Raw genomic sequence first — 114,315 nt, 5'->3', positions numbered from 1 at the left:
GGGCCATCGGGCCTTGACAACGGACCGGCGTGACGGACTGTATGAGTGCATCGGCGGTCTCATCGACGCCGCCGGAGGTTCGATCACGAAGCGTTATCTGAATCAACTGTCTGTAGGAATTTCTCTTAACCAACCCCTTGCGTAGGGGCCTGTCGGCTGGTCAGAATATCCGGGCGGGAAGGGAGATCACTCGTCGACTTTCGGGTCTGACCTGAACCAGCCGCTGTGGCGGCTCGTGACTCCCTTTCCCGCACCAAATCTCCTTGTTTCCAAGGCTCTTGTAGAGTTCTGGACATGGCCCAATTTGTCGTGCAGTTGCGCTTCGACGTCGACCAGACCGACCGTCGGCTGGAGGTCCGTCCGGCGCACCGCGAGTACCTCGCCGCGCTGAAGGCCGACGGCAAGCTCGTCGCCGCCGGACCGTTCACCGACCAGACCGGCGCGCTGCTCGTGTACGACGTCGCCGACGAGGCGGAGCTCCGCGACATCCTCGCCAAGGACCCGTACACGCCGGCCGACGTCTACGAGATCGCCACCCTCGCCGAATGGCAGCCCCTCTTCCCGTTCAGCTGACGGTCAGGCGTCGGCGCCTTCCATGTTCAGGTGGTCGACGTACGCCCAGAGCCAGACCAGGGGAGCGAGGACCAGCTCGGGCTCCTCGTCCTCGTCGGCGATGAACAGCATCGACGCCTCGCCGTTGGTGAGGTCCTCGATGACCGCCTCGCACATCTCGAGCGCGACCTCGAACGGCAACAGCCGCGGACCGTTCTCCCAGCGCGGCTCGGGCAGCGGGAGGACCGGCGCCTCGTCCGTCCCGTCCAGCTCGACCGAGACCTTCTGTAGCTCCTCGTACAGGTCGAACGAGATCAGTCCCGCGATCGGCCGCCCGTCGAGGCCGACCAGGTATGGGTCGTCGGCGCCCTCGCGGAACGCGTCCCGGATGTCCGGCAACGCCGCCTTGAGATCGGACGCCTCGAGGTACGGCGCCTCGTCCGGCTCCTCCTCGGCCTCCGCCTCGACCAGTCCGCTGCGCATCTGGTCGAACTGGTGCAGCAGCCCGTTCAGTTCGTCGTACGCCCCGCCGCCCGGCGCCTTCTGGGCACGGGCCTCCAGGTCACGCAGGTGCTCGACCAGGTCGTCCTCGAAGTGCAGCTCGTACCGCGGGAGGCCCGGCTCGCGGCCGGCGTTGATCTGCGCGACCAGCTGCGTCGACACCGGACCGATCCGCTCGGCGAGCACCTCGAGCGGCGTGGTCGGCTTCTCCTCGTCGTCGTGCGCGCAGGAGTCGTCCTCGCCCTTGCCGTCGCCTTCCATCGCGAGCAGCACCTGGAACGCCTGGAAGGACAGCAGCGCGGCGGTCGCCATCGTCCCGTCGCCGATCAGCATCAGCGGGTTCCCGCCGGCCTCGGTACGGCGTACGTGGTCGGGCATCAGCGTCGCGGCCTGCTCGACGTTCACCTGGCTGGCCAGCGAGGACAGCCCGTGGTCCGTGTCCACCCCGAGCAGCTCGACCAGGCGCTCGGAGCTCATGTCGAAGTTCGAGCGCAGGTAGTACCGCAGCCAGCCGGCGTCGACCGGGTTGCCGAGCAGGTCCGCGATCCGCGCCCGGAAGTCGGCCAGGTCGGCGATCGCCAGCACCACGAGCACCGGCTGGTCGCCGTCGCCGATCACCAGCGGCCGGGTGTCCCCGTTGTGGAAGCCCTCGATGACCTGGTGCAGACTGTCCGCGGCCGCCTCGAGCGGCCAGGACTCCGCCTCGAACTCGTTGACCACCGCGGCGGAGCTGTCCTCGGGCATCTGCTGATCCTCTCCGGGTGGCGGCGGGAGTTGGGGGTAACTGTAGGCGGCCGGCGTTTCACCAGGTCATGTGGGTCCTTCGGGACCCTGGCAGTGACATTCGCTACGCTGGCACCGGCGGGTCGGTGCAGCGGTATCTCACATGTGAGATAAGGTCCGGCGCATGACCGATGACTACCTGAGCCGGATCGGAAACCTCATCCGGGACGCCCGCAAGCATCGCGGCTGGACGCAGACGCAGCTCGCGGAAGTACTGAACACCAGCCAGAGTGCGGTGAACAGGATCGAGAAGGGTCATCAGAACCTCACCCTCGAGATGCTCGCCCGGATCGGCGAGGCGCTCGACTCCGAAATTGTCTCTCTCGGTGGCGGTCCGGTCCACCTCCGTGTGGCCGGCGGCCGGCGGTTGTCCGGCGCCATCGACGTCAAGTCGAGCAAGAACGCCGGCGTCGCGCTGCTCTGCGCCTCGCTGCTGAACAAGGGCCGGACGACGCTGCGCAAGGTCGCCCGCATCGAGGAGGTCAACCGGCTGCTCGAGGTGCTGAACTCGATCGGCGTCAAGACCACTTGGCTGAACGACGCCGGCGACCTGGAGATCATCCCGCCGACGCACCTCGACCTGAGCGCGATGGACGCCGAGGCGGCCCGTCGGACCCGCTCCATCATCATGTTCCTCGGCCCGCTGCTGCACCGCGAGGACGCCTTCGAGCTGCCGTACGCCGGTGGCTGCGACCTCGGCACCCGCACCGTCGAGCCGCACCTGACCGCGCTGCGCCCGTTCGGGCTCGAGGTGAAGGCGACCGGCGGGCAGTACCACGCCCTGGTGAACCGCGCGATCGCCCCGGGCAAGCCGATCGTGCTGACCGAGCGCGGCGACACCGTGACCGAGAACGCGATCATGGCCGCGGCCCGGTACGACGGCGTGACGGTGATCCGCAATGCCAGTCCGAACTACATGGTCCAGGATCTGTGCTTCTACCTCGATCTGCTCGGCGTGAAGATCGACGGCATCGGTACCACCACGCTGACCGTGCACGGCCGCGCCGACATCGACGTGGACGTCGACTACGCGCCGTCCGAGGACCCGATCGAGGCGATGAGCCTGCTCACCGCGGCGATCGTCACGAAGTCCGAGATCACCATCCGGCGCGCGCCGGTGGAGTTCCTGGAGATCGAGCTCGCACTCCTGGAGGAGATGGGGCTCGACTACGACCGCAGTACGGAGTACCTCGCCGAGAACGGCCGGACCCGGCTCGTCGACCTCACCACCCGGCCGTCGAAGCTGCACGCGCCGATCGACAAGATCCACCCGATGCCGTTCCCGGGCCTGAACATCGACAACCTGCCGTTCTTCGCGGTGATCGCGGCGACCGCCGCCGGGCAGACGCTGATCCACGACTGGGTCTACGAGAACCGCGCGATCTACCTGACCGACCTGAACAAGCTCGGCGGCCGGGTCAAGCTGCTCGACCCGCACCGGGTGATGGTCGAAGGGCCGACGCACTTCTCCGGCGCCGAGATCATGTGCCCGCCGGCGCTCCGCCCGGCCGTCGTCACGCTGATCGCGATGATGGCCGCGAAGGGTACGTCGGTACTGCGCAGCGTCTACGTGATCAACCGCGGCTACGAGGACCTGGCGACCCGCCTGAACTCGCTAGGCGCTCAGATCGAGACCTTCCGGGACATCTGAGTCCTGCAGGAAGGCGACCGCCTCGGCGATCACCGCGGGGTCCGAGAGGATCTTGCGGTGGCCGAGGCCGGTCGTCGGCAGGAAGTGTGCCCGCTCGCCGTAGTTCCGCAGCAGGACCTGGGCCTGCGCCGGATCCACGATCTCGTCCTCGTCGTTGTGGATCACCAGGAGCTCGAGCTTTCCGGTGGTCACCGAGAAGCGCGTCCAGATCTGGTCGTCGCCGTCGAAGTACCCGCGCTCGATCCGGCGCCGTAGCTCCTGGTTGATCTTCGGTCCCAGTCCGAGCTGGGCGCAGAACGTGTCGGTCAGGTAGCCGAAGTCCGCGACACCGCTGATCATCACCAGGCGCTTCGCCGCCACGCCCTCGCGGACGGCGTACAGCGCGAACGGTACGCCGAGCGAATGTGCGATCACGCCCTCGAACGGGCCGTGGCGTTCCTCCAGCGCGCGGATGATCCGCTGGTGGCCGAGGATCGACACGACCTCGCCGTCGGAGTCGCCGTGGGCCGGGGCGTCGTACGACACCGGGCTGTAGCCGAGCTCGAGCAGTCGGGTGACGAATGCGGCGTACCGCGACGCGCGCGAGCGCCAGCCGTGCACCAGCAACACCGGGCGATTGCCGTCACCCCAGCTGTAGGTCTTCACATTGTTGACAATCTCCACCCGGGCGGCGTCGTGGACGGCCTGCTCATTCGGGCGGACGCGGCCGCGGGCGAGTGGACGTCGCCACAGGTTGAAGGCGAGCCGTCCGCCGAGGCGCGGTGACAACGTTCCGATTGTCTGCAATCCGGCACTGACCAGCTTCTGCATGACATTCCCTCCGGCAAACTATACGAACGGTCGTATTATTAGTTTCGATCAGCGTAGCAGTCAACGGAGAACCCCTAGGATCGGGATCGTGGAGAAGGTCGACGGACGGTTGGCGCGGGGTGACCAGACCCGCCGCGCCGTCCTGCGCCGTGCGGTCGACATCGCGTCGGTCGACGGACTCGAGGGGCTGTCGATCGGGCGGCTCGCGACCGAGCTCGGGATCAGCAAGAGCGGGCTGTTCGCGCACTTCGGTTCCAAGGAGGAGCTGCAGCTGGCGACGGTCCGGGCCGCGCGCCGGATCTACGCCGACAACGTGGTGATTCCGGCGTACGAGGTTGAGCCCGGTCTCGGGCGGGTGTGGGCGCTGAGCCGGCACTGGCTGGACTACTCGGCGAGCCGGGTGTTCCCGGGCGGCTGCTTCTTCCAGAAGGTCTCGCACGAGTTCTCGGCACGCGACGGCGCCGTGCACGAGTACCTCGCGTCCGTGCATCACGAGTGGATGGACCTGATCGAGACCGCGGTCAACGAGGCTGTCGAGCGCGGCGAGCTGACGGCCGATCCGGTGCAGCTCGCGTTCGACCTGAACGCGTACTACGAGGCCGCGAACCTCGCGTCGATCCTGCACAACGACGACACGGGCTACGAGCGCGCGCGTCAGGCGGTACGGATCCGGTTGGAGTCGGCGGTCGTTCCGGGTACGCCGGTGCCTTGGTGAGTCGGCAGGTCGCGGTGGCTACGGATCGGTGACGCGAGTAGGACGAGACCGGCCAGCGGTACGCCGGCTGTCGTGATCCAGAGGGCCGGGGTGAGGCCGAGGGTTTGGCCGAGTGTTCCGCCGAGGAGCGCGCCGAGCGGGATGGTGCCGTAGTTGACGAAGGCGTTCGTCGCGGTCAGCCGGCCGAACAGGTCAGGTGGGCAGTAGGACTGCAGGAACGTCGCCTTCACGACATTTCCGCCGACGACGCCGAGGCTGACGCCGAATGCTCCGACCAGATAGAACCACGGGCTCGCGCCGCCCAGCGGGATCAGCAACGCCAGTGTCGGCAGACCCAGTTCGCACAGCAGCAGCGCACGCGCCGTACCGAAACGCATGAACCTGCGGCCGACGAGTGCGCCGAGAACACCGCCGCTGGATGCCGCCGCGATCAGGGTGCCGACCGTGCCCGCTGTGAGCCCGGCTTCGCGGACCAGGAACACGACGACGATCGCCTGGTAGCCCATCAGGGCGAGGTTCGAGACCGCGCCGAAGATCGTCAACGTACGCAGCCAGACGTCGTGCGCGACGAGGTTGATGCCTTCCCGGATCGCCCCGGCCCGCCGAGGTGTGTCCGTACGGCGTTCCCGGAAGCGGATCGCGGCGAGACAACTGAGGGCGACCAGGAAGCTGGCCGCGTCGACGAACAGTGCGTTCGCTGCGCCGGCGAATTGGACGAGGAGACCGCCGCATCCGAGCCCTGCGATCTGTGCGGCCGAGGCGCTGCCGTGGAGTTTCGCGTTGCCCTCGGCGTGATCGGACGGATCCAGAAGCGTTGGGAGATAGGCGGTGTACGCCGTTTGGAAGACGACCGAAGCGGCTCCGACCAGGCCGGCGATGAGCAGGAGGAACTCGATCGTCAGCAGGTCGCCGGCCAGTGGGACCACGGCGAGCAGGAGACCGGAGACGGCCGAGGACGCGAGCATGGGCGGACGTCGGCGGATGCGATCGATCCAGGCGCCGGTGGGCAGGCCGATCAGGAGCCACGGCGCCCAGGCGGCGGCGGTCAGCAGGCCGACCTCGAAGGTCGTTGCGTCGAGCATCGAAATCGCGACCAGCGGGAGTGCCACCGACGAGGTCGCGCTGCCGAACCGGTTGATCGTCTCGCCGATCCAGAACAGGCGGAAGTCGCGATGCGTGCGCAGCAGACTCATGAGCGCCGCGGGAACGACTGCAGCTGGACGATCACGCGCTCGGATCCCTCGACCGGTTCGCTGCCGGTGTAGCGGTCGACGACGGCCCCGATCTCCTCGTTGAGCTTGTGCAACTGGTCCGGGGTCAGTCGCAGGTTGCGCCAGTCCGAGAGACCGGCCGCGTGCTGCCAATCGGCCGGCCAGTCCTCGTCGACGTACGCCCGGACGCGGTCGTAGTATCGCTCCACGAGATCGCGCAGGTAGACGTCGAGCGCCCGCCGCGTCTCCGGGTCGTCGAGGAACTCGGCCGGGTCGAGGACGGTCTGCCCATGGGGGAGCCGCCACCAGCGCTCGCGCTTCGTGCCGCGGCCGGGGTCCTCCTCGAGGTACCCGTGCTCGGCGAGCAGCCGCAGGTGCCAGCTGATCGTGCCGGTGTTCTCGCCGAGTCGCGTCGCCAGCGTGCTCGACGTCGCGGGCCCGTCGAGCTCGATCGCCTCCAGGATGCGCATCCGGAGCGGGTGGGCGAGTCCGCGCAGACTCCGGGCATCGATCCGTCGCATGAATGCAGAGTAATCTCTGCAGAGAAGTCTCTGCAACAAGATTCTGTCGGTGGCTTTTCCTAGGTTGGGGACATGCGGCCTCATGTGGTGGCTCAGCTGGCGGTCTCGCTGGACGGGGTGGCGTCGGGATTCGACGTCGACCTCGCGCGGTTCTATGCGCTGGCGTCGCTGTGGCAGGAGGACGTGACGCTGATCGACGCGGGCACGATCCTCGCCCAGGAGAACGCCGTACTCGCGGCTCCCCGGCGCGGTCCGCGGGCCGAGGGTCCGCTGCTCGCGGTGGTGGACGAGCGAGCCCAGGTCCGCAGCTGGGACTCATTGCGGGAGCTGGGGTACTGGTCAGGCGTCCTCGCGCTGTACGCCGATCAGACGCCGGAGCGCCCGCCCGACGCGACGACCCGTGAGCTGATCTCCGGGTACGACCAGATCGATCTCGTCGAGGTCCTCGACGTCCTGGGGCATCACGGTGTGCAGACCGTGCGCGTCGACACGTCCGGCGTACTGCTCCGGTCCTGCTTGGCGCTCGGCCTGATCGACGAGCTCGCGCTTCTCGTGCACCCGGTGCTGATCGGCGGCGACCGCTGGTACGACACCGGACGCCTCGACCTGCGGCACGCCGGCACCGAGGTGTTCAAGGACGGCGTGATCTGGATGCGTTACTGCGTCACGTCCGCCCGCTGAGGTCGTCGTTGCGGCTCGCCTCGAGCCGGGACCACTGGGAGATCGGCCGTCCGTCCACTGTCAGCCCGCCGCACTCCCAGTCCTGCGGCCAGCCGGCCGGGGAATCCTCGTGCTCCTCCTGACGCCCGTAGACGGTCAGGTCCATCAGCGAATAGCTGTTGTCCATCACCTCGACGCCACGCCGGGTCGTCCACCAGGTCTCGAACACGCGATCGCCGTCGCGGACGTAGGACACCAGGTGCATCATGCCGGTCGTCCGTCCGACGAGGAGCTCGTCGAGCGACGGCAGAGCGGAGTACCACGGCATGGTCCAGCCCATGAAGTCGCGGTAGCGAGCGCTCTCCTCGAACGGCCCTTGGCAGAACACCGCGAACGTGATGTCGCGGGAATGCAGGTACGACAGTTCGCCGACATGGCCGGCGCACCAGGTGCAGCCCTGGCACTGGTCGGCCGCGGGGTGCCCGGGATGCCACATGAAGTAGTACGCGAGGAGCTGCTGACGTCCTTCGAAAGCGTCGAGCAGGGTCAGCGGCCCGTCGGGTCCGGTCAGCTCCAGGTTCCCGTCGACCTCGACCATCGGGAGGCGCCGGCGGTCCGCGGCGAGTGCGTCACCCGCGCGGGTGTGCGCCTTCTCGCGGGCGCGGAGCTCGTCCAGACGAGCCTCGAAGGTGGTGCGGTCGGTGACCTCGGGCAGGGTTCCGTGCGGCATGGTCGAACACGTCCTCTCCGTCGATTCCGTAGTACCCAGGTACGTCGGAGCCGACGCGAGCTCCTTGACACGTGTTCACGGAAATGTCGGTGCTCGCCGCTACTGTGAGCAGTGATGAGGAAGCAGCATGAGTGGTACGACGAGCACGACGCCGAGCGGTGGGTCGCCGAGCCGGTCAAGCGGCCGGGGCGGACCGCGTTCGCTCGTGATCGCGCGCGCGTGCTGCACAGTGCGGCGTTGCGACGGCTGGCGGCGAAGACGCAGGTCGTGACGGCGGGCAGCGACGACTTCGTGCGGAACCGGTTGACGCACAGCCTCGAGGTCGCGCAGATCGGTCGCGAGCTGGCGGCGACGCTCGGCTGCGATCCGGACATCGTGGACGCGGCCTGCCTTTCGCACGATCTCGGGCATCCGCCGTTCGGTCACAATGGCGAGCGCGCGCTGGACCAGGTCGCCGCGGAGATCGGCGGTTTCGAAGGGAACGCGCAGACCCTGCGGCTGCTGACCCGGCTGGAGTCGAAGACGTTCGACGCCGAAGGACGCAGCGTCGGTCTCAACCTGAGTCGGGCGACCCTCGACGCCGCGACGAAGTACCCGTGGCCGCGGCGGCCCGGCGAGCGCAAGTTCGGGGTGTACGACGACGACCTCGCGGTGTTCTCGTGGTTGCGCCAGGGCGTGGGGGAGCGGCGCTGCCTGGAGGCGCAGGTGATGGACTTCGCCGACGACGTGGCGTACTCGGTGCACGACGTCGAGGACGGGATCGTCGCGCACCACATCGATCTCGCCGCGGTCGATGCCGAGCCGGCGCCGTACTGGGAGACGGTCCGGCAGATGTACTTGCCGGAGGCAACCGATGCCGAGCTGGACGAGGGCTGGGCGCGGCTGAAGGCGCTGAATTACTGGCCGCGCGCCGAGTTCGACGACAGCAGGCAGGCGCTGGGTGCGCTCAAGGACGTCACCAGTCAGCTCATCGGGCGGTTCGCGACCGCCGCCGAACAGGCCACGCACGCGGTGTTCGGCCGGTCCCGCCTGATCCGGTACGAGGCCGACCTGGTCGTCCCGGACGGCATTCGCACCGAGATCGGGTTGCTGAAGGGCGTCGGCATGTTCCACGTCCTCAACTCACCGGAACGTCAGGCCCGCCGCGCCACCCAGCGCGAGCTCCTCACCGAGCTCGTCGAGGCGCTGTGGAAGTCCGCTCCACAACACCTCGACGTCCCGTTCAAGGCCGACTTCGCGGAGGCCCCCGACGACGACGCCCGCCTCCGCGTCGTCGTCGACCAGGTGGCCTCCCTCACCGACCCCTCAGCTCTGGCCTGGCACGCGCACCTTCTCGAACGGTAGGTCCAGGCCCAGCTTGTTGATGATGGGTTTGTTGGTGTCGCGGATCTGCTGGAGTTCCGCGTCGGTCAGTGCCCGGCGGTAGACGCGGACCTCGTCGAGGGAGCCGCGGAAACGGTTGACGCCGTCGACGCGCTGGCCGACGTGGATGCCCTGCACACCGAACTCCTTGCCCGCCGTCACCGATCCGGCCGGTGCCGTCGTCGAACCTGCCTCGACACCGTCGACCAGCAGCCGCAACTTCCCGCCGGCCCGCTGCAGTACGACGTGATGCCACTGGTCGTCGTTGTACGCCGACGCCGACTGGACCGTCACGTTGAAACGGTCGACCGACAGCAACGCACGGATCCGCTTGCTCTCCGGCTCCGCCCGCAACCACACCTGCGGCGTACTGCCGGAACCGGTCCGGTACGCCCACAGGATCGCGTGCGTCCCGGTCGTCGCGCCGTACTTGATCCACGCCATCATCGTGAAGTCGTCCGCGCCCAGATCGATCGACCGGTCGAACGGCACCTCGACGTAATCGTCCACGCCGTCCAGCGCGAGCCCGTTCCCGAACTTGCCCGCGGCAACAGTTGCCCCACCCCGCACGTACGCCGGATTGCGCGCCGGCCCGGTGTCGGGCGTCAACGGCCCGGGTGCGGGCGGTCCGGGGATGCCCGGCGGCGTCCCGTTCGGCGTCGACAGGTACGCCTCGTTGAATCGCGCCCAGCGGATCGACTCGTACGGGTTCGCGACGCCGGCCTCGTACAGCAACCCGGTCTCGTCGCCATCCAGCCGGACCATGTCGGAGTACGCCGACGGGCCCCAGTAGAACACCTTCCCCTGCTGCCACGTGCCGAACGATCGCGCCTCGTCGTACGACGACCGCACGGTCATCACCTCACGCGCGGCCGGATGCGCCGGCGCCGAGAACAGGATCCGGTGCTTGTCGTACCGCAGCAGCGACCCTTGTACGTCGGGCATCGCCAGCTTCGGAATCGTCCGGAACGGCGCGTCGAAACTCGCCCCGCCGTCGCTGCTGACCGCGTACGCGCGGTTCCCGGGATCGGTGCCGCGTTCCCGGGCCAGGGCGTAGATCTGCCCGTTGTTGCGCTCGACCACGGTGACTTCTTGCGCGATCACCTTCCCGTCGTCACGAGAGGTGGTCGCCCCGATGTGCCAGGTCTGGCCGGCGTCGTCGGAGTACAGCAGGTGGGTGCCGTAGACATGCGGCCCGACCCCGTCGTACGTCTCGAAGCTGGCGCCGACGATCAGCCGGCCGGCGTGCGGCCCGTGTTCGAGCTGGATGCCGTGCATCGGGCCGGTCGCGTACCAGAAGTTCCAGCTGGGCAGCTTGGCGTCGGTCAGTTCGCGCGGCGCGGTCCAGGTGGTGCCGAAGTCGTCGCTGGTCTGGACGTACGGGTCGCGATCGCAGCCGTTCGTGCACGGCTCCGGATCGTTGTGCGTGGTGACGAGGACAATCCGGCCAGTCTGATTGTCAACAATCGGCACCGGATTGCCGTGCGTGCTGCCGTTGCCCTCCGAGACCACCTGGAGCGGGCCCCAGGTCTTGCCGCCGTCGGTGGACCGCTTCAGCACGATATCGATATCGCCGTCGTCACCGCAGTCCGCGACCCGGCCCTCGGCGAACGCGAGCACCTCGCCGTTCGTCGCGTGCACGACGGCCGGGATCCGGAAGCACGAGTAGCCCTCGGTCTTCTGCTGGAACAGCACGCTGTCGTCGACGAACGGCGCTGTGCCGGCGCTGGCCGGCGGCGCTGTGAGGCTTGTGAACACCAGTAGAGCGGCGGCCGCGAGGCGGCCTGGTGTGAGAACGCGCATGGCTCTCCCAGGGAGGTCATAGGACGTATGATGTCCTGCGACAAGGTAGTCATCCGCGTCGTCGGCGACAAGGGGTCGTGGAGGACTATCGTTTCGGTCATGGCTGATGCAGAGCAGATCGTGATCGTCGGTGCGAGTCTCGCGGGAGCGACCGCGGCCGAGGCCCTCCGGGAGGACGGCTGGAGCGGTGGCATCGTCCTGATCGGCAGTGAACAGTCGCTGCCCTACGAGCGACCACCGTTGTCGAAGGGCGTCCTGCTCGGCAAGGAACAGACCGAGTCGGCGCAACTCCACGACCAGCAGTGGTACGACGACAACAGCATCGACCTGCGCCTCGGCGCGACGGTCACCGCGATCGATCCGGCCGCGCACACGGTCACGCTCGACGACGGCTCCCAGGTGTCCTACTCGAAGCTCCTGATCGCGACGGGCAGCCGCGTCCGCAAGCTCGACGTACCGGGGGCGGATCTGCCGGGTGTGCACTACCTGCGGACGGCCGAGGAGTCACAGGCGCTGACCGACGCGTACGCCGCGAAGCCGCGGGTCGTCGTGGTGGGCGCCGGGTGGATCGGGCTCGAGGCGGCGTCGGCTGCGCGTGAGCGCGGGTGCGAGGTGACGGTCGTCGAGCCGCAGTCCACCGCGCTGGCCGGAGTACTCGGCGAAGAGGTCGGTGACCTGTTCGCCGAGTTCCACCGGCAGCACGGGGTGCAGTTCCGGTTCGGGACCGGTGTTGAGGGTTTCGAGGGGACAGACAAGGTCACCGGGGTTCGCGTGCAGGGCGGTGAGGTGATTCCGGCGGACCTGGTGGTGGTCGGGGTCGGCGTCCAGCCGAACACCGAGCTGGCCGAGGCGGCCGGTATCGAGGTCGCGACGCGCGAGAACGGCTCCGGCATCGTCGCCGGCGCGGACCTGCAGAGCTCGGTCGCGGACGTCTACGCCGCCGGTGACGTGGTCCGCTGGGACCACCCGCTGTTCGGGCGGTTCGTCCGGGTCGAGCACTGGCAGAACGCGAAGGACACCGGCAAGTCCGCCGCGAAGGCGATGCTCGGGCAGGACGTGGCGCACGACGCGATCCCGTTCTTCTTCACCGACCAGTTCGACCTCGGCATGGAGTACGCCGGGGACATCCCGCGCGGAACGTCGTACCAGGTCGTCCTGCGCGGCGACCCGAAATCCGGCGCCTACGTGGCGTTCTGGCTGTCCGACGACCACAAGGTCCTGGCCGGTATGCACGTCAACACCTGGGGCGCGATCGACGCGGTCCAGAGCCTCATCCGCTCCGGCAAGGAGGTCGACCCGGCCCGCCTGGCCGACACCTCGGTGGACCTCGCGGAGGTCTAGAGCGGGTAGGTCACGTACGCGAAGGACGCGCTGTCCGGCGACCAGCTCGGTACGTTCATCGTGCCCTGGCCGCCGAACAGGCTCGTCAGTTCGCGGATCTCGCCGTCCTTCAGGAGCAGCCGCAGGCGGACGTCGTCGATGTCGGCCGGATGTCCCTCGGTGCCGGGCGGGAAGCTGACGTACGCGATCGCCGACCCGTCCGGCGCCGGGTGCGGGAACCAGTTCACCCGCTCGTCGTCGGTCAGCTGCTCGACGTGACCGTCCCGGATCCGGAACAGCTGGGCCTGCCCGGCGCGCTCCGAGTTGAAGTAGATCCACTCGCCGTCCGGTCCGTACTCCGACCCGTCGTCGGCGAACTCGTCGTCGGTCACCCGGACGTCGGCGCCGCCCGCGGCCGGGATCGTCCACACGTTGGTGATCCGCTGCTCGCCGACCCACTCCAGCCCGATGTACGCGAGCGTCGTACCGTCCGGCGACACCCCGTGCAGGTAGTGGTGGAACCCTTCGCCGCGATCGTTCGTCACCCGGCAGCCGGGTCCGCCGTCGATCGGTACGGCGTAGATGTGCCCGTCGTTCGCCGATACGTAGACGGTTCGCCCGTCCGGACTCACCACGTGATCGTTGTTGATCGGTGGTACGCCGCCGAGCTCGATCTCCTCGAGTTCGTCAGCCACCCGGAACAGCAGTCCGTTGCCGTTGACAACCAGAGTGCCGTCGGGGAGCCAGTTCGGCGCCTCGAACAGGACGTCGTCCGAGCTGAACACCAGGCGGTGCGTGCCGGTCGCGACGTCGACGACGTACAGCTCGGACCGCTGACCTGGGCGAAGGGTACGTGGCATACCCGTCAACCTACGTGATCCGCCCGGCTAGACTCGCGGGGTGGCAGGCCGGATCAAGGAAGAGGACATCGCGCTGGTGCGCGAGCGCGCCCGGATCGACGACGTCGTCGGCTCGTACGTGACCTTGAAGAACGCCGGCGGGGGCAACCTGAAGGGCCTCTGCCCGTTCCACGACGAGAAGTCGCCGTCCTTCAACGTCACCCCGTCCCGCGGATTCTTCTACTGCTTCGGCTGCCAAGAGGGCGGCGACGTCATCGATTTCGTCCAGAAGGTCGACCAGATCACCTTCTCCGAGGCCGTCGAGACGCTGGCCTCGAAAGTCGGCATCCAGCTGCGGTACGAGGACTCCGGCGCGCCGGTGCAGCGCGGTCCGGGCAACCAGCGGCCGCGGCTCGTGGAGGCGCACAAGGTCGCGGCCGAGTTCTACGTCGACAACCTGTTCGGGGCGGCCGAGGCGTCGATCGGGCGGCAGTTCCTGGACAAGCGCGGCTTCGACAAGGACGCCGCGGTCCGGTTCGGCGTCGGATTCTCGCCGCGGGGCGGCGAGGCTCTGGTGGCGCATCTCCGCGGTCGTGGTTTCACGAACGCCGAGCTGGTCGCGTCAGGCCTGGCCGCCGACGGGCAGCGCGGGCTGTACGACCGGTTCCGCGGCCGGCTGATGTGGCCGATCCGGGACGCGTCGTCGGACGTCATCGGGTTCGGAGCGCGCCGGCTGTTCGACGACGACCGGATCGAAGCGAAGTACCTGAACACCCCCGAGACGCCGATCTACAAGAAGTCCAAGGTCCTGTACGGCGTGGATCTCGCCCGCCGGGAGATCGCGAAGGGCCGGCAGGCCGTCGTCGTCGAGGGCTACACCGACGTGATGGCCTGTCATCTCGCGGGCGTGCAGACCGCGGTCGCCACCTGCGGTACGTCGTTCGGCGACGATCACGCGCGGGTGCTGCGGCAGCTGCTGCTCGACCACGACCAGTTCCGCGGCGAGGTGATCTTCACGTTCGACGGCGATGCCGCCGGCCAGCGCGCGGCGGTCAAGGCCTTCGAAGGTGACCAGGCGTTCGCCGCGCAGACGTACGTCGCGGTCGAGCCGGACGGGCTGGATCCGTGCGACCTGCGGCTGCAGAAGGGCGATGCCGCGGTCCGGGAGCTGATCGGGCGACGCGTACCGCTGTACCGGTTCGTGCTCGGGAACGTGCTGTCGAAGTACGACCTGGACCGCGCCGACACCCGGATCGACGCGCTGCGGGACGCGGCGCGGCTGGTGATCAGCATCCGCGACCGGTCGAAGGTGGACGCGTTCACGCGCGAGCTCGCCGGGCATCTCGGGATGGACGAGGACCAGGTCCGGTCCGAGGTCTACAAGGCGGCGTCGCGGCAGACCTCGACATCGGGGAAGGTGCAGGTCCAAGCGCAGGCGGCTGTGGCTTCGGGCGATGCGTCGCAGCCGGTGGTCCGGCGTACCGAGATCCCGTCGCCGCGGGACCAGCGGTTCGTGATCGAGTGGGACGTGCTGAAGGTCGCGATGCAGCATCCGGCGCTGGTCGGGGTCGCGTTCGACGAGCTCGACGACCACGACTTCACGCATCCGTGGCTGGGCGCGATCCGGGCCGCGATGGCGAAGATCGGCGGGCCGTCCGCCGCGCCACCCGGTGAAGCCTGGGTGGTCGCCGTTCGCGATGCCATCGGGAACGACCCGGCGGCCGCGGTCGTCGGTGCGCTGGCCGTGGATCCGCTGCGGCTGGGGCGGGAGCCCGACGAGCCGTATGCGCTCGCGTTGCTGGCGCGACTGCAGGAGCTGACCTGCGCGCGCCGCATCCAGGACCTGAAGTCGAAGCTGCAGCGGACGAACCCGATCGAGCGCGCGGACGAGTACAACCGGATGTTCGGCGAACTCATCGCGCTCGAGGCCTACAAGGCCGAACTCCGCAACCGCGCCATCTCCGGCGCGATCTAGCTCTCTTTCAGATGTGAGACCAGCTTCGCCGTTTGGTCCGTGTACTCGGTGGCGAACTCCTCGCTGTCGGGGTCGAGCCCCAGGGCGCGGGCGATCTGCGGGAACACCACCGGCGCGGAGGCGAGGCCGAACAGCGCGAGCGCGGCATGCCTCGGATCGAGGTCGACGGCGAGCTCACCGAGGGCCTGCCGGCGCGTGATGTCCTCGACCATCTCCCTGAACCGCGCGCGCTGGCCCTCCTCGTCCTGGTTGTCGGGGATCCGCTCAACCGCCTGGCGGACGAGCATCCGGAGCATGTCCGGCTGTGCCATCGCGGCGCCCGCGTAGGCCCCGACGACGTCGCCCAAGGATTCCGCGTCCGCGGTGAGCTCCGGCTCGCCGGCCCGCCAGCGGTCGGCGACCGCACGGTACAGCCCCTCCTTGCCGCCGAAGTAGTACGAGATCAGTTGCTTGTTGACGCCTGCCCGGGCGGCGATCTCGCTGACCCGCGCCCCGCTGAATCCGTGCGCGCCGAACTCGACCACCGCCGCGTCCAGCAACTGCTGCTTGCTGCGCTCGGGGTCACGTTGCCGCTGCTCAGGATCCGGTGATCGCCGCACGAAAATCATCCTAGCGGACTTCCATCCGGCGTGCTAACTTAATCAACCAGATGGATGACAAAGTTTGCCGAGCGGATGATTGGAGTCGGAGATGAAGGTCGCGATCATGGGTGCCGGGATCGGTGGGCTGGTATTGGCGCAGGGGTTGCTCGAGGCGGGCGTGGACGTCACGGTGTTCGAGCGCGATCCCTCCCCGCAGTACCGCAAGCAGGGCTACCGGATCCACATCAGCTCGGTCGGGGAGGAGGCGCTGGCCGCGATGCTTCCGGACGCGGTGCGGCGCCGGGTGATCGCCACGGCGACGCAGCCGGGTGACCTGGTGGCGGGCTTCGACGCCCAGCTGAACCAGCAGTTCGAGCAGGTGTTCCCGATCGCCGGTCCGGACGCGGTGACCTCGGTGGATCGGTATGCGTTCCGCCGCGCGTTGATGACCGGGCTCGACGACGTGCTGCAGTTCGGCAAGCAGTTCGCGTCGTACGTCGAGACGCCCGACGGAGTCGAGATCGCCTTCGCGGACGGGACTTCCGCGGTCGCCGACGTGCTGGTCGGCGCGGACGGTGTCGGTTCGCGCGTGCGTGCCCAGTTGGTGCCGGAGCTCGACGTGCTGGACATCGGGGTGCGCTGCATCTATGGGAAGGTGCCGCTCACACCGGCCGTTCGCGAGACGGCGCCCGAAGCCTTCCTGCGCGGGTTCTGCTTCGCCAGCGACGGCGCCGGTCTCGGCGCGGCGTTCGCGCCGGTGATGTTCCGGGAGCCGCCCGCGGAGTACGGTGACTATTTGATGGCGGTGCTGACCGGGACGAACGCGGTGCTCGGCGCGTCGGACGACGAGCTGTTCGCGATGAGCCCGGCTGAGCTGTGGGCGATCGTGGAGCGATCCGTGGCCGACTGGCATCCGACGGTCCGCGAGCTCGTCGATGCGGGGGAGCCCGGCGCGTCGTTCCCGATCACGCTGCGGACCTGCATCACGGTTCCGTCCTGGTCCTCCTTGCGCGTGACCTTGCTCGGTGACGCCGTGCACCCGATGACCCCGGCCGCGGGCGCCGGCGCCAACACGGCGTTGTGGGACGCCGCACGACTGACCCGCGCACTGACCTCGGACCAGGACCTCGTGACGTACCAGCAGGACGTGATCGCCAACTCCCAGCCGATCGTGACCGAGTCCCTGCACAACGCCGAGCGCATGTTCAAGGTCGCGATCTGAGCCGCTCCCGCAACCGGTCCTGTACGTCGGGCAGCCGCTCGAGCATGACCAGCGCGGTCTCGTGACGAGCCCGGGCGTAGAGCTCGAGCGACGGGGTGACGGCGGAGGGATCATCGAGCGGTTCGGCCAGCGGGTACGTCGACGCGAGCGTGTAGGCGCACCCCGTGGCGACCGAGGACACGAGGTCGTCGACATGCGCCGCGGGATGCTCGCCGCGATACGCGAGCAGTAGGTCGGCGAGCCCGTCGATCCAGTCGTCGCCGAGCATCACGGTGCGCGGGTCGCAGCCGATCCGGGCGATCTCCCACGCGATGAAGCGCGGGCTCGGTGGTTGGAAGTCGATCACGGCGGCGACCTCGTCGCCGCGCAGCATCAGATTCGGAGAGGCGAGATCACCATGAACGATCTGCACCGTCAGGACCGGCAGTTCCGCCAGGATCGCGCTGGCCCGATCGAGCAGTCCCCGGCGCTCCTTGGCGGCCTCCCAGGCCCACTGCTCGAACGGGCGGAGCCGTGTGTGACTGGCGTACCCGTCGATGATCCGGTCGAAGGATCGCGGCGCCTTGCTGACATCGCGCACGCCGACGGCCGGTTGCCTCGTCGGCGGCGCCGCCGGATGTTCGGCCAACCGTCGATGCAGCCTGCCCAGCACGGTGCCGACCGCCTGCCAGCGGGCACCGGCGAGTCCGCCCTCAGCCGTCTCGCCGTCGACGAATTCCCACAACGACATCGGCACCCGCGCACACAGCACGTCACGGTCGAGAGTGCGCCGTACGGCCGGCACCGGGACCTCACCGTCGCGGGCGAACTCCGTCAGTTCGATCGCCGCGCGCTCGCGCTCGAGGTCGCCGCGGTAGATCTTGGCGAACCACCGCCGGCCGTTCTCGTCGACGACGCGGTAGTTGACGGTGTTGGTGCCGGCGAGGATGTGGTGCAGTTCGGCGGCGTGGACGCCGTACGCATCGCGCAGGGCGTCCGCGATGTCAGTCAGGATCGTTTCCCCTCAAACCGTCGACCGCCTCGCGCAGGACATCCGCATGGCCTGTGTGTTTGAGGTACTCCTCGAGCAGGTCGATCGCGAACCGCCGGCGGTTCGATGTCCAGGCCGGGTCGGGGTCCTCGACCAGGACGTCCAGGCCGCCGTCCGCACTCAGTTGCTGCCACGCGGCGCGGGAGCGCGCGGCAGCGGCGTACCAGAGCGCGTAGAGCTCGTCCGGGTCGTCGGTGACCGCGGATTCCCAAGTCCACCGGTCGTTCTCGACCCAGCTGCGGGTGTCCCACGGCGGAGCGAGAGGCTTGTTGGCGGCCCGTCCGGTGAAGCCGTCCTCGACGAAAGACATGTGCTTGATCAGTCCCGCGAGCGTCATCGTCGACGGTGGATGCGTCTGCCGAAGTTGCTCGGCGGTGAGCCCACCGGTCTTCCACGCGAACTGCCGCCGTACCCGGTCCAACGCGAACTGCAGCGTCTCCACCTCGGTGCCCCGCGGGCAATGCTCGATCGGCAGATCTTTCCAGTCCATGGCCACCCCTTCGTCGACGGCGATCGTGTGAGGCAGGCCCAGCATGCCGTACCCGACGGACCACAGCCCGTGCCAGACTCCGGCGATGGGGCGGGAACCGAAGGCGGCCGTGCGGGCAATAGCAGGTATGCACACCGGTACGCAGCCTGCCGCCTCCGTGGATCCGCCCGGCGGACCGGAGCCGCCGACCGACGCCGAGCTGATCAGCGCAGCGAGCCGGGAGGAGTTCGCCCTGCTGTTCGACCGGCACGCGGCGAAGATCCACCGCTACGCCGCCCGCCGCCTCGGCACCGCCGACGCCGACGACCTCCTCAGCCAAACCTTCCTCATCGCCTACGAACGCCGCCACCACTACACGCCCGCTGATCCTGGTGATGCACCCGATGGTGCGTTGCCGTGGTTGTACGGGATCGCGACCAACCTGATCCACCGACGACGCCGCTCCGAGCTACGCCAGTACCGCGCCTACGCACGCTCCGAACCCGCCGGACGCCACACCCACGACGATCCACTGGCCGGCGAGGTTGCCTCCCGCGTGGACGCCGAGGCCGCCCAACGAACCCTCGCCCGCGCACTGGCCCGCCTCCGCCAACCGGAACGTGACGTCTTGCTCCTCTACGCCTGGGAAGACCTCGGGTACGCCGAAATCGCCGCCGCCCTGGACATCCCGATCGGAACGGTCCGCTCCCGCCTGCACCGCGCCCGCAAATCCGTCCGCGCCACCCTCGGCCCTGACTTCGAGGAGCAACCATGACCGACCTCGACCTGCTCAAAGACTTCCGCGCAGCCACTCCGGCGCCCACGCCCGAGGCTCTCAACGCCGCCCGCCGGCAACTCCTCACGCCACCGCCCGCCGCGCGCCGACAGGCGCGCTCGCTCGTTGGACGCCCGCGGGTTCTTCTGGCCGGAGCACTGGCGCTCGTCCTGGCGGGTGGCTTCCTCGTCGCGGACGTGGTGACTCGGGACGGCGCGACGCCCACAGGGACCGTCGCCAACGCCAGCACGTTCCTCGCCGACGCCGCGACCGCGAGCAGTGCGGATCCGGACGACCCGATCCCACCGGGGCAGTACCTGGAGATCAGCTACCGCACCACCCGGTTGACGCCACTCGGTTCCAACCCGAGTCTGCGCGCCACGCAGTACGGCGAACGGACCACGTGGATCGCGTCCAACCGCAAACCGCCGTACGTCACCAGCTCGAGTTTCATGACCCGTGTCGAGTTCGCGAGTCCCGAAGCACGCGCACTCGCGAAGACGACGGCGCCGTACCTCTTTCACCCGATGAAGCCGAGTGTCTCGCTCAACTCCTGCCCGACCGTCGGTACCCGGCGATGGACGGTTGGTACCACGTCCTGCGAGCCGAGCTGGGAGAACGCGACGGATGCGTTCCTCGCCGCCCAACCGCGGGACCCGGACCTGCTGCTCGCCGCGCTCCGCAAGAACCCTCAGATCCCGTACCCCGACTCCGTGGCCTGGCGGCGGATCGGAGCCGTTCTGAGCTCCGGTCTCGTACCGGCCGATCTGCGGGCCGCCCTGTATCAGGCCGCGCGGAAGCTCCCCGGGATCAAGCTTCTCGACGAGGTCGTTACCGTCGACGGCCGCCGGGCTCGCGTGATCGGCCGTGACGCCGGCGAGTACCGCGAGGACCTCCTGATCGCCGAGACCGGCGGCCAGTTCCTCGGCCGCCGTACCGTCGTGGTGAAGGACGGCCCCGGGGACATCAACGGCGACCCGGAGCTGTCGCTGCAACGCGGCGACATCCTGTACTCCGCGATCGCCACGACCCGCATCACGTCGACGCCGCCGCCTACCAAGTAGCCGAGCAAGTAGTCCCGTCCGGATCTGACAACGTCGGCCCTCTTCTCGGTCGCGGCGCTCCGACCTACCGTGAGCCCCGTCACAACATTCTCCAGGGGAGGGGATCCACCAATGACGGACGTCCGGAGAAGTCTGATGGCGGTGACCGGGGCTACCGCTCTGATCGCCGCCACGCTCGCCGCACCGATCACAGCCGGTGCCGGTGCTACGAGCGTTGCCGGGGGAGACACCGAGTATCTGGTCCTGCTCGAGACGGGCGCGGACCGCAACCAGGCCATCGCGGCGGTGAAGGCCGCCGGCGGTGAAGTGGTCAAGGAGAACGCGCACCTGGGCACCCTGACCGTGCGCGCCGCCGCGTCGGGCTTCGTCAGTCGCGTGTCTGCGTCCAGCGCGGTCGAGGGCGCGGCCCGCAGCCGCCCGATCGGCACCGTGCCGCAGCAGAAGCCGCGCACCGTCGAGACCGAGAACGGCGGGACCGGCAAGGCAGCCGCCGCGGGCAAGAAGACGGTCGGGATGGACCCGCTCGACGCGCAACTGTGGGGCCTGAAGATGGTTCGCTCCGATCTGGCGCGGACCGTCCAGCCGGGCAAGAAGTCGGTCAAGGTCGGCGTACTCGACTCGGGGATCGATGCTCGCAACCCGGACATCGCGCCGAACTTCGACTGGAAGCTGTCGCGCAACTTCGCGCCGGACATCCCGGAGATCGACGGTGCCTGCGAGTTCCGCGGCTGTGTCGACCCGGTCGGCTGGGACGACAGCGGTCACGGCACCCACGTGGCCGGCACGATCGGTGCCGCTGCCAACGGTGTCGGTGTCTCCGGCGTCGCGCCGAACGTGACGCTGGTGGAGATTCGCGGCGGCCAGGACAGCGGCTTCCTGTTCCTCGGCCCGGTCACGGACGCATTGACGTACGCCGGTGACGTCGGACTCGATGTCGTCAACATGTCGTTCTACGTCGACCCGTGGCTGTACAACTGCACCGCCAACCCGGCCGACAGCCCCGAGGCACAGGCCGAGCAGCGCACCATCATCCGCGCGATGAACCGGGCGCTGAACTACGCGCACAACCGCGGTGTCACGCTCGTCGGCTCGCTCGGTAACAACCACGAGGACCTCGGCAAGCCGCGCACCGACCTCAGCAGCCCGGACTTCCCGCTGAACACGGCGTACCCGCGGCCGATCGACAACGCGACCTGCGTCGATCTGCCGGTCGAGGGCCCGCACGTGATCGGTGTGTCGGCGCTCGGTCCGTCGACGACGAAGGCCGACTACTCCAACTACGGCCTCGAGCAGATCGAGGTCTCCGCACCCGGCGGCTGGTTCCGCGACTACTTCGGGACGCCGATGTTCCGGACGAACGAGAACCTGATCCTGTCGACGTACCCGCTGAACACGCTGCAGGCCGGCGGCCTCGTCGACGCGGCCGGCAACATCACGCCCGCCGGCGTCACGGCCGGCGCGCAGAAGCAGTGCCCGGCCGGTGTCACCGACTTCACCAAGTGCGGGTACTACTTCGTACTCCAAGGCACCTCGATGGCATCACCACATGCGACCGGCGTGGCTGCGCTGATCGTCAGCCAGTTCGGTAAGAAGAGCCACGGCGACTTCGGGATGGACCCGGACAAGGTCGGCCGAATCCTCATGAACACAGCGCAACCGCGCGCCTGCCCGACCCCGCCGCTCCAGACCTACATCAACGAGGGCCGCCCCGAAGAGTTCAACGCCCTCTGCGAGGGCACCCGAAACTTCAACGGCTTCTACGGCCACGGCATCGTCGACGCCTACGCCGCCGTAACCCGCCACTAACCCATCGTTGGGGTGCCCCTCGGGGCACCCCAGCCTGACAATCCGCTAAGAACATGGCGGTGCGGACATTCCTCCGCGGTCAGCACCGTTGATACTTGAAAGACGGTCATAACGGTGATCGCGGAGGAGTTGCTCATGAGCCTCATCGGAGCCCTGGTCGGGTACATCCTGACGTTGTACATCCTGGTGCTGATCGCCCGGATGATCCTGGACTGGACAGGCGTCGTAGCCAACGGCCCCCAATGGGCAACCCGAGCCCGCACCCTGACCCACGCCTGGACCGAACCAGTCATCAGCCGAGTCCGCCGAGTCCTACCCCCAGTTCGCATAGGCGGCCTAGCACTAGACCTAGCCTTCACCGCAGTCTTCCTCGCCGCCCTCATCCTCCGCTCCATAGCCTTCAGCCTGTAGCCAAGCCGACCCGGAGACAGGGCGTCGGGGAGACGCTGCCTGACGGCATCTCCTTCGTCGAGGCTCGCCTGTTCGACAAGGACGCAACCTGCCACTCGCGCCAACTTCAGGCTCCCAGCGTTCGGAGTCCTGCACTCGACGCGCCCTCCTGTCTCCGCCTGGCCTACCGCCCAGTCGTACCCCTCATCACCCGAACCTAGCTAGCCGGCCGCCCCTCTCATGCCCACTACGCTCTGCATCCGCCGCGAGCCGTGCAGTCGCGCGATCCTCCCATTTCTCATCAATGAGCAATGGGATTTTATCAATGAGTAATTGGGTTTTTCCGTAGCGTGATGAAGTCCATAACGAAATGGTGCGCGGCTGCATTTTTCGCCTCTTTTTCCGCTGACAGAGAGCGACTTACGCTACGGTTCGCCGAAGGGGAGAGTCACAATCCGGGGGGCCGGCATGCAGAAACGTCTTGCGACCGCATTGTTCGTTCTCACGACTGCGGTCGTGATGGTGGTGGGCTTCATCGCCCGGCCCGCGCAGGCAGCCGAGGGTGATCCGGCGTCCTCCGTCGTGGCGACGTGGTCCTGTACCAGCAGTCCGTGTCCGTGGGGCCCGTCGGACACCAGCAACGCGGCAGTCTGGCCGGCCGCGGCCGAGCCGGTCCGGGCCCGCTACGGCTACACCGTCTCCCATGACGTGTACGCCCCGGCGCCCAAGGTGGCGGGCTGGAAGATCACCGTCACGTCCGGCAGCGCCGCGGTTTACGCGGGCCCGGCTGACGACTCGCACTCGTCGCTGGCCAGCCTGCAGGCCGGCGACAGCTACACCGTGCCCAGCACGCTGAGCAGCAGCAGCATCGTCAGCGTGCAGGACGGCGGGTCGTTCGAATACACAATCACCCCGGGTGCCCCGACCGACCCGCCGCCGGCCTCCGGTGACGGCTCGGTGCTGGCCACCTGGAACTGCACCAGCAGCCCTTGCCCGTCGGGCCAGAGCTACACCAGCAACGCGGGCGTCTGGCCGACCGCGGCAGAGCCGGTCCGGGCTCGCTACGGCTACACCGTCTCCGCCGACGTCTACGCCCCGGCGCCCAAGGTGGCCGGCTGGAAGATCACCGTCGTCTCTGGCAGCGCCACGGTTTACGCGGGCCCGGCCAACGACTCGCACTCGGCGCTTGCCGCGCTGTCGGCCGGCGAGAGCTACACGGTGCCCAGCACGCTGAGCAACAGCAGCATCGTCAGCGTGCAGAGCGACAGCGCGTTCCGGGTCACCTTCACTCCGGGCGATCCGACCACGCCGCCGGCCTCCGGCTACGGCTCGGTGCTGGCCACCTGGAACTGCACCAGCACGCCCTGCCCATCGGGTGCGAGCTACACCAGCGATGCGGCGGTCTGGCCCGCGGCGGCCGAGCCCACCCGGGCCCGCTACGGCTATACCGTCTCTCACGACGTGTACGCCCCCGCGGCGAAGGTGGCCGGCTGGAAGATCACCGTCACCTCCGGTAGCGCCGCCGTGTTCGCGGGCCCGGTCGGAGACTCGCACTCGTCGCTGGCCGCGCTGTCGGCCGGCGAGAGCTACACCGTGTCGAGCACCCTGAGCGGCAGCAGCATCGTCAGTGTGCAAGGCAGCTCCGCGTTCGAGTACACGCTCACTCCGGGTGAGCCGGTCACGCCGTCGCCGACCGGCGACGGCGAGGCGGCCTTGGTGACCTGGACCTGCACCAGCAGCCCGTGCCCGTGGGGTCCGACGGACAGCGGGTACGCCGCCGTCTGGCCAGCCGAGACCGAGCCCACCCGGGCCCGCTACGGTTACACCGCCTCGCACGACGTCTACGCGACGGCCCCGCAGGTGGCGAACTGGAAGATCACCGTCACCTCGGGCAGCGCCACCGTGTTCTCGGGCCCGGTCGGGGACTCGCACGCGTCGCTGGCCAACCTGTCGGCTGGCCAGAGCTACACCGTGCCGACCACTCTGAGCGCCAGCAGCATCGTCAGCGTGCAGGGCGGTTCGCCGTTCGAGTACGCCTTCGTGCCCGGCCCGGAGGTCCCGCCGACGCCGCCCGACTGTATCGACCCCACCACCTGCGACCCGGTCTCCTGGGTCAACGCCCGCTGGCGCTACGCCGGCACCGGCGAGAACCCCGGCGACTGGTACGGCGGCGTGATCACCTGGCCGGTCGGCACGGCCTACCAGGGCAATGGCCGCTCCGGCGACAACGCGCGCAACGTCTACTCGGAGTCGGGCGTTCCGCTCTACCCGTACATGGGTGCCTGGGCCGACGGGTGCACCGTCCGCGTGGTCACCGGCCGGATCCTGATCGTCGAGTGGGAGCGCGGTACGGACGAGTGGCGGGAGATCCGCGTGAACGCCGGCCAGACGCACACCATCTCGCTCAGTGGCTCCGAGGACGGCGCCATGATCGAGACGGACAACGACGTCCAGCCCTTCACGGTTTCGATCAGCAACTGCACCCCGCGGCCGCTCTCGGAGTCGAACAACCACATCCCGGTGGCGAACGCCGGTGCGCCGCAGTCAGCCGTGGCCGGTACGACCGTGACCCTGAACGGGTCCGGCACCGACGCTGACGGCGACGCCCTCACCTACGCGTGGACCCAGACCGGTGGACCGGCGGTGACGCTGTCCAGTACGACGGCGGCGAAGCCGACCTTCACCGCCCCGGCCACAGCGGCCACGCTGACCTTCAGCCTGGTGGTGCGCGACGGCACGGCCAACAGCGCGGCGGCGACCACCACGGTGACCACCACCCCGGTCAACCGGGTGCCGGTGGCGAACGCCGGTACGGCGCAGACGGTCAACACGGGTACCACGGTGACGCTGGACGGCTCCGGCAGCCACGACCCCGACAACGACCCGCTCACCTACACGTGGACCCAGACCGGCGGACCGGCGGTGACGCTGTCCAGTACGACGGCGGCGAAGCCGACCTTCACCGCCCCGGCCACACCGGCCACGCTGACCTTCAGCCTGGTGGTGCGGGACGGCACGGCCAACAGCGCGGCGGCGACCACCACGGTGACCACCACCGCTCCGAACCTGGCCCGGGGCAAGACCGCCACCCAGTCGAGCACCAGCGGTTCCGCGGTGGCGGCCCGGGCGGTGGACGGCAACACCAACGGCGTGTTCGCGAGCGGCTCAGTGACCCAGACCAACCTCTCCACCCAGCCGTGGTGGCAGGTCGACCTCGGTTCCGCGGCGGCCGTCTCCACGGTCACGGTGTGGAGCCGGACCGACTCGAACCGGATGGGCGCCGGCACGGTGTTCATCTCCTCGACCGACATGACCGGCCGGTCGATGTCCTCGCTGCAGGCCGACGCCTCGGTGAAGAAGATGTCGTTCTCGGCATTCTCGTCCTCCACCAACAGCCTGACCCTGAACGCAGGCAACGCCACCGGCCGGTACGTGCGGTTGCAGCTGTCGAGCATCATCACCGTGCTGAACCTGGCCGAGCTGCAGGTCGGTGGCACCACCGGCGCCGTGAACCTGTCCACCAACCGGCCGGCCACGCAGTCGTCGACCGACGTCGGCACCGCCGCCCGGGCCGTGGACGGGAATACCAACGGCGTCTTCGCCGCCGGGTCGGTGAGCCGGACGGCGTCCAGCTCGCAGCCGTGGTGGCAGGTCGACCTGCTGACCAATTCCCGCGTCAGCAACGTCACGGTGTACAACCGGACCGACGCCGCGACCGACAAGCTGAACAACGCGGTGGTCTTCCTCTCCACCGCCAGCATGTCGGGCCGGACCTACACCCAGCTGATGGCCGACTCCACGGTGACCAAGCTGAACCTCGGGCCGACGCCGGGGGCGCTCACCAGTCTGCCGACCAACGCCGTGGCCCGCTACGTCAAGGTGCAGTCCCCGGCCACCAGCGCCGGCGTGATCAGCCTGGCCGAGGTCATAGTGACAGGCACCCAGCCCAGCTGACGCACCACCAGAGATCCGTCTCGATGCCGACGTCGGAAACATGCAAAGCCTCAGCCGCGGACGACCTGTCGCCCGCGGCTGAGGCCATCCATCTGCACGGTAGGGCGGGCGGGACTCGAACCCGCGGCCCAGGGATTATGAGTCCCCTGCTCTAACCAGCTGAGCTACCGCCCCGTGTGCGGGTGATCGTATCTGGTGGGTGGGGGTGTGGTGCGAAACCAGGGGTGGGTCAGGGGTTTGACTGAGGGGTGGTTACCGCGGACCGGGCATGATGGAGGTTAGTCCGGACGAAGGGAACCCCGATGGGCTGGTTCATTTTCCTGGTGATCGTGGTGGGCGCGATCGCGGCGTACAAGTACCGCGTGCCGCTGCTCGCGAAGATCCTCGGTCAGCCTCAGCAACGTATCCAGCGAGCGATCGACCGGAAGAAGGGGAAGTAGACACTTCCTCCTGATGCATGAAGAGACCCTGACCGCCGGATGCGGTCAGGGCCTCCTTGGTGAGCCAGTGACCCGAGCTGGTTGCTGGTCAGCCGACCAGGACCGCGACGACGGAGGCGGAGGCGGCGATCTCGCCGCTTCCGGCTGAGCCGGCGTCGTCGTTGTAGCCGAAGGCGAAGACCTCGACCGTGGTGGCCTTGTCGACCGTCACGACCTTGACCGTGGAGCCACTCAGTTCGCGGTCCTTCGCGGGGGAGATCTCCGCGCCGAGGATCGTGCCGTAGTCGGTGCCGAACGCGGTGTCCGAGGCGCCGACGCGGAGCGCGAGCTGCGGCCGGGTGCCTGGTGCGCCGGCGGTGGTGCGGGCGAAGAACGCGGTCGAGTTCAGCAGCCAGGTGCCGGGCTCGAGCGTGAACTCGCCGACCTTGGTCTTGTTGGTCTTGAACGACCCGCCGATCTTGTCGATCGTTACGGGCTTGAAGTCCACCGACACTCCGGACTTGCCGTACACGTCCGTGTTCTTGAGGAACGCTGCGCGGTCGCCCGGCACGAGCTTGCTGGCCGGGATGCTGTTATCGACGACCTGCTTCGCGGCGACCGAGCGCGCGCAGAGCGGGTACGACAGGGTTTTGCAGTCCGGCCGTACGGCGCCGTTCGCCGCGACCGTGACACCGACCAGGACGCCGGCCCCCAGTACGGCGGCCACCAGCAGCCGGCCACCCTTGGTGCTGAAAACCTTCTTGATGTTCACAGGGTTCCTTCCCCTCCATCCCCGAGGCCCCCCTCGGGATTCTGCAGAGGAAGCTAGCCCAGTTGGCGGTCTAGGCCAATAGGCTGGGCGAAATAGATTCGCGGCGAATCAATTCGGGAACTTCAGGCACCACGCGGTCAGCGTGAGCTTGGCCGTCGTACCGAGGTCGGTGTCGACCGGCCAGATCGTCGGGCGGTCTCCGCGGTGGCGCGCGACGGCGAGATAGGTGCCGGAGGCCTTGTCCTCGGCAACTTCCACGGTGTTCGACCAGGAGACGGCGGCGAGCGCCGATTCTCCTTTGCGTAGGCGGATCTGGGTCGGGCCTGGGTCTCTTGCCATGTACGACGTGCCGTGGGTGATCGTCACGTTCATGGTTCGTCGGCGGGCGTTGAGGACGGCAACGTCCGGGTAGCCGTTGACGGTGATCGGGGTGGTTCGGCAGTTCGTCAGCTTCAGTACGACGGCGCGATGTCCGAGCGCCGGTTCTACCGGGCCTACGGTGATCGACGCGCCTGATGCCGGACAGGCCGGTGGGGGAGGCGTGGGCGACACGGTCGGAGTTGGTGTGCTTGCCCTGGGCGAGGTCGGGCCTCCGGCTGGTTCGGATCCGGCTGCTTCGGTTCCGCAGCCTGTCAGCAGTACGAGCGTGCCGATCAGCCCTGCCCACCCCCGGTAAGTCATTTCACGAACTTACCCGGCCCGGGAAAAGCAGAAGCCGGGCTCCTGTGGAGGCCCGGCTGATGTGTTGCTCCCGCGACTGGACTCGAACCAGTAACCTGCCGGTTAACAGCCGGCTGCTCTGCCAATTGAGCTACGCGGGATCGTGGTGGTACTCAGGCCCTCGATCCCCGAGGACCTGAGTAGGTTAGCAGGCGGGCGGCGAACTACAAAAACGGGATTCGGGCCGCTGCCGGGTCAGATTCCGAACTCGTCGCGGACCTGTCGCAGGGCCGCCTCGGCCGCGTCCACGACGCCGGGCTGGGTGGGTTCCAATCCCTTGTCCAGAACGAAGTTCCAGGTGACGGCCGCGTCGCTGGCGGCCGGGTTGCGGCGGCCGACGATGCGTACGCCGCGCTTACCGGACAGCGGGACGTGGCGCTGTACGACGATGCTCGCGTCGACGCGTTCGCGGAGGAGTTGGCCGAAGCGGCCCGGGTCCTCGACCTTGAGCTCGGTGGCGCGCAACGGGGTGCCGAAGTCGGTGGTCTCGTAGACGTGCAGGACCGAGGTCTCGGAGTCCCAGTTCGCGCGCTCGATCTTCTCCCAGCCGACGCGGCGGTCGGCGTCCGCGGTGTCCGACGGCAGGTAGACGGCGGCGCGGGTGCCGGCGACCCAGCGGCCGTTGGTCAGCTCGACGGCGGCCAGGACGTCTTCCTTGCTCCCGGTCGCCTCACGAGCAGCGGCCGACACAGCCGCCCCCAGCTCACGAGGCCAAGCAGTACGCAGCAGTCTCACCTCCCCATCATCCCAGCCACTCCAAGAACCCGATCAGCGCACCCCGCAGCGCACTGGTGATCAGGCGACGTAGTCGCGGAGGTGGGGAAGGGCTCGGCGGCGGAGTTGGCGTAGGGCTTCTCGTTCGAGGGCGCGGACCTTGGCGGTGTTCAGGTTCAGTTGGGTTGCGATCTCCTCTGCTGTGGACGGGATGTGGCCGTGTAGGCCGTAGCGGCGGTGGAGCACGGTTTGATGAAGGTCGTCGAGGAACTGGAGATGGTGGGCGAGGTCCCGGCGGAGGGCGGCGCGGAGGACGATCGGGTCGTCGTCGATCACCGGGTCTGTGTCGTCGACGTCGAGCGTTTCGGGTTGCATCCGCCACGCCTGGGCCCGCTCGATCCGCGCGATGCTCAACCCGGTCGCCCGCGCGAGCTCCGGCGTACCTGGTTCACGTCCCAGCTCCTGGGTGAGGTCGTGGCGCGCCGACGCCACCCGGGACGCGTCGGCGTACGCCTGGGCCGGCATCCGGACCAGGCGGGAACGGTCCGAGATCGCGCGCCCGATCGACTGCCGGATCCACCAGATCGCGTACGTCGAGAACCGGTGCCCGAGCCGGTGGTCGAACCGCTCGACAGCCCGCATCAGCCCGATGTTTCCCTCCTGAATCAGGTCGAGCAGCGAGATACCCTTCCCGCCGTACCGCCGGGCGAGGGACACGACGAGCCGCAGGTTGCCCTCGATCATCCGCTGCCACGAGTGCCGCCCGAGTGCCACGATCTTCTGCAGATCGACTGTGTCGTGGAGCCCCGGATCGCCGGTCAGCCGCTCCGCCGCCAGCAGGCCGGCCTCGATCCAGTACGAGTGCTCGTTCACCTCCTCCAAGGTCAGTAGTTCGTGCTGCCCGATGTCGCGCAGGTATGCCACCAGTGCGGTGATGTCCGCCGGTTCACAGTCGAGATCTCCCATTCCGGCCCCTTCGCCGCCAATCTCCTTGCCAAAGAGAGTGCCGCGATTCGACCCGCCCCGGACCGGTGACTTCGAGTATGTGGATAACTACACGAAGTCAGATCCAGGCGGGGTATGACGGCGCCAGCTCGGCGTACCGGTCGGACCAGTCGGGGATCTCGGTGCCGTCGAGCCAGGCCTCGAGCCGGTCGAAGAACGCATGCGTGCCGGGGATGAAGCCGCGGGCGTTCTGCTCGGACAGGCCGGTGTGGGTGAAGGTGAGCATGGTCCCGTCGCCGTCCGGGCGGAGCTCGTACCGCACGACGCTGTCCTCGACGATCCGCTGGCGCCACTCGTGCTCGAGGACGTGCGGCGGGTCCCAGACCAGGATCCGGCCGGTCAGTCGCTTGGCGTCCGGCGCCGCCGGGGGATCGGTCGGGATCATCTCGATGCTGCCGCCGCTGCGCCCGTCGATCACGGTCTCGCCGAACCAGGCCTTGCGCTCGAGCGGATCGGTGAGCGCGGCCCAGACCCGCTCGATCGGGTACGGAAGGTGGCGCCGGAAGGTCATCGTGGCGCGGTCGCCGTCGACGGCGAGCTCACCTAAGCGGTTACTCATGCGGGTGCTCCTCAGGGTTGTCGGCCAGATGCTGTTCGAGGGCGTCGAGGTGCCGCGGCCAGTACTTCCGGTACCGGCTGATCCAGTTCTCGATCTCGAGCAGCCGGTCGGCGCGCAGCGCGTAGATCCGCTTCTGGCCCTCCGGCCGTACGTCGACCAGCCCGACCTCGCGCAGGATCCGCAAGTGCCGCGACACTGCGGGCTGGGTCAGCCGGTGAAGATGCTCGACCAGCTCACCGGCCGGCCGTTCCCGCTCCGCGAGCAGGTCGAGTACTTCCCGGCGGCTCGGTTCCGCGATCGCCTCGAACACGTCCATGCCGAGAAGTATTACAACAAGCGTATATAGAGATCAAGTGATATATCAGGCGTACGCGCGGAGGCCGCTGAGCAGACCCTGGTGGAACGGGTTGGCGTCGACCGTGTCGAACCAGGCTGTGCCGGTGGTCAAGGGCTCCAAGGGCGGGATGGTGACGGGTCCGGGGGCAGTACGAGCTCCGCCGAGAAGGTCGTCGGTCTCGGGTGCGGGCATGTCGGGCAGCAGCACGAAGGAGTCGGCGAGACCATTCCCCACAACACCATCACCGGCGACACCGTCGCCGGCAAGGGCGTCGGCCAGGGCGCCGAATGTGACGGCAGCGCGGGCAGAGGCGCCGGCAGGGTCGCTGCGGATCTTCTCCAGGTCCGCGACGACGGTCTTCCAGGTGACGGCCGAGTCGCCATAGTCGATCGCGCGCGACAGTCGGCCGACCCTGATCGGCGTCGCCGCCGGGGCGAGCGGTGTCATGAGTGAGCGGAGGCCGTAGCGGGCCCGGCCGCCCACGACGACCAGCCGGATGTCGGACTCGGTCGCCTCGATCACACTGCGATAGGTGCCGGCCGCAGAGCGCCGTACGACGACCAGGTCCGCGAGTGCGCCGGGTTCGAGCCGGCCGACCGGACGCGGCCAGACCCCGGACAACGCGTCTCCGGGATTCGACGTCACCATCCGGACCAGTTCTTCGTCGGTGAAGACCGATTGCGTCTTGTTCCACAGATCGGCGACCTTCAACTCCCACAGGACATTTCGCGTTCCCGACGGACCCCAGTCCGAGCCCAGGCACAGCCGCACTCCGGCCGCGTGCGCGGCTTTCACATCCGCCGTCGCCCCGTACAGCCAAAAGTTCGAGAACGGCGACCAGACCAGGCTCGAATTCCCCACCTTCATCGCCGCGAAATCATCCGCATTCAGGGCCGCGCCGTGAATCGCGACCAGTTGCGGTTTCACCACACCGGCATCGGCCAGCAACCGGAACTCGGAGCGCAGTTTCGGATCCGATCCCTCCGCCGAATGCGCGATGAATCCACGCCCGGCCTGGACGGCGGCGGCGTACGGCGCGAGCGCGGCGGCGTTGTCGGCGACCAGAGTGCTGACCCGGATGAAATCGTCGTGGGTGCCGAGTTTCTCCGAGTCGACGTTCCGGATCAGGTCGTTGTCGGGCGGTACGGCGCCGCGCGGGTTCCCCTGGATCGACGTCGTACCGCCGACGATCGCCCGCGTTTCGACGTACCGGAGCAGCGCCCGCCCCGCAGTGGCGCCGAGCAGGCGGGCCGGCTGGCTGATCTGGCTGCTGTACGTCGGTGCGCGGCCCCACTGGTTGTGCGAGGTCCACGGGACGGCGCGCGAAGGCTCCGTCCACAACGGCAGGCTGTTGTACATCAAATGGTTGTGCAGATCGATCAGACCCGGGCAGATCAACCCGCCCGCGGCGATCCGCGGCGCATTCGCGAATCCATCCGGGACCGGATCCAGCGGCGTGACCGCCGCAATCAGCCCGTCGTCGTCGACGTACACCGCGCCGCCGGACAGAACGTCCCCGCCGGAGCGCATTGTCATCACGGTTCCACGCAGTACAAACATGGCCCACCCTCCCGTAGAATCCCCGTTGCCGCCCCGCTCAAGAGCGTATCGCCGAGGGGGAGGTAGTTCGATGGGTGATTTCGATCCCGGCCCGCCGGTCACCGTGGCGCGGCACTTGGCGAAAGTTCCGAGTTACGCGGACTTCCGGGAATTGTTCTGGCACGACTGGGGCCCGGTGTTCTACCGGGGGCGGCTCAATCGCAAGGCCCGGCTGCTCGCCATCGCGTCCGATCCAGGCCCGACCGAACGCGTCGCGGGCCGAACGCTGGTCGGCGACGCCGGTCAGCGCGTGCAGGGCTTCCTGGCCAAGCTCGGGCTGACCCGCAGCTACGCACTGGTCAACGCCTACGCCTACGCGCTCCGGCCGTCTCGCGCACAGCAGGCGGCACCGCTGCTCGCCCGGCCGGACCAGCTCGCGTGGCGCAACACCCTGCTCGATCTGATCACCGGCCCCGATCTCCAGGTGATCGTCGCGTTCGGCGCCCAAGCCCGCAAGGCTGTTCAGCTGTGGACCGACCGGCCCGACGTGCCGTTGTTCGAGGTGCCGCACCCGTCGAGCCGTAGCCCGAAGGTGCTGGTCGACAGCTGGCGCGATGCGATCGTCGAGTTGCGCGCGATCGTGACGCCGGATCCGGACGGCGACGCCACGGTTCCCAACTACGGCGTGAAGTTCGCGGAGTCCGACTACGCACCGATCCCGCCGCGGGACCTGCCGTTCGGCGTACCGCCGTGGCTGGGGGACGATGCCTGGGGCCGCAAGGACAAACCGCGGCACAACAACAGCGTCGAACGTCCCGGCACCGACCTCTTGAACACTCTCGTCTGGCGGGCGCCGAAGCTCGGCTGAAATGGTCCGTGGCGGGCGCTACCTTGGTCGGATGCGAGTCGCCACGTGGAATGTGAACTCGGTCAAGCAGCGGATGCCGCGGCTGCTGGACTGGCTGGACGAGCGGCAGCCCGACGTCGTCTGCCTGCAGGAGACGAAGCTCGCGGACGACGCCTTCACCAAGCTGCTCGGTGACGAGCTGACCGGCCGCGGCTACGAGATCGGTCTGTACGGCGAACCGCAGTGGAACGGCGTCGCCCTGCTGTCCAAGGTCGGGCTCGACGACGTGGTGACCGGTGTCGCCGGCGCGCCCGGGTTCCCGAATCCCGAGGCCCGCGCGGTGGCGGCGACCTGTGGCGGCGTGCGGATCCACTCGCTGTACGTGCCGAACGGCCGCGTCCCCGACTCGGACCATTACCACTACAAACTCGCCTGGCTCGCCGCACTCACGGAAGTCGTGGCAGGTGGACCGGCCGATCAGATCGTCTGCGGTGACATGAACATCGCTCCGACGGACGCCGACGTCTTCGACCCCGTGGCGTACGTCGGTGAGACGCACGTGACCCCGCCTGAGCGGCAGGCGCTCGCGGAGCTGATGGCCGCGAAGGACCTGCACGACGTCGTCCGCGACCGCTGGCCGGACAACCGCATCTTCAGCTACTGGGACTACCGCGCCGGCATGTTCCACCAGGACCTCGGGATGCGGATCGACCTGATGCTCGCCACCGTTCCGGTCGCCGAGCGGGTCAAGGCCGCGTGGATCGACCGCAAGGCCCGCAAGGGCACCGGCCCGAGCGACCACGCGCCGGTGATCATCGACCTCGACACCGCGCCGGATGGCGACATCGGTCCGGTCGTGCCACCGCCGTCCGCGCCGCGGACCGGCCGGAAGAAGACCACCAAGCTTCCGCAGAGCCGCTGACATGCGCCGCCTCGCTGCGGTCGCGATCCTGGTGCTCGCGACCCTCACCGCCTGCAGTGACGACAAAGCCGACAAGCCGCAACCGCTCGACGACTGGACCCAGGTCGACGTAAGCCCGGCTGAGCCTGTCACCCTGACCGCCCACGACAGCCAGCTGCTGGTCGGCCTGCGCCACCGTGGTGCCAAGGTCGTCCCGGAGCTGATGTCCTACGACAGCACGGGCAAGCGCACGCCGATCACGGTCAAGCCCAACCCGGCCAGTCCGTATGCCTTCGAAGCGATCTGGTACTCGATCGCGTACGACGGCAAGCAACTCCTTGCGCTCGGTGGAGCCTCGGGTGGCGCGCACTCCAACACGCGTTGGACGGTCTGGACCGGCACGCCGCAGACCGGACTCGTCGAGCAGCCGCAGAACTTCTGGACCTTCGGTGGCCAGACCGCAGGCGACCTGTTCAGCGCGGTCCGTACGCCGAGCGGCGGCGCGCTCCTCGGCACCTGGGGCGGCGTCCAGACCGGCAACGACGCAATGGTCTGGCTGTCGCAGAGCGACGGCAAATGGGTGCGGCAGGACCCGACGAAGACCGCTCTGCAAAGTACGCCGTCCCTCCTGGTCGGGCCCGGCTTCGGTACGACGCTCGGCGACAGCATCGTCCTCGTCGGCTCGCAGGTCCGGCTCGCGCCCAACACCGTCGCGCAGGAGGCCGCGGTCTGGCGATCGGCCAAGTTCAACCAGGGCTGGACCCGGATCGTGCTGCCCGATCCCGGCAGCCGGAGCCAGGCCAACACCGCGACCTGCGCGAAGGACTGCGTGATCTCCGGGTACGTCGACGGTCAGCTCGCGATCTGGCAGCTCGATGCATCGGGTACGGCGAAGCGGCTGCAGGGGGTGCCGTCGGTCCCGGTGGGGGACAAGGACAAGCTGCCGCCGCCGATCATCGACGGCGACAAGGTCGTCCAGGTTGTTGCTCAGGACAACAAGGTCAAGGTCCTCACCGGCCGGGACGGCCAGTGGACCGTCCAGGACGCGGTAGGACCGGAGGGCAAGGTGACCGGCGCCGTGCTGATGCCGGACCACAGGCTCTACCTGATCGCCGGCACCTCGCTCTGGTACACCACGCTCAGCTGAGCAGACCTTTCACGTACGCCGCCTGGCCGGAGTGCTGCGCGCAGTCGTCGATGACGCTGACGAGTCGCACTCCGAGCGTGACCGGCGGGTTCCAGCGGCGGTCGACGATCCGGTCGAGGCCCTCGTCGGTCACGGTGCGCAGGAACTCCGCGGTCCGTGCGTGGACGGCGTCGTAGTATCCGAGTAGCTGATCCGCCGAGAGCTTCACGAGCCCGACCTGGTCGGACGTGTGTGCATACCCGGTGTCGGCCGCGTCGAGCGGCAGCCCGAGGCGCTCGAACCACCCGTCGGCGGTGTAGACCTGCTCGTATCCACCGGCGTCCGCCAGGTGATCGTCCTGGACCCGGGTCAGGTGCCAGACCAGCCAGGCGATCGAGTTCGCCGTGTCACCCGGCCGGGTGGCGAGCGTCTTCTCGTCGAGCCCGGTGACGACGTCGTGCAGCACCTCCTGTACCCGGCTGTGCGCGTCGAGGAGCACTTCACTTGTCTTCATACCCGCCACCGTAGTCTTCGCTTCAGACAGTTCGAGGAGAGGGAGCATCCCGTGGAATATCGCACTCTCGGCGCGAGCGGCGCCGTCGTCTCGACGTACGCGCTCGGCACCATGACGTTCGGGAACGAGACCGACGAGGCCGGGTCGCACGCACAGCTCGACCGGTACGTCGAGGCGGGCGGCAACTTCGTCGACACCGCGGACGTGTACACGGCCGGGGTGTCCGAGGAGATCGTCGGGCGCTGGCTGGCGAAGACGAGCGCCGACGTCGTCCTCGCGACGAAGGGCCGGTTCCCGACCGGTGACGGGCCCAATGACGTCGGTACGTCGCGGCGGCACCTCCGTAAGGCGCTGGACGCGTCGCTGCAGCGGCTCGGTGTGGAGCACATCGACCTGTACCAGTTGCACGCCTGGGACCCGGTCACGCCGCTTGAGGAGACGCTCAGCTTCCTCGAGGACGCCGTACGCGCCGGCAAGATCTCGTACGCCGGTCTGTCGAACTTCACCGGATGGCAGCTGCAGAAGACGTGTGACCTGATCGCGTACCGCGGGTGGTCGCCGCTGGTCACGCTGCAGCCGCAGTACAACCTGCTGGTCCGCGAGATCGAGTGGGAGATCGTGCCGGCCGCGCAGGAGAACGGGCTGGGCCTGCTGCCGTGGTCGCCGCTCGGTGGCGGCTGGCTGACCGGGAAGTACTCGTTCGACGAGGAGCCGGCCGGTGCGACCCGGCTCGGTGAGAACCCGGATCGCGGTGTCGAGTCGTGGTACCGCCGCAGCCGCAACCAGCGTGTCCGTGACGTGGTCGACGCGGTGCGGGAGATCGCCGACGCGCGTGGGATCTCGATGGCGCAGGTCGCGCTCGCGTGGCTGGTCGACCGGCCCGCGCTCACCTCGGTGATCCTCGGTGCTCGCACGCTGGAGCAACTCGACGACAATCTCGCCGCCGCGGACCTGCACCTCACTCCTGAGCAGACGGCGAAACTCGACGAGGCCAGCGACCCGGGCGCCGCGGACTACCCGTACGGCGGACCGGGCGTAGCACAGCGCGGCCGCCCGATCAGCGGAGGACGGGCCTGATCCGATGACCGATCGTGGTCCGATCGCGGACGTGGTGGCGCGGATGCGGCAGCGGGTTGACGAGCTGCCGCCGGAGCTCGCGCACCGGCGGTTCTTCCTGGAGACGTACCTGCGGACGACCAAGGCCGTGGGGCAGGCGATCGACGAGGGGCGGTTCGAGGATCCGGCGTGGGTCGAGATCTGGGACGTGCGGTTCGCGGAGCTCTACCTGCAGGCCCACGACGGTACGTCGGTGGCGCGTCCGTGGCGGTTGGCGTTCGAGGCGCCGGCGAAGCTGCCGGCGTTGGCGCATGTGCTGCTCGGCATCAACGCGCACGTGAACTACGACCTGCCGCAGGCGCTGCTCGCGGTGATCAGCGACGATGACTTCCTGGATCCGCAGCTGATGGACCGACGCCGGCGCGATCACGAACGAATCGACGGTGTGCTCGCCGAACGCGTCGCGGCCGAGGACGGAGAGCTCGCCGCGACCGGTGCGCGCAGTCTGGTCGATCGCGTCCTCACGCCCCTCAACCGGCTGGCGTCGCGGCGCTTCCTGCGCGAGTCCCGGCAGAAGGTCTGGCACAACACGACCGAGCTCCAGCAGGCCCGCGTCCAAGGCACTTACGAGAAACGCCTGGCCGAGCTGGAGGTACTGAGCGCCGCCAAGGTGGCTGACCTGCTCAGACCAGGACAGGTGTTGCTGCGGCTCGCAGTGACCGGCTTCGGAGTGACGCTGCCGCCCGCCTAGCTCGGGAGTACTCCGGACCAGAGCACGCCCAACGCCAGGCAAGCCAGCGTGACCAGCCCGAACACACCGACCCACATCAACGCCGGTACGCCGGTGAGGCGCCGGAGCTGATCCGCATCGGAGCTACGCCCCTGACCGTGCCGCCGCGAGCGCTGCAACTCCAGCACAGCACGTGGTGCGGCCAGCAGCAGGAACCACGTGAGCAGGTGCGCGAAGGTGGACTGCACCGAGGGAGAGCCCCACCACGTCACGCCGAACACCACAGCGCCGAACACCAGCACCGACCACAGGCCGAACAGGTTGCGGATCTGGAGCAGCAAGATCACGAGCGCCACCAGGAGTCCCCACAGCAGCGCAACGGCGTACCCGCGGCTGAGAACGAAAGCGGCGGCCAGGCCGAACAGAGCGGGACCGGGATAGCCGGCCAGCAGTACGGCGATCATCCCGCCGCCGGTCGGCTTGCCGCGCGACACCGTGACGCCGGACGTGTCCGAGTGCAGCCGGATCCCGGACAGCTTGCGGCCGACCAGCGCGGCGATCAGTCCGTGCGCGCCTTCGTGCGCGATCGTCACGACCTGCCGGGTGTGCCGCCAGATCGGCCGCCAGGCGATCAGCAGCAGCGCGGCGATACCCGTACCGATGACCAACTGGAGCGACGGCTCCGGCTGAACCGACGTGATGTTGTCCCAGAACTCCTTCACCCGCCCATCCTTACAGGCAGGTGGTCGACTACCGTCAACTACGCCGGGAAGGGGATGTGGACGGTGACCCGTTCGCGGAGTTGTTCGCTGATCAGCCACAGTTCACCGGTCGCGGGCCAGTAGGACAGGTTCTCGGTGTTCTTCGGTGCTTTGGTCCAGACCGTTGTCGACGTACCGCCGACGCCCCGGTGCAGGCAACTCGGGTAGTCGATCCCGTCACCGATGTTCCCGGCGAACTCCGGACACACGCCGGTGATCACGAAGCTGTTGCCGTACGACGTGGCGCCCTGCATCCCCCACACAGGCGAGTCGAACGCCTCGACCGCGTGCACGACCCCGTCGGCGCCGGCGCGGAGCAGCCCGGTCGACTCGTCGAGCGGCCAGCGGACGATCCGCCCGCCGCCGCGCGTCGTGTGCTCCACTGCCACGAACGATCCCGTCCCGGCGTGGTCGATTCCGAGCGACGCGAAGCACGGCTTGGTCCCGGTCGTGTTCGCGCAGCCGCCGCCGGCGTACCAGTACGCGCCGACCTGCGGTAGTGCGAACGCGTGCCACAACGCGTGATACTTGCCATCGGCACCTAGTCCGACCTCGCCGGTGCTGGTGTCCGTACGCCAGATGTGCCGCAGGTCGAAGACCCGCAGGACCGATCCACCGGTCGCCACCACCAGCATGTTCCCCGACCAGAACAGGCCGTGCCCGTGCCCGGCGACGGCCTGGAAGTTACCGTCCGCGGTGGGCTCGACCAGCAACACATGCCGGTATTTCAACGTCGCCAGGTCCAGGAACGACACGCGGATCGCCGTGTCGTTGCTGTTGTGCCAACTCGCGACGACGACCCGGCGCGCACCGCCGGCCGGCTGGGCGTCGCCGGACCCGCTGAGGCCCTGCGGGATCCAGACGTTCTCGTCGTCGTCCTCACCGTCCTGCCAGCAGAACCCCTGTGGATTCAGCGAGGCGGCCAGATACGTCTCATGACACAGCGGCCGCCCCGTCCGGTTGGATGCGGCGAGTACGGCGGTCACGTCAACAGGTGGGAGCTTCGTCTCCAGTTGCGCGACGCGAGCGCCGTACGTCGCGAACGTGTCACCGGACACGAGCTGGAAACCGCTCGCGTCGATGCGTGGGAAGGCTGCCGCCGCCTGCGCGGGCGCCGGAACGAGCACGCCGATCAGGAGGGCGGCCGTCAAGAACAAACGGCTGATCCGCATGCATTCGATAATGATTGACAAGCCGCTGCGATGTCCTGGTGGAACGGCGTGGCGGGCCGTTGACATCGCCTGATGAGCGGACCACGGTGGAGGGATCGCGGCCCGGGGAGGGGCTGCTGCTATTGGGGGAACGATGTCTCAACCACTCACGATCAAACGCCCAGCCGAGAAGACCGCCGCCAAGAAGACCACAGCCAAGAAGACCACTGCGAAGAAGACCACAACCAGGAAGACCACGGCCAAGAAGACAGCAGCCAAGAAGTCCCCTGCGAAGAAGACGGCAGCGAAGAAGACAGTAGCGAAGAGTGCGACGGCCGCGCGTCGGACCGCGGTGCGGGAGACGGTCGGTACGGATGCGGCGGCCGCTGTCCCGTTGGCGGAGTTCCTCGACGCGGCCGGCACGCTGACGCTCGACCAGCGGAAGCTCCTGGTGGATCAAGCACTGCTGCTGCTCAGCGAGAACTACGTGCACCTGCCGCTGAAGGTCGCGATGCACGCCGTCAACCCGTTGCAGCGGCTGCGTGTGATGCGCGCGCGGATGGAGCGTCTGACAGCGGAGACGATGGAGGACGAGTGGCTGTTCCATCGTGAGATGTCGAGCATCTTCCATTCGGTCCGCGATCTGCACACCAACTACCTGCTGCCGGTGCCGTTCGCCGGGAAGATCGCGTTCCTGCCGTTCATGATCGAGAAGTGCTACGACGAAGCCGGTGATGAGCACTACCTGGTCACCCGCACGGTCACGGGCTACCAGGCGCCGCAGTTCGGCCCCGGCGCCGAGGTGACGCACTGGAACGGTACGCCGATCGCCCGCGCGGTCGCTCTCAACGGTGCCGTCTTCGCCGGGAGCAACGACGCCGCCAACCTGGCCCGCGGCCTGGAGTCGCTGACCCTGCGCCCGCTGGTCATCCAGTCCCCACCCGACGAGGACTGGGTGACGCTGTCGTACGTCGGCCTCGACGGCTCGGACCAGGAACTGCGCGAGCAGTGGAAGGTCACCACCAACCTGCCGCCGATGACGGACCTCGACGCGATCAGCGAGGCCTCCGCGGTGATGGGTCTCGACCTCGACTCGGACGAGAAGTCGCGCGCGAAGAAGGCGCTGTACGTCCGCGACGTCGTCGAACTGGAACGTGGGCAGAGCTCGGCCGAGCTGGCTGCCCCGGCCGCGGTGACCGGCGCGGATCTGCCGACCACGATGCCCGGGGTGTTCCGGGCCCGTGAGGTCGCGACGTCGTCCGGGACGTTCGGGCACCTGCGGATCTTCACGTTCAGCGTGCCGGACCCGGTCGCCTTCCGGGACGAGTTCGTCCGGCTGGCCGCGATCCTGCCGCAGAACGGCCTGATCGTGGACGTCCGGGACAACGGCGGCGGGCACATCTACGCGAGCGAGTTCACCCTGCAGACGATGACGCCGCGGCGGGTCGCGCCGGAGCCGGTGCAGTTCATCAGCTCGCCGCTCAACCTGCGGATCTGCCGCCGGCACCGGGAGAACCCGGCCGGGATCGATCTCGGTCCGTGGTTCGACTCGCTCGACCTGGCGATCGAGACCGGGGCGCAGTACTCGGCGGCGAAACCGATCACGCCCGAGGACGGTGCGAACGACGTCGGCCAGACGTACCAGGGACCTGTCGTTCTGATCACCGACGCGCGGGTCTACTCGGCGACGGACATCTTCGCGGCCGGGTTCGCCGATCATGAGATCGGAACCATCCTGGGTGTCGACGACAACACCGGCGCGGGCGGCGCGAACGTCTGGACGCACGGTCTGCTCGCGGCGCTGCTGAACGAACCTCCGCCACCCGACGAGACATCGCCGTACATCGCGCTGCCGAACGGCGCGAACCTGCGGGTCTCGATCCGGCGCACTCTGCGGGTCGGCAAGCTCGCCGGTACGCCGGTGGAGGACCTCGGCGTCAAGCCGCACGAGACCCATCGGATGACCAGAGCGGACCTGCTCGAGGGCAACGTCGACCTGCTGAACCGGGCCGGCGAGCTGCTCGCCGCGCTCCCGGTCCGGCGGCTCGACCTGAAGACCTCGTTGAGCGGCACGACGCTCACGGTCGCGATCGATGCCCAAGGCATCAACCGCGTCGACCTCTACGTAGAAGGCCGCCCGATCAGCTCCGAGGACTACACCACCCCGCTGAGCATCGACATCCTCGAGGTGACCCCCGGACAGCTGCTGCGCGCGGACGGGTACGACGCGGGAAAGCTCGTCGCATCCAAACGGCAGGTCGTCTAGGCGGACGTCCACCACTCACCAACCTCGGACGAACCGTGTCCTGGGCGCCTGGACGAGCGTGAAGCGCGCTGCGTCGGGCAGGTTGGTGAGTGGTGCAGGTCCGGCTAAGTTCAACGCATGCAGACTCTCCACCTGACCGCCGACGAGGAGGCGATGCTCGGCGGTCAGGACGGGGAGGGCGTGGCGCTCGCGATGCGGGTGATCGTCGGGCAGGCGCGGATCTCGGACGCGCCGCGGCTGGTCGAGATCACGTCGGCGCACGTCGACTCGTGCCTGTACCACGGTCAGGTCAGCCTGGATTTCGCGCACCGGCTCGTCGACCTCGGCGCCCGGGTGCGCGTGCCGACGACGCTGAACGTGGGATCCACGGACCTCATCCATCCCGGCCTCGTCCGCGATCACGAGCTCGCGGCGGCGGGACGGGAGCTGATGACGGCGTACGTCGACCTCGGCTGTACGCCGACGTTCACGTGCGCGCCGTACCAGCTCCCGAACCGACCCGCGCTCGGTGAGCACGTCGCGTGGGCGGAGTCGAACGCGATCGTGTTCGCGAACTCGGTCCTCGGCGCGCGCACGGACCGGTACGGCGACTTCCTCGACGTCTGCGCGGCGATCAGCGGACGGGTGCCGTACGCCGGACTGCAGACTCCCGAGGCGCGGCGGGGGACCGTGGTGTTCGACTGCCGCCCGCTCGGCGAGTTCTCGGACCTGACGTACTCGTTGCTCGGGCACCACATCGGATCGGTCGTCGGAGCCGAGATCCCTGTACTGCTGGGGATTCCGGCCGACGCGAGCGAGGACGACCTCAAGGCGCTCGGCGCAGCGGCCGCTTCCGCTGGAGGAGTCGCGTTGTTCCACGCGGTCGGGGTCACGCCAGAGGCGCCGGCGACGGTAGACGGCCTGCCGGTGCGAGTGGTTGACCTCGAGACACTCCAGCGCGTCCGGCGCGAGCTGTCGACGGTCGCATCGGAGCTCGACGCGGTCAGCATCGGTACGCCGCATGCGTCGTACGCCGAATGCGTCCGGCTGTCCGAGCTGGTCGCGGGGCCGCCCTTGAAGTTGCCGTTCTACCTGTCGACCGCTCGCGCGACCCGGGAGCGCCTGGCCGAGAGCGGCGTACTGCAGGTGCTGGAGGCAGCTGGGGTAACGGTCGTCGTCGACACCTGCACGTACGTCACGGCGATCCTGTCGCCGACCTGGAAACACGTGATGACGAACTCGGGCAAGTGGGCGCACTACGCACCCGGCAACATCAAGGTCTCCGCGGTCCTCGGTTCGCTCGCCGAATGCGTCGCGTCCGCCCGTGCCGGCCACGTGGTCCTCGACGCATGATCATCCACGGCCGAACCCTCCACCCCGGCACCGCGGCGGGTACGCCGATCCGCCTCACCGCGCCGCTGTCGTTCTGGGGCGGAACCGACAACGAGGGCCGCATCGTCGACGCGCATCACCCGCAGTGCGGCGCCGTCCTCACCGGCCGCGTCGTCCTGATGGAATCCGGCCGCGGCTCGAGCTCCGCGTCCAGCGTCCTCGCCGAACAGATCCGTGCCCGCACAGCCCCCGCCGCCGTCATCCTGTCCCGCCCAGACCCGATCATCCCGCTCGGCGCCCTGATCGCCGCCGAGCTGTACGACCTCAACCTCCCGGTCGTCGTCGCGCCGTACGACGCCATCCCGGCCAACGCTGTCCTACAGGTCTCTGCCGGCCCGGACCGAGCGACGATTGCGTGGTGACATCAGTACGGCGGTTGCCGCGAACAGGACCGCACACGCCGTGAGCGCGAGCGGAAGCGTCGTGAGTCGAGCGATCGCGGAGATCGTGACGCCGCAGACGATCTCTCCCAGGTACTCGAGCTGTGCGAGGAACGAATGCGTCGTCGCGCGGATGTCAGCGGTCGTCCGGGCGTTGACCCAGATCGTGCTGATCACGCGCGTGAGCGGCGTGACGATGCCGTTCAGCAGTACGACGGCGATCGCACCGGTGACCGGATCGCGCGCGAACGCGAGCATCAGCATCGCCAGCACTCCGGCAAGGGCGGCCAACGCATAGTCGGTCGCGGCGTGTGCGCCGTTGATCCGTTGCGTGACGAGCCGGAGGACGACGGCGCCGACGACCAGACCGGCGACGCCGAGGGCCGTGAACCAGACGATCGGGTCCGGCGCACCGGGTAGGCCCAGGTCGAGAAGTTGCTTCTGGGTAAGGCGTCCGGCGGCATCCGAGGCGCCGTTCACGAGGAAGGTCGCGGCGAAGATCAGCAGGATCGCGCGACTGCGGCGTACCAGCGTGACGCCGCGACGGAACGTGGTCCAGGACGACGACCATCGGGCGGTCCGGATCGGGACGAAGTTGTGCTCGGTGAACCGGAGCGCGACGTACAGCCCGAGCGCCGCCATCGCGGCGCCGGCGATCACGATGGTCACGTCGCGTCGGGTCGCCCAGGCGAGCAGCCCGAGGAGGACGAGACCGGTCGCCGCGCCGGTCAGCTGCGCGCGGGCCGCCCGCGTGAGCACCAGGTTGATGCGACCGGGTTCGTTCAGTTCGTCGGTGATCAGCGCGACGTCGGATCCGCTCGCGAAGGTCCACGAGATACCCCACAGCACCTGCGTGGCGAGGAGCGCGGGGAACGAGGTGAACAGCCCGGTCGCGAGCATCGCCGTACCCATCAGGACCTGGGAGACGACCAGCGACCACTTGCGGCTGATCGTGTCGGCGATGACGCCGGCAGGCACCTCGAAGACCAGCGCGAACGCGCTCTGCACCGACCCGATCAGCACCAGTTCGGCGGGGGAGAGTCCGGCGTCGACGACCAGATAGACGCTGGTGACCAGCCACCACCCGTTGTGCAGGACCGCCCGCAGCCACGTCCAGCGGAGGAAGACCGTCACCATGCGAGCACTCTCCCGAGGCCCGCACCTCGCGTCGACCGATTTAGCCGAGTCCTTCACCTTGGCGCGGTGTGAGTTGCTTCATATTGTTCGCAACTATCAGCATGTTGCGATAATTTGAAAGAGTGCCAGGGATCACAGTGGAAAACGAATGACCGTTCTTGATCTGCGGAGATCCGGGGCGCAGGGTGGAATTTCAGAGAACGAGCGTTCGGTTTGATGTGGGGGTCGGCATGGCGCAGATGACTCTGGAACGGGTCGGGCAACCGAGGCTCCCGGAGCTGAGGCGGCAGCGCGGCGGGATCTGGCGGATCGTCAAGGAGATCGCGCTGCTCGCCGCCCTGTTCGGGATCTACAACCTCGGCCGCTTCCTGTCCGCCGAGCATGCCGGTTCGGCGTTCCGGCACGCGGACGAGCTGATCCGCTGGGAGGCGTGGCTCGGGCTCCCGAGCGAGGCGACGATCCAGCACCACGCGCTGAAGATCGACGGCCTCGCCCAGCTCGCCAACGTGTTCTACGCGAGCGTGCATTTCCCGCTGACCGCGATCGTGCTGCTCTGGTTGCTGATCCGCCGCCCGGCCGAGTACGCGAAGGCGCGCTGGGCGCTCGCGTCCCTGACCGGGCTGGCGTTGATCGGGCACATGTTCTTCCCGCTCGCCCCGCCGCGGATGATGCCGGGCTGGGTGGACACGGGGGTGCTGCTCGGTCAGTCGGTCTACGGACCGAGCACGCACTCCGGGGTCGCGAACCAGTTCGCCGCGATGCCGAGTCTGCACGTCGGCTGGGCGCTCATGGTCGCGGTCTTCCTGATCCGGGCGACCCGGTCACGCTGGCGCTGGCTGTGGATCGCACATCCGTTGCTCACGTTCACCGTCGTCGTGGTCACCGCGAACCACTACTGGCTGGACGGGTTGGTCGCGATCGCGCTCGCCGTCCCGCTGCTCCTGATCTTCGACAGCTCCTCGTCGGCCCGGACGAGGAACGGCGCACGGTCCAGGACCGAGCGTGCCGTCGCCGCGCCGATGTCGAACCAGAGCCCGATCAGCTCGAGCCGGCCCTGATCCTCGGCCGCGCGGACGCACGGGAAACTCCGCAGATTCTCCAGCTGTACGGCGACGTTCGCGACGGACAGCTTGTCGGCCGGTGACAGCCGCACACCGGTCGCGGGATCCACGATGTCGGGCACCGCGACCGCCCGCCGTACCGACGGCTCCAGGTGCCGTAACCAGTTCTGCAGCCCCGATCCTTCGGGTACATCGGCCGCGAGCGCGGCGGCCGCGGCGCCGCAGGAGGAATGCCCGCAGACCACGATCGACTTCACCTTCAGGACGTCGACCGCGTACTCGATCGCGGCGTCCACCGAGCTGCTGTTCGATCCCTTCGGCGGCACGAGATTCCCGATGTTCCGCACACAGAACTGGTCACCCGGGCCGCTGGTGGTGATCATCGTCGGCACGATCCGCGAGTCCGCACAGGTGATGAACAGGTGCGCCGGTTGCTGACCCTCGGCCGCGAGCTTCGCCAGCAACGCCCGGATCGGTACGTCGTCCAACTGCTCGGCGGATCCGCCGCGGTACATCTCGACGGAGCCGCCGCGCGCGACATGCCCGCGACGCCAGTCCTCGAGCGCCTCGGACGCCGCATGGTCCAGATGATCCACGGTGAGATCGACCCGAACCGTCGCGCCTTGAGGGATCGACCGCAGCGTGCGCACCAGGGACGAGACGCCGAGGAACACCAGCGCACCCCGGATCCGCACCGTCCACACGCCGTCCGCTTCAGTTGCTGTCACGGTGGCCCGCGCGAGCCGGTACAGCACCCGCGCGAGCGCGAGCACCAGACCGAGCAGCACGCCTTCGGCCAGTCCCAGTACGCCGACGCCGACCGCGGTCACGACGTACACGAGTAGCTCGTCGTGCCGGCGCAGTGTGCGGATGTGGGCCAGCTGCACCAGGCGCAGGCCGGTGACGAGCAGTACGCCGGCCAGTGCGGCCATCGGTATCAGTTCGAGCATCGAGCCCGCCGCGAGGACGAACGCTGCGATCCAGATGCCGTGCATGATCGCCGACGCGCGGGTCCGGGCGCCGGCCGCGACGTTCGTCGACGAACGCACGATGACGCCGGTGACGGGCATGCCGCCGAGCGCACCGGAGACCGCGTTCGCGGCACCCTGGCCGATCAGCTCACGATCGAGATTGCTCCGCTTGCCGCGATGAAGCTTGTCAACGGCAACGGCCGACAGGAGCGACTCGACACTGGCGACGAGGGCGACGGTCAGTACGGCGGTGGCGATCTCGAGGGGTGTGCCTTCGGGCATCACCGGGAGGATCAGACTCTGCAACGGGTTGTCCGGCAGGTCGACCCGGGTCACGTCGGGCATGGTGACCGCGGCCAGCGCCGTGACCGCCACGACCGCGACGAGTGGGGCCGGAACCACCTTTACTTTGGGGAGTCTCGGCCAGGTGAGCACGATCGCGACCGTGAGTACGCCGACCAGAACCGAGTGACCGTGGTGGGCGATCAGTTGCGCGGGAAGTGCGGTCACGTTGGAGGTCAACGAGCTCTGGGCTTTCCCGCCGAGCACCACGTGCAACTGCTGGACGGCGATCGTGACGCCGATCCCGGCGAGCATGCCGTGCACGACGGCGGGGGAGAGAGACAGGGCGAGTCGCCCGATCCGGGTGATTCCCAGCAGGATCTGTAACAGGCCGGCCGCACAGGTGATGGCGGCGGTCGCGGCCCAGCCGAACTGGGTGATGAGTCCGGCGACGACAACGGTCAGGCCGGCGGCCGGGCCGCTGACCTGGAGTGGGGAGCCGCCGAGCGCGCCGGCGACGACACCGCCGACCACAGCGGCCACCAGGCCGGCGATCAACGGGGCGCCGGATGCGGCGGCGATTCCTAACGAAAGGGGTACTGCGATCAGGAAGACCACCAGCGAAGCCGGTAGGTCATGGTGGAGAACCGTCTTCCAGGTAACGGAAGACGGCGGGGAGTGGGAAGGGGTCGGCACGGGGTCCTCCGGCGTCGGTGCTCAGGGCAACTGCTCGGGCATCAGGCGTCGAAACAAAGAGTGTCGATCTAGTTACTCATCGTACTGACCGGATCAAGCGCACAACAGGAATCTGCCGAAATCGTTGCCTGCAGCTCCGAAGGTGACGAATGCTCTGGTTTCCGGTTGCGTAAACTCGCTGGCGTCGCCGAGCTGAGGAGTCACGTGGAGCTGGAACTGTCCGGGAAGACCGCGGTGGTCACCGGTGCGAGCAAGGGAATCGGGCTGGCGTGTGTCGAGGCGCTGGCGCGTGAGGGTGCGGTGGTCGTCGGCATCTCGCGGGACGCCGGCAACCTGGCGAAGGCGCAGGAGGAGCTCGCCGCCCACGGCCTGAGCTTCCAGCCCGAAGCGGTCGATCTCACCGACGCCGACGCGACGCGCGCGGTCTTCGAGCGGATCGGCGTACCGGACATCCTGATCAACTGCGCGGGCGCGGCCCGCCGGACGCCGGTCGACGAGCTGGACAGTACGGCGCTGCACGCCGCGATGAACGCGAAGTACTTCACGTACATGCACGCGACCGAGGCCGTCATCCGCGGGATGGCCGAACGCGGCAGCGGCGCGGTCGTGAACGTCGTCGGCCAGGGCGGTCGCGCGGCGAACCCGTTGCACATCGGCGGCGGTGCGGCGAACGCGGCGCTGATGCTGGCGTCGGTCGGCTACGCGAAGGCGTACGCGGGCCAGGGCGTCCGGGTGAACGTGATCAACCCCGGTATGACGCGCACCTCCCGGGTCGACGAAGGACTGGAGGCCGCCGTCCGGGCGACCGGCAAGCCGAAGGACGAGCTGCTCCAGGAGATGGTCCGCGAGATCCCGATGGGCCGCGCCGGCGAACCGCGGGAGGTCGCCGACGTCGCGATCTTCCTCGCCTCCCCGCGAGCCAGCTACGTCACCGCCTCGATCATCACCATGGACGGCGCCACCACCGCCGGCATCTGATGCTCACCATCGGCGAGCTCGCCGGCCGCTGCGGCCTCGCCACGCACGTCCTCCGTCACTGGGAGGACGAGGGCCTGCTCGCCCCGGAGCGCGTCGCGGGTCGCCGGCAGTACGACGACGCGCAGGTCGCGCGGGTGGTCATGATCCAGCGCGCCAAGGCGGCGGGCCTGAGCCTCGCCCAGATCCGCCGCATGTTCGACGCCCCGAACGGCTCCGAACGCCGCGCTGTGCTCGGCGAACAGGACGCGCTGCTCGACGCGCAGATTCGTCGCGCTCAGGAGTCGAAACAGCTCCTCGAGCATGCGCTGAACTGCGAAGCTCCCGACTTCACCGAGTGCCCGCACTTCCAGCGGCTGATTGCCTTGCCGGGGACGGCCTGTGGCGGCAGCATGAGATGAACTGCGAGTGGGGGAGGGCAATGTGACGACGGAGCTGAGTCAACGGTCGGCGCGGGAAGTGCTGGACGACCATCTGAACATCGCGAACGAGTGGGTGGGGGCACCGTCGCTGGACGAGATCCTCGCGGAGGACCTGCGACGGAACGTGGCCGAGGACATCGTGATCCTGATGAACCGCGGCACCTTCCGGGGGTACGACGGCGTCCGGGAGCTCGCGCTGGCGCTGGCCGACGAACTACCGGACCACGAGGCGTTCGAGTACACCTACGTCGCCGCGGAGGGCAACGTAGGCCTCCTCGAATGGTCCTACCAGGACTCGAAGGTGCAGGTCCGCGACGGGGTCGACTCCTATGTCATCGAGAACGGGAAGATCGTCGCCCAGACCATCCACTACACCGTCGAAGGTCGCTGAGCCCGGTTCGAGAACGGGGTGATCGGGCGGTCCTGGAGTTCGCCGTCGATGGTGACGTCGACGTTCTCGTCGAAGAACGCGACGTGGCCGGCGACCGGGAGCAGAGGTGCTGTCGGGAAGTCGTAGGACCAGGCGACGTCGGGAACCGAGGAAACGGACCAGTAGGCCGAGGTGCGGCCCTTGTACGGGCATGCGGTGACGGTGTCGCTCGGGATCAGGTGCTCGAGACGTACGGAGGTCCGCGGGAAGTAGTACCGCGGTGGCAGCCCGGTTTCGAACACGATGATCGTGGCGGTCGACTCAGCCAGGACCAGGCCGTCAGCGGCAACCTGGACGTGGCGGGTCGACTTGACGGCGTCGACCCGGGCGTAGGGGTTTCTGGGGTGGACGAAGACTTCCTCGTCCTCCTCGAACCAGCTGTCGAGTGCGTCCCATTGGAACCGCACACGGGCCTTTGCGACGCCCTCGTCGTACACCCAGGCCTGGCCCGATCCCGCGGCGTGTACGCGCGCGACACCGTGGGCGAACTCCTTCGTCTCGCCGGTGTCGGTCAGTACGCCGTCGGCGACGTCCGCGAGCGGGACGTAGTACTGCGGGTACGGCGGGAACTCCCACAGGTAGATCGCGTCCGTCGTGTCGAGGACGACGCGGTCGTCGAGTATCGCGCGAATCCGCCGCGGCACCGGCGCGATGCCACTGGGCGGGACCAGGGGTTCGGGGTAGGCGGTCATTCGTCCAGTAAAGCGCGGGGCCGGCCCTGGTGGTGCCGGCCCCGCGGTCCTTTCGGCTGGGTCAGACGGTGATCCAGTCGATGTCGGCGATGTAGCCGTTCGGGTTGCTGACCTTGATCGAGTTGGCGCCGGCGGTCAGTTTCATCGGGAGGTAGGTGGTCTGCGGCGTACCCCAGTCGTTGTCACCGAGGCCGTGGTAGTTCACCCAGTAGCTGTCGGTGCCGTTGACCGTCAGCATGCTCTGCCGGCTGGTGTCGCCGTCGGTGTAGGCGATCTTCACCAGGTACGTACCTGTGGCCGGCACGGTGATGTCGTTGACCGTCACCGTCGCCCCGTAGCCGATGTTGCCGATCTTCGACCCGCCCGAGCACAGCGTGCAGCCGGAGACGCCGGCATCACCGGTCAAGGTGCTCGTCGGCGCCTCGGCTTCGTAGCGCACCGGCCCGCCGGACTTCGATGTGTACAAGGTGATCCCGGCGCTCACGTCCGACGTACGGCCGTACTTCACACCCTGCACCGTGAACGTGTACTGCGTCTGCGGCTGCAGCCCGCCCACCACGGTGCCCGGCTTCGTGCTCGTCGCAACCTGCTTGCCGTTGGCAAACACCCGGTACGACGTCGCGCCTGCGCTCGGCCGCCAGTTCAGCGACACCGACGTACGGCTGACGTCCGTGGCCGTCAGATCGGCCGGGATGCTCACCGGCACGTTTCCAGGCGTGATCTTGTACAGCTTCGAACCGTGCGCGGGCAACGCCGCCGAGACCTGGCCGCTGACGTTGCGCGTGTTCGTGTCGGCCCAGATGTCGCGGACCGTGGCCTTGCCGCCGATCCCGAGCTGGTCGAACCGGCCGGTGACTGTCGCGGGGGAGTCGGCCAGGTTGAACAGTGCGACCGTCGTACTGCCGTCGGCGTTCTGCGCGTACCAGACCTGCTGCAGCTGGTCCTGGTTCAGCGGGCGCGCCGGGTTGCCGGACTGGTTGATCGCGATGACCTCGCGGTTCGTCAGCAGCTTCAGGCCGTACGCGTCCAGCTTGGTCAGGTCGTCACCGGCGAACAGCGGCGCGGAGTTGATCGCCCAGAACGTCATGTAGGACTGGCGTTCCGCGTCCGTCAGGCCGTCCATCGCGCCGACGCCGACGTTGACCGCGTCCAGGTTGTTCCAGTGCCCCGGCCCGGCGTCGTCGATCCACTGCGCGACGTCCCACCAGCGCTGCTTCACCGAGCTGTCCCACTTGACGATCGTGTCGCAGTAGCACTCGACGTCGGTGTCGATCCGCCAGCCGTTCGAGTTCTGCTTCCACACGTCGGCGTACCGGTGGCTGAGCGACCACGACAGCGTGTACATCATCGGGCGGCCGGCGTTCTGCACCGCGCGCCACCAGGCCTCGACGTCCTCGGTGTTGTTGTGGTTCGGGTCGTCCGGAGCGCCCTTCCAGGAGCCGGGGCCGACGCCGTCCATCTTGATGAAGTCGACGCCCCAGGACGCGAAGAGGCGGGCGATCGAGTCGGCGTACTTCTGCGCGCACGGGCTCGCGTAGTTGATCTTGTACGCCGCGTCCCAGCCGTTGGTCTTGCGCAGGTCCGGGTACACGATGTCGCGCGTGAAGCAGCCCGGCGCGTCGTAGATCGGGGTGTTGCCGTCGCGGTAGACGTCCATCCCGAGGCCGACGACGGTGTAGATGCCGAACTTCAGGCCGAGCTTGTGGATGTCGTCGCCGACGGCCTTCATACCGCGCGGGAACCGCTTCAGGTTGGCGACCGGGCGGCCGTACTCGTCGCCGCCGTCCTGCCAGCCGGCGTCGATGTTGATGTACTCGTAGCCGTACGGCTTGAGCTTGGTGGCCAGGGCGTTCGCCTGGGTGAGGATGTTCTTCTCGCTGATGAAGCTGCCGGGGCCGTCGGGGTTGACGCCCGGGTAGTTGGTCGACTGCAGACTCCAGCTGCTCCAGCCCATGTACGGCTTGGCGGCGATCTGCGGATGGACGGGTTTCTGGTCTTGGACTGCATCGGCTGGTGCGGTGGCGGCTGCGGTCGACACCAGGGCGATCGCGGCCAGGACTAGGGCGGTATGGCGTCTCAAGGACATGAAAACGTCCTCCGGGGGAGGAGTGAGCGGACGTCGTCGAGCCTAGGTCGGTTTAATTTACGCAGTCAAGTATTGAGGCTCTGTTACTTCGCGTGACAGGACTGCCATGGAACCTTGATCAACTTCGCTCCGCGCCCGGGTCGTCGTACCAGCAACGGGCCGGCTCGTGAGGACGCCGGCCGAGGCAGGAGGGGGTTCCGTCATCGTGAACACAAGGAAACTCGGCCGGACGGCGGTCGCCGCGGCCGGGGCGGCCGGTCTGGTCGCACTCGCGGCCGCCGGTGCGTCGGCGGCGTCATCGGCGTCGCCGGCATCCGTGAAGTTGGTTGCCGGAGGCACTGATGTGACGCTGGAGAACGTCGACGGCTACGGCGTCGACCTGGACCTCGGCACCCATGTGGTGGCCGGTAACGCGCCCGTCGAGGTCCGCGCGACGAGGGCGTCGTACAGCTCGCCGGTGGTCGCGACGCAGTACGTGCACGGCAAGCCGGTCCGCCAGTTGCCGAAGGGGCTGGTCACGGACTTCTCCGGACTGGGGAAGTTCCTGCACGTCACGCTGACCGATGCCGCGGGCAAGAAGGTACTCGAGAAGGACCAGACGATCTGCCTGAACGGCGACGGATCGCGGACCCGGCCGGATGCCCCGGCAACCTCGCCGTACCCGGACGGCTGTACGGCGAACCCGTTTACGCAGGGCGCGGTGTGGGGGCTGCAGACCGGGTGGTCCGCGCGAACGTTCGGCGACCCGGCTCCGGTGCAGCTCGCCGTCGGCAAGTACAAGGCGACGGTCACCGTGAACAAGGCGTACCGGGACTTCTTCAGGATCCCGGCGAAGGACTCGTCGGTGAAGCTGAACGTCACGGTGCGGAAGTCCGACGCATCACGAGCTCAGAAGGTGAGCGCGCATTCAGCAGCGCCGACGCCGAACGCGGCGCGTCCGACCGGTAAGGCGAGTGTGCCGAAGGGCCCGAAGCCGGACCTGCGGCCGGTGCCGGCCTGGGGGATCGTGGCCGCGCCGGGCGAAGAAGGTACACCGGACGCGAGCAAGGACTTCCTGCAGTTCTCGGCGACCGTGTGGAACGCGGGCCCGTCGCCGCTGGTGCTGGACGGGTTCCGGCGGCAGGGCAAGGACCTGATGGACGCCTACCAGTACTTCTACAACGCGCAGGGCAAGCAGGTCGGGTACCAGAACACCGGGACGCTGGAGTGGGACGGCCGGGACGGCCACAACCACTGGCACTTCACCGACTTCGCCCGCTACAGCCTGCTGAACGCCAAGCAGACCGAGGTGGTGCGCAGCCAGAAGGAGGCGTTCTGCCTGGCCGCGACGGACTCGATCGACTACACGGTGAAGAACGCGAACTGGCACCCGGACAACACCGACCTGCACACGGCGTGCGGCGACCACGGCTCGCTCTCCGTCCGTGAGGTCCTGGACGTCGGCTCCGGCGACACGTACGAGCAGACGCTGCCGGGCCAGTCCTTCGACATCACGAACCTGGCGAACGGCACCTACTACGTCCAGGTGACGGCCAACCCGGAGAACCGGCTGTTCGAGTCCAGCACGAAGAACAACGTCGCGCTCCGCAAGGTGATCCTCGGAGGTACCAAGCACCACCGCACCGTCAAGGTGCCCCCGGTCGGCGTCATCAACGCTCCCTGATGCCGCCACGCCGGCCCGCCCGCCGGCACCCTCGCGCCCCCGGCCACGATCCAGCCGGGGGCGCGAGCCTTTTCAGACCAACTTTGAGCACCCACCAACCAGATTTCGTGGTGGGAAATGGTTGGTGGATGCTCAAAGTTGCCTGGGGCGGGACTGGAAGGCAGCGCGGTCCCGCCCCAGGAGCTCAGTGGTGCTGCGGGCGGCGCTTCGTCCGCATCGGGCGCAGGTGTGAATCCATCCGCGCGTGCTGACGGCGGCCGAGGACGAACGGGCGGGACGTGCGGCTCGGCAGCGGGGCGCTCTTCGGGGCCGACAACTGGATCTCGGTCTGCTGCAGGTTCAGGCGGAGCGGGACCTGGTGCCACGGGGAGCGGGTCCGGACGAGGACCAGCCGGAGCCGGCCGTCGCGCCGCAGCCGGAGGCCGATCGCGACCGTCGCCACCGCCGGGACCAGGCCCGCGATCATCAGCGCCGAGCGGGCGCCGAAGTGCTGGGCCAGGAACCCGACCAGCGGCCCGCCGATCGCGCCGCCCCCGATGAAGACCAGGTTGTAGATCCCGGACACCCGCCCGCGCAGGCCGTCCGGCGTGGTCAGCTGGACCATCGACTGGGCCGCGGTCAGGAACATCAGCGTCGCCATCCCCATCGACGCCAGCACCGGGATGAACGTCCACAGCGACGGCTGGATCGCGGCCAGTACCTCGGTGATCGTGAGCAGGCACGCGATACCGATCAGGTTCCGCAGGCGGGTCGGCCGGACGCGGCGGGCCGAGAGCAGTGCGCCCGCCAGGGCACCGAACGCGACCACCGAGTTCAGTACGCCGTACCCCGAGGCGCCGGTGTGGAAGACCCGGTCGGCGAACGCGGTCAGCGTCACCGGCAGGCTGATGCAGAACATCCCGTAGATCCCGACCAGCGCGATCGCCCAGCGGACGGCCGGCTCGTGGAACGCGTACCGTACGCCGTCGCGCAGCCCGTCCCTGATCCGCATCCCGGCACTCGCCTTGCGGGCGGCGTGGAACCCCGGCATCTCGCTCTCGCGCATCCGCAGCAGCGCGCTGATCGACGCGAAGAACGTCAGCCCGTTGAGCGCGAACGCCCAGCCGGCGCCGATGGTGCCGAGCAGCACACCGCCGAGCGCGGGGCCGATCAGGCTGCCGAGCTGGAACGTCGACGACACCATGCTGATCGCGTTCCGGACCGTGTCCCGGGGGACGAGTTCGGTGACGAACGACTGCCGGGTCGGGTTGTCGACCGCGGTCGCGAGACCGAGGACGAAGGCCATCGTGTAGACGTGCCAGACCTGGACATGACCGGTGAAGGCGGTCAGCGCGAGGACGCCGGCACAGGTGCCCATCGTGATCTGGGTGACCAGCAGGATCTTCCGCTTCGGGAACCGGTCCGCGATCACGCCGCCGAACAGACCGAGCACGAGGGTGGGGAGGAACTGCAGCGCGGTCGTGATGCCGACCGCGGTGGCGCTGCCGGTGAGCGTGAGCACCAGCCAGTCCTGGGCGATGCGCTGGATCCAGCCGCCGGTCGAGCTGACCAGCAGTCCGCTGACCAGGAGGCGGAAGTTGCGGACCCGCAGTGCGCTGAAGGTGTCCTTGAAGCCCGGGCGCTGGTCCCGGAGCTTGGTCGAATCGGTGGGGCGGTGGAGATGGAAGTCGGTGGACGGGACAGTACCGGTGGCCCGGGTGTTCAAGAGCGATCCCTACGCGAGAGGTCTGGTCAGGGGAGGACACCTCCATCCTCACGGTTTGGTACTGAATCTCGACAGCGAATTACTCCTATTAGTCTTATTGCGTCACGTAATGGGAGGTGCATCGATGTACGACCCGGACCAGCTCCGGACGTTCCTCGCGGTCGCGCAGTCGCTCAGCTTCACCCAGGCGGCCGAGCGACTGGGGATCCGGCAGCCGACGGTGAGCCAGCACGTGCGCAAACTCGAGACGGCGGTGGGGCGGCCGCTGTTCGTCCGTGACACCCGCACTGTCACGCTGACCGCGGACGGCGAGGCGATGGCCGGTTTCGCCCGGACCATCCTGGCCGCGCACGAGGAGGCCGCCGGGTACTTCACCGGCTCGGAGCTGCGCGGCCGGCTGCGGTTCGGTGTCACCGACGACCTGGCGCTCACGCCGCTGCCGAGGATCCTGCGCGACTTCCGTCAGCTGTACCCGCGGATCGACCTGGAGCTGACCGTTGCCCAGAGCCCGAACCTGCTCCGCCGGGTCGAGTCCGGCCACCTGGACCTGGCCTACGTGAAGCACGGCGCCGGCGGCGGTTACGAGCCGAACGGCCGGCTGGTACGGCGGGACCCGATGGTCTGGGCCGGGATCGCCGGGACCCGGATCGCACCCGACGTACCGGTCCCGCTCGTCACGTACCAGGCGCCGTCGCTGAGCCGGTCGCTCGGCGTGCAGACGCTTGAGCAGGCCGGTCGCACCTGCCGGATCACGTGCATCGTCCGCGGCGTCAACGGCGTACTCGCCGCTGTCCGGGCAGGCCTCGGGATCGCGATCTTCGCCCGCTCCCTGATGCCCGCCGACCTGGTCGAGCCCCCGCCGAGCGCCGGCCTGCCCGAACTCCCCTCCATCGACCTCGTCCTGATCACCAACCCGCGCGCCGCGAAGGAGCCGGCCGAGGCGTTGACAGCCGCGATCCTCGGCAGCAACGCGCCGCTCAAGCCGGACGCCGCATAGCCAAGGGCGGTGGAGAGAATCACCGCGAAAACACGCCCTAGCCGCCTGCCCCAGCCGTCCGTCGTACTCCGCAGGGAGTACGGGAAAGTGTCTGCCGTGGCCGGACGAGTCAGCCCCGCTGAATTGGGAGCCTGATCACCATGACGACTGAGCTACGGGCACCTGGCCCCACAAGATTCGATACCGGACCAAAGAGATCACGGCCCAAGTGGCCGCGGAGGGGTAGGACCGCGCTGCCGTGGCTCATGCTGGCTGTGTGGATCGGGCTGGTGGTGGGCGGCCTGTCACTGGCCGGCAAGCTCGACTCGGTGACGCGCGACAACCAGGCCGACTATCTGCCGGCCAGCGCTCAATCGACCAAGGTGCTCCTGGCCGAGGCCGGCCTGCCCGACGGTAGTGATGGCCTGCTCGTGGTCGTGTATGAACGAGCCGCCGGCATCCAGCCAGGTGATCGGGAGGCGGCCGTAGGCGGCTACACCGAGCTGGCGAAGCGATTCGGCAACCACACTGACGCACCTCCGGAGATCGTCGAATCCAACCACGGCACGGCGCTGATGCTCGGGCTACCGCTGGACCGCAAGTGGGTCACCGATGAGGCCGAGGCCGTCTCGGTTGCGGATGCTCGCGCCCTGCTCGCCGACCGGCCGGACGGTCTGAACGTCTATGTCACCGGTCCGTCAGCGATCGGGGCCGATATGGACGAGGTCTTCGATGCCGTGGACGCGAGGTTGCTGCTCGCCACGGCGGTGGTGGTGGCGCTCCTGCTGATCCTGACCTACCGCAGTCCACTGCTGTGGCTGGTACCACTCGTCTCGGTCGGGGTCGCGGCGGTCACGTCGATGGGTGCCGTGTATGCGCTCACTCAGGTCTTCGACTTCACGATCACGAGCATGAGCTCGGCGCTGCTGATCGTGCTGGTCTTCGGCGCAGGCACCGACTATGCGTTGCTACTGGTGTCTCGCTACCGCGAGGAGCTGTACCACCACGAGCGCCCGATCGACGCGATGATGGCGGCGCTGCGTGGGGCCGGCCCGGCCATCGCCGCTTCGGCGGGGACGGTAACAGCAGGTCTGTTGTGCCTGTTGGTCGCGGATCTCAACAGCACCAGCGGTCTCGGCCCGGTGGGTGCAGCGGGCATCACGGCCTCGTTGCTGGTCATGCTGACGTTCTTCCCGGCCTTGCTGGTGGTGCTCGGGCGCAGGGTCTTCTGGCCGTTCGTGCCGCGACTCGGGGCTGAGGTACGCGGGTCTGGATCGCGTTGGGCCAGGCTCGGCGAGCTGGTCGACCGTCGACGTCTGGTCGGTTGGGCCGCGCCGATGGTGATCCTGGGCGCTCTTGCGCTGGGCTTGGTGGGTGCGAGCGGCTCGCTTCCGCAATTGGACCAGTTCGCCCGTTCCACGCCGGACTCGGTGACCGGTGCGAAGCTGATCGACGAGCGCTTCCCCGGTCAAGGAGGTCAGCCGGTCACGGTGATGAGCCGGCCGGACAAGAGCAGTGAGGTCCTGACGGCCGTCCGGAACACGTCCGGAGTTGCCGGCGCCGAGATCGGTCGGGCCGGCGACGACTGGGTGGAGATCTCGGCGATCCCGGTCGACTCGCCGGAGAGCGCGGGCGAGACGGCCACGATCAAGCGGCTGCGGGACACCGCTCAGAAGGTGGCCGGTGACGCCGCGCTGGTCGGCGGGCCGAGTGCCGAGCTGCTGGATACGGACGAGACGAACAAGAGCGACCGCAATCGGGTGATGCCGTTGATCCTGCTGGTAGTGCTCGTGATTCTGGGGCTGCTGCTGCGGGCGGTCGTGGCTCCGTTGGTGCTGGTGGCAACCGTCGTGGTGTCGTTCTTCGGTGCCCTTGGACTGTGCAACCTGTTGTTCGACCGGGTGCTCGGGTTCGCCGGCTGGGAGTCGTCGGTGCCCCTGATCGGGTTCCTCTTCCTGGTCGCGCTCGGTGTCGACTACAACATCTTCTTGATGAGCCGGGTCCGTGAGGAAGCCGTCCGGCACGGGACCGTCAAGGGCACCAAACGCGGCCTCGCGGTGACAGGCGGCGTGATCACCTCGGCCGGCGTCGTGCTGGCGGCCACGTTCGCGGTGCTCGCCTCGCTGCCGCTCGTCATGCTCATCGAGATCGGGATCCTGGTTGCCGTCGGTGTGCTCATCGACACCTTGCTGGTGCGCTCCATCGTGGTTCCTGCGCTGACGATGTCGCTAGGCTCGCGGATGTGGTGGCCAAGCAAGCTCTCGCGCACGAGAGAGGACCGGGTCGATGAACCCGTGTGAACGATGACGACGCTCCGCCCGCCAGTAACCGACCGGCTGCTGGCGGCGGGGTCGTTCGTGCTCGGCGTCGCCGCGGCGATCATGCTCGAGGCGGTCGACTTCGAGGGCGAGCGCAGGGTGGATGTGTGGGCGGTCGCGCTGCTGGGCGCGATGGCGGTGCCGTTGCTTGCCCGCCGGCGCCGGCCGATCCTCGTCGTCCTCGCGGTCCTCGCCGTGTCGACGCCCTACCACATCCTCGACTACCCTCACGAAGCCACGATGCCGGCCTCACTCGTGGCGGCGTTCGCTGCGGCACGCTACAGCGAGCCGCAGCGGCGGCCCGTCGCCGCCCTGGTAGCGGTGGCCGCGGTGACCGTGCCTGTTCTTGCCGACCAGACGTCAGGGGCACTGAGCGATGCTCTCCTCGGCGTCGGCTGGCTCTTCATGGCCTTCTTCGCCGGGCTGGCGGTTCGCTTCCGTGGAAACTGGAAAGCTGTCGTCGCCGCGCGGCTGGAGCGGGAGCGTGCCGACGAGGTCGAGCGACGGGTCGCCGAGGAGCGGGTCCTGATCGCTGCCGAGCTGCACGACGTCCTGGCGCACGGCCTCGCCGTCGCGAACGTCCAGGCGTCCGTCGCCGCGCACCTGATCGACCAGCTGCCGGATCGCGGGGAGACGTCGCTGCAGGAGCTGTCCAGCACGCTGCACGACCTGTCGGACACGAGCCGGGCCACGCTCCATGAGCTGCGCGCCGTTCTGGACGTCTTGCATGGGGGCGAGACCGAGCCAACCGAGCCGGCGCCCCACCTCGGCGAGCTGCAGCGCCTGGTCGAGATGGCCGAGGCCGCCGATGTCCGGATCGACCTGGAGGCCGCCGGGCTGCCGGACCAGCTACCTTCGATGGTGTCCGTCGCGGCCTACCGGATCATCCAGGAGTCACTCACCAATGTCATTCGACACTCGACGGCCGGGCATGCGACCGTCCGACTCGACCAGGATGGCCACCGACTGCAGATCACGGTCGTCGATCACGGGCCCGCACAACCGAGCTCAATGGTGACACCGGCCGGGTTCGGCATCGCCGGGATGACAGGCCGAGCACGGGCCGTCGGCGGCGAGCTGTCCGCCGGCCCGGGCGAGTCCGGAGGATTCGAGGTGCGGGCCAGCCTGCCGCTGCCGGAGACCTGGCGGGTTCCCACGTGATCCGGGTCCTGCTCGCCGACGACCAGGCCCTGGTGCGTGGCGCGTTCGCACTGCTGGTCAACTCCGCTGACGACATGGAGGTCGTCGCGGAGGCCGGCACCGGCGACGAGGCGGTGACGCTGACCCGCGACCTGCGCCCCGACGTCGTCTTGATGGACATCAGGATGCCGAGCACCGACGGCATCGAAGCGACTCGGCAGATCGTCGCTGACGGTGCATCGAGCGGCAGCAGGGTCCTCATCCTGACCACCTTCGAGACAGACACCAACGTACTGCGCGGCCTTCGCGCGGGGGCCTGCGGATTCCTGCCCAAGGACACCCGCCCGGACGCCCTGCTGGACGCCATCCGCACCGTCGCCGCGGGAGAGTCGCTGCTGTCACCCGCCGCGACCAAGGCGGTCATCACCCGTGCCTTGAGTCGTCCCGACGTGCCTGCGCCCGAGCGGCTGGCCGGCCTGACCGCGCGCGAACGCGAGGTGCTCCGGCTCATCGCCGTGGGCCGGAGCAACCAGGAGATCGCGGACGAGCTGGTCGTCAGCCCGCTGACCGCCAAGACTCACGTGGCCCGCATCCTCGCGAAGCTAGGCGCCCGCGACCGGGTCCATCTCGTCATCGCCGCGTACGAAGCCGGACTCACCTGACGCAACGCAACCGTTGACCCGCCCTCCGACCCCGTACTCCGTGCGGAGTACGGGGAGGTGTCTTCCGTGGGCGGACGATTCGGGCCGGCGGACCTGCGAGCGTGATCTGCACAGCGAACTCGGGGGCCTGCTACACAGCCCGACAAAGGAGCGCAGACAGGATGGAACCGATCGAGCAAGGCTCACCGCGACGGTTGCTTGGGCGCCGCGGGTTTGTCGCCGGTGCGGCCGCACTCGGCGCTGGGGTCGGAGTGTCCGCAACGGCATTCGCGACCCGTGACGGCGGCAAAGAGGACCCGCAGATCTCGCGCACTGAGAAAGACATCACGCTTCGCGACCAAGATCTGAAGTTCATCGGCACGGAAGAGACCTTCACGACTCCCGAGCTGATGGAGCTGAACTCCGTCAACAAGGATCACATCGCGTTCCTCACGGACATCGGTCTTGCGGATCTGGGAAATCGCCGCCTCCGCGACATGGATCAGGGGGGACTCAATGTTCAAATCCTCTCCGCGCATACGCCGTCCGTGCAAAATGTCCCTGGGAAAAAGGGGATCGACTTTGCCTATCGCCTCAATCGGATGCTTGCCGAGGGGCCGATGGCCAGGTACCCGGGCCGCTTCCAGGCCTTCGCAACCTTGCCCTTGCAGAGCCCGGAGGCAGCGGCGGACGAACTGGAACGATCGGTTCGCGAAGACGGCTTCCTGGGTGCACTGACCAACGGACACATCACCAGGAAATACCTCGATCATCCCGATTTCGAGCCTGTGCTGGCGCGTGCCGAAGCTCTCGATGTGCCGATCTACCTGCATCCCGGGTACCCAGCCGACGAGATCTTCGAGATCTACTACAGCACCACACGGGCGGAATACACGAAGGAGTTCCAAGACTACATCTTCAGTGGGTCCGGACTTGGCTGGCACCAAGAGGTGCTGATCCAATGCGTCCGAATGATCGCGTACGGGGTTTTCGACAGATTCCCCACACTGAAGATCATCGTCGGCCACCTGGGCGAAGGCCTTCCGTTCTACTACGAGCGGATCGCCAACGACATGGGCGAGCCAACGGCGAACTCGCTCAAGAAGCCCTTCGCGCAGTACTTCCAGGACAACTTCTGGTTCACAACCAGCGCATTCTTCCAGGACGAACTGCTCCATCTCTTGCTGAAATACATCAGTGTGGATCGAGTGATGTTCGCAACCGACTACCCCTTCATCGAAAGTATCAAGGAAGGGACCGACTGGTTCCGAGCAGTCGATCTTCCGCGTGTGGACAAGGAAAAGATCGCGTTCCGCAACGCCGAGAATCTGTTCGGGATCAAGGTCTGACGCACCCACACCAGCCAATCGGTGGATCGAGGCTTAGACGAGGGCGTCGCCGCGCAGGACCAGCGAGACGATGCTGACCGCGGCGATGGCGATGGTGATCAGGAAGGGCGCGTTGCGCCAGAGCAGGATCGTGGTCAGGAGCGCGGCGACCACGGCGAGCGCGATCCAGCCGATCAGGCCGATCGCACCGGGTGGTGCGATCACCAGGAGACCGGTTGCCGTTGCCAACGGGAGCGGTGCGATCAGCCGGGCGTAGCGGCCGAGGCGTTGCGGCCAGCCGCGGACGCCGGTGGCCAGGTCGTCGGCGAGATCGGGTACGACGTTTGCCAGATGGGCACCGATCCCCAGAAGGGCACCCGCCGCGGTTGCCCACCACGGGGCCCAGACGTGCGCGGTGCCGAGCGTCACGAACGAGGGCAGTGCGCCGAACGCGACGGCGTACGGGAGCCAGGAGATCACGGTCGACTTGAGGCCCAGGTTGTACGCCCAGGCGCAGGCGACGAACAGCAGGTGCGTCAACCCGGACGCGAGCCCGTTGGCGAGAGAGACCGGAATGGTGACCACCAGCATCACGCCCGCACCGACCGCGAGCCTCCGGCGACTCACCAGTCCGAGCACCACAGGCTTGTCCCGGCGGTTAACAATGGTGTCGCGGGCGGCATCTATCGCGTCATTGCTCCAGCCGATCGAGAGGTGGCCGGTGAGGATCGTTGCTGCGACGAGGAGACACCCGGCCGGACTTCGCCCGGCCGACCACGCGACCGCGGTGACCAGCGCGGTGACGGCGACGGTCGGGCCTGGATGGCACGCGAGAGCCAGACCCTTGACGGTCCGCAGCACACTCACCGACCCCACGATGCCACGATGACGCGGATCGCAGCGGTCCGGCCCGCGCTTCCGCCGTACCGGTATCCGCAGTCCGAGCTCACCGCCGCGTTCGAGTCGATCTGTCTCCCGGACGGCCGCGGTACGGCGCTGCTCCGCCGGCTGCACGCGAACGCCGGAGTCTCGTACCGGCATCTCGCGCTGCCGCTGGAGCAGTACGCCGAACTCAAGGACTTCGGCGCGGCGAACGACGCGTGGATCGCGGCGGCCGTGGACCTCGGCGCCGAGGCGGTCGCGGGCGCGGTGAAGGACGCGGGGCTGACGCTCGACGATGTCGACGTACTGATGTTCACGACGGTGACCGGGGTGGCGGCGCCGTCGATCGACGCCCGGGTGGCGATGCGGCTGGGGATGCGGGAGGACGTGAAGCGGCTGCCGCTGTTCGGGTTGGGATGTGTCGGGGGAGCGGCAGGGATCGCGCGGCTGCACGACTACTTGAAGGCCTGGCCCACGCATGTCGCCGTCCTGCTGTCGGTGGAGTTGTGTTCGCTGACGTTGCAGCGCGACGACTCGTCGTTGCCGAACCTGGTGGGTGGCGCGTTGTTCGGGGACGGCGCGGCGGCGGTGGTGCTGACGGGGTCGGAGCATCCGGCGGCGTCGGGGCCTTCGGTGGTCGCGACGCGTTCGCGGCTCTACCCGGACTCGGAACGGGTGATGGGGTGGGACGTCGGGTCGGGCGGATTCCGGATCGTGCTCGGCGCGGACGTGCCCGAGGTGGTGCGGACCTATCTCGGGGGCGATGTGCGGGGCTTCCTCGGGTCCTTCGGCCTGACCGTGCCGGACATCGGGACCTGGGTCAGCCATCCTGGCGGGCCGAAGGTGCTGGACGCGGTCGCGGAGACGTTGTCGCTGCGGCCCGGGGCGCTCGAGCTGACGTGGAAATCGCTCGATGCGGTCGGCAACCTGTCGTCGTCCTCGGTCCTGCACGTCCTCGGTGACACGCTCAGGCTGGATCCTTCGGGTATGGGTCTGCTGCTCGCGATGGGCCCGGGTTTCTGTTCCGAGCTCGTCCTCCTGGAGTGGTGATGACGCAATCGTTGTGGTGGTACGTCGCACTCGTCGTGCTGGTCGGATTCGAACGGGTCGCCGAGCTGGCGGTGTCGCTGCGGAACGCGAAGTGGAGTTTCGCCCGCGGGGGCGTGGAGTTCGGGAAGGGGCACTACCCCTTCATGGTGGTGCTGCACACCGGGCTGCTGGCCGGGTGCGTGGTCGAGGCGATCGTGTCCGGCCGGTCGTTCGAGCCGGCGCTCGGCTGGACGATGCTGGCCGTGGTGGTGGCGATGCAGGCGCTGCGCTGGTGGTGCATCTCGGTGCTCGGGCATCAGTGGAACACCCGGGTGATCGTCGTACCGGGCCTCGGACGGGTCACCGGCGGGCCCTATCGCTTCCTGCGGCACCCGAACTATGTCGCTGTCGTGGGTGAGGGGATCGCGCTGCCGCTGGTGCATTCGGCGTGGATCACCGCGCTCGTGTTCACGCTCCTGAACATCCCGCTGCTGGCGGTCCGGATCCGAACGGAAGAGACCGCGTTGCGCACCGTCCTCACCCGATGACCGATCTCCTCGTCGCCGGTGCGGGGCCGGCAGGTGCCGCGACGGCGATCCGCGCTGCTCTCGCCGGACTGTCGGTCGTCGTGGTCGAGCCGCGCTCGGCGCCGATCGACAAGGCCTGCGGGGAAGGCATCGCCCACAGCGCGGTCTCGTACCTGTCCCGCCTGGGCGTGGAACTGACGGGCCGTCCGTTCCACGGAATCCGCTACCTCGACGGACGGCACAGCGTCGACGCCCATTTCACCGCCGGACCAGGCCTCGGAGTACGCCGTACGATGCTGCACGCCGCGCTGATGTCCCGGCTGGCAGCGCTGGATATCCCGGTCGTTCGCGCTCGAGTGGGTCCGATCACCCAAAACACCACCTCTGTGACCGCGGCCGGTCTGACCGCCCGCTACCTGGCCGCGGCCGACGGCCTCCACTCACCCATCCGCCGCCAGGTGGATCTGGGAAGTGGGAACTCGGGTGAGGTACGCCGTGGGCTCCGTCAGCACTTCGCGGTCTCGCCCTGGACCGATCTCGTCGAGGTCTACTGGTCCCGTCTTGGCGAGGCCTACGTGACTCCAGTAGCCGACGACCTCGTCGGCGTCGCCGTGCTCACCTCCGCGCGCGGCACCTTCGACTCGCACCTCGACGCCTTCCCGCTCCTCAAGCGCCGCCTGCAAGGCGCCGCTCCGGCCAGCCCAGTGATGGGCGCCGGCCCGCTCCGCCAACGCGTGACCGCCCGAACTGCCGGCCGAGTCCTACTCGTCGGCGACGCCGCCGGCTACGTCGACGCCCTGACCGGCGAGGGCATCGCGGTCGCACTGCGAACCTCCGCAGAACTGGTCGACTGCGTCCGCGCCAACCGCCCCCAGGACTACGAGGCAGCCTGGCGCCGCGTCTCCTGGGAATGCCGCCTACTCACCGCATCGTTGCTCTGGGCCCGCAACCGCCCGCTGCTCGCTCCGCGCATCGTCCCCGCCGCGGCCGCACTCCCGGGCCTCTACCGCACCATAGTCAACCGGTTGTCCTAGGCAAGGTTCCGGCAAACGTCGCAGGGCCCGGCGATCGCTCAGACAATCGCCGGGCCCTACGGATGGCTCGAGCTTCCTGGTGAAAAGCTCGAACCCGCAGCCTTTCCGGCTCCCTGGTGAAGAGTCGGACCTGCTGACAAGGAAGACTCTGTCAGGCGGATGTTGCCCAACAGTTGCCGGAATGTGAAGCCTTGTTACATGGCACTGTGGCGTACATCTCAGTGCTCGGTCCGTACTGCGGCAATCTGCAACTGCAACGCCAACCGCTCCCGCGGATCAGACAGATCGAGCTCCGCGATCTCCCCGATCCGCTTCATCCGGTGCCGCAACGTATTCGTGTGTAGATGCAGTTCCCGCGCCGCCCGCTGCGGCTGCCCCGGAAAGTTCAGCCAGGCCTGCAACGTTTCCACGTACCCGGTGTCGTGCTCGATGTCGTGCCGCAGCAGCACTGCGAGCGGACCATCCATCTTGGTGGTATCAAGCGACGTGACGGCCCGGTGCACCGTCAGCACATGCCACGCCTCTTCGACCCGCAACGCCGGCCCAGGCGCGACACCTCGACGTACCAGACCGAGCAGCTCGACCGCCTCGGCGCGTGAGCTCGGCAGATCGGCCGGACCGCGCGCGGGACCACCAGCAGCGGCGTACGTACCGGCCGACTGCTCGAGGACGAGTTTCTGCAACCAGGTCCAGGACCCCGGTCCGTCGGTGTCTGTAACAACAGCCAGCACCGTCCCGTCGAGGTCAGCCAGCTGCGGCTCGCTCCACCCGTGCCGTCGACCGGTCGACTCCCACAGGTCGAGTTGCTGCGGTACGTCGTACCCGTCGGGTGACCCGAGTGCGACAACTCGCCACGGCTGCCGCGGGAGCCGTACATCGACCGGGTTGTCCGGAGAGAACTGCCGCAGGATCGTCCGCAGCCGGTCGATTGCACTGCGACGCGCGACGTCGGCCTGAGCCCGCAGCCGCAACAGGTGCAAGGCGAGAACGGAGGCGGCGTTGCTGAGCTCCGCCGTGACCGCATCACTCACCGGACCGTCGACAACAGCCCAGATGGAACCCAGCCACTCACCACCAGCCCGGACAGGTACGACGAGACGCGGGCGAATGCCGTTCGGTCCGTCAGGTACCAGGAACGGCTCGCTGGATCGCGCCAGCCGCCGGAAGATGCCCCGTGCCCGGAAGTGTGCGATCACCTCGGGCGGCACCCGGCGTCCGACGATGGTGGACACACGGGTCGGGTCAGTGAAGTCCTGGCCGGAGGAGTACGCCAGGACTCTGGACTGGTTGTCCTCGATCGTCACGGGCGCGTCGACGATCGCAGCGGCCGCATCAGCCAGTGCGAACAGCTCCTGGTGCACACCGGCGTCGCCGGCGGCAGGGGAGTCCGGTGCGGCCGCACGGTCGAGTACTCCGCGGAGCAGCCAGACCACGTGGGCCCACGTCACGCTTGGCTGCAGTGCCACGAGGGTCATGGCCTCCCGCTCCGCTGCAGCCACCACAGTCGGCTTGTGCGCTAGCGCCGTACGGAGAACCACCCCTGAGGCGTTGCCGGCCGCGCAGCGCTCCACTAGCTCGACGGCGTCCTCTGCGTCGCGTAGACCGAGTCCGAGCACCAGATCGCCCGGCTGACCGGTCGCAGGCTCCTGCGGGTCGGCCAGGAAGACGTCCCGAACCTCACGGTCGCCTTTACCGGGCACTACGACCTCGAACAGCGCCGGACCGACGGCGACGATCAGGTCGGACGAGGAGATCATGCGTCCATTGTGCGGGTTATTGTGCGATGAGCACAGTCATTCGTCCCGGCAATGGTGTGATCGCACCATGACAGCGGCTCGCGGCGGCCGCACCATCGATACATGACCACAGCTGGTTCCGCTGGTAGCAACCACATCGTTCCCGACCGCGTCGCCGTCGTCGGCGCGGGTATGGTCGGCCTCGCCACCGCCTGGTTCCTCCAGGAGGCCGGTGTCGAGGTGACCGTGCTCGACCGTGAGGGCGTCGCCGCCGGCGCGTCCTGGGGCAACGCCGGCTGGCTGACCCCCGGCCTCGCCACCCCGCTCCCGGAACCTGCGGTCCTCAAGTACGGCGTCCGCGCGGTGCTGAGCCCCTCCTCACCGGTGTACGTTCCGCCGACCGCGAGCCCGCGGCTCCTCAAGTTCCTCACCCGCTTCGCTCGCAACAGCACCGCCGGACGCTGGAAGACCGCGATGGACGCGCTGGTCCCGATCAACCGGCAGGCCCTGCCCGCGTTCGACTTCCTGGCCAAGGCCGGGGTCGAGGCACAGACCTACGAGGCCAAGTCGTTCCTGGCCGCCTACCGGACGGCCGAGGAGCGCAAGGTGCTGCTCGAGGAGATCGAGCAGATCCACGCCGCCGGTCAGGGCATCGAGTTCGAGGCGATCAGCGGTGACGACGCCCGCGAGATCGAGCCGTCGCTGTCCGACGAGATCGGCGCGGCGATCCGGCTGCACGGGCAGCGGTTCATCAACCCGGGTTCGTACGTGCAACTGCTGGCCGACTCGGTGATCGCCCGCGGCGGCCAGATCATCAGCGGTGTCGTCGTCAAGGACATCGTGGACGAGATCCGCGGTGTCCGGCTCGTCACCGGTGACGGCGAGACCGATCCGTTCGACGCGGTCGTGATGGCGACCGGTGCGTGGCTGGGTGACCTGGCGCGGCAGTTCGGCGTTCGCACCGTGGTTCAGGCGGGTCGCGGGTACAGCTTCAGCGTGCCGATCGCGCACGTACCGGCCGGCCCGGTGTACTTCCCGGCGCAGCGGATCGCCTGCACGCCGCTGGGCGACCGGCTCCGGGTCGCCGGGATGATGGAGTTCCGCAAGCCCGAGGCGAAGCTCGACCCGCGCCGGATCGACGCGATCGTCGAGGCCGCCCGGCCGCTGCTGCGGGACGCCGACCTGGACGCGCGGACCTTCGAGTGGGTTGGGCCGCGGCCCTGCACCCCGGACGGCCTGCCGATCATCGGCGCCACCGCGTCGCCACGAGTGTTCGCCGCCGGTGGGCACGGCATGTGGGGCATCACGCTCGGCCCCATCACCGGCCAGCTGCTGGCGGAGACCATCACCACCGGCCGTACGCCGCGCGAGCTTCGTCCCTTCAACCCGCTCCGCTGACTTTCGGCGTGGAGGGACCCCAACGACGTGGTCCCTCCCTCTCGCTGACCGTCTCTCCGAGCAGCCCCTCCGGTGACCCTCCCCGGGCAGTACCTCACCTGCCCGCACATCCTCAGGCCACCACGTCGCCGCTCCGGTCAGCATTGAGAGCGGGCCCTGGCGTCTTTCTCCTGCCCAGGGCCCGCTCTTTTCTGTCGGTGGGCTGTGTCAGGGTCTTGGCATGGTGCTCAGGTGGTACACCGTCGTGATCGACTGCCACGACGTACGCAAGCAGGCGGCCTGGTGGGCTGAGGCGTTCGGCTGGAAGACGATCATCGCGACCGACGAGGAATGCGTGAACGTGCCCGGCTGGGTCGAGCCGGAGACCATCCAGGACATTCCGTGGGAGCGGATCGGGCCCGGCATGGTGTTCGTCCCGGTCCCCGAAGGCAAGACCGTGAAGAATCGCCTGCACCTCGACTTCGCGCCCCACACCAGCCAGGACCGCGACGCCGAAATCACCCGCCTGGAAGCGCTCGGCGCCCAACGCGTCAACGTCGGTCAACCCGAGGGCCCCGGCTGGACAGTCCTCGCCGACCCAGAAGGCAACGAGTTCTGCGTCCTCAGCTCCCGCGACTTCTGAACCCGGCATACACCAGGGCCCCCAGTCCCGCTGCGCCGAGACCGGCGATCAGGTTGTTCGAACCCCACCAGAACCTGTGCTGCGGACGCCGCTCCGCGGGCATGCTCGCGGCGTAGCTGTCGACCAGGTCCTGGATCTTCTGCTGGTCGGCCTTCGACAGCCCGTCGTCTTGCGCGAGCTGCGTGGCCAGTGCGAACACGTTCTCGTTCTGCTCGTCCGTGAACCCCTCGAACGTCGCCTTGTAGGTGCTTGGCGGCATCGGTAACGACGTACAGACCAACGGCTCTCCGGACCGTACGTCGAGCTCGACGTCTTCGATCCCGCAGTCGTCGCCCGACGTCTTGAACCCGACCTGATACACGCCGTGCTGCATCCACAGTTGGGCCCCGCCGACCACCGCCAACGCGGCCCCACCGAGCAGCAACGCAGTCATCACCAACGACCCGACCAACGCCGAAACCATCCGCACACCACCAAGTGTCACGACGCCCAGGCCACCTCACCCCGAACGGCATCAACCTGCCGCCAAGATGGGTCCCATGCTCACGACCGAGTTCACGGTTCCGCAGCACCGCATCCAGGATCTGACCGATCTCATGCGTACGGCGTGGTGGATGACCGACCGGACGCCCGCGGACGTCCACCGCCTGCTCGACAACTCGGACATCGTCGTCGCCATCACCCACGACTCGACGGACCGCCTGGTCGGCTTCGCCCGAGTGCTCACCGACTACGCGTACGTCGCCCTCGTCCTGGACGTCATCGTCGACGAATCCCATCGCGGCTCCGGCATCGGCGCCCTACTACTGGACGCCGTCGTCAACCACGCCGCACTGGCCGACGTCCGGAGCATCGAACTCGTGTGTCAGCCCGGCCTGATCCCGTTCTACCGCCGCTGGGGTTTCACCGAACAAGTCGGGACCTCGCGGCTCATGCGCCGTACGACCGATCCCCGGCTGACCGACGGCCCGTGAACAAGCAAGTCCGGGACCCCGATTCGGAGCCCCGGACTTGTTGGTGGATCAGTGGGTGTGCGGCTCGGAGCCGTGCTCGGCCTCGTGGGCGGCGATCTGGGCCTTGACCTCGTCCATGTCGACCGCGCGCAGCTGGCCGATCAGGTCCTCGAGGCTCGCGGCCGGCAGCGCACCGGCCTGGGAGTACAGGACGACGCCGTCGCGGACCGCCATCAGGGTCGGGATGGACCGGATCTGGAAGGCCTGCGCGAGCTCGCCCTGCGCCTCGGTGTCGACCTTGCCGAAGGTGATGTCACCGTGCGTCTCGGACGACTTCTCGAACACCGGCCCGAACATCTTGCACGGGCCACACCACTCGGCCCAGAAATCCACCAGCACGAGACCGTCGCTACCGACCACCTCGTTGAAGTTCTCCTGGGTCAGCTCGACCGTTGCCACTACGACCTCCGAAAGTAGATGAGTACGTGGTAGTCAACACGGACCGGTGGCCGAGTTGTTCCCGCACCCCCGGCAGGTACGCCGGCCGATCTCGTACGCCGTACGACCTGACCGGAATGCGGAGTCTCGTTTGTGACCTGAGCCACGTTGTCAACCGTTTGTCAGATGGGCATGTCCACGAAGGGTGATGCGTAGTCCCGCACCTCGTCGAGGATCGACGCCGCGGCCTCCGGCGTGAGATCGGCCCGCTCGCGCTCCGCGATGACCATCTGCTGCAGCAGCCGGGTCTCACCCGCGGTAGCGAGACCGGTGATCTCGGGATGCCCGTTCAGCAGCCAGGCGGTCGCGGCGGTGATGTAGCGCTGCTCGTCGAACGGCCGGTACCAGGTGTCGTACGACTTCTGCTCGCCTTCGGCCCAGTTCCGCCGGGCGATCATCTTGATCGTCATCAGCGCGGCGTCCGACGCCTGTACCGCCTCGACGAGGGCCGCGTAGTCGTCGGCGTACTGCGGGTCCGTGGACAGTTTGTAGTTCAGGGGCGTCAGCACGCTGTCGAAGTCGAACCGTCGCAGCCCTTCGGTGTGCACCGACGGCGCCTGCGCGGTGTGACCGGTGATACCGATCGCGCGGACCATGCCTTCGTCCTTGGCCCGGATCGCGGCCTCCAGCGAACCGCCCTTGCCAGTCACGAGATCGAGGTTCTCCAGGTCGCACACGGCGTGCATCTGGATCAGGTCGACGTAGTCGGTCTGCAACCGCTCCAGCGACCGGTTGATCTCGCTCCAGGCCTCCTCGAACGTCCGGCGGCCGGTCTTGGTGGCCAGGAAGATCCGGTCCCGGATCTCCGGCATCCGCGGTCCGAGGCGGAGCTCGGCGTCGCCGTAGTCGGCGGCCACGTCGAAGTGGTTGAGGCCGGCGTCGAGGGCTTCCTGGATCGACGCGTCGGCGCGGTCCTGGTCGACGCCCCCGAGCGAGGCGGCGCCGTAGATCAGCACCGAGCTCTGGTGGCCGAGTCTGCCCAGTCGGCGAGTTTCCATCCTGGTCCTCCAGGGGTAGCAGGGGTCACTCCGACCTTATGCCCGGAACCGCTGTCGGCAAGCGGTTGTCCACAGCCGATTTTGACCCCTCGCCACGGGAGAGTTTTCCACAGGCGGACCGCACGATCGGTTACTATGAGTGATCGTTGGTGCGTTCTTTTACCATGTTGTTCGCACGGATTTTCGAACCTGTCCGCGGCGTGTGGCATGGTGTGCGCTGCCCGCCCGACCCGAGCGGGCATGAGAGAGGAGCTATGACGACGGTACCGAAGGTGTCACGCTTGGCCGGTAACAGTGACGGTGAGGGTGACACTGCCCGCGAGTGGGGTAACAGTATGGCAGCGGGGAGCGATGGACCATCCGGATCCTGGGCTCAGGTCTCCCGGAGTGCGGTCGCTTGCCGTATTCTCCCGGCTACTGTCCGCGTAACTGCTGTCTGAGGGGCGGGTAGGGATGAGTTGGTGGCGTACGGTGCTGAATCTGCCGCCAAAAGGTGAGCATTGGTCGGACCAGCGCCGAACCAAGAGGCCGGGCAAGGGTCGCCCGCAAAGTACCGCGCCGGAGTGGTGGTCCCACCCCGGCGGGCCGGTGTCACCTACCCCTCGCCAGGCGCAGGGTGTAGCAGCGCAGTACTCCGCTCCGCAGGGCCAGCCGCCGCAGAACCAGGCGCCGCCCGGTGGCGTGATGGCGCCACCCCGTCGTCCCGGCGGGCGTCCTCCGGAGGAAGCGCCGCAGGAGCAGCGCGGCCGTACTCCCGAACGTTTGAAACAGCGTTCGCCGCACGGCGCCCACGCGGCACCAGGCCCGGTCCGCGAGGTACTGGAGCCTGGGCAGACACCGTGGTCGACCGAACCGGAGTCCTCTTTCTCTACGTGGGCCCGGCGGTTCTTCCGCGGCCTCGTGGTCGTCGTACTGCTGCTGGCTGCCATCAGCGGTATCCGCTCCTGGATCGCACCGAACAAGACACCAGAGACGGTCGTCAGCGGACAGAGCAGCTTCCCGTCCGCGGAGGCCAGCGCGGTCGCGACGCGGTACGCCGTGTCGTACCTGACCTGGGACGAAAGCAACCCCGACGCCCGCCCGGCGCAGATCGGACTGGACCTCGCCTCCGGCCTGGACAGCCGCGCGGGCTGGAACGGTCGCGGCAAGCAGACCGCCGACGTCGCCTACCCGGGAGAGGTCAAGGCCGACTCCAACGGCATCACGGCCGTGGTGGACGTCCGGGTCCGCGTCTATACGTTCACCAAGGCTGGTAAGAGTTGGGCCGCCGGCCCGATCACCTGGGAGCGCATCTCGGTCCCGGTCGCGCGGACCGCGTCGCGGGTGGTGGTCAGCGGGCCGCCGACGTTCGTACCGGACCTGCGGGCGGCGCTGCCGAGCAACATGCCGGACGCCGGCACGCCCGACGACGAGCTGACCACCGCCACCGAGAAGGACGCGGAGGCGTTCTTCTCCGCGTACGCCGAGTCCGACAACAAGGTGTCCGCGGTGACCGCTCCCGGCTCCACCATCCGCAGCCTGAACGGGGCGGTGAAGTTCGGTGAACTCAAGGACTGGCAGGTCTACACCGGCAACGACGACGAGCGGCGGGCGACCGCGGCCGTCACCTGGAACGGCGCGGGTGACACCACGCTGGACCAGACCTACACGCTCACGCTGAGGCGTACTGTCGCCACGGACGGAGCACAGCGATGGCAAGTGGCTGCCGTCGGATGAATCCAGCTACTGGCCATCGGATGACCGAGGCAACAAGGGAGACACCGCAATGACGACTCACGAACTGGCTGCGAGCGTGCTTCAGCTTGCCGTGCCCATGGCCGACCCCAATGTGCCGACGGGCGCGGACTTCAAGGACTGGGTCCTGGTCATCGCGGGGAACATCTTCATCGCCATCCTCGTACTGCGTGCCATCGGCCACTACTTCAAGCGCGAGTGGGGCGAGCTGTTCGGCCACATCGCGGCCGGGGTCCTGGTCGGCGGTCTGATCTACGCCAACAACCAGACCATCAATGTGCTCAAGGGCTTCTGGGGATTGCTGTCCGGAGGTAATTGATGCGAGTCGGCCGCACCCTGACCCACCACTTCGAGATCGAGACCCGGCAGTACGACCTGCTCGGGATCGACCTCGGAGAAGGCGCCCGGCGCCGGATGATCATCTTCGGAGCGGTGATCATCGTGCTCTGGGTGGCGTTGCTGTTCCCGTTCATCGGCGTACCGAAGAAACCCACCGTCAGTCTGTACATCGTGCCGCCGTTCGTGATCACCGCGTTCGGCTGGCGCCCCGGCAAGTTCCACGAGCGCCGCCGCCGGGTGACCGAATGGGCGCTCTCGGTCCGGTACGCGTTGCGGGCGCACCGCCCGATCATCGGCCTCGGTGCGCGCGCCGCCGACAAGACGGAGTACCTGCCGTGGCGGGAGCGGATCTCGACCCGGAAGGTGGCCGATCTGGCCAAGGCCCGGGTCACGCCGGAGTGGGAACGTGAGGTCGTGGTGGAGCTCGACCCGATGGTTCGCGCGGGTGCGGACATCACCGTCAACCAGCGGGCCCGGCTGCTGGGATCGGATCACGTACAACGGGTGAGTCGCAGGACGTCGTCAGGGAAGGGCCGCGAATGAAGATCGCTGACAAGCTCCTGAACCTGGTGGGGGTCGGCCGCGAGCGCGGCCTGCCGCCACCTCGTCTTGTGGCTATCGCCGACGGTCTGCTGGTGACCGAGCGCAGCGCCGAGGCGTGGTTCCTGATCTCGGTCGCGAACACCGACCTTGCCACGGAGGCCGAGCAGGACGCGGCCCTGGATGCCGCGGTCAGCGCGGCCGCGACGATCCTCGGTGACCGGCTCAGCCACCTCAAGGTGGTGTGGGGCCGCTCGACGGGTCAGGACTACATCGACTCGGTGGCCGGCCACTACCGGCTCGGCGACCACGACGCGTGGGCGCAGACCCGCGCCGACCGGATCGACGAGATGCGGATGCCAGAGCGGTACGTCGCACTCGGCGTACACCTGTCCGACCGCGACCCGCGGGCGACCGCGCAGGTCCGTGGTTCGATCAGCGACGCCCTCGGTACGACGTCGTGGCGGGTCAGCGCGCGTGAACTGGCGCATCTGGACGAGCGGGTGCGCAAGCTCGCTCGTCAGCTCGGCTCGACCGTCTGGCGGGCGCACACCGCGCCGGCAGAGGTCATCTCCTGGTTGATCAGTCGGGAGATGCATCGCGGTGCGGTCGCGGCGCCGCGACGTGGTCTGATCACTGGTGCTTCGCTGGCCCGGCTGACGTCCGGGCGAGTGGTTCCGTACACCGACCATCTGCGGATTTACGACACCCGCGGCCAGATCGCGGCGTACACGACTGTCCTCGCGATGACGGACTTCCCCGAAGAGCTCGAGACACCGGGCGCGGGGGAGTGGCTGCGGACCCTGTCGGAGATCAAGGCGATCGACGACGACGGTGAGGAGATCGACGTCACCGTCGAGGCCTCGGTCCGGTTCCGCGTCCTGACGAAGAAGACCGCGCGCCACCTGGTCGACGAGACCCGGAAGAGCGCGAAGGAACAGCGCCGCTCGGCCGCGAAGGGCACCGCGGAGGAGACCGCCGATGAGATCGTCGAGACCGAGCGCGTCATGCGTGAGGTCAAGCGCGACATCAACCGGAGCGGTCTGACACTGGTCGAGGACCACCCTCGGTTGCTGGTCAGCGCGGACACGCGTGAGGACCTCGAGGCGTACGTCGACGCGGTCATCGCGCACTACGCCGACCGGGGCATCACCGTGGCCGCCGGTGCGGACGAGCAGCGCGACCTGTGGCTGGAGTCCTTGCCGGGCGACCAGCTGCGCGTGCCGGACCTCGGACACGTGCGTGAGTCGACCGCGTTCTTCGGGTCCTGGTTCTGGGGCGGTGCGTCGATCGGTGACGCCACTGGTCCAGCGATTGGGTACCTGACGGGCTCCACACCCGGTCTGGTGCGTTTCGACGCCGCAGCTGGTTCTGCGCTGGGTGACGCGACCACGACGCTGTTCCTCGGCCGGTCCGGTCGAGGGAAGACGACTGCCGCGATGCTGGGCGGTCTTGACTCCGCGTTCGCCGGTGCGTGGGTGCCGCTGCTGGACCTGAAGGGCGACGCGGCCGGCGTGTCCGCAGTCGCCGCCGAGTACGGCGTACCCACTGCTGTCATTGAGATCACGGCGCAGTTCTCCGGCGCTGCAGACCTCCTGCGAGTGCTGCCTGTCGACGACGCGCTACTGCAGGCCCCGTCGCAGTTGATGCTGTTGCTGCCACCTCATCTGCGTGGTGCGGCCGAAGCCCCTGTCATGGCCGCCACCCGTGCGGAGATCCAGTCACCCGATCCGTCGTCGTGGGGTGTCATCCAGCGGCTCTGCGCGTCCGAGTCGGAGACAGTGCGGACCGTCGGCTTCGCACTACGCGACCTGGTCGAGACAGGTCTTGGCTCCGTCGTCGCCGGCCCGCCGTCCGGGCTGTCTTCGTTGACGACGAACCCGGGTCTCTGGGTCGTCCAGATGCCAGGCCTCACGCTGCCGTCCCCCGAGTCGGCTCCCGAGTCCTGGTCCCCGATCGAACGCGTCGGCATGGCCTGCCTCCGCGGCTGCCTGGCCTGGATGGTCCGTACGACGGGCCGCCGCGAGTTCCGCGGCCGCTCCAAGGTCGTCATCGTCCCCGAGGTCCACCTCCTGACGAAGACCCCCGACGGCGCGTCCTTCCTCGACTACATCGCCCGTGTCGGCCGCGCCCTCGGCGCCTCCCTGGTCCTCGACACCCAGGACCCCGCTTCGATCCTGAAACTCCCCGGCCTGGTCGAACAGATCACCACCCTGTTCGCCTTCAGCCTCCGCTCCCGCGAACAGGTCGACTCGCTCCTGGAACTCCTCGGCCGCCCCCAAACCGCCCCGTACCAAACCCTCGTCCGAGGCATCAACACCGCCGCCAACGGCAAATCCATCCGCCACGGCCACTGCATCATGCGAGACCGCTGGGACGAAGTAGCCACAGTCCAAATAGACATCCCCAGCCAACAGGTAGCAGCCCTCCTCCGCACCACCCCCGAATCCGAGCACACGACCGCCACGGCTCCCGCGATTCCTGCGTACGAACCCGACGACCCCTTCGCGGACGACGACGAAGAGCTCCTCGAGCCGGCTTCATCAGCCCGGCTCCAGGACCGCCCGACGTCGCCGCAAGACGCGCCGGTCACGCCGTCGGCCTCGAACGGCATCGCCGAGGGAACCCCAGCGGCACCGCCTGCCCCGGCGCCCCAGGTCAACCACCCGCGCCCCACACCACCTGCGCCGGCCCCGACCTACACAGCGAACGCGAGCTCCGCACCGCAGGCGCCGTCCCCCCAGACCGCGGGGATCGCCCAAACGCCCGAGCCCGCTAGCACCGCAGAACCCTCCCCCCACGCAGACCGCGAGCCCGCTCCAGCCACACAACCGGCGCCTAGCTCGTCAGCCACACAACTGGCGCCTGGCTATTCAGCCACCGCAGAGCGAGCAGGCACACCGGACCCCGCGGTCCAGCCCTCCGCGACCCAAGAGGCGACGCCGCAACACGCGCCCTCTCAACCGTCCCAACCGACACCCCCACCCGTGGCCCAGCAAAACGGCCACCCACCGATCCCCAACGGCCAAGACCCCTCCGAAGACCACAGTCACCCCCTACGCTACGAGTCTCCGATAGGCCCAGACGAGGTCTACGACCAGGAGGCAGACGAGGCCGCCTACAACGAGGCGATGTACCCCGCGTACGGCGACGACGAGTCCCCGGACCCTGACCGCCCACCCACCAACAAAGAGCACGTCGCATGAGGTGGCGCCGCCGCCTCCGAACCGCGGCCACCGTCCTCTCCATCTCCCTGATCCTCACCTCCCAACTAGCCCTAGCCGCCGACCCCAACCAGGGCCCCACCAACCCGACCGGCTTCGGTGATCTGCTCCCTACGCCTGACCTGACGCACGGTGATTCGCGAACGCTCTTCGAGCAGTACAGCCCGACGGTCTACGGGCTCGACTTCGAGACGAGCTTCCGCGATCCGATGGAGGCAGTGTTCAACGGCTACGCGCACATGGTGATGCTGTACATCGTCGCAATCACCCGCGCAGCGATCTCGGTGGGCTGGTGGCTGTTCTCCTTCACCGACCTGAAGCCGCTGACCGACACGGCTTCGTCGGCGATCGGCCTGGTGAACACCCAACTTGCCGGATGGTTGCTGCCGTCCGCGTTGGCGTTCGGCGCGATTGCGGCGTACGCGCAGCGACGCGCCAGTGGAAGTTCGATGAGCCAGTTGGTGTGGGTCTTCGCCGCCGGACTGTTGGCCACGAGCTTCGCTGTCGCGCCGGCGACCTGGTTGCACGGCGTGGATGGCGCACGGCAGATTGGATCCGACGCGGTTGTCGGAACGTCCACTGAGGTACTCGGATCGACGACAAAGGTTCCGATCGCATGGGACGAACCTAGTTTTGCCGGCTCCAAGCGTGACACGTTGCTGCGGAAGTCCGGTGACGCGACCTGGCGAGCTTTCGCGGCGACGCCATGGTGCGTTGCGGAGTTCGGTTCTCTTCAGGCTTGTCAGCGCTACGGCAAGGCCATCCTCGACAAGGGCACTGACGGCGATGCCCGCAAGAGCTACATCGACAAGGAGATCAGCAAGGCCGAAGGCGGCGGCGACGCTCCAACAGTGAAATGGGCGAAGGGTGACAATCCGTTCGGCCGAGTAGGCGTGCTGACTCTTGGTGCGATAGCTGCGACCTTGTTCGCGTTCTTGACGGTGTCACTTGCGTTCACGGCCTTGATGGCATTCATCGGCTGCATGATCTTGCTGGTGGTCGGTGTCCTCTTCACCTGCCTATGGGCTGTTCCTGGCCGGACCAGGCAGTGGGGGATGAACTGGTTCGAGGCCTTACTCGGCTTGGTTCTGCAGTCGATCCTTGCCCTGCTGGTGTTCTCAACCACCTTGGCGCTGGTCACAGCGGTCTTCAGCTTGACCGACACGCTTGGGTGGCTTCCTGTGAGTGGGCTTGCGATCGCCGTTCTCATCGCAGGCTTCCGGCTTCGGCGGCTCTTCGAAAGCATGAGCTCGATGATGCGGCCAGGTATGGGAAGCCTGGTCATGGGCGGCCTTGCTCGCAGAGGAGCTATGGGGGCCGTCCGGCGTCTCATGGGCGTGGTCGGCAGCCGAGCTGCGAGCCCAGCCGTCGGAGAGAAGACCTCGAGAAGGTCATACGAGACGCAAGTCGAGCGAGCCTCGTCCGCCCGGGTCTTCCGACAGGCACCGGCGCTCGGTACCAACTCTCGCATGCTGGCGGCACGACAGGCCCCGGCTCATGCGATGAGTTCTCCTGAACGTCGATCTATCGAGCCGGCGGGGACAACCTCGACGCGTTCGGGCTCTGGCGCGAATCAGGAGTCGAAGCTCTCGCGTCTCAAGGATGCACAGACATCCACTGGCGCTGCATCTGCGACAACCGTTGCTGGGACATCGGGTGGCTCAACAACGCCCTCGGGTCGGCGCCGAGCGATCACAGTTGGATTGCCGGCCTCACCGTCGGTTCGATCGGGTACTGCGAAGAGTGGATCTCAGCCGGGTACGGCCGGCGGCGGACCTTCGAATGCCGAAGCCAGGCAGGCCAGGCATGCGAAGTCGACCAGAACCGACAGCCGTCCCGCGTCGCACAGCAGATTTGAGCCGAGAGTTCATACACATTCGGCGAGCCTGCGCGACGGACCCCCCAAGGCGGTTCGCGATCGACGTAAGCCACCGTCGAGTTCGAGCCGTCGGTTCCGCGAATACTCGAGCGTCACGAAGGACGGCGTGACGGTCATGGTGCCAAGCCGCAGGTGACCAGAGGATGAAGAGCGGCGGCGACTCTTCGCGGCGTGATCGCGATGACGATTCCGGCAGGAGCCGACCAGACGAGCCGGCGAACTGGCGTGACATGGTTCGGACGGGGTACGACTATCCCGATGAGATCGACGAGCTCAGCCGGAGAGAGCGTCGTAGGGCGAAGCGCACCTGGCGCCGTGACGATCATGCACAACGTGTGGCTTGGCTCCGTCAGCAGCGACAAGCGGAGCCTACGAGCCCGGTGACGGTCGTTGTGGCCGTCGTGATCCTCGCGATTGTCGTTCTCGGTCTAGGCGGCGGGTTACCGCGTCTGCTGCGAGGAGATGAACCTCCTACCCGTGGAGATGTCGGAGTGCTGACTCCTTCGCGACCGCCTGACGAAGCTCAGTCTCCCAGCGCACCACAGTCGACGACGACTCCCTCAAGCCCAGCGACGCTGCAGAACTCCACTCCGCCGATCCTGACCGAGCGCCCATCGGCGGCTGCAACGACGGCCGTGACTACTACCCTCAACGCTTGGGCTCGCGTGTTCTACACGCGAGATCCGTCCAGTGAGACATATGCGAATCTCATCGACAAGACAGCTGCCTATGTCACGGCCGAACTCGGAGAGAGCTTGCAGGCTGAAGGCGATTCAACCTACGACGCACTCAAGTCCGACGGTGGGAAGTCCACTGTGGCCGGCGTAAAGGTCGAGATGCCAAAGCCGGATTCAGCACCGGTTGACACGCCGACGCGGATCAGCCGTTTGGTCTCCGTCACGATCGATGTCACGGGCAAGCGACCCAACCGGATGGTGCTGCCGCTCCTGATCACTCTCGTGCCCGAGGGAACCAGTTGGGTGATCAGCGACTTGAACGGCGGAACCGGTCCATGAGCGAACGGGGACAGTGATGTTCATGGACCGCGGCGCGGGAGGTGTCTTCGGCTCGAGCGCGGGCAAGCTCCTCGGCCTGAAGGCGCTCGGGGCAATGGCCGTTGTCGGGTTGATGAGCTTTGTACTGATTGTCCCCTTCGGTGCCGGCGGCGACCAGTTCCTGGCGAGTTGCCCGCCGGGATCCGGTGATGCCCGGGTCGACGATCCGCCTGCAGATGCGCCGGTGCGCGCGAGACAGGTTGCTTTCGCCAAGATCATCGACGGCGTCGCAGTGGCGCGCGGCCTCCCGGGGCGGGCGACTCTCGTTGCCCTGATGACCGCGCTGCAGGAATCGGGACTTGAGAATATCGACTACGGCGACCGTGACTCGGTAGGACTGTTTCAGCAGCGTCCTTCCGCAGGCTGGGGAACGGTCCAGCAGATTCTGGATCCGACCTACGCGGCCGAGGCGTTCTTCGGCGGTGCGAATCCGCCAAGCCCGCCCGGTCTTGTCGACATCGACGACTGGCCATCTATGTCATTCACCGAGGCCGCCCAGGCAGTGCAGGTCTCGGCGTTCCCGGATGCCTACGCGCGACATGAACGCACGGCGCGGCAGATCGCGTCAGAGGCAGGCATCGACCTTGAGCGGACCGGCGATCCTTATGCGGGTCGCTCTGGTCCGAAACCCATCGTCGGCCCGTCACAACCGACGGATGTCGACAACAATTGTGGCGGCGGAGGCGGGCTGATCGAAGGCCGTCCTATCAACGGCGTGTGGCCCCCACAGACTGCAAGCGTCACGGATCCGACGGGGACAGGTGGGCTCGTCACCCAACGCACGGCCGCGTGGGTCGCACAGGCTCGTGCTGCGCTCGCCAATCCGCCAATGAGTTGCTGGGACGCGCATCTCTGGAATCCGACAAGTGACCATCCGAAGGGGAAAGCGTGTGACGTCTTCGTCGGTGGAGACTCGCGGAGATCCGCGCCGGCGAGGGCGAAGGGGGATCGCATTGCGAACTGGGCGATTCAGACGGCGGGAACGACTGGACTGCACTACGTCATCTGGTACGGGAAGATCTGGAGTGCGCGCACCGGGCAATGGAAGCCGTACAACGGCGGCGGCGTCTACGATCCGAGTGACGCGACTGGTGGCCACTACGATCACGTTCACGTGTCCCTCTACTGATCCCAACTGCTGAGGCGGTACATGAACAACTCGCAGAACCCGGACGGTCGTCCTGATGATGGCTCGCGAGAGCAAGGTTTTCGCGACTCGGCATCGAGGACACCGGGCGAGGACAACGCTGTGCCGCAGCGTCCGGTCAACGGCCCGCAGGGGCACGAGCAGCGCGCAATCGGCGGACCTGCCGCCCACGAACCACCAGGTGCGCCGGGTGGAAGCGGCATGGTCGCTGCTGAGTTCGTTGCCATGCTGCTCTGGGGTGCTGTGAGCTTCGTGATCATCTATTGGCTGTCGGGAACATTCGACTGGAACCCGATCGTCGTGGTCGGTGCATGGCTCGTCACTGGACTCATCGTGTTCTGGCCGGGCTCGGACGGTCTGATCGCACGCTTCCTGCTCGGACTACGTCGGCCGACGATGGTGGAGAACCAGCGCCTTGCTCCCATCTGGTTTGCGATCGCAAAAAGGTCTGGAGTCGACCCGAGCAGGTTCACGATCTGGATCGAGAGAGCCGAGACCCCAACAGGTTCGGCGACTGGCGGCAACACGCTCTCGGTGACGAGTTGGGCGCTCTACACCTTGCCTCCGAGCCACTTGGAGGCGGCGCTCGCTCATAACTTGTCCGTACGTCGTCACGGACACCTGTGGGTCAGCCGCATACTGCACTGGTATTCGGTTCCAGCTCGGATCGTCGGCTTCGTGATCTGGCAACTACTCAAACTGAGCAGGACGATTCCCGCGGTCGGATGCACGATCATTGGGTTCCTCCTTGTCGCCTATCTGGGTCTGATCCTCGGCGCGCTGATCTTCTACGACAGCCTCGCCGTGCCCTTGGCGTTTCTGGCACCGCTGTTCTCGCCGTTGTTGTTCATCGGTGCGAACAAGTTCGCGGAACGGATGGCCGATCACACAACAGGCGATCTCGGCTACGGCCGCAAGTTCCTTGAGGTCCTCTACGGATGGCAAGCCCAGCATGAAGGTGGAGAACGTCGCGGAGGCTTCGCGCAGCCTGACTGGCTCTCCGGCCAGCCGTCGGTGGCAGAACGTATCAGCGCGCTCGAGGTATACCTGCAGCGCCGATGAGCCGCGGCCCAGCGTCACCACGAGGAGCCGCTGGCGGTTGAGCATTCGCGCCTCAGCCTCGTCGCGGCGGGATCCCTCCAGTTGGCGAATCTCGCGGTTGGTAGAGAAGCGGACAGCTTTGTTCCGAACTTCTTGGTGTGGTTGCGGGTGAAGATGGTGATGCGTTTGTGTGGGCGGCTCTGGCTCTGGCTCTGGCTTGGGAGTGAGGGCTCGGGTGTCGTCTGCTAGACGTCTGGCTTTGGTTCGTAGGACGGCGGCTACTACGGGTGGGGGTTGACTGTGACGCGAATGCCCGAGGACTCAACAGTTGCCTCGTCCGGCGCAGTCCCCTGGCGAGATCGAACTCCAGGGGAGCCGCTCTGACTGATCAGGGTTGTCCTGCTGACCGTTCTATGCGGCTTTCTGCGCTCCGGGGACCGCGGCGCACGGAGCTGGATCCATTGAATGCGCCGCGGTCTCATCGACGTCTTCGGTGTTTGCCGCACCTCTGTCGACGATTGCGATGATACCTGGAGGATACGGTGGGGGCGGGGCGCGCGGCGTAAAGCGCAGCGGACGCACGCCTGATTCGGAGGTCGTCGGGTGTTGTGTGCCGCGACCTGGTTACAGGAGACAGCGGCGCACGTAGCTGGATCCAATGGTGCGCCGCGGTCTAGTCGGCATCGACGGTGTTAGCGCACCTCCGCCGACGGCTGAAGAATACCGGGCGTGTGGCTGGTCGTCGTGTGGGACGGGCAGGTTGTGGGTGGCTTGGCCGTTTCCGGTGAGGGGCGAGCGAAGTCTTGAGGTGGGCTCGGAGGCCGGCGTTCGTTGCTTGTGAGGGCTAAATGCTGTCTGCCGGCGAGGTGTTCGATCTCGTCCGGGCGGTGCCGTTGAGTGGTCAGGGACTCGGCGGTACGTGGGGGAGTGGGCAGATTGGGGCGGTTAGGAGGGCTAGCCAGAGGGACTGTTAGTTCTGGTTGGCGGATGCAGCAGGTGCGTAGGACGGCGGCCGCTACGGCTGGGGGATTGACGGAATGTAGGAGGCCGCCTAGGTACCCGCTTGCCGGTGAGGTCGACCGAGTGGTCCGCTCGCGACGAATGGAACATCGGACCATCGAGGCGGCCCGGGATCGACGGGAGCAACGGCTCGTGCCAGGGGCGGGTCGGACCGAGAGTCAAACCGCTGTCTACAGTGCGCGTCGCGTTGAGCGGGCGCGCTGGACTGTTTCCGACATCATCACCGGGGTGCCGGCTGGGCATGCGTTGGTCTCGCTTGCTCGCTCGAACGGTGTTCGCGTCGGCCCTGTGTGGTCAACCTACGAGGGTAGAAGCAGACCGCGGCGCACGGAGCTGGATCCGATTTGATGCGCCGCGGTCTCATCGGCATCAACGGTGTTAGCGCACCTCCGCCGACGACTGGACGATACCGGACGGTGTAGCTGGTCATCGTTGATGGACCGCGCAGTTTGTGACCGAAACCTTGTCGCTCGTGGCCGCAGGCCTTGCGGCAGTTGTTGCGCGTTTGGTCCGGTCGACTCCTGGGCGCGGGATCACGAGGAGGCCGCAATGCGCACCATCGATGCCATGGTCGGCTTCGCGGTGCTCGACAGCGTCACCCTAGTCCTCGACGGCGGCTGAGAACTCTCGGCACCTACCACCACATCCATCAGCCTCAGCACCACGAGCCGCGTGCGCACGCGTGCGACGGGTGCTACGGGCACCCGCCGGCGGGACGAGCGGGGTGGTGGAGGGTTTTCCCTTGTTTGGTGGGGTTTGGTTACTGGTTGCTTCACAGTGGGTGGTGGGCGGAACTAGGGTTTGACGGACTGTAGTGGTTGCGTTACGCAACCTGGATGTGGGAGGGAACGGATGAGGAGACGCCGTCAGGCGGTTGTGGCTGTTGTTGCTGGGTTGGCCACTGTTTCGCTCGGGTTGTCGTTTGGTAGTGCTGCGGGGGCTGCGCCGGGAGCGGTGGCGGGCGATCCGAACGGGCTGAGGTTGGTGAAGACCAAGACTTCGTTGCTTGGGAAGCACTATTGGTACCAGCAGACCTTCAAGGGGCTGCCGGTGGTCGGCGGGTACTACGCCAAGCATGTGGCCAAGGATGGCGCGGTGCAGATCGCCGACGGGCGGGATGCTGTGCCGGCGGACCTGGATGTCAGTGCACAACTGGCCGCGGCCTCCGCGACGCAGAAGGCCAATGCTGCGGTCATCGCTCGGGCGAATCGGGCGCGGATCGCTGGGCCGGAGAAGGATGTTCTCAAGCAGCCGGGTGCGACCAGTGGTGCCGCGCAGCTCGCGGTGATCGGCGGGCCGAACGCGCGTCTGGTCTGGAACGTCACCAGCCGCTCGGCCGAGGGTGTCAGCCGTTCGCTCGTCGACGCGGACACCGGCTCGGTCGTCGAGTCGAAGGTGATCAGCGACAACGTCGACGGCCGCGGTTCGGTGTTCGACCCGAACCCGGTGGTCAGTGAGCAGAACGAGAAGCTGACCGACCAGAACGACAAGAACCAGGACGCGTTGTTCCTGGCGCAGAAGAACGTGATCCTGCGCAACCTGGACGGCTCCGGCAAGCTCAACGGCACGTACGTGAACATCGCCGAGGCCAAGGGCGGGCTGGCCCAGAGCAAGACGAACACGTTCGTCTACCAGCGCCAGAACGACAAGTTCGAGCAGGTGATGGTGTATTACCACATCAACCAGACGCAGGAGTACATCCACCAGCTCGGGTTCACCGCGGTCAACAACGAGTCGCAGGACTTCTCGGTCGACACGTTCTCCGGGGACAACTCGTTCTACGACCCGTCGACGGACATGATCACGGTCGGCGAGGGCGGGGTCGACGACGCCGAGGACGCCGAGGTGATCTGGCACGAGTACGGTCACGCGATCCAGGACGACGTGGTGCCGAACTTCGGCGAGTCGGAGGAGGCCGGCGCGATCGGCGAGGGCTTCGGCGACTACTGGGCCGTGACGATGTCGGTGCCGGTGAGCAAGGGCTTCGAGCTGCCGTGCGTGATGGACTGGGACGCGACGTCGTACACGACCGACGAGCCGCACTGCCTGCGCCGGACGGACACCGGCAAGACCACCGACGACAAGACCGGTGAGGTGCACGACGACGGCGAGATCTGGTCGAACGCGCTGTGGGACATCCACCAGGCGCTCGGCCGGACGAAGGCCAACAAGCTGATCCTCGAGTCGACGTTCTTCTACGACCCGGACACGTCGTTCGCCGACGCGGCCCAGGACACCGTCCAGGCTGCCCGCCTGCTCTACGGAAAGCCGGCCGCCGCGACGGTCACGAAGGCCTTCCAGGACCGCAAGATCCTCCCGTAACAACCGCTCTGAGAACACCGCCAACGACACCAGGTTGTGCGCCCACGACTACTGTGGGCGCATGACCTGGCGTACGGCGGACATTCCCGACCTCACCGGACGACTCGCGCTCGTGACGGGCGCGACCAGCGGACTCGGGTACGAGACCGCGCTCGAACTGCTCAGACACGGCGCGGATGTGCTGGTCGCCGCGCGGAATCCGGAGAAGGCCGCGCAGGTGGCCGAAACGCTGACGCAGAAGGCCGGACGGGCGCCGACGGTCCTCGAGCTGGACCTGGCCGACCTCGCCAGTGTTCAGCGGGCGGCCGAGGAGGTCGTCAAGTCGTACGACAAGCTCGATCTGCTGATCAACAACGCCGGCGTGATGGCGCCGCCGTACCGGCAGACGCTCGACGGGTTCGAGTTGCAGCTCGGCACCAACCATCTGGGTCACTTCGCGCTGACCGGGCGGTTGTTCCCGCTGCTGCTCAAGGGCAGCCGGGTGGTCACGGTCAGCTCGTTCATGCACAGGACCGTGCGCGGCCTCAGCGAGGACGACCTGCGCCGGCCGGCGGGCAGCTACCGGAAGTGGGAGTCGTACGGGAAGTCGAAGCTCGCCAATCTGCTCTTCATGCTGGAACTCGACCGTCGCGCCCGTGCCGCCGGGGTCGATCTGCTGAGCGTCGGGGCGCATCCCGGGTACGCGTCGACCCACCTGCAGGCAGCCGGTCCCGAGCTCGCCGGGCGTGCCGTTCAGGCGCAGTTGTGGGCCGCTGCGACGCGCGTGGTCGCACAGTCCGCGGCGGCGGGCGCGTGGCCGAGTCTGTACGCCGCGACGTACCCGGATCTGCGTCCTGGATCGTTCGTCGGCCCGAGCTTCTTCGAATACCGCGGTACGCCGAAGGTCGTCTTGCCGAGCCGCGCCGCCCAGGATCCCGAGCTGGCGGAGCGACTCTGGGCCTGGTCGGTCGAGGCAACAGGGGTCGATCCGGTACTCACCGTGCTGAAGTAGTGACATAGCGGGAACTTTTTGGTTACCCTCCGGTAATTCCAGTTGCCGGAGGTTCTCCAGTGCGCAAGTTCGCCGCCGCCCTAGCGGTCGTCCTGACCCTGATCGCCGTGTCCCTGATCGCGAGGGGTCCGCGCGCGGACGCGAGCCAGAGCGCGCCGGGTTTCAGTACGTCGTACCAGCGCATCCCCGGCGCCGGCGGGATCGAGATCGGCGCCGTTGTCCTGACGCCGACGGGGCAGGGCGACGGGCCGTTCCCGCTCGTGGTGATGCCGTCGAGCTGGGGTGTGCCGAACGTCGAGTACGTCGGCCAGGGTGCGAAGCTGGCCACCGCCGGGTTCCAGGTGATCTCGTACTCGAGCCGCGGCTTCTGGGACACCGGCGGCGGTATCGACATCGCCGGCCCGCCGACCGTCGCCGACGTCAGCAAGGTGATCGACTGGGCGGACGCGCACACGCCCGCGGACACCAGCCGGGTCGGCGCGGTCGGGATCTCGTACGGCGCCGGTACCTCGCTCCTCGCTGCGGCGAAGGACCCGCGGATCAAGGCGGTCGGGGCGATGAGCGGCTGGGCGGACCTGATCCGGTCGCTGGATCCGAACGGTACGGTCGCGCTCCAGGCCGTCGCCGGGCTGCTTGCCCTGGGCAACGTCACCGGCAGGCCGGGCCCGGAGATGGCGTCGCTGCAGACGAAATTCGTCACCGGTGACTTCGACGGTGCGATCGCGGAGGCGCAGCAGTTGTCGCCCGTGCGGTCAGCGGCGACGATGGTAGACCAAATCAACGCGCGCAAGCCGGCGGTCTTTCTCGCGAACGCGTTCGAGGACTCGATCTTCCCGCCGTCGCAGTACACGGACTTCTTCACCGCGCTGACCGGCCCGAAGCGGCTGCTGCTGGCGCACGGCGATCACGCCACACCGGAGGCGAGCGGGGCGATTGGTCTACCAAATGAGACGTGGGGCGAGCTCGCCGGGTGGTTGCGGCATTACCTCACCGGCGCGGACAACGGCGCCGACACGGAAGCGCCGGTGCAGCTGAAATCCCAGCGCGGCGTGTGGCGCGGGTATGCGAGCTGGGCAGCGGTCGGCCAGGCGCGTACGTCGTACCTGACGAAGGCCGGTGCGCTGCAGGCGAACGCGTCGACCGGGTGGAGCCGGGCGATCGGCGCTGGTATACCAACCGTTGCCGACAGTGGGGTCGCGCTCGTATCGGGTGCTCTGCAAGGGCTCCTGTCGATTCCGACCGGGGTCGCGACGCCGCTGGTGGCCAGGTCGTTCGCAGGCGTCTGGTCAGGTCCGGCCTTCGATCGTGCGACCGTGGTCAACGGGTCGCCGACGATGCATCTCACCGTGAAGCCGTCGGCGGCGAGTACGTCGCTGTTCGCCTACCTGTACGACGTCGACGCGCTCGGCGTCGGCTCGTTGATCTCGCACAAGCCGTACACGCTGCGCGGGGCGACGCCGGGTAAGGCGATCCCGCTGGACGTCCGGCTGGAGGCGATGAGCTGGGAGGTGCCGGCCGGGCATCATCTCGTCCTGGTGGTGGACACTGTCGATCCCCGGTACCTCGGGCGGAGCATGGTCGGGTCGACGGTGACGTTCAGCTCGCCGGCTGGCGACCCGTCGTGGGTCAGCGTTCCGGTGGCGGCGTGAACCTCAGCCGCCGGGGCTTCCTCGGCTTCATCGCTGCCCTCGTCCCGCTGCACCAGTCCGCGACCCGCGAGGCCCCGGAACGTCTGGCCCACGCGGGTACCGGAGGCCGAGGAGCACGCGACGAGGCGGGCGGCACGTTGTACCTCGGGACGTACGGCGACGGGATCGGCATCGCGGCGTACGACGCCGGCGGCAAGATCACCGGGACCGGAACGATAATTGGTATACCAGACCCGTCCTTCGTGATCCGGGACGGCAACTTCCTGTACGCCGTGAACGAGCAGGACGCCGGCGCGGTGACGGCGATCGACATCTCCGGGACGCCGAAGGTCCTGAATCGCCAACCCACCAAGGGATCCGGCCCGTGCCATCTGGCCAAGGTCGGCGACCACCTGCTCAGTGCGAACTACGGATCCGGCGACCTCGCGGTCCATCCCATCGCCGCGGATGGGAGCCTGGGGCAACAAACCGACCTGGTCCGGCACGAAGGGTCCGCACCGCACGCGCATCAGGTGGTGCAGGCCGGCGAATACGTGCTGGCCGTCGACCTCGGAACCGACTCGATCTACACCTACACGCTCGCCGACGGGAAGCTCACCCTCCAGCATCAGGCCAAGGTGAAGACCGGCGCCGGGCCGCGGCATTTGGTATTCCATCCGTCCGGGGACTACGCCTATGTCGCCGACGAACTCGACAGCACCGTGACGATCTGCGGCTATGCCAACGGCGTACTCACGGTGCTCGACACGGTCCCGACCGGTGCGGGGGAGAACTACCCGGGCGAGGTGGTGATCTCCGCCGACGGCCGCTTCGTCTACGTGACCAACCGCGGCCACAACAGCGTCTCGATCTTCCGCACCAACGGGTCGGGACTCGAGCTGGTCGGTACGCCGAGCTGCGGCGGGGACTGGCCGCGGCATGCCACATTCGACCCGACCGGCCGGCTGCTGTTCGTCGCCAACCAGAAGTCGAACAACGTCGCCACGTTTTTGGTAGACCAAACCGCCGGCACGCTGACGCAGACGAGCGAGTTCAGCACCCCGACCCCGGTCTGCGTGAATGTTTGATCGTGCGCGAGCTCTTGCGCTTTTGTGATGAGAACGTTTCCATGGGATCGCCTTTCTCCGCCCCGAAAGGACCAGACCCATGTTCAAGCTCCTCACCGCAGCAGCCCTCGTGGCCTCCGCCGTCCTGGTTCCCACCGCTCAGGCGACACCTGACTGGCACGTCGGAACGCCGCCCCTCACAACACCCTGGACCGACGAGGTCTCGCCCACGAACGCGCTCCCGGAGTACCCACGCCCGCAGCTGACCCGCCCCGAATGGCGCAACCTCAACGGCCTCTGGGAGTGGGCGCCCGCCGCACTCGGCGAGCAGCCCCCGTTCGGCCGGACGCTCGGCGAGAAGGTGCTCGTCCCGTACCCGATCGAGTCCGCGCTGTCCGGTCTGCAGAAGCACGAGGACCGGATGTGGTACCGCCGTACCTTCCAGGTCCCCGATAACTGGAAGAGCAAGCGGCTCGTGCTGCACTTCGGCGCGGTCGACTACGACGCGAAGGTCTGGGTGAATGGGCGACAGGTCGCCACGCATCGCGGCGGGTACGACGGCTTCGATGTCGACGTCACCACGGCGCTGCACGCGAAGGGCCCGCAGGAGCTGATCGTCTGGGCGGAGGACCTGACCGACGAGACGTACCAGCCGATCGGCAAGCAGCGTGAGGTCGGCGACCACGGCATCTTCTACCAGGGCAGTTCCGGCATCTGGCGGACCGTCTGGATGGAGCCGGTGAACGTCGCCTCGGTCGAGCGCCTCCAACTCACCCCGGACCTGGCGAACCAGACTCTCAAGGTCACCGCACAGACCTCCGGCCCGGCGAACCTCGACGTTGAGGTCACCGCGTACGACGGCCGCCGACCGGTCGGCGTGGTGAGAGGCAAGGCGGGCACAGAGCTCCGGGTGAAGATCCCGAACCCGAAGACCTGGTCGCCCGACCGCCCGTTCCTGTACGACCTCAAGGTCAAGCTGTTCGATCGCGGCAAAAGGGTAGACCAAATCGGCTCGTACGCAGGGATGCGTCAGGTCGGCCTGCAGAAAGGGGCCGATGGCAAGCTCCGGATGGCGCTGAACGGGAAGATCCTGTTCAACCTGTCCACGCTCGACCAGGGTTTCTGGCCGGATGGGCTGAACACCGCACCGACCGACGCTGCGCTCCGTTTCGACCTCGAGCAGCACAAGCGACTCGGTTTCAACACCGTCCGCAAACACATCAAGGTCGAGCCGGACCGGTGGTACTACTGGGCCGACAAACTCGGCCTGATGGTCTGGCAGGACATGCCGGCGTCGAAGACCGACGCCATGCCCGAGCCGTGGCGTACGCAGTTCAAGGCCGAGCTGCACGAGATGGTCGAGGAGCACAAGAGCTTCACCTCGATCACCGTCTGGGTACCGTTCAACGAGGGCTGGGGTGAATGGGACCGGACGGAGACGGGAAGGATCGCGGACGACGTCAAGGCGCAGGACCCGTCCCGGCTGGTGAACGCCCACAGTGGCGTGAACTGCTGCAACTCCCATGGCGACTCGGGTCGCGGCGACCTCCTCGACTATCACGCGTACCTCGGCCCGGCGACCACCGCGCCGACGAGCGACCGCGCCGCCGTCGACGGTGAGCACGGCGGGTTCGGCCTCAAGGTGCCCGACCACATGTGGTTCGGCGACGGGTCGGCGTACGAGATGGAGCCGGACTCGGCGACTCTGACCCGCAGGTACGTCGAGAACCAGACCGATGTGCTCAGATCCGCCGAGCAGTGCGGGATCAGCGGCTCGGTCTACACCCAGATCACCGACGTCGAGGGGGAGCTGAACGGCTTCTTCACCTACGACCGCCGGGTGCCGAAGATGGACTTCACCCAGGTGCGGACGATCAACAAACAGATTGTCGACAATGCGAACGGGGACGGCAGCGGCGCCCCGGATCCCGGCCCGGGCACACCCGGGACCGACGGCATCCACTTCTACCCGTTGGACGGATCCGGCGAAGATGCCGTCGGCAACAACGACGCGACGCTCCAGCAAGGCGCGGTCTACGGGCCCGGCAAGAACGGCGAAGGTCTCGCGCTGAACGGAGCCGGCCAGTACGCCGACACCGGCGCCGCGCTGCTCGACACCAGCAAGAACTACACCGCCAGCGCCTGGGTGAAGCTGAACAAGGCCGACGGCTCGTTCCAGACGTTCGTCAGCCAGGACGGCGATCGCGACAGCGCGTTCTTCCTGCAGTACTCCGGCCAGGACCAGCGGTTCGCGATGAGCTTCCCGGGGATCCGGGCGCTGTCGCCGACGAAGCCGAACCCGGGGCAGTGGTACCACGTCACCGGCGTCCGCGATGTGGTGAAGGGCGAGCTGAGGCTGTACGTCGACGGGCAGCTCGTCGCCTCCAAGTCCGCCTGCACGCTGGATTCGAGCTCGACGGGCAACACGGTGATCGGCCGGGCGAAGTTCGGCGGCAACCAGGTCGACTTCCTGGACGGGACGATCGATCAAGTGCACCTGTACGACCGGGCCCTGACCGACACGGAGGTGCAAGCCCTGTACGAATCCGGACGTTGAGGTCTTGTCTGGTGGTCCATCGCCTACTGCGGGGCACTCGGCACGGCACCTCGCCGCACGGGTGCAAAGGCCACGATGCTCCGCATCGAGACCTTCGCCCCCGCACGCCGAGCTACCGCACCGAGCACCTCCTCGCTACGGCGCTGGACCACCAGACAAGACCTAGTTCGAGATGCGCAGAAGCCGTCGAGCCCCGATCCTGGTAGGTAACCGACCAGCGGAGGTGAAGGCGATGGCCGCACCCAGCCACCTCCTCGCCCCCCGCACCACGGCCCGGTTCCGGCCGCCACGGTTCGGGCTCGGCGGCTCACATCTCGGCAACCCAGAGCCAGGAGACGACACAGCAGACCAAAAGGCAGACGAGCTCGCGGTCGCGACGGTCGACGCGGCGTACCAGGCCGGCATCAGGTTCTTCGACACGTCCCCGGCGTACGGCGACTCCGAGCAACGACTCGGTACGGCCCTGCAGCGGCGACCACGGGGTGAGTTCCTCGTATCGACGAAGGTGGTCGGCGACGACCCGGAGGGCTCGATCCGGGCGAGCAGCGCACGGCTCGGTCTCGCCGTCGATCTGGTGTTCGCGCAGGACGACGCGGCGTACCCGGTGCTCGATCGGCTGCGGCGTGACGGCGTGATCAAAGCACTAGGAGCAGTGTCGGACGACTGGCACGAACTCGATCGACTGGTGCGCGACGTCGAACTGGACTGTGTACTGCTCACCGCGCACTACGAGCTGCTCGACCAGTCGGCCAAACCGCTGCTGGATCGCTGCGTCGCGCGGGGAGTGTCCGTGGTCGTGTCCGGCGTACTCACCCCGCAGGTGCTGCACGTGGAGACCATCCAGGCGCGCAGGCTCTCCGCGGTGTGCGAGCGGTACGGCGTCTCGCTGCCGCAGGCCGCGCTCGCCTTCCCCAGCAGGCATTCCGCGGCCACCTCGGTACTGATCGCGGCGTCGTCACCCGCGGAGATCCGCGCCGATGCCGCGCTCGTCCGGCAGCCGGTGCCGGAGCGGCTCTGGAAGGATCCGGAGTTGCTGCGTTTGCTATCGTGACAGGAGGAGTTCGCAATTCAGCGGGCCCCCGGACGAGTGGCGCCGTACCCGGTCTGCGAAGACGACGCCTACGCCCCTCTAGGAGGGGGTCGTCCTATGCATGCGATCGATGTCGTCGAAATCGTTGGCGCGCTCACCATTCTGGTGGCGTTCGCGGCCGCCCAGGCAGGCAAGCTGCAGCAGCGCACGATCACGTACCAGCTCCTGAACCTGCTCGGATCGGGGGTGCTGGCAACGATCGCGGCCGTGCAGCAGTCCTGGGGCTTCCTGCTGCTGGAGGGCAGCTGGGCCGTCATCAGCCTGCTCGGCCTGCTGAACCTGCTACGACGCGAAAAAGCCGACTAGAACTTGTCGCCGGGGTTGGTCGCCGTACCCGGTGATCCGGTCGGCGCGATCGTCGGGATGCCGGTGCTCGGTGTGCTCGGCGTCGACGGGCCGGTCGTCGGGCTGGCGGAGCCGCTGCCGGTCCCAGGCGGCGGTGTGGTCGGTGTGACCGTGACCGTCGTGGTCCCGCTCGGCGTCGGGATGACCGGCTCCGGCTCCAGCGGCGCGGCGTGCCGGAACAGCAGCCACGCGAGGAACACCGCGAGCGCCATGATCACGGCCATCGTCAGCAACGCGAGCGCCAGCGCCCACCGCGACGCCGGGCGCAGCGCGTTCGGCCACGGCAGCGGCCAGATCCGGAACAGACCGGGACGCCGGCGGTTCTCCCAGTAGTGCCGGAAATCCGGCCCGCGGAGCTTCCCGGGCTGCGGGATCCGGTCCATCAGGACCGCGGACAGGATCTCCTCGCCGCGGCGTTCCGCGATCAGCCGCTCGTCGGACGCCGCGCTGGAGCCGTCGTCGGTCCGGATCGGCCCGACCGCGACCCAGAGCGCGAGGTCGTCGTCATCGGAGTCGTTGTGCGCGAGTACGGCGTCCTCGGGCAACTCGTCGACGGCGTTCACGAAGCGCTCGCGGGCGGCGGCGTCGTCGGCCGATCCCTCGGTCATCATCGCGACGATCGCGTCCCGCCCGTCCTCGGAGCTGGCGGTGTACAGATAGCCGGCGGCGTTCGCGCCGAGCCGGCCGCGGAGCCAGAACTCGCCGACCCGCGGCGGGTCCTCCGGCAGCAGCGGGAGGGCGTCCGGAATCTCCAGCGCAGGCCGGTCCTCCGGCTGCACCTTCGGCTGGGATTCGGTCGCAGTCATCACCCCAATCCCACCACATCCCCGGTAGCACTGTCGCGACAGCCGTCCGGGGGCCCGGTATTTGGAGCGGCGGGGGAGGATAGGACGGGGCTCCGGGAGCGCTGGCCCCGGTGATCTGATGGAATGGCCGGTGTTGCGAAGTGGGGAACGACGGTGAATGACAAGGTCCGCGTGCGGGCCCCGGAAGGACAGGCATGACCGAAACCACGGTGCCGGCAGGAACGGTGACCCAGCAGTCCCGGCTGATCGGCGAGGCCCTTGGCGAGGTCAAGCGGGTGATCGTCGGCCAGGAGCACATGGTCGAGACCCTGATGGTGTCCCTGCTGGCCAAGGGTCACTGTCTGCTCGAGGGTGTTCCGGGGGTCGCCAAGACGTTGGCCGTCCGGACGTTCGCCAGCGTGGTCGGCGGCACGTTCGCCCGGATCCAGTTCACCCCGGACCTGGTCCCGTCCGACATCGTCGGTACCCGGATCTACCGGCAGACCCGCGAGGCCTTCGACATCGAGCTCGGCCCGACGTTCGTGAACTTCGTGCTGGCCGACGAGGTCAACCGCGCGCCGGCCAAGGTGCAGTCCGCGATGCTGGAGCTGATGGCCGAGCGGCAGGTGTCGATCGGCGGCCAGACCTTCCCGATGCCGAAGCCGTTCATCGTGATCGCGACCCAGAACCCGATCGAGTCCGAGGGCGTGTACCCGCTGCCCGAGGCGCAGCGGGACCGGTTCCTGGTGAAGATCGACGTACCGCATCCGCGCGGTCACGAGGAGTTCGAGATCCTCCGCCGGATGAGCGTCGACCCGCCGGAGCCGCGGCAGGTGCTGAAGCCGGAGACGATCATGGAGCTCCAGCGGTCCGCGGAGCAGGTCTTCGTCCACAACCTGGTCGCGGAGTACGCCGTCCGCCTGGTGATGGCGACCCGGACGCCGACCGACTTCCACCTGCCCGACCTGGAGCCGATCATCGAGCTCGGCGTCAGCCCGCGCGCGACCCTCGGCCTGATCGCCGCCGGCCGGGCGCTGGCGCTGATCCACGGCCGGGACTACCTGCTGCCGAGCGACATCCAGACCGTCGCGCTGGACGTGATGGGGCACCGGCTCGGCCTGACCTTCGACGCGGTCGCGGACAACATCGACCCGCGCGCGGTGATCGAGCGGATCCTGGCCACCGTCCCGCCGCCGCAGCCGGTCTGGCGCGACGGCACCGACGGCTCCGGCCGCCCGGAGTTCGTGTAGTGCCCAACCGCCCTGACCCACGAGTTGCGATGACGATCTCGCAGCTCGCTCCCGAGCGTGCGTTGCGGCGGCTGGAGCTGACCGTCGTACGGCGGCTCGAGGGCTACCTGCACGGGGAGCACCTCGGTCTGCTCCCGGGGCCCGGCACCGAGCTGGCCGAGGCGCGTGAGTACCAGGTCGGCGACGACGTACGGCGGATGGACTGGGCCGTCACCGCGCGGACCACGGTTCCGCACGTCCGCGACCTGATCGCGGACCGTGAGCTGGAGACCTGGGCGCTGGTGGACCTGTCCGGCTCGATGGACTTCGGTACGTCGACGCTCGAGAAGCGGGAGCTTGCGGTCGCGGCCGTCGCGACGGTCGGGTTCCTGACCCACCGGCTGGGCGACCGGTTCGGTGGGCTGATGCTGCGTGACTCCGCGCTGCGCCGCTGGCCGGCACGGTCCGGGCGGCTCGCGCTGTACGGGCTGCTGCGGGCGTTGCTCGCCGAGCAGTTCAACGGCGACGAGGAGGCGCACCGCAGCGATCTGGCCGCGGCGATCGAGTCGATGGCGCGGACGCAGCGTAAGCGTGGACTGCGCGTGATCGTCTCCGACTTCCTCACCCCGCAGGACGGCGAGGTGGCCAGCCAGATCGAGCCGTCCTGGGAGCGCGCGATGCGCAAGCTGACCGCGCAGCACCAGGTGCTGGCGGTGGAGATCGTCGACCCCCGCGAGCTGGAGCTGCCGAACATCGGCGTCGTCACGATCGGTGACCCGGAGACCGGCGAGGTCCGCGAGATCGACACCCGGCGCCGCAAGGTCCGGGAGGCGTTCGGGACGGCCGCGCTCGCGCAGCGGGAACGAACGCGAGCTGCCCTGCGTAGGGTAGGTGCGGGGCACCTGGTGCTGCGGACCGACCGCGACTGGGTCGCCGACACCGTGCGGTTCGTGCTCGCCTACCGGCACGTCGCGTCCCGCCTGCACCAACCGCCGAAGGGAGTGGCTCGCTGATGGAGTTCTTGTCTCCGGGGCGGTTGTGGTTCCTGCTGCTCATCCCGCTGATCCTCGCGGGGTACATCTTTCTCCAGCACCGTCGCTCGCAGTACGCGCTGCGCTTCACCAACATCGCGCTGCTGGACCGGGTCGCGCCGCGCCGCCCGCAGTGGCGGCGGCACCTGGCCGTCGGGCTGGCGCTGCTGGCCGCGCTGACCTGCGTCGTGGCGTTCGCGCAGCCGAAGGACAAGGTGAAGGTGCCGCGGGAGCGGGCCACCATCGTGGTCGCGGTCGACGTCTCGCTGTCGATGATGGCCACCGACATCGACCCGAACCGGCTCGAGGCGGCGAAGAAGTCGGCGAAGAACTTCGTCAACCAGCTGCCGAGCAAGTTCAACGTGGCGCTGGTGAACTTCGCCGGTACGGCGTCCATCATCGTGCCGCCGACCACCGATCGAGCGACCGTGCTGCGCTCGATCGACGGGTTGGAACTGGCCGAGTCGACCGCGACCGGTGAGGGCATCTTCACCTCGCTGCAGGCCCTCACCCAGGTCCCGCCGGACCCCGAGCACCCGACCGAGCCGGCCCCGGCGCGGATCGTGCTGCTGTCCGACGGGAAGCGGACCGTCGGACGGACCGCCCAGGAGGGCGCGCAGGCGGCGAAGGCGAAGAGCACGCCGGTGTACACGATCTGCTTCGGCACCGACTCCGGCTTCATCGAGATGGACGGCATCCGGCAGCGGGTCCCACCGGACCGCGCCGAGCTGCGGTCGGTCGCCGAGATCAGCGGCGGCAAGGCCTACACCGCGGAGTCGGCCGGTGAGCTCGAGGACGTCTACAAGGACATCGGCTCCTCGGTCGGGTACGACGAGGTCGACAAGGAGATCACCGCCCGGTACGCCGGAATCGCGATGCTCTTCACCCTCGCCGCCGCCGGCGCCTGCATCGCCCTCGCAACGCGCTTCCCCTAGGCGTCGGACCCGGGCGTGATGTTCTACGCTCGCCCTACGCCAAGAGTAAGGAACGCGGGTGGCCGACCTTTCCAGACGCCAGGTGACGCTCGACGAGGTCGCCGAGCGTGCCGGTGTGTCCCGGTCGGCGGCGTCGCGCGTCATCAACAACGCCCCGCACGTCAGCAAGGCGAAACGGGCCGCGGTACTGCGGGCAGTCGCCGACCTGGGCTACGTGCCCAACGCGACGGCGCGGGCGCTCGCGACGCAGCAGGCCGGTGCGGTGGTGCTCGCGATCTCCAGTGACAGCCCGCAGGTGTTCGCGGACCCGTTCTTCGCCGAGGTGGTGGTCGGGATCTCGGCGGCGCTGGAGGAGACCGAGCTGGAGCTGATGTTGCTGCTGGCAACGTCGTCGCGGGGACAGACCCGGCTCGAGCAGCTGCTCCGGACCCGGCAGGCCGCCGGGGTGATGCTGATGTCGATGCACGGCGACGACCCGCTGGCGCGGCTCGCCGAGAAGTCCGACGTACCGGTGGTGTTCGGCGGCTGCCCGATCGGTTTCGAACCGCGGTACTACGTCGACGCGGACAACCGCGGCGGCGCGCGACTGGCGACCGAACACCTGATCGCGAGCGGGCGGACCCGGATCGCCACGATCACCGGCCGGATGGACGAGGGCGCCGGCAGCGCGCGGTACAAGGGCTTCCAGGAGGCACTGGCCGTCGCCGGGCTCGACGCGAGCCGCGTTGCCCACGGCGACTTCTCGGAGGACGGCGGGACCGCCGCGATGCGCGAACTGCTCCGTCAGCACGGGGACCTGGACGCGGTGTTCGTCGCGTCCGACCAGATGGCCGTCGGCGCGCTGCAGGTGCTGAAGGAGGCCGGGCGCTCGGTGCCCGGCGAGGTGGCGATCGTGGGGTTCAACGACATCGCCGGGGCCCGGCACATCGATCCGCCGCTGACCACCGTGGCCCAGCCGATCCAGTCCCTCGGCCGGGAGATGGCGCGAATGCTGTTGGCACTCATCTCCGGGGAGACGCCGACACCGCTGATTCTCCCGACCCGGCTGGTCCGTCGCGGCTCCAGCTGAGATCGCGACACGACGGTGATGTAGTTGACACGGCGAGGTTGCTGGTGTTTGAGGGAGTGGTGGTGCAAGATGTACCAGAGTTTCGCGGGGCTGTTTGTGATGCCTTGAGAGACTGGTACCGCCGGGATCGACGGAACTGTTCGAGAACGCTGGGGAAGGCGCCCCTCGAGCACAGGAGGTCCCGGTGGCGACGACTCGTGGCGTTCTGTACGTCCACACGGTGCCGTCAGCGTTGTGCCCGCATGTCGAGTGGGCCGCGGGCGGCATCCTTGGCGTGCCCGTGAAACTTGACTGGACACCGCAACCGGCGGCCCAGGGCCAGTACCGGGCCGAGCTGTCGTGGCAGGCTGAGGCCGGCACGGCGGCGAAGCTGGCATCCGCGCTGCGCGGATGGCAGAAGCTCCGGTTCGAGGTGACCGAAGAGCCGAGCAACGGGGTCGAGGGCGAGCGGTACTCATTCACTCCGGCGCTGGGCGTCTTCCACGCGACAACCGGCGTCCACGGCGACATCATGGTGCCCGAGGAGCGGCTGAAGGCGGCCATGCTGAAGGCGGCGAGCGGTGAAGCCGACCTGACCGAGGAGGTCGAGCGTTTGCTCGGCCGCCCGTGGGACGACGAACTCGAGCCCTTCCGCTACGCCGGCGACGGCGCCCCCGTGCGCTGGCTCCACCAGGTCGTCTGAAGGCTTGCTGAGAACTTCAGAAGAAACCTGTGAACTCGGGGACTTCGCCGAACTTTTCGGTGAGACTGAGCATCAGACGTTCTACAAGGGTGGGAGGGGCCGTGGCCGCTGGGCCACCGGGTGTCGGGACACCCCCGGTGGTTGTTAACAACAGCGGCCGCACCACGTGAAGGGCACGGATCTTCGGATCCGTGCCCTTCAAGCCGTTTCAAGGATGTTCTACAGCGGGATGTTGCCGTGGGTCCCGCGGATCGGGCCGTCGGCTTCGGCCTTGGCCAGGGCGGTGGCGAGGGCGGTGCGGGTCCGGGCCGGTTCGACGACCTCGTCGACGACGCCGATCTCGATCGCCCGGTCGATGCCGCCGGCAATCTTCTCGTGCTCCGCGGCCAGCTCCGCCTCGACCTGGGGCCGGAGCTCCGGCGCCACCTCGGCGAGCTTGCGGCGGTGCAGGACCCGGATGGCCGCGACCGCGCCCATCACGGCGACCTCGGCGCGCGGCCAGGCGAACACCCGGGTCGCGCCCAGCGAGCGGGCGTTCATCGCGATGTACGCCCCGCCGTACGTCTTCCGGGTCACCAGCGTCACGCGCGGTACGACGGCCTCCGCGAACGCGTGCAGCAGCTTGGCGCCACGCCGTACGACGCCGTCCCACTCCTGACCGACACCGGGCAGATACCCCGGCACGTCGACCAGGACGACGAGCGGTACGCCGAACGCGTCGCACATCCGCACGAACCGGGACGCCTTCTCCGCGGACAGGGCGTCCAGGCAACCACCGAGCCGGAGCGGGTTGTTCGCGATCACACCGATCGTGCGGCCGCCGAGCCGGCCGAGCGTGGTGACGATGTTCGGCGCCCACCGCTGGTGGAGCTCGACGCCTGAATCCTCGTCGAGCACCCCTCCGACCAGCGGATGGACGTCGTACGCGCGTTTCGCCGACTCGGGCAGGAACCCGGACAGGTCGGTGTCCGGGATCGCGGTCGAGATCCTGCCCTGGTTGGCGAGCAGGTCGGCCAGCCGGCGGGCCTGCTCGAGCGCGGCCGCCTCGGTGTCGGTGGTGATGTGGACGACGCCGGACCGTCGCCCGTGCGGCTCGGGGCCGCCGAGGCGGAGCATGTCGACGTCCTCACCGGTGACCGAGCGGACCACGTCCGGGCCGGTCACGAAGATCCGGCCCTCCGGACCGAGGATGACGATGTCGGTCAGCGCCGGACCGTACGCCGCTCCGCCGGCGGCCGGGCCGAGGACGACGGAGATCTGCGGGATCTTCCCGGAGGCCTGCGTCATCGCGTAGAAGATCTTGCCGACGGCGTGCAGGCTGAGTACGCCCTCGGCCAGCCGGGCGCCGCCGGAGTGCCACAGGCCGATGATCGGCACCTGCTCCGCCCGCGCCACCTCGTACGCCTGTACGACGACGTCGCAGCCCTCGTCGCCCATCGCGCCGCCCATCACGGTCGCATCGGAACAGAACGCGACCACCGGCGCACCTTCGACGGTGCCGCGGGCAGCGACCATCCCGGACAGGTTGTCCGGCGTGAGCAGCTCCAGGCTGCCCGGGTCGAGCAAGTTGGTCAGCCGGGTGACGGGGTTGCGCGGGTCGAGTTCCCGGGGGAGCTTGGCCGGTTTCGCCGGTGCGGTCGTGGTCATGGGGTCCTCCGGGGGGTGAAGGAACTCGCCCGGCGGGGGTCCCGCCGGGCGGCGGACGGCGTGCTAGACCGACTTGAAGGCGATGGCGGCGTTGTGGCCGCCGAAGCCGAAGGAGTTGTTCAGGGCGGCGATGTCGCCGTCGGGCAGCTTGCGCTGCTCGGTCGCGACGTCGAGTTCGATCTGGTCGTCGAGCTTGTCGACGTTGATGGTCGGCGGCGAGACCCGGTTCTTCAGCGCGAGCACGGTGGCGACCGACTCGACCGCGCCGGCGCCGCCGAGCAGGTGACCGATCATCGACTTCGGCGCGGTGGCGACCGCGTGGTCGGCGTCCTTGCCGAGCGCCTGCCGGATCGCGATCGACTCGGCGATGTCGCCCTGCGGCGTCGAGGTGGCGTGCGCGTTGATGTGGAAGATGTCGGCCGGGGTCAGGTCGCCCTCGGACAGCGCCCGCTGCATCGCCCGCCGCGCACCGGAACCGGTCGGGTCGGGCTGCGCGATGTCGTGGCCGTCGGCGGAGATGCCCGCGCCGGCGAGCTCGGCGTAGATCTTCGCGCCGCGCGCTTTGGCGTGCTCGTACGACTCCAGGATCAGGATGCCGGCGCCCTCACCGAGCAGGAACCCGTCGCGGTCCAGGTCCCACGGACGCGAGGCCTTCTCCGGGTCGTCGTTGCGCTTGCTGAGTGCCTGCATCATCCCGAACGCGGCCAGCGGCAGCGCCATGATCGCGCCCTCGGCGCCACCGGCGACCACTACGTCCGCGCGGCCGAGCCGGATCTGGTCCAGGCCCAGCCAGATCGCCTCGTTGCCGGACGCGCAGGCCGACACCGGGGTGTGGACGCCGGCCTTGGCGCCAAGCTCCAGCGACACGTACGCCGCCGACGAGTTCGGCATCAGCATCGGGATCGCCAGCGGCGACACCCGGCGCGGGTTGGACTGCAGGGCGTCGTAGTTCGACAGCGTGGTGTGCAGGCCGCCGATCCCGGACGCGACCGCGACCCCGAGCCGTTCCTTGTCGAGCCCGGAGTCCTCCAGGCCGGAGTCGGCCCAGGCCTCGCGGGCGGCGACGACGGCGAGTTGCGCCGTACGGTCGAGACGGCGGGCCTTGACGCGCTCGATGACCTCGGTCGGCTCGACGGCGACCGGTGCGGCGATCTGGACCGCCAGGTTCTGCACCCACTCGTCGGTCAGCCGCCGTGCGCCGGAGCGACCGGCCAGCAACCCTTCCCAGGTGCTGGTCACATCGCCGCCGAGCGGAGTCGTGGCTCCGAGTCCGGTGATGACGACTCGGGTCTTCGACATGGTTACCTCATCCTTCACATGAGCGTTCTGCGGTTGGGAGCGAGGGGTGGGTACTGCGTGTGCTGCGTGGTGCTCATCGGACCGCCGGTGCCAGGACCGGTGCCAAGAAGGGCCCGATGAGCACCCGGGCCAGCACGGTGACGGCGGACGTCAGCCGTTCTGGGCGCGCTCGATGAACGCGACCGCGTCGCCGACGGTCTTCAGGTTCTTGACCTCGTCGTCGGGGATCTTCACGTCGAACTTCTCCTCGGCGGCCACCACGACCTCCACCATGGAGAGCGAGTCGACGTCGAGGTCGTCGGTGAAGGACTTGTCCAGCTGGACGTCCTCGACCGGGATGCCGGCGATCTCGTTCACGATCTCGGCGAGGCTGGAACGGATCTCTTCGGTGCTGGCCATCTCTTGGGTTCCCTTTCGGATTTCTGCTGACTTACTGCCGGTGCAGCCACCTGAGCTGCCCCGGACAACTATGGACTACGGAAGCCGGATCACTTGGGCCGCGTAGACGAGCCCCGCGCCGAAGCCGATGATGAGCGCGAGGTCGCCGCTCTTGGCCTCGCCGGACTCGCGCATCGCGGTGATCGCGAGCGGGATGGAGGCCGCGGACGTGTTGCCCTGGCGCTCGATGTCGCGGGCGATCTTCACGTGCTCGGGCAGCTTGAGGGTACGGCGCATCGCGTCGGTGATCCGCATGTTCGCCTGGTGCGGGACGAACAGGTCGAGCTGCTCCGCCTTCACACCGGCCACGTCCAGCGCCTGCTGCGCGGCCTTGGCCATCTCGAACGACGCCCAGCGGAACACCGGGTTGCCGTCCATCGTCAGGTGCGGCCAGTTGTGGTTGCCGTGCACCTCCTGCCAGGACTCCTTCTGGCTGATCACCTGGTGCTGCGTGCCGTCGGAGCCCCACACCACCGGGCCGATGCCCGGTTCGTCGGTCGGTCCCACGATCGCGGCGCCGGCGCCGTCGGCGAAGATGAACGCCGTACCGCGGTCGGTCCGGTCGGTGATGTCGCTGAGTCGCTCGACCCCGATCGCCAGTACGTACTTCGCGCTGCCGCCGCGGACCAGGTCGTTGGCCATCGCGATGCCGTAGCAGAAGCCCGCACAGGCTGCGGAGATGTCGAACGCGGCGGCCGTCGGGGCGCCGACCTCGACCGCGATCCGGGTCGCGATCGCCGGCGTCTGGTACAGGTGCGTGACGGTCGCGACGATCACGCAGCCGATCTCGGACGGGTCGATGCCAGCGTCGGCGAGCGCTTCCTTGGCGGCGTTCACCGACATCATCAGGACGGTCTCGTCCTCGCTCGCCCAGCGCCGCTCCTTGATCCCGGAGCGGGTCTGGATCCACTCGTCGCTGGAGTCGATCTGCTCAAGGATCTCGGCGTTCGGCACCGCGCGGCGCGGCCGGTACGACCCGATCCCGAGAATTCCGGCGTACTGCGAACCTGTCGACGCGGTGATCATGCGTTGCTCCCGGCGGGGTGCAGGCGGACGAGGGGCTGACCGGGGGCGACCGGGTCGCCCTCCTCGACGAGCCATTCGACCACGATGCCGCCGTGCGGCGCGGTCACGTCGACCTCGTCGCGCAGGCTCGCCACCTTCGCGACGACCTCGCCGGCCTCGACAGTCGCGCCGGACTCCCGCAGTACGTCGACCTTGCGGGTGAACGTGCCCTTGATCGGGGCGACCAGCAGGCGCCAGGTGGGGGAGGCGTCGATCTCGGACGGGCTGCCGTGCTTCTCGACGAACGCGCGGGCGTCGTCGAGCTGGTCCGGGGTCTTGAGGGCGAACGTCTCGACGCCCTTGAGGGCGCGCCGGGCGATCCCGGTCAGGGTGCCCGCCGGCGGGAGTTCCAGGATGCCGGTCACCTCGAGGTCGGCCATCGTCTGCATGCACAGGTCCCAGCGGACCGGCGCGTTCACCTGGTCCACGAGCCGCTGCAGGACGTCGCGGCCGTCGTGGACGACGTGGCCGTCGCGGTTCGAGATCAGGCGGGTCCGCGGGTCGTGGGTGCTGATCGCGGTCGCGTACTTCGCCAGCGTCTGGACGGCCGGCTCCATGTGCCGGGTGTGGAACGCACCGGCCACCGACAGCGGGATCAGCCGGGCCTTCGCGGGCGGATCGGCGGCCAGCGCGGCCAGCTCCTCGACGGTGCCTGCGGCAACAATCTGGCCGGGGCCGTTGTCGTTGGCGGGGGTCAGGCCGTGCTCGGCGAGCTTGGCGAGGATCTCGTCGCGGTCGCCGCCCAGCACCGCGGTCATCGAGGTCGGCGTCAGCGCGGCCGCGGCGGCCATCGCCTTGCCGCGCTCGCGGACCAGGACCATCGCCTGCTCGGCGGACAGCACACCGGTACCGGCCGCGGCGGCGAGCTCACCGACGCTGTGACCGGCGACCGCGCCGACCTTCGCGAAGGCGTCGGCCGGGTGCGGGAAGACCGCCAGCGCGGCCAGCATGCTGGAGGCGACCAGCAGCGGCTGCGCGATCGCGGTGTCCCGGATCGTGTCCGCGTCGGCTTCGGTGCCGTAGTGGGCGAGGTCGAGACCGGCGACCGCGGAGAGCCAGTTCAGCCGGCTCTCGAACACGGGATCCGCCAGCCACGGCTCGAGGAATCCTGGGGTCTGGGCACCCTGACCGGGCGCGACGATGACGAGCACGTGACCACTCTCCCTCACAGCTGCCGGTCGTGAGCGGAAAGGCGAGCACGAATTCTCCGGGACCGGTTTGTGGAGATCCTACAAAACGGTGCTTCCGGGCTCGGGATTGAGCAGGCGGCCCAAGGTCAGTGCGACACGCAACGTGAAACTGTCGCGGGGATCGAGCGGGTTGTACCCGGTGATGTCCGCCACACGCTTCAGCCGGTACCGGACGGTGTTGGCGTGGATGAACATCGCCCGGGCCGTCGCCTCGATCGATCCGCCCGAGTCCAGGTACGCCGAGACCGTGTCGAGGAGCACGCCATCGCCTACGGTGAGCGGGCCGTAGACCTCGTTGGCGAGCTGCCGGCGCGCGTGGCCGTCTCCGGAGAGTGACCGTTCCGGGAGCAGTTCGTCGGCCGGCACGGGTCGTGGGGCGCCTGGCCAGGCCACCGCGGCGCGGAGTCCGGCGACGGCCGCGCGGGCCGAGGTCACGGCCGACATCAGGTCCTTCACGACCGGTCCCACCACGATCGGACCGGGTCCAAACCAGGGCGCGAGTTTTTGTACGATCTCGACAGGTTTGCTCGTACCGCCGAGTACTACGACGAGGCGGTCGCCCTGGACCGCACACAGAGCGTCAGCACCCGCCTCGCGGGCCGCGTGCCGGACCAGATCCGCGACGTTCGAGCCTGCGTTGCGTGCTTCGGCCGGTTCCGCGGCCGGGGCCCGGCCGACCACCACGGCGACTTCGGCCGCTCCCGTCGTACCGGCGACTCCGGTCCAGCCGAGGGCGGAGGCGCGGGAGCGGACCGACTCGTCGGCCTCGCCGCGGATCACCGAGTCGACGAGGAGGGCTTCCAGGCGGGCGTCCCAGGCACCGCGCATCTCGGCGGCCTGCGCGTAGACGGTGGCGGCGGCGAACGCGACCTCGCGGGCGTACCGCTGGATGGCCTCGTGGACGATCGGTACGTCGGCCGGCGGCAACAGGGTGCCGATGGTGGTCTCGATGGTCTCGATCGTGGTCCGGACCAGGTCGACGGTCTGGTGCAGCGAGATCACCCGGGTGAACTCGCGCGGCGCGGAGCCGAAGATCCGGGTCGGCATCGACGAGTGCGCCTCGGGGTCGCGGAACCACTCGACGAACGCCGAGATCCCGGACTGCGCGACGAGCCCGATCCACGACCGGTCCTGCGCCGACAGTGTCGCGAACCACGGCAGCTTCGCCTCCATCGCCGCCATCGCGGCAGTGGCGAGCGCCCCGGTCGCCCCCTGCAACCGCTCCGCCCGCGCCAGATGCGCCTTCGTCACCACACCCCGACCCTAGCCCCCGCCAACCGCGGCAAATGGCGGAAGATGGGGGGATGACGGACAACGCGGGTGTGGCGGACGCGGTGGCGGCGCTTCGGGCGATCGGGTACTACCTGGAGCGTGACCGGCAGCCGACGCACCGGGTGAAGGCGTACCGGCGGGCGGCCGACACGATCGCCGCGTTGCCGGCCGCCGAGGTACGGGCGCGGCGCCGCGCCGGGACGCTGACCGAGCTGCCGGGGATCGGGCCGAAGACCGAGGCCGTGATCGTCGAGGCGATGGACGGCGAGACCCCGGCGTACCTGGTCAAGCTGGAGGGCGCCGCGGGCGAGCTGACCGGTGCGGGCCAGGGCCTGCGCGCCGAGCTGAAGGCGGACCTGCATCTGCACTCGGAGTGGTCCGACGGCGGCAGCCCGATCGAGGAGATGGCGCGTACGGCGCACCGCCTGGGCCACTCGTACATGGCGCTCACCGACCACTCGCCGCGGCTGACCGTCGCCAACGGCCTGTCCCGCGAACGCCGCCTGCAGCAGCTCGAGGTCGTTGCCGAGCTCAACAAGAAGCTCCAGGACGAGCTGGACGGCTTCACGATCCTGAACGGTATCGAGGTCGACATCAACGAGGACGGCTCCCTCGACTGCGACTCCGAGATCCTCGCGCGGCTGGACGTCGTGGTGGCGAGCGTGCACTCGAAGCTGCGGATGGCGTCCGAGCCGATGACGGAGCGGATGGTCCGCGCGATCGCCAACCCGCACGTGGACGTCCTGGGGCACTGCACCGGCCGGCTGATCACCGGCGGGCGCGGGACCCGTCCCGAGTCCGAGTTCGACGCCGAGGTGGTGTTCGAGGCGTGCCGTCAGTTCGGTACCGCGGTCGAGATCAACTCCCGTCCTGAACGGCTCGACCCGCCCAAGCGGCTGCTGTCGATGGCGGTCGAGATGGACTGCGTGTTCTCGATCGACACCGACGCGCACGCGCCCGGCCAGCTCGACTGGCAGGTGTACGGCTGCGAACGCGCCGAGGACTGCGGTGTGCCGGCGGACCGCGTCATCAACACCTGGGACCAGCACCAACTCGCGGAATGGACGGCGTCATGAGTGATCTCGAGAGGGACCCGGACGAGGTTGTCGGGACCGGGGACTGTGAGGGGCCTGCGCTGGAGATGCTTGAAGGGCGGGAGGTCGTGCTGGGGCGATCGACCACCGTGCGGCGGTTGCTGCCGAACAAGAATCGCCGGATGGTCGGCGCCTGGTGCTTCGTGGACCACTACGGACCGGACGACCTGACACAGCGCGTCGACTCGTACGACGTACCGGGGGAGCGCGGCATGCAGGTTCCGCCGCACCCGCACACGAGCCTGCAGACGGTGAGCTGGCTGTTCGAGGGCGAGATCGAGCACCGCGACAGCGTCGGGTCGCACGCGTTCGTCCGCCCGGGCGAGCTGAACATCATGACCGCCGGCAACGGCATCGCGCACTCCGAGGTCTCCACACCGGACGCCCCGCCGAGGCTGCACGGCGCCCAGTTGTGGGTCGCTCTGCCGAACGACGTCCGTACGACGACCCCGCCCGCCTTCAACGCGTACGCCGACCTGCCGCGGCTCGAACTCGACGGCGCGCAGGTGACCGTGATGATCGGGACCGTCGCCGGGGTCACCTCACCCGCCCCGGCGTACACCCCGCTCGTCGGCGCCGACATCACGATCGGGCCGGGGCAATCGCTTGACCTCCCGCTGACCCCGTCCAACGAGTACGCCGTGCTCGTGGTCGACGGATCGCTGACGGTCGGGGACCTGCACCCGGGGTTCGGCGAGATGACCTACCTCGGCGCCGGCCGGGACACGATCGAGCTCGCTGCCTCGGACGACGGTGTGCGGTTCCTGCTGCTCGGCGGCGAGCCGTTCGAGGAGGAGCTGGTGATGTGGTGGAACTTCATCGGCCGCTCGCACGAGGAGATCGTCGCCGCGCGGGACGCCTGGCAGGCCGCGATCGATGCTGCGGGCAACGACCGGTTCCCGATGGTGCCGGGGTACGACGGCGACCCGTTGCCGGCGCCGCCGCTGCCCGGGACGACGCTCAGACCGCGACCGCGGGCACGCTGACCCGGCGCCGGTAGTACGCCCAGGTGAGGACCAGCAGCGCGGGGCCCCACAGTTGCAGCGGCGCGTAGCAGGTGATCATCAGCGCTGCCCACGGCGTGCTGGAGAACGGGATGAAGTCGTTGGTGAAGACGTCGCGGAACCCGTACGTCCAGATCGCCATCAGAGACAGCGATCCCAGCACGGCGGGCACGATCGCGGCGTACGGATGCACCCGCCGGCCGCCGATGAACGGGATCCAGCGCGGCGCGATCTCGCCCCAGCGGCTGACCAGGCCCAGTGCGGTCAGGGCGACCAGCTCGGAGAAGATCGACAGCGAGACGACGTACACCTTGCCGCCGAGACCGGTGAGGTAGATGTGGTTGCCGTTGTCGTCGAGCATGCCCATCGACGAACCGAACACCAGGCCGAGCCGCCAGAGACCGGACGGCAGGGTCAGGAACGGAATCGTGTGGGCGAGGACGTAGGCCCAGCGGGGGACGGGACGCTCTGTTGTGCTCACGTTCCGAGCATCCGGCCTGGCCCTCGGCGGCACCTCACCCGTCGGAGTGAAGCTGCTCCCTCCGAGGACCGATTCCTTGTTCCAGTGCGTCGAACGCGCGGTCGATGACGGCCACCTGATCGCGGCGGACCTGCTCGACGTCGTCGCCGGCCACGATCCGGCCGATTGGGGTGCGGAAGATCGTGGTGATGGTCGCGGTCAGCAGGTTCGCGACCAGGCGTGCCGAGAACTCGTCGTCGGTCTCTTCGGCCAGTACACCGGCCAGCATGTCGGCGATCTCGTGTTCCTGCTCGACCATGCGCGCCATCAGCGCGGGGCTCGACTGCAGCACAGTCCAGAACCCGTGCACCCCCGCGATCGCGCCGGACAGTGGGTGCCCGGCGGCGAGCAGTTCGTGATGGTAGCGGCGCATCGCGGTGGCCACCGGCTCGCCGGCGGGACGGTCGCGAACGACAGACTCGAGTTCCTGGAGCCGGTCGAGGTGCCGGTCCAGGTACAGGTCCTCCTTGCGCGGGAAGTAGTTGAAGACCGTCATCTTGGACACCCCAGCGGCCGCGGCGATCTCGGCGACCGTCACCGCGTCGAACCCGCGGGTCACGAACAGGCCGGTGGCCACATCCGCGATCATCCGCCGGGTCGCCTGCTTCTTGCGTTCCCGCAGTCCTTGCTCGGCCATGGCGGAATTGTACTGGACCAAATTTTATACCCGGTCTAATATTCTGGCCATGGACAACAAGGACGTGGTGATCGCCGGCGGCGGGCCGGTCGGACTGATGCTGGCCTGCGAGCTCGCGCTGGCCGGAGTCGACGTACTCGTCGTCGAGCGGCTGCGCGAGATCGACCCGACGATCAAGGCCGGGTCGATCAACGTGCCGACCGCCGAGGCCCTGTACCGGCGCGGGATGCTGCCCGCGCTGCAGGAGCACCAGCGGCTGGCGTACGAGCAGATGAAGGCGTTCCGCGGCGGGAAGGCGCCGAGCGGTCCGCCGCCGGCCGGGCACTTCGCCGGGATCATGGTCAGCTCCGCCGGTGTGGACTTCGCGGATCCGGACTTCCGCGACGCCGGTCCCGCGGTGTCGGTCGTCGCGGTCGGGCAGCAGGCGATCGAGTCCGTGCTGGGCGCGCGGGCGGCCGAGCTCGGCGTCGAGATCCGGCGGGGGACCTCGGTCACTGGCTTCGATGCCGATGAGGAGGGCGTGACCGTCCAGTTGAGCGACGGCGCGGTGCGTGCGGGCTGGTTGGTCGGCGCCGACGGCGGTCGCAGTCTGGTCCGCAAGCTGGCCGGGTTCGACTTCCCAGGAACCGAGCCGGCGATCACCGGTCGGCAGGCGATCGTGGAGCTCGAGGGCGCCGAAGGACTGCTTCGCGGCTGGAACTACACGTCGGCGGGCCTCTACGCGCACGGACCGGTCCCGGGGCGCGTGCTGACCGTCGAGTTCGACGGACCGCCCGAGGATCGTGAGGCTCCGATCACCGCCGACGAGATCCAGGGCAGTCTGCGGCGCGTGACCGGCGTCGACGTCACGGTCACCCGCGTGCTCTCGGCGACCAGGTTCACGGACAACGCGCGCCAGGCAACGTCGTACCGCAAGGGGCGTGTGCTGCTCGCCGGGGATGCGGCCCACGTGCACTCGCCCTTCGGCGGTCAGGGTCTGAACCTCGGGATCGGTGACGCGGTCAACCTCGGCTGGAAGCTGGCCGCGACGATCCAGGGCACTGCGCCCGCAGGTCTCCTCGATACCTACACGACCGAACGGCACCCGGTCGGCGAGTGGGTGCTGGACTGGACGCGCGCCCAGATCGCCTTGATGCGCACGGATTTCCGGACGTCCGCGTTGCGCAACGTGGTCAAGGACCTGCTCGAGACGGCGGGCGGTACGACGTACCTCGCGAAGAAGTTGTCCGGTGTCCTGCATCGCTACCCGATCGAGGGCTCGCACGCGCTGGTCGGCTCGGGCGCGCCGGACCTCACGTTCGCGGACGGTACGCGACTGGGGGAGCACCTGCTCGACGGCAAGCCGTTGCTGCTCGACCTGGCCGGTTCGGAGCCGTTGCGCGAGGTCGCGTCCGGGCGGGTGCGCGTGCTCACCACGAAGTACGACGGCGACCTCACCGGCGTACTGATCCGGCCGGACGGGTACGTCGCCTGGGCTGCCTCGGACGGCACCGCGACGGGACTGGACGAGGCCTTGTCGACCTGGGTGGCGTAGGCCCTAGAGCAGGTCGTGATCGCGGGCGTACGCCGCGGCCGCGGTCCGGGACGGTACGTCGAGCTTCGCGAAGATGTTGGTGAGGTGCCGGGCGACGGTCTTGTCGCTCAGCACCAGCCGCTCCGCGATCTCGGCGTTGCTGTTGCCCACCGCAACCAAGCGCAGGACGTCGAGCTCGCGCCCGGTCAGCCCGCCCGCGGTGCTGCGGCCGATCAGCCGTTCGACGCCCTGCCGGGCCGGTTCCGCGCCGAGCCCGGCGAAGCTGCGGCACGCCGCGGTCAGCTCGGCGGTCGCGGAATCGTCGTCGCCGAGCAACCGGACCGCCCGACCGACCAGCACCTTCGCGCGCGCCAGCTCGTACGGCGCCCGCAGCTCACTCCACAACCGCGCCGCCGTGCGGGCGTGCGGCAGCGCCCGGTCCGGATCGTCGTCCGCCAACGCCACCAGGGCCGAGCAGTACGCCGCTGACGCCCGCAATCCCTCGCACCCGAAGCCGGTGGCGATTGTCAACAATTCACCGGCCGCTGCGTCCGCCTCGGCGAGCGCGTCACCGGCGAGCAGCACCTCGACCGCACCCGCCAGCAACCGCGAACGATGCACCGGATCACCCGTCTCCGCGAGCAACCGGCGTACGGCGGCAAGCGCCCCCGGGACACGCCCGCGCGCGACCATCAGCAAGGCCCGCCCGGGCTGCGCCTCGTACCCGTACCCGGCCGCCGCGTCGTACGACGCATCCGCCCCGCTGAAGTCGCCCCGAATCCGCAGTACGTCGCCGCGCTCGCCCAGCGCGAGACCTGCCGCGACCTCCGACCCGGACGCCTCGTACCGCCGGCACGCGTCCTCGAACTCCGCCAGCGCCTCCGGGTACGCCGCATGCAGCCGCAGGATCTGGCCGCGGTGGACGGCGCACTGGCCGGTGAACGGCACCAGGTCCGGCTGACTGTCGCACCAGCGCGTCAACGCCGCCGTCCACGCGGACGCCCGCCCGAAGTCGAGGACTTCCTGGCAGCCTTCGATCATCGCGCAGTACACACTGCCCGCGAAGATCGGTGACACCTCACCGGCGGCGACGCCGACCATCGCTTCGTCCATCAGCGCGAGCCCTTCCGGCACGCGGCCGGAGTACAGCAGGAGACGGCCCTTGCACACCAGGCCCTGAGCCAGCAGGTCCGAGTCGCCGTGCCGCCGGGCGATCGCGACGATGTCCTCCCCGACGGCCAGCGCGCCCTGGAAGTCCGCCTCGTCCAGGCACCGGAAGAAGTCGTGGATCCGCAGGTAGCCGCGTTCCACGACGTCCTCCGGCTGGTCGACCATCAACCGCTCGGCGCGCGCCGCCCAGCCGTTGCCGACGGCCCCCTCACCGCGCTCGTTCAGGATCCGGGCCAGCCAGAACGCGAACCGGATCGCGCCGAGCACGTCATTGGCCTCGGTCTGCTGACGGTAACCGCGCTGCAGCGCCCGGATGCAGGCGTCGCTGTCGCCGAGCAGGTAGGCAGCGGTGGCCAGGGTGCCCAGCTCGTCCGGCCCCAGACCGGTCGCGTTCTGCTCCCGGTCGACCGCGGCGAGCCGCTCGTACGCGACCGCCCAGTCCCGCCGCTCGAACGCCGACCGGGCCCGCTGCAGATCGTCGACAATCCCCATGTAAACCCCCACCTGGCAGCATGCGCTGCCGGGTCAGGCGGCGGCAAGACTCCGGCCCGCACCGGCGCGTGCCGCGATCTTGCGGGCGACGTACGCCGCGTCCCGGCCGACGCCGGGGAGGACCATCGAACTGAAGGCGTACTGGAAGCACAGTCCGCAGAAGAACAGCCCGGGCGCGTCCGCGGCGACCCCGCGGTACTCGCGCGGCCAGCCGTCGGCGCCCGCCACCGGGACCTTGATCCAGTCGAACACCTGCCGGAACCCGGTCGCCCACACCACGTTCGCCACGTCCAGCACCCGGCCGTCCGCCAGCAGCGGCCGGCCGTCCTGGACGCCGACGACCCGGTCGGGTACCCGCTCGACCCCGCGAGCCAGCAGATCGGCCCGCTTGACCCGGATCATCGGGCCGCCGTGGTACCGCAGGTCCTTCATCGCGACTTTGCCGAGCGGCGAGCGGCGGGTGAGGACGTGGCGCCCGACGAACAGGAAGATCGGCCAGAACACCTTCTGCCCCGGCCGTCCCGGCTTGAACGGCATCTGCCCGGGATCACGGCCGCACAGCACGGTCGGGTGCGTCTCCGCGACCTCGTACGCGACGTCCGTACCGGAATGCGAGCCGCCGACGACCAGCACCGGCCCGTCCTTGAGCTGCGTCGGCCGCTGGTACTCCGACGAGTGCAGCTGCCGGATCGCCGGGTCCAGGTCGACCGCGTAGTCCGGGAGGTACGGCGTACGCCCGAACGTCCCGGTCGCGACGACGACGTTGTCGGCCGTCAGCTCCTCGCGCCCGACGGTGACGATCCACCGGTCGTCGCGGCGTTCGAGCCGGTCGACCCGGGCGTTGGGCCGGATCGGCAGCGCGAAGTGAGCGGCGTACGACGCGAGGTAGTCGGCGACCTCGTCCTTGCCGGGGTAGTGCCACGGATCGCCCGGGAACGGGAGGCCGGGCAGCCCGTCGTACTTCGCCGGCGAGTACAGCCGCAGGCTGTCCCAGTGCGACCGCCACTGGTCGCCGACCCGGGCGTTGCTGTCGAGGATCGTGAACGGCTCCCCGAGCCGTTGCAGCTGCTGTCCGGTGGCGAGCCCGGCCTGGCCGGCGCCGATGATGATGGTGTTCATGTAACAACCTCCCTGACAGGGCGTCCGATCTGGCGCCGGGAAGCGTGGAAGCG

103 protein-coding genes, 2 tRNA genes, 1 pseudogene and 1 riboswitch (2 of these 107 cut by a window edge) are annotated in these 114,315 nt (G+C 68.5%); of the genes and pseudogenes, 62 read left to right on the top strand and 44 right to left on the bottom strand.

Features of this window, described 5'->3' with window-relative positions:
• Window positions 1–145, top strand: partial view of a class I SAM-dependent methyltransferase gene (locus E0H92_RS18950; RefSeq protein WP_202873683.1) — the 3' portion only. 635 nt of this gene lie to the left of the window's left edge; 145 of the gene's 780 nt are visible here — the last part of the coding sequence; its start codon lies beyond the left edge, outside the window; it ends in the stop codon at window positions 143–145.
• A gap of 149 nt (window positions 146–294) precedes the next feature.
• The gene (locus E0H92_RS18945; protein WP_131497107.1) at window positions 295–573 is read left to right on the top strand and encodes a YciI family protein; all 279 of its coding nucleotides are present in this window, start codon (window positions 295–297) and stop codon (window positions 571–573) included.
• A 3-nt stretch (window positions 574–576) separates the two neighbouring features.
• Here the strand turns inward: E0H92_RS18945 and E0H92_RS18940 are convergent, their stop codons facing one another.
• Window positions 577–1,797 (bottom strand): type II toxin-antitoxin system Phd/YefM family antitoxin, encoded by a 1,221-nt coding sequence (locus tag E0H92_RS18940; protein WP_131497106.1) that lies wholly within the window; start codon window positions 1,795–1,797, stop codon window positions 577–579.
• A 163-nt stretch (window positions 1,798–1,960) separates the two neighbouring features.
• Here E0H92_RS18940 and E0H92_RS18935 point away from each other — a divergent pair, with 163 nt between their 5' ends.
• Window positions 1,961–3,487 (top strand): helix-turn-helix domain-containing protein, encoded by a 1,527-nt coding sequence (locus E0H92_RS18935; RefSeq protein ID WP_131462344.1) that lies wholly within the window; start codon window positions 1,961–1,963, stop codon window positions 3,485–3,487.
• On the opposite strand, the gene E0H92_RS18930 is transcribed toward E0H92_RS18935, so the two are convergent.
• Complete coding sequence (locus E0H92_RS18930) at window positions 3,452–4,297, bottom strand: alpha/beta hydrolase (RefSeq protein ID WP_131497105.1); 846 nt, start codon at window positions 4,295–4,297, stop codon at window positions 3,452–3,454. The genes E0H92_RS18935 and E0H92_RS18930 overlap by 36 nt on opposite strands.
• Window positions 4,298–4,385: 88 nt before the next feature.
• Here E0H92_RS18930 and E0H92_RS18925 point away from each other — a divergent pair, with 88 nt between their 5' ends.
• Window positions 4,386–5,012, top strand: a complete 627-nt coding sequence (locus E0H92_RS18925) for a TetR/AcrR family transcriptional regulator (protein WP_238152723.1) — start codon at window positions 4,386–4,388, stop codon at window positions 5,010–5,012.
• Here E0H92_RS18925 and E0H92_RS18920 read toward each other — a convergent pair.
• Window positions 4,952–6,205, bottom strand: coding sequence for an MFS transporter (locus tag E0H92_RS18920; RefSeq protein ID WP_131497103.1), 1,254 nt, complete (start codon window positions 6,203–6,205; stop codon window positions 4,952–4,954). The genes E0H92_RS18925 and E0H92_RS18920 overlap by 61 nt on opposite strands.
• Complete coding sequence (locus E0H92_RS18915) at window positions 6,202–6,744, bottom strand: winged helix-turn-helix domain-containing protein (RefSeq protein ID WP_131462348.1); 543 nt, start codon at window positions 6,742–6,744, stop codon at window positions 6,202–6,204. Before E0H92_RS18915 ends, E0H92_RS18920 begins: the two co-directional genes overlap by 4 nt.
• Before the next feature lie 72 nt (window positions 6,745–6,816).
• Here E0H92_RS18915 and E0H92_RS18910 point away from each other — a divergent pair, with 72 nt between their 5' ends.
• Window positions 6,817–7,425, top strand: a complete 609-nt coding sequence (locus tag E0H92_RS18910; protein WP_131497102.1) for a dihydrofolate reductase family protein — start codon at window positions 6,817–6,819, stop codon at window positions 7,423–7,425.
• Here E0H92_RS18910 and E0H92_RS18905 read toward each other — a convergent pair.
• Entirely contained in the window at window positions 7,409–8,134 is a 726-nt protein-coding gene (locus tag E0H92_RS18905) for a DUF899 family protein (protein ID WP_131462350.1), read from the bottom strand. The two genes, E0H92_RS18910 and E0H92_RS18905, sit on opposite strands and share 17 nt — an antisense overlap.
• A 114-nt stretch (window positions 8,135–8,248) precedes the next feature.
• On the opposite strand from E0H92_RS18905, the gene E0H92_RS18900 reads away from it, so the two are divergent.
• Window positions 8,249–9,478: a deoxyguanosinetriphosphate triphosphohydrolase gene (locus E0H92_RS18900; RefSeq protein WP_131462351.1), complete on the top strand. Its 1,230-nt coding sequence runs from the start codon at window positions 8,249–8,251 to the stop codon at window positions 9,476–9,478.
• Here E0H92_RS18900 and E0H92_RS18895 read toward each other — a convergent pair.
• Window positions 9,440–11,299: a sialidase family protein gene (locus tag E0H92_RS18895; protein ID WP_131497101.1), complete on the bottom strand. Its 1,860-nt coding sequence runs from the start codon at window positions 11,297–11,299 to the stop codon at window positions 9,440–9,442. The two genes, E0H92_RS18900 and E0H92_RS18895, sit on opposite strands and share 39 nt — an antisense overlap.
• A gap of 99 nt (window positions 11,300–11,398) precedes the next feature.
• On the opposite strand from E0H92_RS18895, the gene E0H92_RS18890 reads away from it, so the two are divergent.
• Window positions 11,399–12,640 carry an NAD(P)/FAD-dependent oxidoreductase gene (locus E0H92_RS18890; RefSeq protein ID WP_131497100.1) on the top strand — a complete coding sequence of 414 codons (1,242 nt, stop codon included), beginning with the start codon at window positions 11,399–11,401 and terminating at the stop codon, window positions 12,638–12,640.
• Here the strand turns inward: E0H92_RS18890 and E0H92_RS18885 are convergent.
• Window positions 12,637–13,479, bottom strand: a complete 843-nt coding sequence (locus E0H92_RS18885) for a TolB family protein (protein ID WP_131462354.1) — start codon at window positions 13,477–13,479, stop codon at window positions 12,637–12,639. The two genes, E0H92_RS18890 and E0H92_RS18885, sit on opposite strands and share 4 nt — an antisense overlap.
• Window positions 13,480–13,519: 40 nt before the next feature.
• On the opposite strand from E0H92_RS18885, the gene dnaG reads away from it, so the two are divergent.
• Window positions 13,520–15,433 carry a DNA primase gene (gene dnaG, locus E0H92_RS18880; RefSeq protein ID WP_131497099.1) on the top strand — a complete coding sequence of 638 codons (1,914 nt, stop codon included), beginning with the start codon at window positions 13,520–13,522 and terminating at the stop codon, window positions 15,431–15,433.
• Here the strand turns inward: dnaG and E0H92_RS18875 are convergent.
• Window positions 15,430–16,032, bottom strand: a complete 603-nt coding sequence (locus E0H92_RS18875; RefSeq protein ID WP_202873682.1) for a TetR/AcrR family transcriptional regulator — start codon at window positions 16,030–16,032, stop codon at window positions 15,430–15,432. The genes dnaG and E0H92_RS18875 overlap by 4 nt on opposite strands.
• Before the next feature lie 91 nt (window positions 16,033–16,123).
• Here E0H92_RS18875 and E0H92_RS18870 point away from each other — a divergent pair, with 91 nt between their 5' ends.
• Window positions 16,124–17,236, top strand: coding sequence for an FAD-dependent oxidoreductase (locus E0H92_RS18870; protein WP_131497097.1), 1,113 nt, complete (start codon window positions 16,124–16,126; stop codon window positions 17,234–17,236).
• Here E0H92_RS18870 and E0H92_RS18865 read toward each other — a convergent pair.
• Complete coding sequence (locus E0H92_RS18865) at window positions 17,220–18,164, bottom strand: phosphotransferase enzyme family protein (protein WP_238173527.1); 945 nt, start codon at window positions 18,162–18,164, stop codon at window positions 17,220–17,222. The genes E0H92_RS18870 and E0H92_RS18865 overlap by 17 nt on opposite strands.
• Before the next feature lie 55 nt (window positions 18,165–18,219).
• Window positions 18,220–18,756 (bottom strand): mycothiol transferase, encoded by a 537-nt coding sequence (locus E0H92_RS18860; protein WP_131497095.1) that lies wholly within the window; start codon window positions 18,754–18,756, stop codon window positions 18,220–18,222.
• Between the two features lie 85 nt (window positions 18,757–18,841).
• Here E0H92_RS18860 and E0H92_RS18855 point away from each other — a divergent pair, with 85 nt between their 5' ends.
• The 5 genes from E0H92_RS18855 (at window position 18,842) to E0H92_RS18835 (ending at window position 26,724) form a co-directional block, all read left to right on the top strand.
• Window positions 18,842–19,510, top strand: coding sequence for an RNA polymerase sigma factor (locus E0H92_RS18855; RefSeq protein ID WP_238152725.1), 669 nt, complete (start codon window positions 18,842–18,844; stop codon window positions 19,508–19,510).
• A complete protein-coding gene (locus tag E0H92_RS18850) occupies window positions 19,507–20,574 on the top strand; it encodes a hypothetical protein (RefSeq protein WP_131462359.1) in 1,068 nt (355 codons plus the stop codon). The genes E0H92_RS18855 and E0H92_RS18850 overlap by 4 nt, the downstream gene beginning before the upstream one ends.
• A gap of 111 nt (window positions 20,575–20,685) precedes the next feature.
• Window positions 20,686–22,380: a S8 family peptidase gene (locus E0H92_RS18845; RefSeq protein WP_131462360.1), complete on the top strand. Its 1,695-nt coding sequence runs from the start codon at window positions 20,686–20,688 to the stop codon at window positions 22,378–22,380.
• A gap of 135 nt (window positions 22,381–22,515) precedes the next feature.
• Window positions 22,516–22,791 (top strand): YggT family protein, encoded by a 276-nt coding sequence (locus E0H92_RS18840; RefSeq protein ID WP_131497094.1) that lies wholly within the window; start codon window positions 22,516–22,518, stop codon window positions 22,789–22,791.
• A 447-nt stretch (window positions 22,792–23,238) separates the two neighbouring features.
• Window positions 23,239–26,724 (top strand): PKD domain-containing protein, encoded by a 3,486-nt coding sequence (locus E0H92_RS18835; RefSeq protein ID WP_131497093.1) that lies wholly within the window; start codon window positions 23,239–23,241, stop codon window positions 26,722–26,724.
• Window positions 26,725–26,824: 100 nt separating this feature from the next.
• Here E0H92_RS18835 and E0H92_RS18830 read toward each other — a convergent pair.
• Window positions 26,825–26,898: transfer RNA gene (locus E0H92_RS18830), tRNA-Ile, on the bottom strand.
• Window positions 26,899–27,026: 128 nt separating this feature from the next.
• On the opposite strand from E0H92_RS18830, the gene E0H92_RS44195 reads away from it, so the two are divergent.
• Entirely contained in the window at window positions 27,027–27,164 is a 138-nt protein-coding gene (locus E0H92_RS44195) for a hypothetical protein (RefSeq protein WP_165546613.1), read from the top strand.
• 88 nt (window positions 27,165–27,252) lie between these two features.
• Here the strand turns inward: E0H92_RS44195 and E0H92_RS18825 are convergent, their stop codons facing one another.
• From E0H92_RS18825 to E0H92_RS18790, 8 genes are all read right to left on the bottom strand, one after another.
• The gene (locus E0H92_RS18825; protein ID WP_131462363.1) at window positions 27,253–27,915 is read right to left on the bottom strand and encodes a hypothetical protein; all 663 of its coding nucleotides are present in this window, start codon (window positions 27,913–27,915) and stop codon (window positions 27,253–27,255) included.
• A gap of 108 nt (window positions 27,916–28,023) precedes the next feature.
• On the bottom strand, window positions 28,024–28,596 hold the full coding sequence (locus E0H92_RS18820) for a DUF4232 domain-containing protein (RefSeq protein WP_131497092.1): 573 nt from the start codon (window positions 28,594–28,596) through the stop codon (window positions 28,024–28,026).
• A 67-nt stretch (window positions 28,597–28,663) separates the two neighbouring features.
• Window positions 28,664–28,736 (bottom strand) — tRNA-Asn (locus E0H92_RS18815).
• 94 nt (window positions 28,737–28,830) lie between these two features.
• A complete protein-coding gene (locus tag E0H92_RS18810) occupies window positions 28,831–29,370 on the bottom strand; it encodes a hypothetical protein (RefSeq protein WP_131497091.1) in 540 nt (179 codons plus the stop codon).
• A gap of 60 nt (window positions 29,371–29,430) precedes the next feature.
• A complete protein-coding gene (locus E0H92_RS18805; protein WP_131497090.1) occupies window positions 29,431–30,315 on the bottom strand; it encodes a sigma-70 family RNA polymerase sigma factor in 885 nt (294 codons plus the stop codon).
• Window positions 30,316–30,412: 97 nt separating this feature from the next.
• Window positions 30,413–30,913, bottom strand: coding sequence for an SRPBCC family protein (locus E0H92_RS18800; RefSeq protein WP_131462366.1), 501 nt, complete (start codon window positions 30,911–30,913; stop codon window positions 30,413–30,415).
• Window positions 30,906–31,229 (bottom strand): ArsR/SmtB family transcription factor, encoded by a 324-nt coding sequence (locus E0H92_RS18795; RefSeq protein WP_131462367.1) that lies wholly within the window; start codon window positions 31,227–31,229, stop codon window positions 30,906–30,908. The genes E0H92_RS18800 and E0H92_RS18795 overlap by 8 nt, the downstream gene beginning before the upstream one ends.
• Window positions 31,230–31,274: 45 nt before the next feature.
• Window positions 31,275–32,786 carry an amidohydrolase family protein gene (locus E0H92_RS18790; protein WP_165549830.1) on the bottom strand — a complete coding sequence of 504 codons (1,512 nt, stop codon included), beginning with the start codon at window positions 32,784–32,786 and terminating at the stop codon, window positions 31,275–31,277.
• A gap of 94 nt (window positions 32,787–32,880) precedes the next feature.
• On the opposite strand from E0H92_RS18790, the gene E0H92_RS44190 reads away from it, so the two are divergent.
• The 3 genes from E0H92_RS44190 to E0H92_RS18775 are packed head-to-tail and all read left to right on the top strand — an operon-like array spanning window position 32,881 to window position 35,684.
• Window positions 32,881–33,657 (top strand): uracil-DNA glycosylase family protein, encoded by a 777-nt coding sequence (locus tag E0H92_RS44190; protein WP_165549829.1) that lies wholly within the window; start codon window positions 32,881–32,883, stop codon window positions 33,655–33,657.
• A gap of 31 nt (window positions 33,658–33,688) precedes the next feature.
• Window positions 33,689–34,558 (top strand): exodeoxyribonuclease III, encoded by an 870-nt coding sequence (locus tag E0H92_RS18780; RefSeq protein WP_131497089.1) that lies wholly within the window; start codon window positions 33,689–33,691, stop codon window positions 34,556–34,558.
• A gap of 1 nt (window position 34,559) precedes the next feature.
• Entirely contained in the window at window positions 34,560–35,684 is a 1,125-nt protein-coding gene (locus tag E0H92_RS18775; protein ID WP_131497088.1) for a hypothetical protein, read from the top strand.
• Here E0H92_RS18775 and E0H92_RS18770 read toward each other — a convergent pair.
• A complete protein-coding gene (locus E0H92_RS18770; RefSeq protein ID WP_131462370.1) occupies window positions 35,677–36,177 on the bottom strand; it encodes a mycothiol transferase in 501 nt (166 codons plus the stop codon). The genes E0H92_RS18775 and E0H92_RS18770 overlap by 8 nt on opposite strands.
• A 51-nt stretch (window positions 36,178–36,228) precedes the next feature.
• Here E0H92_RS18770 and E0H92_RS18765 point away from each other — a divergent pair, with 51 nt between their 5' ends.
• Window positions 36,229–37,254, top strand: a complete 1,026-nt coding sequence (locus E0H92_RS18765; protein ID WP_131462371.1) for an aldo/keto reductase — start codon at window positions 36,229–36,231, stop codon at window positions 37,252–37,254.
• A gap of 4 nt (window positions 37,255–37,258) precedes the next feature.
• Window positions 37,259–37,984 carry a DUF5995 family protein gene (locus E0H92_RS18760; RefSeq protein ID WP_131462372.1) on the top strand — a complete coding sequence of 242 codons (726 nt, stop codon included), beginning with the start codon at window positions 37,259–37,261 and terminating at the stop codon, window positions 37,982–37,984.
• Here the strand turns inward: E0H92_RS18760 and E0H92_RS18755 are convergent.
• Together E0H92_RS18755 and E0H92_RS18750 are read right to left on the bottom strand one after the other, a co-directional pair.
• Window positions 37,981–38,685: a M50 family metallopeptidase gene (locus E0H92_RS18755; protein WP_131462373.1), complete on the bottom strand. Its 705-nt coding sequence runs from the start codon at window positions 38,683–38,685 to the stop codon at window positions 37,981–37,983. The two genes, E0H92_RS18760 and E0H92_RS18755, sit on opposite strands and share 4 nt — an antisense overlap.
• A gap of 38 nt (window positions 38,686–38,723) precedes the next feature.
• Window positions 38,724–39,896, bottom strand: coding sequence for a hypothetical protein (locus E0H92_RS18750; protein ID WP_131462374.1), 1,173 nt, complete (start codon window positions 39,894–39,896; stop codon window positions 38,724–38,726).
• A 133-nt stretch (window positions 39,897–40,029) separates the two neighbouring features.
• On the opposite strand from E0H92_RS18750, the gene E0H92_RS18745 reads away from it, so the two are divergent.
• The 3 genes from E0H92_RS18745 (at window position 40,030) to E0H92_RS18735 (ending at window position 43,874) form a co-directional block, all read left to right on the top strand.
• Entirely contained in the window at window positions 40,030–42,141 is a 2,112-nt protein-coding gene (locus tag E0H92_RS18745; RefSeq protein WP_131497087.1) for a S41 family peptidase, read from the top strand.
• Window positions 42,142–42,258: 117 nt separating this feature from the next.
• Window positions 42,259–43,473, top strand: coding sequence for an aconitase X (locus tag E0H92_RS18740; RefSeq protein WP_131462375.1), 1,215 nt, complete (start codon window positions 42,259–42,261; stop codon window positions 43,471–43,473).
• On the top strand, window positions 43,470–43,874 hold the full coding sequence (locus E0H92_RS18735; protein ID WP_131497086.1) for an aconitase X swivel domain-containing protein: 405 nt from the start codon (window positions 43,470–43,472) through the stop codon (window positions 43,872–43,874). The genes E0H92_RS18740 and E0H92_RS18735 overlap by 4 nt, the downstream gene beginning before the upstream one ends.
• Here the strand turns inward: E0H92_RS18735 and E0H92_RS18730 are convergent.
• Window positions 43,830–45,029 carry an MFS transporter gene (locus E0H92_RS18730; RefSeq protein ID WP_131497085.1) on the bottom strand — a complete coding sequence of 400 codons (1,200 nt, stop codon included), beginning with the start codon at window positions 45,027–45,029 and terminating at the stop codon, window positions 43,830–43,832. The genes E0H92_RS18735 and E0H92_RS18730 overlap by 45 nt on opposite strands.
• A gap of 230 nt (window positions 45,030–45,259) precedes the next feature.
• Here E0H92_RS18730 and E0H92_RS18725 point away from each other — a divergent pair, with 230 nt between their 5' ends.
• Complete coding sequence (locus E0H92_RS18725; protein ID WP_238173485.1) at window positions 45,260–46,087, top strand: phosphatase PAP2 family protein; 828 nt, start codon at window positions 45,260–45,262, stop codon at window positions 46,085–46,087.
• Window positions 46,088–46,101: 14 nt separating this feature from the next.
• Here E0H92_RS18725 and E0H92_RS18720 read toward each other — a convergent pair.
• Window positions 46,102–48,039: pseudogene (locus E0H92_RS18720) on the bottom strand (bifunctional SulP family inorganic anion transporter/carbonic anhydrase); the annotation flags it as partial.
• A gap of 204 nt (window positions 48,040–48,243) precedes the next feature.
• Between E0H92_RS18720 and E0H92_RS18715 the strand changes: the two are divergent.
• Genes E0H92_RS18715 through E0H92_RS18705 form a run of 3 tightly spaced genes read left to right on the top strand, consistent with a single transcriptional unit; the run spans window position 48,244 to window position 49,827 of the window.
• On the top strand, window positions 48,244–49,017 hold the full coding sequence (locus E0H92_RS18715; protein WP_131497083.1) for an SDR family NAD(P)-dependent oxidoreductase: 774 nt from the start codon (window positions 48,244–48,246) through the stop codon (window positions 49,015–49,017).
• On the top strand, window positions 49,017–49,415 hold the full coding sequence (locus E0H92_RS18710) for a MerR family transcriptional regulator (protein ID WP_131497082.1): 399 nt from the start codon (window positions 49,017–49,019) through the stop codon (window positions 49,413–49,415). Before E0H92_RS18715 ends, E0H92_RS18710 begins: the two co-directional genes overlap by 1 nt.
• A 22-nt stretch (window positions 49,416–49,437) precedes the next feature.
• Window positions 49,438–49,827 (top strand): nuclear transport factor 2 family protein, encoded by a 390-nt coding sequence (locus E0H92_RS18705; protein ID WP_131497081.1) that lies wholly within the window; start codon window positions 49,438–49,440, stop codon window positions 49,825–49,827.
• Here E0H92_RS18705 and E0H92_RS18700 read toward each other — a convergent pair.
• Window positions 49,806–50,558: a DUF427 domain-containing protein gene (locus E0H92_RS18700; protein ID WP_131497080.1), complete on the bottom strand. Its 753-nt coding sequence runs from the start codon at window positions 50,556–50,558 to the stop codon at window positions 49,806–49,808. The two genes, E0H92_RS18705 and E0H92_RS18700, sit on opposite strands and share 22 nt — an antisense overlap.
• A 61-nt stretch (window positions 50,559–50,619) precedes the next feature.
• The gene (locus tag E0H92_RS18695) at window positions 50,620–52,644 is read right to left on the bottom strand and encodes a fibronectin type III domain-containing protein (RefSeq protein WP_131497079.1); all 2,025 of its coding nucleotides are present in this window, start codon (window positions 52,642–52,644) and stop codon (window positions 50,620–50,622) included.
• Between the two features lie 205 nt (window positions 52,645–52,849).
• Between E0H92_RS18695 and E0H92_RS18690 the strand changes: the two genes are divergently transcribed.
• Window positions 52,850–54,307: a lysyl oxidase family protein gene (locus E0H92_RS18690; RefSeq protein ID WP_238173484.1), complete on the top strand. Its 1,458-nt coding sequence runs from the start codon at window positions 52,850–52,852 to the stop codon at window positions 54,305–54,307.
• 184 nt (window positions 54,308–54,491) lie between these two features.
• Here E0H92_RS18690 and E0H92_RS18685 read toward each other — a convergent pair whose 3' ends face one another.
• Window positions 54,492–56,012 carry an MFS transporter gene (locus tag E0H92_RS18685; RefSeq protein WP_131497078.1) on the bottom strand — a complete coding sequence of 507 codons (1,521 nt, stop codon included), beginning with the start codon at window positions 56,010–56,012 and terminating at the stop codon, window positions 54,492–54,494.
• 124 nt (window positions 56,013–56,136) lie between these two features.
• On the opposite strand from E0H92_RS18685, the gene E0H92_RS18680 reads away from it, so the two are divergent.
• From E0H92_RS18680 to E0H92_RS18660, 5 genes are all read left to right on the top strand, one after another.
• On the top strand, window positions 56,137–57,009 hold the full coding sequence (locus tag E0H92_RS18680) for a LysR substrate-binding domain-containing protein (protein ID WP_131462384.1): 873 nt from the start codon (window positions 56,137–56,139) through the stop codon (window positions 57,007–57,009).
• 245 nt (window positions 57,010–57,254) lie between these two features.
• On the top strand, window positions 57,255–59,288 hold the full coding sequence (locus tag E0H92_RS18675) for an MMPL family transporter (protein WP_238173483.1): 2,034 nt from the start codon (window positions 57,255–57,257) through the stop codon (window positions 59,286–59,288).
• 3 nt (window positions 59,289–59,291) lie between these two features.
• A complete protein-coding gene (locus tag E0H92_RS18670; RefSeq protein ID WP_131462386.1) occupies window positions 59,292–60,467 on the top strand; it encodes a sensor histidine kinase in 1,176 nt (391 codons plus the stop codon).
• Window positions 60,464–61,108: a response regulator gene (locus tag E0H92_RS18665; RefSeq protein WP_131462387.1), complete on the top strand. Its 645-nt coding sequence runs from the start codon at window positions 60,464–60,466 to the stop codon at window positions 61,106–61,108. The genes E0H92_RS18670 and E0H92_RS18665 overlap by 4 nt, the downstream gene beginning before the upstream one ends.
• Window positions 61,109–61,269: 161 nt before the next feature.
• Window positions 61,270–62,436, top strand: coding sequence for an amidohydrolase family protein (locus E0H92_RS18660; RefSeq protein WP_131462388.1), 1,167 nt, complete (start codon window positions 61,270–61,272; stop codon window positions 62,434–62,436).
• 33 nt (window positions 62,437–62,469) lie between these two features.
• Here the strand turns inward: E0H92_RS18660 and E0H92_RS18655 are convergent, their stop codons facing one another.
• Complete coding sequence (locus E0H92_RS18655; RefSeq protein ID WP_131462389.1) at window positions 62,470–63,282, bottom strand: UbiA family prenyltransferase; 813 nt, start codon at window positions 63,280–63,282, stop codon at window positions 62,470–62,472.
• A gap of 18 nt (window positions 63,283–63,300) precedes the next feature.
• Between E0H92_RS18655 and E0H92_RS18650 the strand changes: the two genes are divergently transcribed.
• The 3 genes from E0H92_RS18650 to E0H92_RS18640 are packed head-to-tail and all read left to right on the top strand — an operon-like array spanning window position 63,301 to window position 65,887.
• The gene (locus tag E0H92_RS18650; protein WP_131497076.1) at window positions 63,301–64,347 is read left to right on the top strand and encodes a type III polyketide synthase; all 1,047 of its coding nucleotides are present in this window, start codon (window positions 63,301–63,303) and stop codon (window positions 64,345–64,347) included.
• A complete protein-coding gene (locus E0H92_RS18645) occupies window positions 64,347–64,874 on the top strand; it encodes an isoprenylcysteine carboxyl methyltransferase family protein (RefSeq protein WP_131497075.1) in 528 nt (175 codons plus the stop codon). The genes E0H92_RS18650 and E0H92_RS18645 overlap by 1 nt, the downstream gene beginning before the upstream one ends.
• A complete protein-coding gene (locus tag E0H92_RS18640) occupies window positions 64,871–65,887 on the top strand; it encodes an NAD(P)/FAD-dependent oxidoreductase (RefSeq protein WP_131497074.1) in 1,017 nt (338 codons plus the stop codon). Before E0H92_RS18645 ends, E0H92_RS18640 begins: the two co-directional genes overlap by 4 nt.
• A gap of 218 nt (window positions 65,888–66,105) precedes the next feature.
• Here the strand turns inward: E0H92_RS18640 and E0H92_RS18635 are convergent, their stop codons facing one another.
• The gene (locus E0H92_RS18635) at window positions 66,106–67,644 is read right to left on the bottom strand and encodes a PucR family transcriptional regulator (protein WP_131462393.1); all 1,539 of its coding nucleotides are present in this window, start codon (window positions 67,642–67,644) and stop codon (window positions 66,106–66,108) included.
• A gap of 102 nt (window positions 67,645–67,746) precedes the next feature.
• Between E0H92_RS18635 and E0H92_RS18630 the strand changes: the two genes are divergently transcribed.
• Together E0H92_RS18630 and E0H92_RS18625 are read left to right on the top strand one after the other, a co-directional pair.
• The gene (locus tag E0H92_RS18630; RefSeq protein ID WP_131462394.1) at window positions 67,747–69,021 is read left to right on the top strand and encodes an NAD(P)/FAD-dependent oxidoreductase; all 1,275 of its coding nucleotides are present in this window, start codon (window positions 67,747–67,749) and stop codon (window positions 69,019–69,021) included.
• Window positions 69,022–69,241: 220 nt separating this feature from the next.
• On the top strand, window positions 69,242–69,643 hold the full coding sequence (locus tag E0H92_RS18625) for a VOC family protein (RefSeq protein WP_131497073.1): 402 nt from the start codon (window positions 69,242–69,244) through the stop codon (window positions 69,641–69,643).
• Here E0H92_RS18625 and E0H92_RS18620 read toward each other — a convergent pair.
• Window positions 69,624–70,106 carry a hypothetical protein gene (locus tag E0H92_RS18620; RefSeq protein WP_131497072.1) on the bottom strand — a complete coding sequence of 161 codons (483 nt, stop codon included), beginning with the start codon at window positions 70,104–70,106 and terminating at the stop codon, window positions 69,624–69,626. The genes E0H92_RS18625 and E0H92_RS18620 overlap by 20 nt on opposite strands.
• A 76-nt stretch (window positions 70,107–70,182) precedes the next feature.
• Here E0H92_RS18620 and E0H92_RS18615 point away from each other — a divergent pair, with 76 nt between their 5' ends.
• Window positions 70,183–70,617 carry a GNAT family N-acetyltransferase gene (locus E0H92_RS18615; protein ID WP_165549828.1) on the top strand — a complete coding sequence of 145 codons (435 nt, stop codon included), beginning with the start codon at window positions 70,183–70,185 and terminating at the stop codon, window positions 70,615–70,617.
• Window positions 70,618–70,665: 48 nt separating this feature from the next.
• Here the strand turns inward: E0H92_RS18615 and trxA are convergent, their stop codons facing one another.
• On the bottom strand, window positions 70,666–71,055 hold the full coding sequence (trxA, locus tag E0H92_RS18610) for a thioredoxin (RefSeq protein WP_131462398.1): 390 nt from the start codon (window positions 71,053–71,055) through the stop codon (window positions 70,666–70,668).
• Between the two features lie 161 nt (window positions 71,056–71,216).
• Window positions 71,217–72,092, bottom strand: a complete 876-nt coding sequence (locus tag E0H92_RS18605; protein ID WP_131462399.1) for an aldo/keto reductase — start codon at window positions 72,090–72,092, stop codon at window positions 71,217–71,219.
• A 588-nt stretch (window positions 72,093–72,680) separates the two neighbouring features.
• On the opposite strand from E0H92_RS18605, the gene E0H92_RS18600 reads away from it, so the two are divergent.
• From E0H92_RS18600 to E0H92_RS18525, 15 genes are all read left to right on the top strand, one after another.
• Entirely contained in the window at window positions 72,681–73,808 is a 1,128-nt protein-coding gene (locus E0H92_RS18600; RefSeq protein ID WP_165549827.1) for a conjugal transfer protein, read from the top strand.
• Window positions 73,809–73,857: 49 nt separating this feature from the next.
• Window positions 73,858–74,145: a hypothetical protein gene (locus tag E0H92_RS18595; RefSeq protein WP_130380595.1), complete on the top strand. Its 288-nt coding sequence runs from the start codon at window positions 73,858–73,860 to the stop codon at window positions 74,143–74,145.
• Window positions 74,145–74,708, top strand: coding sequence for a hypothetical protein (locus tag E0H92_RS18590; RefSeq protein ID WP_131497069.1), 564 nt, complete (start codon window positions 74,145–74,147; stop codon window positions 74,706–74,708). Before E0H92_RS18595 ends, E0H92_RS18590 begins: the two co-directional genes overlap by 1 nt.
• Window positions 74,705–77,911 carry an ATP-binding protein gene (locus E0H92_RS18585; RefSeq protein ID WP_131497068.1) on the top strand — a complete coding sequence of 1,069 codons (3,207 nt, stop codon included), beginning with the start codon at window positions 74,705–74,707 and terminating at the stop codon, window positions 77,909–77,911. The genes E0H92_RS18590 and E0H92_RS18585 overlap by 4 nt, the downstream gene beginning before the upstream one ends.
• Window positions 77,908–79,944, top strand: coding sequence for a hypothetical protein (locus E0H92_RS18580; RefSeq protein WP_131497067.1), 2,037 nt, complete (start codon window positions 77,908–77,910; stop codon window positions 79,942–79,944). The genes E0H92_RS18585 and E0H92_RS18580 overlap by 4 nt, the downstream gene beginning before the upstream one ends.
• A 499-nt stretch (window positions 79,945–80,443) precedes the next feature.
• On the top strand, window positions 80,444–80,824 hold the full coding sequence (locus tag E0H92_RS18575) for a hypothetical protein (RefSeq protein WP_131497066.1): 381 nt from the start codon (window positions 80,444–80,446) through the stop codon (window positions 80,822–80,824).
• Window positions 80,825–80,846: 22 nt separating this feature from the next.
• The gene (locus E0H92_RS18570) at window positions 80,847–81,992 is read left to right on the top strand and encodes a VldE C-terminal domain-containing protein (protein WP_131497065.1); all 1,146 of its coding nucleotides are present in this window, start codon (window positions 80,847–80,849) and stop codon (window positions 81,990–81,992) included.
• Between the two features lie 21 nt (window positions 81,993–82,013).
• Window positions 82,014–83,072, top strand: coding sequence for a M48 family metalloprotease (locus tag E0H92_RS18565; protein WP_131497064.1), 1,059 nt, complete (start codon window positions 82,014–82,016; stop codon window positions 83,070–83,072).
• A 1,983-nt stretch (window positions 83,073–85,055) separates the two neighbouring features.
• On the top strand, window positions 85,056–86,393 hold the full coding sequence (locus E0H92_RS18555; protein ID WP_202873681.1) for a M4 family metallopeptidase: 1,338 nt from the start codon (window positions 85,056–85,058) through the stop codon (window positions 86,391–86,393).
• A 61-nt stretch (window positions 86,394–86,454) separates the two neighbouring features.
• On the top strand, window positions 86,455–87,384 hold the full coding sequence (locus tag E0H92_RS18550) for an oxidoreductase (protein ID WP_131497061.1): 930 nt from the start codon (window positions 86,455–86,457) through the stop codon (window positions 87,382–87,384).
• A gap of 59 nt (window positions 87,385–87,443) precedes the next feature.
• Window positions 87,444–89,033 (top strand): alpha/beta fold hydrolase, encoded by a 1,590-nt coding sequence (locus E0H92_RS18545; RefSeq protein ID WP_131497060.1) that lies wholly within the window; start codon window positions 87,444–87,446, stop codon window positions 89,031–89,033.
• Window positions 89,030–90,100 (top strand): lactonase family protein, encoded by a 1,071-nt coding sequence (locus E0H92_RS18540; protein WP_238152732.1) that lies wholly within the window; start codon window positions 89,030–89,032, stop codon window positions 90,098–90,100. Before E0H92_RS18545 ends, E0H92_RS18540 begins: the two co-directional genes overlap by 4 nt.
• Before the next feature lie 79 nt (window positions 90,101–90,179).
• Window positions 90,180–92,636: a LamG-like jellyroll fold domain-containing protein gene (locus E0H92_RS18535; protein WP_131462413.1), complete on the top strand. Its 2,457-nt coding sequence runs from the start codon at window positions 90,180–90,182 to the stop codon at window positions 92,634–92,636.
• A gap of 232 nt (window positions 92,637–92,868) precedes the next feature.
• Window positions 92,869–93,687, top strand: a complete 819-nt coding sequence (locus E0H92_RS18530) for an aldo/keto reductase (protein ID WP_165549826.1) — start codon at window positions 92,869–92,871, stop codon at window positions 93,685–93,687.
• Between the two features lie 3 nt (window positions 93,688–93,690).
• Window positions 93,691–93,758, top strand: a riboswitch (guanidine-III (ykkC-III) riboswitch).
• Window positions 93,759–93,783: 25 nt separating this feature from the next.
• Window positions 93,784–94,032 carry a CBU_0592 family membrane protein gene (locus tag E0H92_RS18525; RefSeq protein WP_131289380.1) on the top strand — a complete coding sequence of 83 codons (249 nt, stop codon included), beginning with the start codon at window positions 93,784–93,786 and terminating at the stop codon, window positions 94,030–94,032.
• On the opposite strand, the gene E0H92_RS18520 is transcribed toward E0H92_RS18525, so the two are convergent.
• On the bottom strand, window positions 94,029–94,877 hold the full coding sequence (locus E0H92_RS18520) for a hypothetical protein (RefSeq protein WP_131462416.1): 849 nt from the start codon (window positions 94,875–94,877) through the stop codon (window positions 94,029–94,031). The genes E0H92_RS18525 and E0H92_RS18520 overlap by 4 nt on opposite strands.
• A gap of 194 nt (window positions 94,878–95,071) precedes the next feature.
• Between E0H92_RS18520 and E0H92_RS18515 the strand changes: the two genes are divergently transcribed.
• The 5 genes from E0H92_RS18515 (at window position 95,072) to E0H92_RS18495 (ending at window position 99,802) form a co-directional block, all read left to right on the top strand.
• Window positions 95,072–96,106, top strand: coding sequence for an AAA family ATPase (locus E0H92_RS18515; RefSeq protein ID WP_131462417.1), 1,035 nt, complete (start codon window positions 95,072–95,074; stop codon window positions 96,104–96,106).
• A 29-nt stretch (window positions 96,107–96,135) separates the two neighbouring features.
• On the top strand, window positions 96,136–97,098 hold the full coding sequence (locus E0H92_RS18510) for a DUF58 domain-containing protein (protein WP_131462418.1): 963 nt from the start codon (window positions 96,136–96,138) through the stop codon (window positions 97,096–97,098).
• Window positions 97,098–98,051, top strand: coding sequence for a VWA domain-containing protein (locus E0H92_RS18505; RefSeq protein ID WP_131462419.1), 954 nt, complete (start codon window positions 97,098–97,100; stop codon window positions 98,049–98,051). Before E0H92_RS18510 ends, E0H92_RS18505 begins: the two co-directional genes overlap by 1 nt.
• 58 nt (window positions 98,052–98,109) lie before the next feature.
• Window positions 98,110–99,120, top strand: coding sequence for a LacI family DNA-binding transcriptional regulator (locus E0H92_RS18500; protein WP_131497058.1), 1,011 nt, complete (start codon window positions 98,110–98,112; stop codon window positions 99,118–99,120).
• Between the two features lie 184 nt (window positions 99,121–99,304).
• Window positions 99,305–99,802 carry a DUF3145 domain-containing protein gene (locus E0H92_RS18495; protein ID WP_130380557.1) on the top strand — a complete coding sequence of 166 codons (498 nt, stop codon included), beginning with the start codon at window positions 99,305–99,307 and terminating at the stop codon, window positions 99,800–99,802.
• A gap of 219 nt (window positions 99,803–100,021) precedes the next feature.
• Here E0H92_RS18495 and E0H92_RS18490 read toward each other — a convergent pair whose 3' ends face one another.
• The 6 genes from E0H92_RS18490 to E0H92_RS18465 all read right to left on the bottom strand — a co-directional run bounded on the left by E0H92_RS18490 (window position 100,022) and on the right by E0H92_RS18465 (window position 106,695).
• A complete protein-coding gene (locus E0H92_RS18490; RefSeq protein ID WP_131462421.1) occupies window positions 100,022–101,449 on the bottom strand; it encodes an acyl-CoA carboxylase subunit beta in 1,428 nt (475 codons plus the stop codon).
• Window positions 101,450–101,512: 63 nt separating this feature from the next.
• Entirely contained in the window at window positions 101,513–102,748 is a 1,236-nt protein-coding gene (gene fabF / locus E0H92_RS18485; RefSeq protein WP_131497057.1) for a beta-ketoacyl-ACP synthase II, read from the bottom strand.
• Window positions 102,749–102,898: 150 nt separating this feature from the next.
• Window positions 102,899–103,147 carry an acyl carrier protein gene (locus tag E0H92_RS18480; protein ID WP_130380551.1) on the bottom strand — a complete coding sequence of 83 codons (249 nt, stop codon included), beginning with the start codon at window positions 103,145–103,147 and terminating at the stop codon, window positions 102,899–102,901.
• A 75-nt stretch (window positions 103,148–103,222) separates the two neighbouring features.
• On the bottom strand, window positions 103,223–104,212 hold the full coding sequence (locus E0H92_RS18475) for a beta-ketoacyl-ACP synthase III (RefSeq protein ID WP_131497056.1): 990 nt from the start codon (window positions 104,210–104,212) through the stop codon (window positions 103,223–103,225).
• Window positions 104,209–105,402 carry an acyltransferase domain-containing protein gene (locus E0H92_RS18470; RefSeq protein WP_131462424.1) on the bottom strand — a complete coding sequence of 398 codons (1,194 nt, stop codon included), beginning with the start codon at window positions 105,400–105,402 and terminating at the stop codon, window positions 104,209–104,211. The genes E0H92_RS18475 and E0H92_RS18470 overlap by 4 nt, the downstream gene beginning before the upstream one ends.
• Window positions 105,403–105,480: 78 nt before the next feature.
• Window positions 105,481–106,695, bottom strand: a complete 1,215-nt coding sequence (locus E0H92_RS18465) for a PucR family transcriptional regulator (protein WP_238152733.1) — start codon at window positions 106,693–106,695, stop codon at window positions 105,481–105,483.
• Between the two features lie 50 nt (window positions 106,696–106,745).
• Here E0H92_RS18465 and E0H92_RS18460 point away from each other — a divergent pair, with 50 nt between their 5' ends.
• Both E0H92_RS18460 and E0H92_RS18455 read left to right on the top strand, forming a co-directional pair.
• Complete coding sequence (locus E0H92_RS18460; RefSeq protein WP_131497055.1) at window positions 106,746–107,789, top strand: PHP domain-containing protein; 1,044 nt, start codon at window positions 106,746–106,748, stop codon at window positions 107,787–107,789.
• Window positions 107,786–108,793: a pirin family protein gene (locus tag E0H92_RS18455; RefSeq protein WP_131497054.1), complete on the top strand. Its 1,008-nt coding sequence runs from the start codon at window positions 107,786–107,788 to the stop codon at window positions 108,791–108,793. Before E0H92_RS18460 ends, E0H92_RS18455 begins: the two co-directional genes overlap by 4 nt.
• Here the strand turns inward: E0H92_RS18455 and E0H92_RS18450 are convergent.
• Both E0H92_RS18450 and E0H92_RS18445 read right to left on the bottom strand, forming a co-directional pair.
• Window positions 108,768–109,292, bottom strand: a complete 525-nt coding sequence (locus E0H92_RS18450; protein ID WP_131497053.1) for a hypothetical protein — start codon at window positions 109,290–109,292, stop codon at window positions 108,768–108,770. The two genes, E0H92_RS18455 and E0H92_RS18450, sit on opposite strands and share 26 nt — an antisense overlap.
• Before the next feature lie 34 nt (window positions 109,293–109,326).
• Window positions 109,327–109,968 (bottom strand): TetR/AcrR family transcriptional regulator, encoded by a 642-nt coding sequence (locus tag E0H92_RS18445; RefSeq protein ID WP_131497052.1) that lies wholly within the window; start codon window positions 109,966–109,968, stop codon window positions 109,327–109,329.
• 49 nt (window positions 109,969–110,017) lie between these two features.
• Here E0H92_RS18445 and E0H92_RS18440 point away from each other — a divergent pair, with 49 nt between their 5' ends.
• Window positions 110,018–111,502, top strand: a complete 1,485-nt coding sequence (locus tag E0H92_RS18440; RefSeq protein ID WP_131497051.1) for an FAD-dependent monooxygenase — start codon at window positions 110,018–110,020, stop codon at window positions 111,500–111,502.
• A gap of 3 nt (window positions 111,503–111,505) precedes the next feature.
• Here the strand turns inward: E0H92_RS18440 and E0H92_RS18435 are convergent, their stop codons facing one another.
• The 3 genes in view from E0H92_RS18435 to E0H92_RS18425 are tightly spaced (at most 33 nt apart) and all read right to left on the bottom strand, a layout consistent with a single transcriptional unit that may run on beyond the window.
• A complete protein-coding gene (locus E0H92_RS18435) occupies window positions 111,506–113,143 on the bottom strand; it encodes a helix-turn-helix transcriptional regulator (protein WP_131497050.1) in 1,638 nt (545 codons plus the stop codon).
• Between the two features lie 33 nt (window positions 113,144–113,176).
• Window positions 113,177–114,262 carry a flavin-containing monooxygenase gene (locus E0H92_RS18430; RefSeq protein ID WP_131462431.1) on the bottom strand — a complete coding sequence of 362 codons (1,086 nt, stop codon included), beginning with the start codon at window positions 114,260–114,262 and terminating at the stop codon, window positions 113,177–113,179.
• Window positions 114,259–114,315, bottom strand: partial view of a hypothetical protein gene (locus E0H92_RS18425; protein WP_131462432.1) — the end only. It continues 252 nt past the right edge of the window; 57 of the gene's 309 nt are visible here — the last part of the coding sequence; its start codon lies off the right edge, out of view; its stop codon occupies window positions 114,259–114,261. Before E0H92_RS18425 ends, E0H92_RS18430 begins: the two co-directional genes overlap by 4 nt.

The sequence above is a fragment of the Kribbella speibonae genome (genome assembly GCF_004331375.1).
GTDB lineage: Bacteria > Actinomycetota > Actinomycetes > Propionibacteriales > Kribbellaceae > Kribbella > Kribbella sindirgiensis.
This window is presented reverse-complemented; position numbering and strand designations above follow the sequence as displayed.

Bases quoted from the DNA above. Each gene is read 5' to 3' on its own strand.
- E0H92_RS18945 (WP_131497107.1), top strand. From the start codon at position 295: ATGGCCCAATTTGTCGTGCAGTTGCGCTTCGACGTCGACCAGACCGAC.
- E0H92_RS18940 (WP_131497106.1), bottom strand. From the start codon at position 1,797: ATGCCCGAGGACAGCTCCGCCGCGGTGGTCAACGAGTTCGAGGCGGAG.
- E0H92_RS18935 (WP_131462344.1), top strand. From the start codon at position 1,961: ATGACCGATGACTACCTGAGCCGGATCGGAAACCTCATCCGGGACGCC.
- E0H92_RS18930 (WP_131497105.1), bottom strand. From the start codon at position 4,297: ATGCAGAAGCTGGTCAGTGCCGGATTGCAGACAATCGGAACGTTGTCA.
- E0H92_RS18920 (WP_131497103.1), bottom strand. From the start codon at position 6,205: ATGAGTCTGCTGCGCACGCATCGCGACTTCCGCCTGTTCTGGATCGGC.
- E0H92_RS18915 (WP_131462348.1), bottom strand. From the start codon at position 6,744: ATGCGACGGATCGATGCCCGGAGTCTGCGCGGACTCGCCCACCCGCTC.
- E0H92_RS18910 (WP_131497102.1), top strand. From the start codon at position 6,817: ATGCGGCCTCATGTGGTGGCTCAGCTGGCGGTCTCGCTGGACGGGGTG.
- E0H92_RS18905 (WP_131462350.1), bottom strand. From the start codon at position 8,134: ATGCCGCACGGAACCCTGCCCGAGGTCACCGACCGCACCACCTTCGAG.
- E0H92_RS18900 (WP_131462351.1), top strand. From the start codon at position 8,249: ATGAGGAAGCAGCATGAGTGGTACGACGAGCACGACGCCGAGCGGTGG.
- E0H92_RS18895 (WP_131497101.1), bottom strand. From the start codon at position 11,299: ATGCGCGTTCTCACACCAGGCCGCCTCGCGGCCGCCGCTCTACTGGTG.
- E0H92_RS18890 (WP_131497100.1), top strand. From the start codon at position 11,399: ATGGCTGATGCAGAGCAGATCGTGATCGTCGGTGCGAGTCTCGCGGGA.
- E0H92_RS18885 (WP_131462354.1), bottom strand. From the start codon at position 13,479: ATGCCACGTACCCTTCGCCCAGGTCAGCGGTCCGAGCTGTACGTCGTC.
- E0H92_RS18870 (WP_131497097.1), top strand. From the start codon at position 16,124: ATGAAGGTCGCGATCATGGGTGCCGGGATCGGTGGGCTGGTATTGGCG.
- E0H92_RS18860 (WP_131497095.1), bottom strand. From the start codon at position 18,756: ATGGACTGGAAAGATCTGCCGATCGAGCATTGCCCGCGGGGCACCGAG.
- E0H92_RS18855 (WP_238152725.1), top strand. From the start codon at position 18,842: ATGGGGCGGGAACCGAAGGCGGCCGTGCGGGCAATAGCAGGTATGCAC.
- E0H92_RS18850 (WP_131462359.1), top strand. From the start codon at position 19,507: ATGACCGACCTCGACCTGCTCAAAGACTTCCGCGCAGCCACTCCGGCG.
- E0H92_RS18845 (WP_131462360.1), top strand. From the start codon at position 20,686: ATGACGGACGTCCGGAGAAGTCTGATGGCGGTGACCGGGGCTACCGCT.
- E0H92_RS18840 (WP_131497094.1), top strand. From the start codon at position 22,516: ATGAGCCTCATCGGAGCCCTGGTCGGGTACATCCTGACGTTGTACATC.
- E0H92_RS18835 (WP_131497093.1), top strand. From the start codon at position 23,239: ATGCAGAAACGTCTTGCGACCGCATTGTTCGTTCTCACGACTGCGGTC.
- E0H92_RS44195 (WP_165546613.1), top strand. From the start codon at position 27,027: ATGGGCTGGTTCATTTTCCTGGTGATCGTGGTGGGCGCGATCGCGGCG.
- E0H92_RS18820 (WP_131497092.1), bottom strand. From the start codon at position 28,596: ATGACTTACCGGGGGTGGGCAGGGCTGATCGGCACGCTCGTACTGCTG.
- E0H92_RS18805 (WP_131497090.1), bottom strand. From the start codon at position 30,315: ATGGGAGATCTCGACTGTGAACCGGCGGACATCACCGCACTGGTGGCA.
- E0H92_RS18800 (WP_131462366.1), bottom strand. From the start codon at position 30,913: ATGAGTAACCGCTTAGGTGAGCTCGCCGTCGACGGCGACCGCGCCACG.
- E0H92_RS18795 (WP_131462367.1), bottom strand. From the start codon at position 31,229: ATGGACGTGTTCGAGGCGATCGCGGAACCGAGCCGCCGGGAAGTACTC.
- E0H92_RS18790 (WP_165549830.1), bottom strand. From the start codon at position 32,786: ATGACAATGCGCTCCGGCGGGGACGTTCTGTCCGGCGGCGCGGTGTAC.
- E0H92_RS44190 (WP_165549829.1), top strand. From the start codon at position 32,881: ATGGGTGATTTCGATCCCGGCCCGCCGGTCACCGTGGCGCGGCACTTG.
- E0H92_RS18780 (WP_131497089.1), top strand. From the start codon at position 33,689: ATGCGAGTCGCCACGTGGAATGTGAACTCGGTCAAGCAGCGGATGCCG.
- E0H92_RS18775 (WP_131497088.1), top strand. From the start codon at position 34,560: ATGCGCCGCCTCGCTGCGGTCGCGATCCTGGTGCTCGCGACCCTCACC.
- E0H92_RS18770 (WP_131462370.1), bottom strand. From the start codon at position 36,177: ATGAAGACAAGTGAAGTGCTCCTCGACGCGCACAGCCGGGTACAGGAG.
- E0H92_RS18760 (WP_131462372.1), top strand. From the start codon at position 37,259: ATGACCGATCGTGGTCCGATCGCGGACGTGGTGGCGCGGATGCGGCAG.
- E0H92_RS18750 (WP_131462374.1), bottom strand. From the start codon at position 39,896: ATGCGGATCAGCCGTTTGTTCTTGACGGCCGCCCTCCTGATCGGCGTG.
- E0H92_RS18745 (WP_131497087.1), top strand. From the start codon at position 40,030: ATGTCTCAACCACTCACGATCAAACGCCCAGCCGAGAAGACCGCCGCC.
- E0H92_RS18740 (WP_131462375.1), top strand. From the start codon at position 42,259: ATGCAGACTCTCCACCTGACCGCCGACGAGGAGGCGATGCTCGGCGGT.
- E0H92_RS18735 (WP_131497086.1), top strand. From the start codon at position 43,470: ATGATCATCCACGGCCGAACCCTCCACCCCGGCACCGCGGCGGGTACG.
- E0H92_RS18730 (WP_131497085.1), bottom strand. From the start codon at position 45,029: ATGGTGACGGTCTTCCTCCGCTGGACGTGGCTGCGGGCGGTCCTGCAC.
- E0H92_RS18725 (WP_238173485.1), top strand. From the start codon at position 45,260: ATGGCGCAGATGACTCTGGAACGGGTCGGGCAACCGAGGCTCCCGGAG.
- E0H92_RS18710 (WP_131497082.1), top strand. From the start codon at position 49,017: ATGCTCACCATCGGCGAGCTCGCCGGCCGCTGCGGCCTCGCCACGCAC.
- E0H92_RS18700 (WP_131497080.1), bottom strand. From the start codon at position 50,558: ATGACCGCCTACCCCGAACCCCTGGTCCCGCCCAGTGGCATCGCGCCG.
- E0H92_RS18695 (WP_131497079.1), bottom strand. From the start codon at position 52,644: ATGTCCTTGAGACGCCATACCGCCCTAGTCCTGGCCGCGATCGCCCTG.
- E0H92_RS18680 (WP_131462384.1), top strand. From the start codon at position 56,137: ATGTACGACCCGGACCAGCTCCGGACGTTCCTCGCGGTCGCGCAGTCG.
- E0H92_RS18675 (WP_238173483.1), top strand. From the start codon at position 57,255: ATGCTGGCTGTGTGGATCGGGCTGGTGGTGGGCGGCCTGTCACTGGCC.
- E0H92_RS18670 (WP_131462386.1), top strand. From the start codon at position 59,292: ATGACGACGCTCCGCCCGCCAGTAACCGACCGGCTGCTGGCGGCGGGG.
- E0H92_RS18660 (WP_131462388.1), top strand. From the start codon at position 61,270: ATGGAACCGATCGAGCAAGGCTCACCGCGACGGTTGCTTGGGCGCCGC.
- E0H92_RS18650 (WP_131497076.1), top strand. From the start codon at position 63,301: ATGACGCGGATCGCAGCGGTCCGGCCCGCGCTTCCGCCGTACCGGTAT.
- E0H92_RS18645 (WP_131497075.1), top strand. From the start codon at position 64,347: ATGACGCAATCGTTGTGGTGGTACGTCGCACTCGTCGTGCTGGTCGGA.
- E0H92_RS18640 (WP_131497074.1), top strand. From the start codon at position 64,871: ATGACCGATCTCCTCGTCGCCGGTGCGGGGCCGGCAGGTGCCGCGACG.
- E0H92_RS18635 (WP_131462393.1), bottom strand. From the start codon at position 67,644: ATGATCTCCTCGTCCGACCTGATCGTCGCCGTCGGTCCGGCGCTGTTC.
- E0H92_RS18630 (WP_131462394.1), top strand. From the start codon at position 67,747: ATGACCACAGCTGGTTCCGCTGGTAGCAACCACATCGTTCCCGACCGC.
- E0H92_RS18625 (WP_131497073.1), top strand. From the start codon at position 69,242: ATGGTGCTCAGGTGGTACACCGTCGTGATCGACTGCCACGACGTACGC.
- E0H92_RS18620 (WP_131497072.1), bottom strand. From the start codon at position 70,106: ATGGTTTCGGCGTTGGTCGGGTCGTTGGTGATGACTGCGTTGCTGCTC.
- E0H92_RS18615 (WP_165549828.1), top strand. From the start codon at position 70,183: ATGCTCACGACCGAGTTCACGGTTCCGCAGCACCGCATCCAGGATCTG.
- E0H92_RS18605 (WP_131462399.1), bottom strand. From the start codon at position 72,092: ATGGAAACTCGCCGACTGGGCAGACTCGGCCACCAGAGCTCGGTGCTG.
- E0H92_RS18595 (WP_130380595.1), top strand. From the start codon at position 73,858: ATGACGACTCACGAACTGGCTGCGAGCGTGCTTCAGCTTGCCGTGCCC.
- E0H92_RS18590 (WP_131497069.1), top strand. From the start codon at position 74,145: ATGCGAGTCGGCCGCACCCTGACCCACCACTTCGAGATCGAGACCCGG.
- E0H92_RS18585 (WP_131497068.1), top strand. From the start codon at position 74,705: ATGAAGATCGCTGACAAGCTCCTGAACCTGGTGGGGGTCGGCCGCGAG.
- E0H92_RS18580 (WP_131497067.1), top strand. From the start codon at position 77,908: ATGAGGTGGCGCCGCCGCCTCCGAACCGCGGCCACCGTCCTCTCCATC.
- E0H92_RS18570 (WP_131497065.1), top strand. From the start codon at position 80,847: ATGGACCGCGGCGCGGGAGGTGTCTTCGGCTCGAGCGCGGGCAAGCTC.
- E0H92_RS18565 (WP_131497064.1), top strand. From the start codon at position 82,014: ATGAACAACTCGCAGAACCCGGACGGTCGTCCTGATGATGGCTCGCGA.
- E0H92_RS18550 (WP_131497061.1), top strand. From the start codon at position 86,455: ATGACCTGGCGTACGGCGGACATTCCCGACCTCACCGGACGACTCGCG.
- E0H92_RS18535 (WP_131462413.1), top strand. From the start codon at position 90,180: ATGTTCAAGCTCCTCACCGCAGCAGCCCTCGTGGCCTCCGCCGTCCTG.
- E0H92_RS18530 (WP_165549826.1), top strand. From the start codon at position 92,869: ATGGCCGCACCCAGCCACCTCCTCGCCCCCCGCACCACGGCCCGGTTC.
- E0H92_RS18525 (WP_131289380.1), top strand. From the start codon at position 93,784: ATGCATGCGATCGATGTCGTCGAAATCGTTGGCGCGCTCACCATTCTG.
- E0H92_RS18520 (WP_131462416.1), bottom strand. From the start codon at position 94,877: ATGACTGCGACCGAATCCCAGCCGAAGGTGCAGCCGGAGGACCGGCCT.
- E0H92_RS18515 (WP_131462417.1), top strand. From the start codon at position 95,072: ATGACCGAAACCACGGTGCCGGCAGGAACGGTGACCCAGCAGTCCCGG.
- E0H92_RS18510 (WP_131462418.1), top strand. From the start codon at position 96,136: ATGACGATCTCGCAGCTCGCTCCCGAGCGTGCGTTGCGGCGGCTGGAG.
- E0H92_RS18505 (WP_131462419.1), top strand. From the start codon at position 97,098: ATGGAGTTCTTGTCTCCGGGGCGGTTGTGGTTCCTGCTGCTCATCCCG.
- E0H92_RS18490 (WP_131462421.1), bottom strand. From the start codon at position 101,449: ATGACCACGACCGCACCGGCGAAACCGGCCAAGCTCCCCCGGGAACTC.
- fabF (WP_131497057.1), bottom strand. From the start codon at position 102,748: ATGTCGAAGACCCGAGTCGTCATCACCGGACTCGGAGCCACGACTCCG.
- E0H92_RS18480 (WP_130380551.1), bottom strand. From the start codon at position 103,147: ATGGCCAGCACCGAAGAGATCCGTTCCAGCCTCGCCGAGATCGTGAAC.
- E0H92_RS18475 (WP_131497056.1), bottom strand. From the start codon at position 104,212: ATGATCACCGCGTCGACAGGTTCGCAGTACGCCGGAATTCTCGGGATC.
- E0H92_RS18460 (WP_131497055.1), top strand. From the start codon at position 106,746: ATGACGGACAACGCGGGTGTGGCGGACGCGGTGGCGGCGCTTCGGGCG.
- E0H92_RS18455 (WP_131497054.1), top strand. From the start codon at position 107,786: ATGAGTGATCTCGAGAGGGACCCGGACGAGGTTGTCGGGACCGGGGAC.
- E0H92_RS18445 (WP_131497052.1), bottom strand. From the start codon at position 109,968: ATGGCCGAGCAAGGACTGCGGGAACGCAAGAAGCAGGCGACCCGGCGG.
- E0H92_RS18440 (WP_131497051.1), top strand. From the start codon at position 110,018: ATGGACAACAAGGACGTGGTGATCGCCGGCGGCGGGCCGGTCGGACTG.
- E0H92_RS18435 (WP_131497050.1), bottom strand. From the start codon at position 113,143: ATGGGGATTGTCGACGATCTGCAGCGGGCCCGGTCGGCGTTCGAGCGG.
- E0H92_RS18430 (WP_131462431.1), bottom strand. From the start codon at position 114,262: ATGAACACCATCATCATCGGCGCCGGCCAGGCCGGGCTCGCCACCGGA.